Source organism: Martelella lutilitoris, assembly GCF_005924265.1.
In the GTDB taxonomy this organism is placed as follows: domain Bacteria; phylum Pseudomonadota; class Alphaproteobacteria; order Rhizobiales; family Rhizobiaceae; genus Martelella; species Martelella lutilitoris.
This window is the reverse complement of sequence record NZ_VCLB01000002.1, coordinates 227,832-343,174: the sequence shown is the minus strand read 5'-3', so window position 1 is coordinate 343,174 and position 115,343 is coordinate 227,832. Positions and strand designations below refer to the sequence as shown.

Genomic DNA, 115,343 nt, shown 5'->3' with positions numbered 1-115,343 from the left:
GGACGGGTTGAAACGGCCCGGCGTCATCCTCAAGATCACGCTGCCGCTGGCGCTTCCCGCGCTCGCCTCGGTCGCGCTCTACGTCTTCATGATCGCCTGGAACGAGTTCCTGTTCGCCTTCATGTTCCTCGATGACGTCAACATGTTCACGCTCTCGCGCGGGGTCGTGTCGCTGAACTCGTCCGAGGTTCCGCGACAGCATCTGATGGCCGGCGCCGTGATCGCGACCGTGCCGGTGCTGTTCATCTTCCTCTGGTTCGAACGCTTCCTGGTGGCGGGTCTGACCGCCGGCAGCGTGAAAGGCTGACAATGCATCAATCGCTGAAACAACAGGCTATCGACATTCTGCGCATGAACGATCGCGGCGGCTATACCGTGCCGACGGCCAGGCTTTACCCCTATCAGTGGGAATGGGATTCCGTCTTTGCCGCGCTCGGCTTTGCCACCTTTGACCGCGACCGCGCATGGGAAGAGATCGAGACACTGTTTTCCGGCCAATGGGATGACGGCATGGTGCCGCATATCATCTTCCACAAGACAGACCCGGACTATTTCCCCGGCCCGGAAATGTGGAAATCCAATACCGTACCGCCCTCCTCGGGCCATTCCCAGCCGCCGGTGGCCGCAAGCGCGATGCTAACGATGATGCAGACCGGCACGGATATGGACAGAGAGCGGGCAAAGGCGCTGTTCCACAAGCTTTATGCCTGGCACCGCTGGTTCCACACCTATCGCGACCCGGATAACACCGGCGTGGTCGGCATTATCCATCCATGGGAATCCGGTCGCGACAATTGCCCGGACTGGGATATCGGCATGGGCCGGATCGTTGTACCCGACGATCTCGGCGACCTGCCGCGCCGCGACATCACCCATGTCGATCCGTCCGAACGGCCGACGGCGGAACAGTACAACCGCTATCTCGCCATCGTGAAATTCGGCCATGAGTGCCAATGGGACCATCTGGAGATCGCCCGCAACGGCCCGTTCTTCATGGTCGACCCCTGCGTGCAATTCGCGCTGATGCGCGGCGACCGGGACCTTGCCGAACTGGCAACGGAATTCGGCGAACCCGGCATCCGTGACGAGGCGGAGGCCTGGCTGAAGCATTCCAAGGCTGGTTGCGACAGTTTCTGGAGCGACGATGTCGGCGGCCATGTGGCCAAGGATCTTCGCACCGGCGGGCTTTCAACCGCCTTCACCAACGCCTCCGCCATGGCGCTTTATGCCGATGCCGGCTCGCCCGATCAGCAAAAGCGGCTGACGGCGGAAATCGCGGCCATTCTCGACCATTGTTCCTTCGGCTTCCCGAGCTGGGATCCGCGCGACGCGCAATTTGAGAGCCGACGCTACTGGCGCGGTCCGATCTGGTCCGTTGTCAACTACATGATCGGCATCGGGCTTTCGGAAAAAGGCGAAACCGCGCTTGCCGAACGGTTGCGCAACGATACACGCCGCGCCGTCGAGACATCCGGCTTCTTTGAATATTTCGACCCGCTGACCGGCGAGGGTCTGGGCGGCAAGCTGTTTACCTGGACAGCCGCCATCCATCTCGCCTGGGCAATGGGCGACGACATGTTGCAGGCAGGCTGAGGGAGAAGGACATGGGCGCGATCAAGCTCGAGAACGTGGAAAAATGGTTCGGCGACCTGCAGGTCATCAAGGGGATCGACCTCGAGATCGCGGACGGTGAATTCGTCATCTTCGTCGGCCCGTCCGGCTGCGGAAAATCGACTCTCCTCAGGATGATCTCCGGGCTCGAGGAGACAAGCCGCGGTCGCATCCTGCTTGATGGCGACGACGTGACCGACCGGCTGCCATCCGAGCGCGGTCTTTCTATGGTGTTCCAGTCCTATGCGCTCTATCCCCATATGAATGTGCGCGACAATATGGGCTTTTCGCTGAAGACCGCCGGCAGTCCCAAGAAGGAAATCGAGGAGAAGGTCGGGCGCGCGGCTGAAATCCTGAAGCTTGAGGACTATCTCGACCGCCGCCCGAAGGCGCTTTCCGGCGGCCAGCGCCAGCGCGTCGCCATCGGCCGGGCGATCGTGCGCGAGCCGAAGGGCTTTCTCTTTGATGAGCCACTCTCCAATCTCGACGCGGCGCTGCGCGTTGAAATGCGCTTCGAAATCGCCCGCCTGCACGAGACCCTCGGCACGACGATGATCTACGTGACCCACGACCAGGTGGAGGCGATGACGCTGGCAGATCGGATCGTGGTGCTGAAGGATGGCCGGATCATGCAGATCGGTAGCCCACGCGAGCTCTACGAGAAGCCCGACAACCTCTTCGTCGCCCAGTTCATCGGCTCGCCGAAAATGAACATCCTGCCCTGCACGGGTGCCGACGGCAGATATGAGATTACCGGACACGGCAGCGGCCCCCTGCCGGAAGGCACCGAGGGAACGCCGGCGACGCTTGGCATACGGCCGGAACATATCGATATCGTCAAGCCCGGCGAGGGACAGATTTCCGGCACGGTGGAGATCGTCGAATATCTCGGCTCCGACACCTTCCTCTATGTCGATTGCGGCGATGCCGGACGGCTGATCGTGCGCGCGGACGAGGTTGAGGACAATATCCGCAGCCAGGAAATCGGCCTTTCCTTCCGCGACCGGCACATCCATGTCTTCAACGAGGCCGGCCTTTCGCTATGAACGTCCGCCAGCCTTGACGGCGCCCCCCATTCGCGGGAAAGCTCTGCCCGGAAACAGGGAGACCGGACATGGCGGACGCAAAAGGCAATTCGTGGGAAGAAAAGGACAGGGCCAATGTCCTTCATGGCTTTACCGATTTTCCCTCTCTGAAGGAAAACGGACCCGTTATCCTCACCCATGGCGAGGGCATCTACGTCTTCGATGTCCACGGCAAGCGTTATCTCGATGCCAATTCCGGGCTGTGGAACAACGTCGCCGGTTTCAATCACAAGGGCATCATTGAAGCGCTTACGGCCCAGGCCGAACGCTTTCCCGGCTATCATTCGTTCTTCGGCCGCATCGCCGATGTCACGGTCGCGCTTTCCGAGCGACTGATCGGGCTCTCGCCCTTTGACAGCGGCAAGGTCTACTACACGAATTCCGGTTCGGAAGCGAACGACACCATGGTCAAGATGCTGTGGATGATCAACCGCCGCAAGGGCCAGCCGGAACGGCGCAAGATCATCACCCGCATCAACGCCTATCACGGCGTGACGATTGCCACCTCTTCGATGACGGCGAAGCCCTATAACAGCGAATTCGGTCTGCCGCTGCCGGGCTTTCTCCATGCCGATTGCCCGCATTACTGGCGTTTCGCGCTGGAAGGCGAGACCGAAGAGGCGTTCACCGAGCGCATGGCGCGCAACCTGAAGGACCTGATCGAGCGCGAGGGGCCGGAGACGATCGCCGGCATGTTTGCCGAACCCGTCCAGGGCGCCGGCGGCGTCATTCCCCCGTCGAAGGGCTATTTCGCGGCGATCCGCCCGGTGCTCCGTGAGTATGACATTCCGCTGGTCGCCGACGAAGTCATCTGCGGTTTCGGGCGACTGGGAGAGATGTGGGGCAGCGACTATTACGACATTGAGCCGGACGCGATCATCGCCTCGAAATGCATCACCGCCGGCTATTATCCGATGGGCGCCGTCATTCTGGGAGAAGAACTGACGGCCGCGCTGGAAACGGCCTGCGAGGCGGCGGAAGAGTTCCCCCACGGCTTTACCGCGGCCGGCAGCCCGCTCGGCTCCGCTGTCGCGCTGAAGGCGCTGGACGTGATCGAGAATGACGGGCTGATCGACAATGTCCGCGCGCTGACGCCTTACTTCCTCGAGCGACTTTACCGGTTTGGCGAACACCCCCATGCCGGCGAAGTGCGCGGAGTCGGCTTCATGGGCGCGATCGAGATCGTCGCCGACAAGAAGAGGAAGACATCCTTTGACGGCAAGCTGCGCATTTCCGAGCGCATTGCCAACAAGGCGCTGGAAAAGGGCCTGATCTGCCGTCCGCTCGGCGCCTCCGTCGTGCTCGCCCCGCCCTTCATCATCACAAGGGAAGAACTCGACACCATGTTCGACCTTCTGGAAGAGACTTTCGCCGCCGTCTTCGCCGAGATCGGTTGACGCCGGCAATCTTCACGCCGTGGCGTTGAGATGGACCAGTTCGGCATCCACGATCGTGCGTGTCCCCTCGGCGGCGGGCCTGCCGCCGATCTGGGCGGCAATGGAGCGGAAGGCGGCGCGCGCCAGCCCCGCCTCGTCCTGACGGATGACGATGACGGTATTGGGCAAAAGCTCGAGGAAGCCGTCATAGTCGAATGTGGCGATGATCATTTCAGGCGGCACGACGGAACGGGCCTGTTTCAGGCATTGCAGCGCGCCCTCAAGCACAAGCAGCGACGAACAGACAAGCGCCGTGGGCAGTTCTCCGCCGTCCGCCAGAAGCACCTGCATCATGGTCTCTCCGGCTGCCGCGCTGTCGTCATCCGCCGTCAGCACCCGCGCATTCTCGCCATCACCGGCCGCCTCGCGGAAACCCGCGATACGCTCGACGATCGCAGGATTATCCGGGTGGCCGCAAAAGAACGCCATCCGTTCCGCGCCGGAGGCCATCACCGCCTCTGTGAGCAGCCTCGCATTTTCCCTGTGGTCGCTGGTGATCGCCTCGACGCTATCGCCCGGATAGTGCCGGTCGACCAGGACCATCGGCGTGCGCCGGCCACGTTTGCGGGTCGCCGCCGCGGGACGCGGCGCGCAGGGCGCGAGCACCAGCCCATCGACCCCGCGTTCCATGAGGCTCTGCAGGGCGCGGGCCTCGAGCGCCGGATCCTCTCCGCTTGAAGTCGTGATCAGCACCAGACCTTCCGCCCGGCAACAGGCTTCAAGGCTCGCCATGAACCGGGCAAAGAACGGGTTGGCAATCTGCGGCGCGACAAACCCCACGGTGTGGCTGCGCCGCGTCTTCAGATTGCGCGCCGTCTGGTTGATCGTATAGCCGTGCTCGGCCACATAATCCTGAATGATCTTCTGCGTGCGCGCGCTGATTCGGTATTCGGAGGCGCGGCCGCTCAGGACCATGGTGATCGTGGTCCTCGAATAGCCGGTTTCCTCCGCGATCTCGGATATGGTTTTCGCCATTACCTGTCTTTCGTGCTGTGTGCCCGCGCCGTCCGCGGCCAGCATAACGTTGCCGCTGCGCAAGCGCACGGGAAAACGCGGGCCTACGCCGGCAAGCCCTGATGCCAGACGACGGAGGCGCTATGCCCGCATCGCCGCGCGGATCTTGCGGTCGGCCTCCTGCAGCAGCGCGAAGGCCGCGAACTTGGCCTCGTGCAATGCCGCGACCGGGCCGCCGACCGGTTCGATGATCTCCCTGATGGCAGACATCTGCCGGGCGCCCTGTTCCAGATCTTCATGATGGCCGGACGCGACTGCCCCGATAATGGCGCCGCCGAGCAGAACCGGTTCGGCCGTATCCGGCAGCGCGACCTTCAGCCCCGTCGCATCCGCCAGGATGCGCCGCAACAACCCGCTCTGCGCCGCGCCGCCGCTGACCACGATGGTCTCGAGCGGCAGCCCCTTTTCTCTTTCCGCCTCGATGATCTGCCGCGTGCCGTAGCAAAGGCCGCAGAGCCCGGCGACATAGAGGGCAACAAGGCTCTCCTCGCTCGTCTCAAGCTTCAGGCCGCTGATGACGCCAGTTGCCTGCGGATCGGCATAGGGCGCGCGGTTGCCGAGGAATTCCGGCACCACCTGGAGATCGCGCCCGAGAAAAGCCGCCTGTTCAAGCGAGCCGGCTTTCTCGACGGCACGCTTTTCCAGATAGACGGGAAGCGACAGGCCCGCCGCCGCCGCCTTCTCGCGCATGGCGGAATAGGCGGGGTGCAGCGTGACCAGATGATCGAGCGCCGCGCCATAGGCGGACTGGCCGCCTTCCAGAAGCCAGAAGCCCGGCACCATGGCGCCGAAATAGGGCCCCCAGACGCCGTCGACGAAATTCGCATCCTTCGCCAGCGTCATGGCGCAGGCCGAAGTGCCCATGATCAGGGCCATCTGCGTTTCCGGCGGCAGGTTCTCGCCGTCCGGTCCTTCGCAGGCAAAGGTGCCGACGCCGCCGCAATGGGCATCGATCAGCGACGCGCCGACAGGCGTTCCGGCCACAAGGCCGAGTTCGGCGGCGGCCTGTTCAGTGAGGCCATCGCCAAGCGGCGTTGCGATATCAACCACGCTGGAGCCAATCCGCGCGAAGTCGTTCTCGGCGAGTTCTTCGAGGCCAACCGCCTTGAAATAGCCGGCATCCCAGCGCTTTTCATGGGCGAGATAGGTCCATTTGCAGGTTACCGTGCAGACGGAACGGTCCGTCGCCCCCGTCGCGCGCCAGGAGAGAAAGTCGGCGAGATCGAAGAAATGGCCGGCGGCGGCGAAGGTCGCGGGCCGGTTCTCCTTCAGCCAGAGCAGTTTCGGCGTCTCCATTTCCGGCGAGATACGGCCGCCGACATAGCGCAGCACGTCGTGCCCGCCGGCATTGATGCGGTCTGCCTGATCGATGGCCCGGTGGTCCATCCACACGATGATGTTGCGCTCGGGATCCTCCGACGGGCCGACGGCAAGCGGCTTGCCATTGCTATCCAGGACGACAAGCGAACAGGTCGCGTCGAAGCCGATCCCCTTGACGCTGTCGGGCGCGATGCCGGCCGCGGCAATCGCCGTCTTCGTCGAAAAGCAGATGGCGTTCCAGATATCGTTCGACGACTGTTCGACGATGTCGCCTTCTTCCCGCCAGAGGGTGAGATCCTTCTTGCCGGCGCCGAGAAGGCGCCCTTCCTCGTTGAAGACGCCCGCGCGGGCGCTGCCGGTTCCGACGTCAATGCCGATGAAATGATTGCTCATGCTTCTCTCCCTGCTCCGTCAGGCATGCGGAGCATCTCCGTTTTCTTCTCCGGCCATGGCGGCCGCCTGTCGCCGATGCACCGCCAGAAACAGCATTTCCTTCAAAAACAGAGAATGCTGTCACGAGTTAGCTGTCTCCTTGCTACATCGTTCCGGACGCAAGCTCAAGCCGCAACCGTGCTCTGCCGCGCAGATCGGGAGACCTCGGCAAAGAAGAAGGCGCCGGGCATGTCCCCGACGCCTCAAAAACACTGGAATGACCGGCAGTGGGTCACGCGGCCGAGGTCTCGACCTTCCTGTCTTCCTCAATGCTGAGCAACTTGAAAATATCGGTGCGACGGCGCACGAGATCATGAATGGTGTAGCCGGCGAGCACAGAGAAGAACGCGTTCAACGCCTCGCGAAGCGCCCCGTTGAAGCCGCAGCTGTCGACCAGCGGGCAATCCGTCTCATTGCCGTCGTCAAAACACTCGGCCATGGAGAAGTTTTCTTCCGTGACGCTGACAACGTCGAAAAGCGTGATCTCGGAGGCCGGGCGACCGAGGCGGACACCGCCATTGCGGCCCCGCACCGTTTCCATGATGCCGGCCTTGTGCAGCGGCTGGATGATCTTGAACAGGAAGAGCTCAGATACGCCATAAGCCTTGGCGATCTCGGGCACACGGCTCAGCTTGCCGTCGTTGGCGGCGCAATACATGAGCATCCGTACCGCGTAATTCGTCTGCTTGGTCAGGCGCATACCGATTTCCTTTTTAGAATCTTTCCATCTTTATAACGCGTTTCTCAGTTTGGAACAATTCCAAAAGAAGAAATTTTTACTCAAGTCTAGGAGCCCGGTCGGTTGACACCTCGCACAGGATACTTGATTACATAAATCAACTTAAAAGATCACAAGGAGGATTCAATGACAAGGCTCAAGGCGCTTGCCGGTTCTTTCGTGGCATTGGCGACGGTCGTTGCGGCCGCCCCGGCGACAGCCGAGGACGTCAACATTTATTCCTATCGCCAGCCGGAGCTGATCGCGCCGCTGCTCGAAGCCTTCGAGGCCGAAACCGGCATCAACGCCAATGTGCTGTTTCTCGATACGGGCCTTGTCGAGCGGGTGAAGGCGGAAGGCGCCAACTCGCCGGTCGACGTGATCCTCACCGTCGACATTGGCCGCCTGACCGAAGCCAAGGAGGCGGGCGTCACCCAGCCGGTCGAAAGCGAAACCATAAACGCGGATATCCCCGCGCAGTTCCGCGACCCGGACGGCGACTGGTTCGCGCTGACCAAGCGCGGCCGCGTCGTCTATGCCTCCAAGGACCGCGTCGGCCAGGTGCCGATCACCTATGAGGAACTGGCGGACCCTAAATGGAAGGGCGCGATCTGCATCCGCGACGGCCAGCATCCCTATAACATTGCACTGATCGCCTCGATGATCGCCCATCACGGCGCAGAGTACACCGAGGAATGGCTGAAGGGCCTCAAGGCAAATCTCGCCCGCCGCCCGAACGGCAACGACCGTAGCCAGGCCAAGGCAATCATGTCCGGCGAATGCGACATTGCGCTCGGCAACACCTATTATGTCGGCCTGATGATGACCAATGACAAGGAACCCGAGCAAAAGGACTGGGCAGCGGCAATCGACATCCTGTTTCCCAACGCCGACGGGCGCGGAACCCACGTCAACGTCTCCGGCATGGCCATGGCGAAACACGCGCCGCATCCGGAAAATGCGCTGACACTGATGGAATTCCTCGCTTCGCCGGAAGCCCAGGAGATCTATGCCGAACAGGTGTTCGAATATCCGGTCATGCCGGGCGCGGAAGCCTCCGAGATCGTTCGCTCCTTCGGCGACATCCATCCCGACGACCTGTCGCTGGCCGAGATCGCCGATCATCGCCGCGAAGCCTCCGAACTCGTGGACAAGGTCGGCTTCAACGACGGACCGTAAGCCGGACCCCGATCAAAAGCCACATGATATCGAGGCCCGGCGCGATGTGCCGGGCCTTTTCATGTCCGCTGCACCCATGATGGCGCAAGACGGCAGACAAAGGCCGGAATTCCGCTATGATGCGCAGCACAACCAGTTGGGAGAAAAGACAATGGTCAATCTGATCAAGGCGGCCGCCTTTGCCGCTGTGATAACGGTCGCCGGCTGCCAGACGGCCCCGCCCGAAACGCCGCTCGAGGAATTGCTGGACCAGGGCGCCCGCGCCGAGCTCGCCGCCCAGCGTTGCGAGAGCTTTACCAGCCTGCGCGGCGACAGGAAGCTGCAGGATGCCGCCGACTCGATCTATGCCAAGGCAAGGAGCATGGGCGCCGATCAGGCCGATATCGAAGCCGCCCGCCTGCGCGCGCGCCAGCAGGCCGGGATCAGGGACACGCTGATCGGCAACGAGGCGACCTGCGACGAACTTTCGATCCTGCCCCCGGGCTACTGACCGCTTCCGGGCAACCCGAACCGCCAGGCTTAAAAATAAACAGGCCGGCCGCTTGCGCGACCGGCCTTTTTTCGTCGTTCCTGCTCTCTCGGGACGTCCGTGGAAGACGCCGCTGGTGCATTCACCATCCGAGACCGGCAGAGGGGAACAGAACCGCGCTCAGGTCGAACGCGGCTCCTGTGCCTCAATCGAGGATGCCGTTGGCCGTGCCGAGGATCGAGATCGACGGCGTGATCTGCGAGATCAGGCGGTTCCAGTTGGTGATCGGCTGGCTGGCGACGAAGACGATATCGTTCGGCCGAAGCTGCAGCTCGGTTGCGAGAAGGAGGTTCGCGGTATTCTGCGCATCAAGCGCCCAAGCCGTGATCCCGAGAGGCTCGCCTGCCGCAATCCGGTTCTTGCGCAGAACATAGATGCGCCGCGGGTTGCCGGTGACGGGCTGGATGCCTCCCTGCTCGAACATCGCATCGGCAAGCGTGGCGTAACGGTCGAAGGGAAGCGGCCAGCGGCCCTGCTGCTTGACCTCGCCGAAGACATAGACGTAGTCCCTGTCGATCGCATCCATCTGAACGCGTGTTTCGAAGATGTCCCGCTGCTCTTCCAGCACGTCGCGCTGGAATTTGGCGAGGTCGAGTTCCTGACGCAGATAGCCTTCGGCCAGCTCGACCGAATATTCGGTGTCGACAAAAACGCGGTCCCCGTTCTGCAGGAGCACTTTCGGGATGTCGTTCTTGGCAAAAAGCTTGGTCGCCGGGATCTGATAGGTCTTGTCATCGCGATAAAGGCGCACCGTCGCATATTCCGGATCGGTGGCGACGACGCCGCCTGCGGCGGTCACCGCCTCGTCGAGATAAAGCGGCGTCAGCGTGATCGGCTCAAGCTGCGGCTGTGCCACGGCGCCGCCGACGGCAACCCGCTGGGAGTTGAAGTCGGTGATCTCCAGATTGAAGTTCGGATCAATCTGGCTTTCGACAAGTCTCTGGAACAGAACGGACTGAGCTTCCTCCATGGTCATGCCGCCGATTGTCACGCGCCCGACCGTCGGGATCGCGATCGCGCCGTCATCCTGAACGGTGTAACCCTGTCGCGAATTCTGCGCGGCAAGAAGGCCGTTGATCTGGTTCAGCGTGGAAGTTTCGGCTGTTGGGGTTGCCAGAAGCACCACGTCGCCGACGCCGATCCTGTAGGGCTTGGGCTGCTGGAAGGGCGGCAACTTGGTCTGGACGGAACCGGGCCGCGACTGCGGTCTGTAGGCGGAGATGCGCGGCACCGCGGCGCCCTGCAGCGTCGCCGTCTGGTCAAAGACGGGCGGCAGGGAGCGCGGCGTATAGGGCGTCATGGCATTGGCCATCATGACATTCTGGCTCGTCACCGGCACAACCTTGACCACGGATGTTTCACCGACAACCGGGCGAACCTCCGAGACATTGTACAATGCGCTGCACCCGGTCATGATGATCGCGGTGAGGATGACGGTAATGGCACGCAATTGAAACTCTCCGAATTGCTGTCACTTGCCCCTTGAATAAAAGCCCAAAACGTATCACCCCGCAGGAGACAAGCAAAGCGCCTGGCAAGAATACATGGATACTCAAAAACTATTAAACAAAAACCGGCCCTACTCCTTGACGGCTGGCAGGACGACCGGACCTAACCCTTTTTCTTTGCACTGTGACTGATCAGCGACACCGGACGCATACAAAAGCCAGATCAATTTTCATTTCCTTAATAAGCAAATCGCAACGTGAGTCCATAGCGCGGCTCGTCCTGTGCAAGCATTGTACCGAGTCCGTGCAGACCTGTTGCATTTGTGGCATAGACATCGGCGCTGAACGGCGTTCCGTGAAGATCATACCGGGCGCCCGCAGACCAGATCGTATCGCCGTCATCGGAGACAGCCGTGACCTCGCCCAGCAATTCGAGGTCGCGGAATGGACGAACGGAAACCCCGCCGCCAATCCCCCATATACGCTCGGTGTGATAGGCCGCGAACTTCGATTCCAGCGTCACGCTGGCCTTTTCCGACAGGGCGAGGCTGGCCGGCAACGCGCCGTAAAGAACGCCAACGGTCGGCTTGTTGAAATCGCGGCCGGCGAGAACCTGGCCGGAAAGCGAGAACAGATCGCCATACTTCTGGTCCATCAGCCGCAGCTTGCCGCCGAACATATAGGACCATTCATCATTCCACGGGCTTTGCGCGCTTCCCGCCGCCCCGCCTGCAGGGTACTGCGTGAAGTAGGCATCGAGCTGCAGATCCTGATCCGGGCTGAAGGCGAGATGGATGTCGGCGAAGTCCCTGTCGCCCATCCCGGCTTCAACCAGAATGCGGCCGGGCGTCAACGTATCGGCGCTGTTGAGCGTAATCCCACCGATCTGCTGCTGGAGTTCCAGCTCGGTGACGGGGCTGAGCATATCCGCCCGGTAGCTGTCGAAATAGACATCGCGCGTCGCCTCGCCGACAAAGGGCGTGTAACTCAGCCGAATGCCATAGGCGATGTCATCGGATTTCGGGGGAAAGGCGATGATGCTCGTTGCCGGCGTCATGCCCCAGCCATTGGTCGCAAAGATATCCACGGCGGCCTTCGGCGTCACGGCCAGTTTCATGCCGGCCATCCACACCGGCGTCGTTTCCAGACCGCCACTGCTCGACAGCGTGTTGCCGTCGGTCGCATAGGGCAGCATCACCGTCGCATAGGATTGGAGACCCGTGATCGGCTGCCATGTCAGTCCGGCGCCGATATAGGGCACGGTTCCGAAATAGGGCTGACCGTTGATGCTGTCGGGCAGGAAGGAGACGCCCGGAGTCACATGGAAACGCAGAGAATCGGTCACCGTCAGGCTCACCGGTAGCTGAAGGCTCCCGGCAAGGTCCCATTCCCCGTTCGCGTCATTTTGATAGAGATCGCCGGACAAGAAGACGCCTTCGAGCGAGCCGGACACGGCCATGTTCAGGCCGTAGCTGTCGATCAAACCGTATTTGACGCCGCCGCCGCCGGCAAGAAAGGTGAGGTTCTCATCGCAGAGCGCGGTTCCGCATTGCGGCGGGTCATCGAAGACATGACCGAAGGCGCTGACCTGGAAACGATCAGTGATCGCCCAATCGGCCCGTCCCTCATAGACCTGCGTACCGGTCGCCTCGCCGCCCAGCGTCTGGTCGGACCCGAATTGCAGATAGACCGCGCCCTTGGGCAGGAGATAGCCGGTCTCGAAGCTCGAATAGTTGGAGGCCATCATCTCGATCGGCGTCTGATCGAGAAACAGGGCGCCGGGGCCCTCAAGCACCTGCGCGACGGCAGGTCGCGTTGTCGCCAATCCGAACAAAACACCGCAAAAAACGGGCAAAAGAAAGAGACCGGCCAGGCTCGATACTCTGGACATAAACCGTCGCTTCCCGATCGCAAAACATCCTAAAAAATCGAGGCGACGATAGCTCATTAACAAATCCTAAACAAGCGGACGTCCGAAACCGCACGACATACAAGATCAACCAATAAACTAGGAGTAGAATAAAACGCAGCGAATCACGGGCATATCACCCGCTATAGATGATTCTCGGATCATGTATACCCTCTGGTTGCGTGGGTTTCTACAGCCTTTAGTCGAGATGTCGCCGCCAGAGAAGCGCCTTGGCAAGGGCTGCGCAGCGATCGACGTGATATTTTTGCAGCGCCTTAACCATAATTCGTCAATGACGCAGAAACGCAACTGTGCCGCGAGAGAAAACACCATCTCATCTATGAACCAGAGGTGATCTGTGAAGGGCTCCCGGGGCGGAAGCCAGGGCAGGCTCCGGTCCGCACCGACAAGGCGGAGCCCTTTTGCGCATCAGGCGGGGCCGGACCTTTCGCAAAACCGAGGCCTTCAATGGATCCTTCCTGCAAGGGGTAATCCACCTAATCGCTGGCCGTCTCGTCAACGACACGGCGCAACGGGGCCCGCGACAATTCGTTGTTTGCATCGGTCAACTTGCGCAAAAGCACGAGAAACGTTTCCCGCTCTTCCGGCGTGAGTTCTTTCAAGATGACATCCTGCGTCGCAAACACCGACGGCCGAACGGCTTCGAGATAGCGCGCGCCCTCATCGGTCAGCTTCAATATCCGCGCCCGCCGGTCAGACGGACTGACGCGCCGCGCGACGAGGCCGCGCGCTTCCAGACGCGAAATGACGCCGCCGATTGTCACGCGGTCATAGGCAATCAGCCCGGCAAGCGTAGCCTGGTCGATGCCCGGATGGTTCGAAAGCTGCGCCAGAACGGCAAATTGCACCGGCGTCAGTTCAAACCCGGCCGCCCCAGTCTCCGCCATGAAAGCCGATACGGCGATTTGCTGCAGCCGGCGGATCAGGTGCCCCGGCAAGTCGTCGAGATTCGTCATGTCTCCCCCAAACCTATCCATTGTCAAAACAGAATATCGTCGCCGTGGCAACTGATCCTTCCTCCGCCCGCGGTTCGCCGGCACGGTGTCGGCAGCGCATCGGCTTCGGATATAATAAGCATACACATTAATTCTTGACGCCAGTCAATTTAATAAGTACACGTCCTATTAAATTGAGCATGGAGGAGCGTTCGATGAACATGATGATGCCCGAAGACAGCGCCGAACTGCGCGCGCTTTACGAGGCCTTCAAGACAAACCACCTCAATCCGCTCTGGACCCAGATCGGCGACCTGATGCCGCAGCATCCCAAGCCCAGGGCCAAGGCGCATGTCTGGAAGTGGTCCGAGCTTTATCCGCTGGCGCAGCAATCCGGCGAACTGGTGCCCGTCGGTCGCGGCGGCGAGCGCCGCGCCATCGGGCTTGCCAATCCCGGTCTTGGCGGTGAGGCCTATATCTCGCCGACGCTGTGGTGCGCGATCCAGTATCTCGGCCCGAAGGAAACGGCGCCCGAACACCGTCATTCGCAGAACGCCTTCCGCTTTGTCGTCGAGGGCGAAGGCGTCTGGACGGTCGTCAACGGCGATCCGGTGCGCATGAGCCGCGGCGATTTTCTGCTGACGCCCGGCTGGAACTTTCACGGCCACCACAACGAGACCGACCAGCCCATGGCCTGGATCGACGGCCTCGACATTCCCTTCTCCTATCAAAACGACGTCGGCTTCTTCGAATTCGGTTCCGACCGCGTCACGGATTATGCGACGCCGGACTATTCGCGCGGCGAACGGCTGTGGTGCCATCCGGGCCTGCGCCCGCTTTCAGGTCTTGAAAACACGGTCTCTTCGCCGATCGGCGCCTATCGCTGGGAATATACCGACCGGGCGCTCACCGAACAGCTGTTGCTTGAGGAGGAAGGCCAGCCTGCCACCTTCGGCCAGGGTCATGCGGGCGTACGCTACATTAATCCAACCACGGGCGGCGACGTCATGCCGACAATCCGGGCGGAGTTCCACCGCCTGCGCGAAGGCGTGGAAACGGCGACGCGCCGCGAGGTCGGCTCGACCGTGTTCCAGGTGTTTGAGGGCCGCGGCGCTGTGGTGATGAACGGCGAACGCAAGACGCTGGAAAAGGGTGACATCTTCGTCATCCCGTCATGGGTTGCGTGGTCTCTGGAAGCCGAAACACAGTTTGACCTCTTCCGCTTCTCCGACGCGCCGATCATGGAACGGCTGAACTTCAACCGTACGTTGGTCGAAGACGCGGACGCATGATGAGCCTCGACGAAGCCCGACGCGCGCTTGTGGCGCGCCAGGGCCCCGGCGCCCGCTATGACGCAGCCGATGCCCCGGCCGAAATGCTGCATCTCGCGCGCACCGGCACGGCCTATTTCGCCCGTTTCCTGAACCGGCTTGCGGATCGGGAGCTTTATGCGGCGTTGCGCCCTTCCGGCGAGACGGCCGCTCACGTGATCTGCGCCGTTTCCTACCAGGCGCGCGGCATCGCGCGTCAGGGCGAGGCGATCGCCGCGGGGAACACGGTTCCGCCGCTCTATGACAACGAGGACGACACCAGGGTGAAGATCGAGCTCGGCGCCACATTGCCGGCTCGCGCGCTTCGCCACTTGTTCGACCACACCGCCGTCCACCTGAACGTGGTCTGGCGGGACCTCACCGGCGACGGCTGGCGGACAGAAGCGCCCGGCGAAGACGGCGTATGGCGCCCCTTTTCAGACAGTGCCCGGATGCGGGCCTGCTTCATCTGGGCGGCCGCGTTCGATCTCAACAACGGCGCGCGCAAACGCGACATTCCGGCCGCGCTCGCCGCCGCGAAATGCAGTGAATTTGCCGTTTCAAACGGCATACCGACATGATGAAAGGACTTTACCGATGACCAAAGAGGCTCTTTTCCCCTCCCCCGCATGGCCAACCATTCCGGTTGAAGGCGAATCCGCCGGATATCCGGTCCATCGGATTTTCTGCGTCGGTCGGAACTACGCGGCCCATGCAGCCGAGATGGGCGTCGAAGTGGACCGCGAGGCCCCGTTCTACTTCACCAAGTCGGCGTTGATGGCCCAGCCAAGCGACACGACGATCGCCTATCCGCCCGGCACGGAGAATTTTCACTATGAGATGGAACTCGTCATCGTCATCGGCAGCCCGGTCTTTCGCGCGGACAGGACGGCAGCACAGGCAGCGATCTACGGCTATGCCTGCGGCCTCGACATGACCCGGCGCGACCTCCAGCTCGCCGCCCGCGCCAAACAGCGCCCCTGGGATCTCGGCAAGGACGTCGAGCAGTCGGCCGTCATCGCCGGCATCACCAAGGCGAAGGCCTTCGGCGCGCTCGGCCCGCAGCGCATCCACCTTGAAGTCAACGGCGAGGTCAAACAGGACGCGCATCTGTCTGACCTGATCTGGAAGGTCGACGAAATCGTCAGCGACCTGTCGAAATTCTATCATCTCGCCCCCGGCGACGTGATCATGACCGGCACGCCGGCAGGCGTCGGCCCCGTCGTTTCAGGCGATGTCATCACCGGCGGCATTGAGGGGCTTCAGCCTGTGAAGCTTTCGATCGGAGCGGCGGAATGATCCGCTTTTACGGCTATTTCCGCTCGTCCTCGGCCTATCGCTGTCGCATCGCCTTCAATCTGAAGGACGTCGACTACGACTTCGTTTCGGTGCATCTGCGAAAAGATGGCGGGCAGCAGAAGCAGCCTGACTATCGCGCGAAGAACCCGCAGGCGCTGGTCCCGGCGCTCGAGGACGGCGATCTCACCCTGACCCAGTCACTCGCCATCATCGAATGGCTGGACGAGACCTTTCCCGAAAAGGCGCGTTTGCTGCCGGATGACAAGGACACAAGGGCGAAGGTCCGCGCCTTCGCCCAGGCGATCGCCTGCGATATTCACCCGCTGCAGAACCTGCGCGTTCTCGACTATCTGAAGACCGCATTCGGGGCCGACCAGGCAGCGCTCGACCGCTGGTGCGGCCGCTGGATTTCCGACGGTCTCGCCGCCTGCGAGGCGCTTCTGGAAAAGGAGCCGGCATCCGCATTTTGCTTTGGAGAAACGCCGGGGCTGGCAGATATCTGCCTCATCCCGCAGGTTTTCTCCGCACATCGGTTCGGCGTCGACCTTTCCGCCATGCCGCGGCTTGTCGCGATCGCCGAGACAGCCAACGCGCTTCCCGCCTTCGCCAACGCCCATCCGCGCAATCAACCCGACGCGGAGTAACCACCATCGATCGGGCCGCACCGAGGAGGGCGGTCAGACACTGCCTATTACACCAGGAGGAGAAAACATGTCGTTTCAGAAATTCGGCCTGAAGGCCCTGCTTGCATCCGCAACCATCCTCGCCCTGCCCTTCGCCGCCGAGGCGCGCGAACTGCGCATGGGTCTCATCACCCCGCCGAGCCATGTCTGGACCAAGGTTGCCGAGCGCATGGCCGAAAAGCTGCCCGAGGCAACCGAAGGCGAGCTGACGCTGGCAATCTTTCCCGCCGGCCAGCTCGGCACGGAACAGGAAATGTTCCAGCAGATGTCGGCCGGGCTGCTTGACGCCGGGCTGATGACGGCAGCGATTACCTCGTTGCGCGCACCTTCGCTCCAGGGTTGGTTCACGCCCTACCTTTTCCCTGATGTGTCCGCCGCGATCGACGCTGCCGACACGCCTGCTGCCGGACAGATGCTCGACGAGCTCAATCGCGCCGGCCTTCACGGCATGGGCTACACATTCGCCGGCATGCGCCATATCCTGATGCGCGACGAGCCGGCCACAGATATCGCAGCACTTCAGAACAAGAAAATCCGGATCGTCCCCTTCCCCGCCATGAAGGTCTGGTGGCAGGCCGTGGGCGCGGTTCCCACGCCGGTCAACCTCACCGAGGTCTACCAGGCGCTGCAGACCGGCCTTCTCGACGGCGTTGATATCGATCTCGATGCGCTGGTCGGATTGAAGTTCCAGGAGGTTGCCAACAACCTGACGCTCACCAGCCACATGCCCTTTCCGGCCGTGATGGTGGTCTCGGACATGACCTGGGCCACCCTGACGGACGAGGAGCAGGACGCCTTTCAGGCGGTCGTTGACGAGGCCCTCGCCTGGGGTTCGCAACAGCAGATCGAAGCTGAGGCCAGCAACCTGGCGACGCTTGAAGGCGAAATGGACGTCACACGGCTGATGGACGGAAAGGAAGCCTTCGCCACCGCCAATGAAGCCGTGGACGCGAGTTTCGCCGCCTATCCGCTGATCGGCGCGTTCCAGGCCCAGGTCGCGGAGCAGGCGCAGTGAACCCTTTGGGCAAGATATCTGCCGGGCTGGTCCAGCTTGAACGCTGGGCCAGCAGGTTTCTCGTGGTCGGATTTGTCGGGCTGATCGTTGCCAATGTCGGCATGCGATACCTTGTCGGCCGCCCGATCATCTTCGCCGAGGAACTGGCAGCGATCATGCTGGTCTGGCTCGCCTTCATCGCCACGTCGATCTCCATTCACACCCGTGCCCAGATCGGCGTGACGCTGCTGATCGACAATTTCTCCGTCACCTGGCGCAGGATCATCGACCTTATGGTCTGGCTGCTGATCACGGTCATGCTCTCCATCCTGCTGAAGGCCGGCATCACATGGGTTCGTTCGCCCGTGGTCGAATTCGAACAGGTGATCACCACGGGCTGGGCCAAGGCCCCGTTCTTCACCATCTTCCCGATCTTCTGTGCCTGCGCGCTCGTCCATTCGCTGGCCCATGTGGCGCGCGCCGCGGGCGAAATCAGGGGGAAAGCAGCATGACCGGACTTTCCTTTCTCGTTCTGCTTCTGACCGGAATGCCGGTCGCCTTCGTGCTGATCGGCGCCACCCTCGTCTTCGTGTTCCTGTCGGGCCGCGACCAGCTGATCGCCGCCATTCCGCAGATCTCCTTCGGATCCGTGGAAAATTTCGACCTTCTGGCCATTCCGCTGTTCATCCTGCTCGGCGAGATCATGAATGAAAGCGGCCTGACGCGGCGCATCATCACATCCGTCCGAGTGTGGATTGCGCGCCTGCCGCACAATCTCGTCATCGTCAACCTGATCTCCAACCTGGCGCTTGCGGCGATCATGGGCTCGGCAACGGCCCAGATGGCGGTGATGAGCCGTGTGGTCGTTCCGGAAATGGAGCGCGACGGCTATGACCGTGGCTATGCCGCCAGCCTGACGGCCTCGGCCGGCCTTCTCGGTCCGATTATTCCGCCCTCCATGCTGCTGATCATCTACGGCGTGATAGCCCAGGTTTCGATTGCCGAGATGTTCATGGGCGGCATCGTCCCCGGTATTGCGCTCTTCGTCCTGATCCTGGTGCTGGCCTTCTGGCAGGCGACGCGCAACCACAAGCAGCAGGGCGGCACCGAGCGCCTGAACTTCTCGCAGAAGATCGCCGCAACGATCCCCGGCCTCGCCGCGATGCTGATCCCGCTCGTCATCGTCGGTGGTATTTCCTTCGGCGTCTTCACGCCGACGGAATCGGCCGCCGCGGCGATCGTTGTCGCGCTCGCCTTCGCCGTTCTCGAATTCAAGGGGCAGACATTCCGGCGCATCGTCCCGATTATCGACCGGACCGTCGCCAACTCGGCGATCGTGCTGTTCCTGATCGTTGCCGCGAAAATCTTCGGCTGGGTCCTTACCTTCAATCAGGTGCCGCAGCATGTCGCGGCCTTCATCGTCTCGCTGACGGATGATCCGACGATCTTTCTCCTGCTGATCGTGGTCTTCCTGTTCATCGTCGGGATGTTCCTCGACGGCATTGCGGCACTGATCATCCTGACGCCGATCCTTCTGCCGGTGGCCATCAGCCAGTATGGCATCGACCCGATCCAGTTCGGGCTGCTCCTTGCCATGACGCTGGTTCTCGGCCTGCTCACGCCTCCGGTCGGCACCGGGCTCTATATCGCGGCGGCACTGTCGAAAGTCTCGGTCATGCGACTGTCGAAACTGGTTCTGCCCTATGTGGCGGCGACGCTCGCCGTCATCCTCGCAGTGGTCTTCATACCCTGGATGGTGCACCCGTTCTGACGGACGGGTTCACCGGCGCCCCGATGAGGGCGCGCCGAACGCGTGAAGAACGCCGGTTCGCGGAAACGACCCCGCAAGGGGCGCCGGTGCCGGCAGCCGATAACTGAAACCGAGTTCAATGCCCCAGGTCTGACTTGCGGGCAAACAGAGGAGATTTGTCATGTCAAATGTCGCAAATGAAGCCGGTCCCATCCTGATTGCAGGCGGCGGCATCGGCGGTCTTGCCGCCGCCATCGGTCTGGCGAACAAGGGGCTGAAGTCGCTCGTTCTGGAGCGCGCGCCGAAGCTCGGCGAGATCGGCGCCGGCATTCAGCTCGGGCCCAACGCCTTTCATGCCTTCGACTATCTGGGCGTCGGAGACGCTGCGCGGGCGATTGCCGTCTATATCGACAATCTGCGCCTGATGGACGCGATCGACGGCGAGGAAATCACCCGCATTCCGCTGGACGATGCCTTCCGCGCCCGCTTCAAGAACCCCTATGCCGTGATCCATCGCGGCGACCTTCACGGCGTGTTCCTGAAAGCTTGCGAGGAGCATCCGCTCGTCAGCCTGCGCACCAATGCCGAAGTGGTCGACTACGACCAGGACGGAAGCGGCGTGACCGCGATCCTGAAGGACGGCGAACGGCTGAAAGGGTCTCTTCTGATCGGCGCAGACGGGTTGTGGTCCAATGTCCGCAAGAAGGTTGTCGGCGACGGCGCGCCGCGCGTTTCCGGCCACACCACCTATCGCTCGGTCATCCCGACGGAAGACATGCCGGAAGACCTGCGCTGGAACGCCGCGACCCTCTGGGCCGGGCCGAAATGTCATATCGTCCACTATCCGCTCAGGGGTTGGAAGCTCTTCAATCTCGTCGTGACCTATCACAATCACGCGCCCTCGCCGGAAGCCGGCGTGCCGGTCTCCCACGAAGAGGTTCGCAAGGGCTTCGAACATGTGGCGCCGGTCGCCCGCCAGATCATCGAGCGCGGTCAGGATTGGAAGCGCTGGGTGCTGTGCGACCGCGACCCGGTTGAAAACTGGATCGACGGCCGCGTCGTCCTGCTGGGCGATGCCGCCCATCCGATGATGCAATATTTTGCCCAGGGCGCGTGCATGGCCATGGAAGATGCCGTGGCGATTTCCCATGTGCTCGGCGAGGAAAGCGGCCCGCTTGACGAGGCCCTTGCCCGCTACCAGCAACTGCGCGCTTTGCGCACCGCGCGCGTGCAGTTGCAGTCGCGCGAAATCGGCCAGCACGTCTACCATCCCGGCGGCGCGCATGCCGCGCTTCGCAACGCTGTCATGCGCTCCAAGTCACCAAATGACTGGTATGACATCGTTTCCTGGCTCTACGGCTCCACCGGTCTCGAAGGCGCGGTATCCGCCTGAAAGCAAGCCGGAACCGGTCAAGACAGCCGGTTCCGGCGCCGCATGATGCCGATGGCCGCCCCGCGATCGGGTTGGCATGCCCGCATGGGACAGAACAGAAGCAACGGGATGTAAAAACTTGCGTTCTTCGTGTAGATGACGCTTTCTGCCGTCACCTGCAACAGCCGAAAGGCCGGAACCATGAAAACCCGCAGCTTCGCCGTCATCGGCCTTGGAACATTTGGCAGCACGGTTGCCAGCGAACTGGCCCGGTTCGGCAATCCGGTGCTCGGCATCGATATCGACGGACAATATGTCACGCGGCTGTCGGAAACGCTGACGGAGGCCGTCATCGCGGACGGAAAGGACGAAGCCGCGCTCAAGGAGGCGGGCGTCGGCGACTACGACGTCGCCGTCGTCGCGATCGGGGAAGATCTGGAAGCCAATGTACTGTGCACCATGAACGTCAAGATGCTCGGCGTCGAGACGATCTGGGTCAAGGCCCTCAACCGGACGCACCACCGCATCCTGACAAAGCTCGGCGCCGATCGCGTGATTTTGCCCGAGCAGGAAATCGGCCAGCACATCGCCCAGATGCTGCACAACCCGCTCGTGCGCGACTATGTCAGCCTCGGCAACGGCTATCATGTGGTCGATTTTAAGGTGCCGGCCGAACTCGACGGCAAGATGGTCGGACGGGCCGCCATTTTCGAGAAGTACAATGTCAGGGCCCTGGGCGCGATGCGCGGCAATGAGTTCCTGTCTTGCGAGGACGGCGACCTGATGCTCAAGGAGGAAGACAAGCTGTTGCTCCTCGGCAAGCGCGCAGACCTGCGCCATTTCGGAGACGACCTGCGTGACGGGAACTGACACATGGCCCGCATTTACGCGAAACGCCAAAAGCCTCGTCTGGCCCCGCCGTTCCTCCTGATCCTCATCTATGCCGGCTTCATCGTCTTCGGCACGTTCGCGCTGAAGCTGCCGCTGGCCTCAACCAGCCCGATCACCTGGTCCGATGCCGCCTTCACGGCAACTTCGGCGGTGACCGTTACAGGGCTGGTCGTCGCCGATACCGGCAGTCAATACACCGTCTTCGGACAGGCGGTGATCATGCTGCTGATCCAGGTCGGCGGGCTCGGCCTCATGACCTTTGCCGTCCTGATCCTGTCCATGTTCGGCCTGCCGGTCGGCTTTACCCATCGTCTCTACCTGAGAGAAGACCTCAACCAGACCTCCGCGACCGATCTTCTGGCGCTGACGCGCATCATCCTCAAGGTCGTGCTTTTGTGCGAACTCATCGGCGCGGGGCTTCTCGCCCTGGTTTTCGTGCCTGAGGCGGGCTGGCGCGAGGGCCTCTGGCAAGCCGTCTTTCACGCGGTCTCCGCCTTCAACAATGCCGGCTTCGCCCTGTTCCCCGACAGCCTGAGCCGCTGGGTCGGGAACCCTGTCATAAACCTCACCGTTCCAGCGCTCTTCATCATGGGCGGGCTCGGCTTCACCGTCGCCTCCGACATCTGGCGCACGCGCAACTGGCGTCGTTTCTCGCTGCACACCAAGCTGATGCTGGCCGGCACGGCGGCGCTGCTTTTGTGGTCGACCGTCTCATTCGCCCTGATGGAATGGACCAACCCCGGAACGCTCGGGGCGCTTTCCTGGCCCGATCGCCTCTGGGCGAGCTGGTTCCAGGCCGCCACGACGCGCACGGCCGGCTTCAACACCGTGGAGATCGGCAATCTCTCCGACGGCACCGCGCTCATGTTCATGACCCTGATGTTCGTCGGCGCGGGCAGTACGTCGACCGGCGGCGGTATCAAGGTGACGACCTTCATCGTCCTTTTGCTGGCCACCGTCGCCTTCTTCCGCAGCCGCGCCAATATCCATGTCTTCAACCGCGAGCTCGGGCTGGAACAGGTGATGAAGGTCCTTGCCCTGACGACGATCAGCGTCCTGCTCGTTCTCTGCGCGACCTTCGTGCTGCTCCTGTTTCACGAGGGTGATTTTCTCGCGATCGCCTTCGAAACGGTTTCGGCATTCGGCACGGTCGGCATGTCGCGCGGCATTACAGGCGATTTCGACAATGCGGGAAGAGCCGTGATCATGGCGGTCATGTTCATCGGCCGCGTCGGCCCGATGACGCTGGGTTTCCTCCTCGCTACCCGCAAGCCGAGCCGGATCGGTTATCCGGCGGGCACGGTCTATCTCGGATAAGACCTTCGGATCGGGTGCAGACGGTGACGACGCCGGGTGCGAGCCCCCTGCCGCTGCCCGCTCAGGCCGGACGCGCCTACCGCGCGGTCCGCGCCCATTCGGGGATCCAGTCGTCATGGGCGATCAGCAGATCGTCGACGAGCGACCATATCTGATCGAGATCGAGCTCGGCTGCCGTGTGCGGATCCATCATCGCGGCGTGGTAGAGATGTTCGCGGTTCTCGTTGACAAGGGCCGCGACGGTCAGTTCCTGAACATTGACATTGGTGCGGATCAGCGCGGTCAGCTGCGGCGGAAGGTCGCCGATATAGGTCGGCTGAATGCCCGAGGCATCGACAAGGCAGGGCACTTCCGCCGCGCAATTCGCCGGAAGCGAAGTGATGCACCCGTTGTTGCGAACATTGCCGTAGATCACGGAAGGCTCGCCGGTCCATACGGAATTCATGATGGACGAGGCATATTCCTTGCTCTGCTCGACCTTGATCTCGTCGGCCTTCCTGTATTCCTCCGCCTGATCCTTCCACATGGCAATCTGCTCGACGCAGCGCACCGGATACTCGTCCAGCGGAATGCCGAACTTCTCGATCAGATCCTCGCGGCCCTCCTTGATGAAATAGGGCGTATATTCGGCAAAATGTTCCGAGCTCTCGGTGACGAAATAGCCGAGCCTTGTGAGCATCTCATAGCGCACCTTGTTGGGGCAGCGCGGGTTCCAGGCAGACGGTTTGGGGAAGCGGCCGTCGCGGTAGCCGCGCACCAGATCGGGATAGAGGTCGCGGTAGCTGCCGTCCTTCTGCCGGTGCTCGAACTTCAGGAAAAAGGCCATGTGGTTGATCCCGGCCGAACGGTAACGGATATCCTCGACGGGGATGTCGAGGTCGCGCGCCAGTTCTCCCGCCGTGCCCTGCACCGAATGGCAAAGCCCAACCTGCCTGATCTTCGGAAATTTCTCGGCAATCGCCCAGGTGTTGATCGCCATCGGGTTCACGTACTGAAGCATGATGGCCTCGGGGCAGACCTGCATCATGTCCTCGCAGATCGACCAGAGATGCGGCACGGTGCGAAGCCCCCGCATGATGCCGCCGATACCGAGCGTATCGGCAATGGTCTGGCGCAGGCCATATTTCTTCGGCACTTCGAAATCTGTAATGGTGCAGGGCTCGTAGCCGCCGATCTGAAAGGCAACGACGACGAAATCCGCACCATCGAGAGCCGCGCGCTGGTCAGTGTGGGTGGTGATCTCAGCCTTTGAGCCGAGCGTCCTTGCGAGCTTTCGGGCGACGATCTCGCTTTCGGCCAGGCGCTCCCGGTTGATGTCCATCAGGGCAATGGACGCGTTTTTCAGCGCGGGACGCTGCAGGGCATCGCCGATGATGTTTTTCATGAAAACCGTGGAACCGGCGCCGATGAAGGTAATCTTGGGCTGTCTTGCCATAGAGGGTAAAATCCAACGCAAAAAATTGTCATTGAGCTGTCCGGCAGGGCGCGCCGAAAGACGCTTCCTGACGGTCAGGCTCGGCCTGTAACACTTGTGTTTCAGACTCGCGGCCCGCATTATGCGACAGTCGGCGCGAGATCAAAGAGAGGGATTGTGCTTTCATGGGTAATTCTGTGCTGCAGGAACTGCGGAATAAAGCGCCCGTCGGGCGGCTGATTTCGCTTCCGCGCGGCCACCAGGACCTGCACGCCATGCCGGTCAGCGCCGGATACGAGATCCGCACCCGTTCCGACTATCGGTGGGACGGGCGGCGGCGCGGCCAGAGCCCGTTCTCGGTGATCCAGTACACCATTGCCGGCGCCGGAAATCTGCGCTTTGAGAACCAGACTTTCCGGATCAGGCCCGGAGAGACGATGCTCACCCTGATCCCGCACAATCACAGCTACTGGGTGGAAGACGACGGCTACTGGGAATTTTTCTGGATCTCGCTCAACGGCGAGGAGGCCATGCGCATCCAGCGCGCGATCCTGGCAACCTCCGGACCCGTGCTGAAGCTGAAGGACAAGACGGTCGATCGGCTGGCGGACTGTCTGGGCCGGCTGCTGTCACCGGAAACCGACACGCCGGCAAGAGCGTCCGCAGTTGCCTATGACGTCACCATGCTGCTTTATGACGATGTCTTCGGAGCCCACGCCATGCCGCCGGTGGAAAGCCGGGCGATGCAGCGGGTCGCGCAATTTATCGATGCCAATCTGGAAAAGCCGCTTCCGGTCGACAGGCTGGCGGAAGTCTCAGGCTTCAGTCGCTCGCATTTCTCCCGGCTGTTCGCGCAATCGGAAGGCATGCCGCCGGCCGAATATGTATTGCTCAGACGCTTGAAGCAATCGACGCGCCTGCTGGCAGGTGGCGATCACAGCGTCAAGGAGGTTGCCGGCATGACGGGTTTTGCCGATCCGAACTATTTCGCGAAGGTGTTCCGACGCTATTTCCGCGTCAGCCCGACAGAATTCAGGAGGATCGGCCTCGCCGCCAGCATCATGACCATGAATGCGGAAACCGTTCCGCCCGCGTTGAAGAAGGAGGCGGTCGAGTATCCTCAGGCGTGATCCTGCCATGGATGAGAAATAAGAATGGTACGGTTGGGTGGGGTCGAACCACCGACCTCAGGTGCCACAAACCTGCGCTCTAACCAACTGAGCTACAACCGCACAAGGACGATGCATCTTGCATCGCGGCTCACATAAAAGGCCTGACAGGAATTTGCAAGCCCCTTGATGCCTGATCGGCGAAAATCCTGTGGCCCGTCGCGGCGTTAACCGTGCGTCATGAAAAGACCGGACCTGATCTGGACCACAATCGCCATTATTATTATTAAGAAAGCGTTAAGCGAAGGATGCGCGAAACGCCGGTCAGGCACGCATCGCTTCGACAAGAACCCGAGCGGACCGATAAGCCATGAGCACGGCAGTTCCACATTACCTCGCTTTTGCCACCCATCCCGCCCTGCGCGGGCGTTTTCTCAAGGGCAGGGCAATGCTCGCCGTTGACCCCGAGACGAGGTCCGTAGCCTTTGCCAACGCGGCCGGGGCGGGACTGCTCGGCCATGCACAGATCAGCGAAGCGATCGGGACCAGCGCCGACGCCGCCATTCTCCTGCGCCAGTTCATGGCAGCGGCCGACCCTCTTTCTGCGCCCGGCGACAGCCGGGATTTTGCAATCCCTGTCACGCAGCGCTTCCGCAGAGTGTCGAAACCGGCGACGGCGAGCCTTTTCGTCCTTGATGGCCGCCGTTACCTGCTGATGGAATGCGAAGCCGCTTCCCACAGCGACAAGGCGACCGATCTCGTTTCCGGCTTTGGCGAAAGCGAGGCGCACCTGGCCGTTATCGATGAAGAAGGCGCATGCATTTCCGCCTCTTCCGGTTTCAGCCGCACAGGCCTTCAGCCGGAAGATCTTCGCCCGATCATCGAAAGCCTGACGGTGGGGCCGGAGAGCCATACCGAGCGGCTTGCCGCCACCGAGACCGGCATCTGGCCGCTGGCGCTCGGCCGCCTTTCCAAGAACCCACCGCGTTTCCTGCTTTTCGTTTCCGAAGAGCTTGCCGACGAGGTTAACGCGATTGTCGATGCGGTGGAGGAAGAAGCACCGATGGCCCCCGAAAGCGGCCGTTCGCCCCGCGAGGCGATTGCCGCCATCGACGAGAGCCTCGGCGCGCTCGTTGCCCGACAAGAACAGGCCGAACAGACCTCCCCCAGGCAAAGCCCGGTCGTGCGCAAGCAGCCGGCGCAACCCGAGGTCCACCCCGCGCAAGCGCTGGAAACCGAACGGGCCGAGGCGGACATCCGTCGTCCTCTGCGCTTCGTCTGGCGCACCGATGGCGCGGGCCGGATCACCGACGTCTCCGGTGAACTTGCCGAGGCCGTCGGCCCTCAGATGGCCGAGATCATCGGTCTCCGTTTTGCGGAAATCGAATCGCGGCTCGGCGTCAAGGGCGCGGATGCCATCTCCCGGCTGCTCCAGAGCGCCGACACATGGTCCGGTCGCACGGTCGAATGGCCGGTCTCCGACACGGATATGATCGTCCCCGTCGATCTGGCGGCGCTGCCGACCTATACGCGCGAGCGCCGGTTCGATGGTTTCCGCGGCTTTGGTCTGGTGCGGCTTGGCGAAGAAAGCGCCAATCCCGATGCAGCACCCGCCGCCCGCCCGACGGCAAGCCAAGCGAAGGCCGCGCCGAAACTGACGGAGGATGAGCGTCACGCGCTCGACGAGATCGCCAGCCAGCTTCGTTCCGCGGATGCAGGGACCGTGACGCCGGAAACGGCGATCGAGCCCGTCGTCGCCGAACACAAACCATCGCCGGTCATCAAGCGGAAGACCCAGCCGCCGCAGCCGGATAGCAGCACGGCGACGGATGGGGCAAGGATCGACGCCAGCCGGGATGCCATTGTCGTCCAGACCGGCGAGCGTGTGCTGCACGCCAACCCCGCCTTCCTGTCGCTCTCCGGCTACGGATCGCTCGATGCGGTGATCGATGCCGGAGGCCCCGATGCCTTTGTCGAACGCGGCGATGACGACCGGCTGTTCCTGCGCACCGCCGATGGCGGACGCCTGCCGGTCTCCTTCCACCTGCAGGCCATTTCCTGGCAGGGAGCGCGCGCCCTTGCGCTGACGCTTCGGCCCGAACATGCCGACGGCGACGGTCTCGACGCGCCGGTCACGCTTGAGCAAAACACCTGGCAGGACGCCCCGTCGAAGCTTCCCAGCGACGGCGATGTCGCGGAGCTGCACGCCATCCTCGACACGTCAACCGACGGCATACTGATCCTCGACGAGAAGCGCCATATCCGCTCGATTTCCGGTTCCGCCTCGGCGCTCTTCGGCGTCGAAAGCCAGGACGTGATTGGCGAGGATGCCGGCATTCTGTTCGCCGAGGAAAGCCATGGCGACCTGGAAACCCAGGTCAATCGCCTTCTTGAAGGACGCGGCGGCGATGTGATGCCCGAGGGGCTCGAGGTGATCGGGCGCGAAGCGGGCGGCGGGCTCATTCCGCTGTTCATCACGCTCGGGCGGCTGCCGCAGTCGGGCGGCGTCTGCGCCATCCTGCGCGACGTCACCTCGCTGAAGCGGCGGGAAGAGGATCTGAGGGCGGCCCGGCGCGAGGCGCGCGAGGCGGAAGAGGAACGCGACACCGTACGCTCGGCGCTGCGCTACGAACTGCGCCAGCCGCTCGACGCCATCATCTCCCTGTCGGAGACCATGGACCACCAGCCTTTCGGCACGCTCGGCGACAACCGTTACCATGCGCTTGCCCGCGAGATCGCCGCCAAGAGCCGCCAGGCGCGCACCATCGTCGGCCGGCTGCTCGGCGAGCCGGAACCGGAAGAGACCACGCCGCCTCCGGCCGAGCCGGAAACGCCGCCGGCACACGAGGCCCGCAAACCCGCGCCGCTGAAGGAATCGAGCGCGCACGAGACCGCCCAGATCAACGAGGCGGTGGCCGAGGCCGTGAGCCTGGTGCAGCCGCGCGCCAATGCAAGGCGGATCATCATTCGCGCGGCCCTTTCACCGACGCTTGCCAAGACGCCCTGCGACACAGACGCGTTGAAGGAGATGGCTTTCCAGCTCCTGCAAGGAGCCGTGCAGTTCACGCCGGCAGGCGGCCAGGTGGTCGTCTCCACGGCGGTGTCGGCGAGCGGTGAAACCGTGCTGCGCTTCCGCGACAACGGCATCGCACCAAACAGGCGACGCAGCGCAGGCGCGCGCGGCGACGGCAAGGAGGCGGAAAACCAGCACCTGCTGAAGGCCCGCCAGTTGGCGGAAGGTCTCGGCGCGCGCTTTCTGGTTCACGCCGTTCCAAGCGAAGGCATGCTGGTCGAGGTCTTCCTGCCGGTGAAGACGGAACGCCCGCTTCATTACTAGCGCATCGTGCTTTCCGAAAATCGATTCCGGTTTTCGGGCCGATGCGCTATGCCCTTTCCCTGAGAGGAGCATGCGATGGCTGACACGATCCTATGTTTTGATATTGGCGGCACGACGATCCGCACGGCAACCGCAACGGAAGGCGCGCAGCCGGGCAAGGTCGCGCGTTTCGACACTCCCGCCGGCGATCACGGCGCCTTCCTCGCCCTCATTTCCTCCATCATCGATGACTTGCCCGAGCGCCCGGCGGCGCTTGCCATTTCTCTTGCAGGCATCGTCAATCCGGAGACGGGCAGACTGGTCGTCGCCAATATTCCGGCAATCCACGGCACTGACCTCAAGGCTGACCTAGAGGAAAGGACGGGGCTTCCGGTGATCATAGCCAATGACGCCGACTGCTTTGCCGTTTCCGAGGCCGTGTTCGGCGCCGGGCGGGATCATGACATCGTCTTCGGGGTGATCTTCGGGACCGGCGTCGGCGGCGGTCTCGTTTCGGGCAAGCGCCTGATCAACCGGGCCGGCGGTTTTGCCGGCGAATGGGGCCACGGGCCCGTCGTACCGCTTGTCGTCGGCGAAAGGACGATCCCGCATTTTGCCTGCGGCTGTGGCCTGTCGGGCTGCGTCGACACCGTTGCCGGCGGCCCCGGCCTTCAACGCCTCCACGCATTCCTTCATGGCGAGACAAGGGGGGCGCCCGCCATTCTTTCGGGCTGGCATGCGGGCGAGGCGCGCGCCGCGCAGACGGTGGAGACCTGCCTTCAGCTTCTTGCCGGGCCGCTTGCCATGGCCATCAACCTGACCGGAGCCACCATCGTGCCGGCCGGCGGCGGCCTTGCCCGCGATCATGCGCTTGTGGCGGCGATCGATGACGTTGTGCGGCCGCTCACGCTGGCAAAGCCGCGGCACCGGCTGGTCGTGCCGGCGACAAGCGGCGAGGAACCGGGCCTTGCCGGCGCCGCCGCCATCGGCTTCCAGACGCTGGAGATCGCTGCGGATCGGGCTTGAAGCGCTATTCGTCGTAGCGGCCGAAGCGGGTCATCATCTGCTTCGTCGCGATGCCGAGCAGAACGGTGCCGATCACCAAAGCGAGCGAGAAGGACATGGTGTTGGTCGAGAACCAGTTTGTCAGCACCAGCCGGACATTGTTGATCGAAAACGGCGTATCGAAGATGAACACCGTTGCCCCGATGCCGATATTGTCGATCACGCCGGTATTGCGGTTATAGGTGGTGATCCGACCTTGTACAGCATCCCAGTGCTGACGCTTGGTCAGCGCCATCATGCCGTTTTCAAGGTTTTCGTGCGTCGGCGCGGCGATCATCGTCCATGCCCCGTCATCATTGGGGCTCGGCTCCTGGGCGACGATCATCGAGATCGAGTTCGGCGGCAGATAGTCGGTATCCGGCCGAGGAAGGAAGCGCAGCGTCTCGAAGGAGAGGTCGTAATTGCGCTTCAGGTATTTTTCCACCTCGAAGATCCAGTTGTACCAGCCGGCTGTCACCGCCTCGTCCCATTCCTCGATCGTCGTCTCCGGCGCTTCGTTGTAATTGGCCTCGCCGCCGACCTGCTGGGTCCAGACGCTTCGGCTTGTCTGGGAAACCTTGGTCTCGCGCAGCGCCTGTGCCGGCAACGTGCCGATCGCGCCGAGAAAAATCGCGTCGCCGTCGCCCACGTCATCGATGGAGTGCACCACGTCGACCGGGATCTGGTGACGGGCGGCATTGGTGAGCTTGGCGACGAAATCCGACGCAGCGCTCATCGTGTCGCTATTCAGGCTGTCCATGTAGAGAGGAATGCGGTCCTCGTGGCGCGAGTAGGGGAAACCGGTGCCGCTCGTGCCCCAGAGATTGGGCACCTGCGCCACCCGGCCGAAATTCGGCATTTCGAACTCGCTTGTATCGAACACGGCAAAGCGCGGCGTGTCGTCAGCCGTCTGGCCCGGCAGGCAGGCGGCGTCTTCCTTGGTGAGAAGCGCTGCCTCGAGAACGATCTTGTTCACGCCCGGTCGCATGTGGCGCATGGTGAACCGGACCGGCGTGCGCCGCAGGACGGCGCCGTTGACCGTGCTGATCGGCCATGTCGCGGCGAGCTGGTCATTGACGAAAACGTGCAGACGGCTGCCGGGCAGCACGATCGGGCCGTAGGCGGCGTCGAGCAGAAGCCGCGCCTCGCCATAGGCGTCGGCATAGAAATCGGCCGGCAGGCCGATGGCGAATTCGGCGCGGAAGACGCGGCCGGAAAACTCCTGAGTCGGAATGCCGAGCTGTTCGAAGGTCAGCGTACGATGCCCCGTCAAAAGCTGGGTGTCCTGCTTGCGCCAGGAATGGGTGGAATAGGCCTCGTCCTTCTGCGCGGCGGAGCGGGCGGCGGGCGCGGTGATCCCGTCGATCAGCGGGCCGATGCGCTGCCATGACGGCGCCACCAGCACGAGCACGCTCTGGCCGAGCGCGTTGGTGGAGACGAAGCGCGCCGACTGGGTGGTGCCGATATCGGGAAGCGCATCGCCGAGCAGCGGCCGCAATTCGGCCGGCGTTCCGACATAGACCGGCAGAACGCCGGAGGCGAACTTCACCGGCTCGGTCTTCGAATAGGTGAAGTAGGTGTTCGGCATGTCGGCGAGAAGCGCCAAACCCTGCGCCAGTTCCAGCAGCGGATCGGCAGCGATCGTGTCGGACAGCCCCGGCGCGACGATATGAAACTGCGTGCGGCCCAGCGCATCAACGCCGACGGCACGGATATCGTCCGTGGTCGACATCAACCCGGCGTCCGGGTTGTCGAACATCAGGAAGGTGCGCTCCGGATCGATATCGGTCCAGAGGTCGTAGGTGGATTCAAGGTCGCAGTCGGTGCGGTGGCGCTGCTTGACCTTGAACGATACGATGTTGTAGCCGGGCTTGAGCACGCCGTCAGGCACATCGAAACGCATATCGGACTTGCGCTCGGACGACGACAGCGGCGGCGTGGCCACCTCAACATTGTTGAAGGAAATCGTCAGCCTCGAATATTCCGGTGCGACGAAGATCGAGTTCTGATAGCCGATGTTGAACTTGGCCGCGGATCGCGCCTGTTCCTCGGTCAGATACATCGACCAGGACCGCTCGACATTTTCCCCCTCGATGCGCATCTCGTCGGCGGGGATGACATAGCGGAAGAAGGGCAGCCGCTCTGTGGTCTGCGGCGTTGCAGGCGTCGCGGTTGTCGGCTGCGGTGTTGCGGGATCAACCGCCTGCGGCGGCGGACCGGAGCCGTCGGAGCCCATGTCGAAGGGCACCGCCGCGCCGGGCGCCGTCTGGGCCGCGGCAACCACCGGGCCCAATAGCAGGAAAACAACGAAAAGCAGGATCCGTCTCATCAGCTCTTGCCCTTACCCCTGACCACGACACCGCCGGTATTGGGCTGGTATTTGCCGATGAAGTAGCTGAGGCCGCGCCCCATCTGCCGGATCGACATCTTGATAAACCAGAACGTGCCGCCAAGCGTGCCCGGGTCATTCTTGCGCGACTGCAAAAGCTGCTGCCAGCGCTCCGAATTGGCGAACATCAGGTCCGACACCACGGAATGGTGCAGGCTGCAGACCGGCGCGTAGCGACAGCCGACCATGGCAAGCTCGCCCAGCGAACGCGCATGGCGGATCATCACCGGCACCTCGCCCGGATCTCCACCCTTGTGCGGCTCGACACGCAGAAGAGCGTGTGTGCCGGGACGCAGCCTGTCAAGATCGCGCACCTGCACCTGCAGGCCCGCGCCGTCCGTCGAGACATCCTCGATGGTGCCGCGATAGACGCTGTCGCCGATCACCAGTTCGCAGCGCCGCGACATCTTCACCCGGCGCGCCTTCTGCCGCTCACCGACCTCCGAAACGACGCCAAGGGCCGCGGCCGTCAGGAACAGATTGAGGAAGTTCCAGCCGCCCACAACCCAGGTGACGCCGGCGAGATAGGGCTCCGCATAAAGCCTGTAGGCCATCATCACCATGGCGGCGACGAAGACGAAAAAGATGATGAAGAACGGCCGGCTGATTTCGGACAGCCGGCTCTGCTCGATCGACTCGTCCTTGGCGGTCACCTTGAAGGACGGCTTCTTCGGATTGATGATCGCCGAGACCACGGCGGGCATCAGGTGGATCGTCTGGATATATTCGTAGAGCTCTGAAATCCATGGCCAACGGAACTGGCCGAACAGGTAGTTCTGGATCAGCATGTTCACGATCAGATAGGAGAGCGTATAGGCGAGGAACTCGCCGCCGGACGCGTCGAAGATCTGCAGGCCGAAGAAGAGATAGCACAAGGGCGCGATCATGAAGGATGCGCGCGCGAAGGGAAACAGCCAGAAAAGGTTGGAGGACATGTAGCAGAGGCGCTGCGGCAGGGTGAGCCCGCGCAGAAGGATCGGGAACTTGAAGCGCAGGATCTGCATCATGCCCTGGGCCCAGCGGCTGCGCTGGCCAATGAAGCTCGAGAAGGTTGCGGGCTGCAGGCCGGCAATCAGCGGCCGGTCGACATAGACGCTGTTCCAGCCGTTGGAGTGCAGTTCCACGGCGGTTTCGCAGTCCTCGGTGATCGAGACGCCGGAAAAGCCGTTCACGGAATTGAGCGCCTCGCGCCTCAGCACGGCCGCGGAACCGCAGAAGAACGATGCGTTCCACTTGTCGAGGCCGCGCTGGATGATGCCGTAGAACATCTCGTTCTCGCTCGGCATGATCTCGTAGGTCCTCAGATTGCGTTCCAGCGGATCGGGGTTGATGAAGAAGTGCGGGGTCTGGACGAGGAAGAGCTTGGGATCTTCCATGAAATATCCGACCGTCTCGTGCAGGAAATCATTCGTCGGCGCGTGGTCGGCGTCGAAGACCACGATCAGGTCGCCCGTGGTATATTGCAGCGCGTGGTTCATGTTGCCGGCCTTGGCGTGCTCGTTGCGCGGCCGGGTGATGTAGCCGACGCCGAGTTCGGCGCAGATCTGCCGGAGCTCGCGGTGGCGCGTCTGGGCGAGGCTTGCCTCCACCAGGTTCTTCGAATTTCGCTTCTGTTCCGAACCGCCATCATCGAGCAGGTAGACCTTCAGCTTCTCCGGCGGATAATCCATCGCCTTGGCGGCTGCCAGCGTGTTGGAGAGCAGCGTCGCGTCCTCGTTGTAGGAAGGCACGTAGACATCGACATAGGGAAGGTCGCCCTCAAGCTTGCCCCAGCGCGGACGCACCGGCAGCGGAAAGGAGACCACGAACAGGCTGAGCGCCAGCATGCAGACCGAGAACATCTCCGCGCAGTAAAGCAGGACGCCCGGAATGAAATTTTGCAGCTCGGTGATCGGCGGCAGGGTGCTCGTCGTGCGCCAGAAAACATAGCGCAACACAATCGAGGTGCCGAAGGCGAGCGCGATCAGCCGCCAGTTGCCTTCCGCATGCATCTGCTTCAGCACCATCATGACGGCAACGGCGACAACGCTGACGACAATCTGGGTGCGCAGGTCGATCGGCAGGGTGACGAGACCCAAGACGAAGATCGACGTGATCATCCAGGCAATGACGATTGCGGCCCTACGCATCAGGCGACACCCTTCCTAAAGGCTGGCATGGACTTCTTTCCACCCTAAGGGAAAGAAACCTAAGAATTGTTTTCCTTCGCGCCATTTTCCCGGAAAATGACTGTATGTGGTCCAGCCAGAAGGCTCCGTACCTCAATGAAAGCTGTCTGCGCAAGTTATCCCCTGAAGGCACCCGTTTTTATTCTCAAGCGCCACTATGCACGGAACGCTGTCGCCCTCCAACCCGCACGGAAATTTGATCGCCCGTACGGCAGGCTTTGGCTCGCATCCTATTCACAACTCACCGTCGTCGAGCCCGGCAGGAGGCGGCACGGCGGCGATGGAACGGAGCGTGTCGTCGTCGTCGGAACCCGCGTCGTGGCGGCAGCCGGCGCGGAGGACGTGGCGGATGCGGCCGGGCGCGCCGGCACGGGAATGGATCGCGCAGAGGCGGGCGCCGCGGTGGAAGCGGCCCCGGCCGCTGGCGTTGTCGTGGCCGGCGTTGCGGAAGCTGCGGGCGTCTGGCGGCCGGGCGTCGGCAGGGATGAGCCCGTTGCCGGCAAGGCGCCTGGCCGCGCGGTGACGGACGAGGGCGAAAGTCCCGGCGCCGGCGGTACGTTGACATAGCCGCCGGACGGCAGGCTTCCGGGGGGAAGACGCACGACATCGACGCTGATCTCGTCCCCGGTCGCGACCGGAGTGGTCGCGCGGGTCGCAGTGGTTGTCGTCCGGGTTCTGGTCGTCGTTGAACGGGCGGTCGAGCCGGGTAGAACCTTTTCGGTGTCGGCAACGCGCTCGGAGCGGTCGTCATAGGCCCGACGCGGATAGATCGGAGCGCCGGTCTCGCCCAGCAGCGGCGGCGGGGAGGCCTGCTCGCCGTAGGGGTTCCATCCATAAGCTTCGACGGCCGCATTGACGGTATAACCATACATGATGCCGAGCAGATCGTCCTCGCTGGCGCCGCTTTCGCAGAAGCGAAGCCGGATCTGGATCGTTCCGGCCTGTCCGAAAGCGGCGCGTGTGTCGCGTCCGGGCCTGATCTGCTGCCAGCCGTAAATGCAGAGGTCGTCGCCGCGACCGTATCCGAAGGCATAGCCGAACGGTCCGTAATTGTTCTGCACGTAATAGGGCGATTGCACCATCTGCACGCCGGGCAGTTCCTCGCGCATCTCCTCATCGACGCGCAGATCGGTCACCGAGCGATAGTCGAGCGTCCGGCCGTTCATCGGAGAATAGTTGCGTGTACCGAAGAAGACCGCGTTGATGTAGTTCTGGCCGGGCGTGCGCGCGTCGGTGCGCAACAGGATGCGCTGGTCGATGGCGTTCGAATACTGCGTTTCCAGAACGGAAATGATTGCCGGCCCGCCGGGCGGCGGCATGACGACCGCTTCCTCGGGCATGAGATTGCGCACATTGGCGGTGTAGGGCATGAGATTGCCGGCGCAGCCCGCAAGCAAGCCTACTCCAATGAGGGCCAGCGCCGTACGGCATCCGGTCCTGATCTGATAGGCTATTGCGTTCATCATGATACGGCACACCTCGGCTTCGGCGTAAGACAGGCGGTCCTTGAGCCCGGTCACGCAGGATTTCCCAACAATGTTTTTCAGATTTAGGTAAACAAACGCCTAACAAACCGATTGAGCTTGAGTGAGCGCTGACGCATGAAAAACCACATTTTGCCGGCCGAATGCGGTGAAGCGGCTCGATTTTTAATATTTCTTAACGACAATATGGATTTGTAGTGTCCAAAGCTGTGCTCTCTGGCGGGAACGCTTTATGCCGGACGTTCATGCCGCAGGCGTTTTTCGAGCGCGACCGGCAAAAGCGGTCGTACCGGAAGGGGTCGAGAACAGCGGGTAATGATGAACGGGCGTGGTTGCGGGTCTTGGCGACCGTGTGCTTGGCCGGAGTAAGGATGTTATGAAACTGACTTATATTGCACTGACCGCCGGCGCGATCGCCCTGATCGGTGCAATCGGCATGAGCGGTCCCGGCCGGGAACTGCCTCTGACCAGGGCCAAGGCCCAGTCCACGGACGGGTTCCAGCAGGCCTATGACCAGATCCTCGAAAACGACACGCCCGCTGCAGCCCCTGCGCCCGAGCCCCGCTTTGCCCCGGTGACAGAAGCACAGGCCCAGGAACCCTCCGATAACCTCAGGAACCTTTCCAGCAGCGCGCAGGCCCCGCAGAGCGATACCGTCACCGAGATCACCCGCGGCCAGACCCAAACCGCGCCGCCCCAGGAACCGGCAACGCCGGCGGTTGACGAAAGCGCGCTTCGCTATTTTGCCCAGCAGGGCGACCTGCAGCGCCTGCAGGCCGAGATCTCCCGCCTGCGCTCGCTCTACCCGAACTGGACGCCGCCGGCCAACCCGCTGGCCGTCGAGGACGGTGAGGACGAGCAGCTGAACGCCATGTGGGCCGCCTACGCCAAAGGCGACTATTCCGAGGTTCGCCAGCTGATCCAGGACCGCAAGACCGAGGAACCGGACTGGACGCCGCCGGCAGACCTCCTCAATCGCCTGCACATTGCCGAGACCCGGACCAAGCTGCTCGCCGCAGCCGAGGACGGGAACTGGGAAGACGTCATCGATTACGCCTCGCAGGCGCCGAGCCTTCTGACCTGCGCGGAGATCAACGTCCTCTGGCAGGTCGGCGAGGCCTTTGCGCAAACCGACAAGCTTTCGCGCGCCATGGACGCCTATACCTACATCCTGAAAAACTGCGACAATCCGGACGAGCGGTTGGCCACGATGCAAAAGGCCATGGCCTTCATGCCCTATGACGACATGAAGACCCTTTTGGGCTACGAGCGCCAGGACGATGACGGCAAGGGCGAATTCCAGGAAATCCGCGACGCATTGCTGCGCGACCGCTTCGCCCAGGCCGGCGAGGACAAGACGATCGTGGTTTCGCCCGATGACCTCGCCCATATGGAAAAACTTGCCAATGACAGCCAGGATGCCAAGGATTCGGAGCTTCTGGCCTGGTATTTCCTTGTGCGCGGCAGCGAATCCGCCGCAGAGGAATGGTTCCGCAAGGCGCGCAGCGAAGGCGATTCCGCGGAAATCTCGCAAGGCCTCGCCCTGATCCTGATCGAACAGGACAATGCCGAGGAAGCGGAATCGGTGATGTATCCCTGGCGCAATGATTCCGCCGAGGCACTCGATACCTATCTGAACGCCGTCACCAACATGCTCGGCCGCATTCCTCGCAAGGACTACAGCCAGGAAGTGCTCTCGCGCATGGCGGACGTCGTGACCGAGGCCAAGAGCATGACCGCCGCCCAGCAGTTCGGCTGGTATTCGAACGACTACGGCGATCCGCTGGCGGCCCTGCAGTGGTTCGAGGCAGCCCTGTCATGGCAGCCCGATTACGAGCCGGCGGCCTATGGCGTGACCTTGATGCTCAACACGCTGAACTATCGGCCCGGCGTCTATCTGATGCAGCGGATCTGGGCGCCCTATTCCGAGCGTATCGCCTGGCTTAACGACCCGAACGCGCCGGTCACCACAATCGAAAACGTAATGGCGACCGTGTTCGAGTTGACCGCGCTTGAGCAGACCGACGGCACCACGCGCACCGTCGCCGTACCGATCGCCGAGATCGACCTCTCCACCGGCCAGCAGACCCCGCTTGACGGCGGCGCGCCTGCAACCGCTGCGCCCGGCCAGACCGGAACCGGCGTTTCGCTGACGGCGCCGCTCTACGCGCCGGGCACACAGCCGCTTACGGGTGATGCCGCAGGCACTGCGCCGGTCAACTATGTGCCGGAATATTACGAATACTATTACGGCAATGCCGCCGCGGGCACACCCCCGATCGCGGCCGATTCGACCGTGGCCTCGCGCATGCGTGCGATCGAGCGGCTGACCATTCCGCGCTCCATGATCCAGACCGATCCGATCACCGGCGTCCAGACCGTCACGGTCCTCAATTCCGCGCTCGAGCCGGAACAGACCCGCTACAACGTGTCCGCAGCCCAGGTCCAGGCCGCCTTCTACACCACAGGCCAGCCATCGGAAAACACAGTTATCTACCGCTTTGACGAGCAGGCCTATATCAACCGAGACTATCTGAGGCAGTTCGAGATCACCTACTACCTCAATCAGGCAAACGCCACCGGCGACAATGTCACGATCTCGACGCTGCCGGCGGGCACGCAATTGCCGGCAGGCACACCTGTTGCGACGACCACGCCCGCAACAACAACGACCCGCACGACATCGCCTGCGACCACGACCACGCGGCGCACGACCACATCATCATCCTCGTCCGGGGGAAGCTGCTGGAGCGGCCGGTCCGCCGTAGGGCTTTCGCCCGACGCCGCCCTCAGGCAGGGCTGGTGTCTGATGGACATGGAACGGCCGATGGAAGCCGCGCGCGCCTTCGAGACGGCGCTTGGCTCAAGCTCGGCGAAGAACCGCGAAGAAGCCGCCTACGGCCAGTCGCTCGCCTATCTGCGCATGGGCCTGACCAGCAAGGCTGCCGTCGCCGCCGCCGAGGAGCCGATCAGTCAGGAGCGCCAACTCAACCTGCAGCTCCAGATTTTGACGAAACGCGCGATCGCCGCTTATCAGGGCGGGCACTATCAGGACGCGCTGCTTATCCTCAACCAGCGCAGCCAGCTTGCCCCCGAGGAGACCGGCCTTATGGTCATCAGGGGCTACGCCTACTACAATCTCGGTCGTTATTTCGACGCGCAGAAAGTCTTCGAGGCGCTGACCGAAATGGGCAACCGCAAGGGCATGGAAGGCCTCGCCCTCGTCCGCGGCCAGCTCGGCCTGCCGGGCACGCAGTAGCGCGAAAAGGCCGCCCCGGGAGGCGGCCTCTTGTTTGTTGTCACATGCCTTGGTGATCAGGCGACGTCCTGCAGACGCCCGCTCAGCGAAAACAGCAGCCGGTCGGAACCGGCGTCGACCTTCACGTGAGCGCCGTCGGCGATCTCGCCTGCGAGGATCTTCTCGGCCAGCGGATCCTGGACCGCGGTCTGGATCACGCGCTTCAAGGGACGCGCGCCATAGGCCGGATCATATCCTTTCTCGGCAAGCCAGTTTCGGGCGTCCGGCGTCAGATCAAGGACGATCTTGCGATCCGACAACAGCTTTTCGAGCCGGCCGAGTTGGATATCGACGATCGCGCCCATATCCTCGCGGTGCAGCCTGTGGAACAGGATGATATCGTCGACGCGGTTGAGGAATTCCGGTCGGAACGATGCCCGGACAACCTCCATCACCTGCTCGCGCGCCGCCGAACTATCCTCGTTCTCGCCAAGCTGGGTGAGGAATTCCGAACCCAGATTGGAAGTCATGATGATGATCGTGTTGCGGAAGTCGACCGTGCGGCCCTGGCCGTCGGTCAGCCGTCCGTCATCGAGCACCTGCAGCAGCACGTTGAAGACATCCGGATGGGCCTTTTCGATCTCGTCGAACAGGACCACCTGATAGGGTCTGCGCCGCACGGCCTCCGTCAGAAGGCCGCCCTCGTCGTAACCGACATAGCCGGGAGGGGCGCCGATCAGCCGGGCCACGGAGTGTTTCTCCATATATTCCGACATGTCCATGCGCACCATCGCCGTCTCGTCATCGAAGAGGAAGCGGGCGAGCGATTTCGTCAGCTCCGTCTTGCCGACGCCGGTGGGGCCTAAGAACATGAACGAGCCGATCGGGCGGTTCGGGTCCTGCAGGCCTGCACGGGCACGGCGAACGGAGCGAGAGACCGCCTGCACGGCGTCGCCTTGGCCGACAACCCAGCGGGCCAGTTCGTCTTCCATCCGGAGCAGCTTCTCGCGCTCGCCTTCCAGCATCTTGTCGACCGGAATACCAGTCCAGCGGGAAACGACCTGCGCGATATTGTCCGGCGTGACGACTTCCTGCAGGATGGAATCGGTGACCGTATTGTCCTCGGATTCGGCCTCCGCCAGTTCCTTTTCCAGCTTCGGGATCGTGCCATAGGCAAGCTCGCCGGCCTTCTGGTACTCGCCGCCGCGCTGGGCGATCGCAAGCTCGTTGCGGGCCGCGTCCAACTGCTTCTTCAGATCGGCCGCCTTGTTGAGCTTGTTCTTTTCCGACTGCCAGCGCGCCGTCAGCGTATCGGCCTCTTCTTCCAGAGAGGCGAGTTCGCCTTCCAGCTTGGAGAGTCGATCCTTCGACGCCGTGTCCGTTTCCTTCTTCAGCGCCTCGCGCTCGATCTTCAGCTGGATGATCCGGCGATCGAGCTCGTCGAGCTCTTCCGGCTTGCTGTCGACCTGCATGCGCACGCGGCTCGCCGCCTCGTCCATCAGGTCGATGGCCTTGTCGGGCAGGAAGCGATCGGTGATGTAGCGGTTCGAAAGCGTCGCGGCGGCAACCAGCGCGCTGTCGGAGATGCGCACCTGGTGGTGCTGCTCGTATTTCTCCTTCAGGCCGCGCAGGATCGAGATCGTGTCCTCGACCGTCGGCTCGTCAACCATGACCGGCTGGAATCGTCGGGCAAGGGCCGCGTCCTTCTCCACATGCTGGCGATATTCATCGAGCGTGGTCGCGCCGACGCAATGAAGCTCGCCGCGCGCCAGCGCCGGCTTCAGCAGGTTCGACGCGTCCATCGCGCCATCGGCCTTGCCGGCGCCGACCAGCGTGTGCATCTCGTCGATGAACAGGATGATGTTGCCGGCTTCGGACTGAACCTCGTTCAACACCGCCTTCAGCCGCTCCTCGAACTCGCCGCGATATTTCGCACCGGCAATCAGCGCGCCCATGTCGAGCGCCATCAGCTTCTTGTCCTTCAGGCTTTCCGGCACGTCGCCGTCGACGATGCGCAAGGCAAGGCCTTCGGTGATCGCCGTCTTGCCGACGCCGGGCTCACCGATCAGAACCGGATTGTTCTTGGTCCGGCGCGACAGAACCTGAATGGTGCGGCGGATTTCGTCGTCGCGGCCAATCACAGGGTCGAGCTTGCCGTCACGGGCGTCCGCCGTCAGGTCGCGCGCATATTTCTTCAGCGCGTCATAGCCTTCCTCGGCGCTGGCGCTGTCGGCGGTGCGGCCCTTGCGGATTTCGTTAATGGCCTCGTTCAGGCCGTTCGGCGTCACGCCGGCGCCCTCAAGCGTCTTCGCCGTCGAAGCGGATTTTTCGATCGCCAGCGCCAGGAGCAATCGCTCGACGGTGACGAAACTGTCACCGGCCTTCTTCGCGGCCTCTTCCGCCGTATTGAAAACCTTTGCCAGCGGCTGCGACAGATAAATCTGGCCGTTGGCGCCGGAAACCTTGGGGATCTTGGCAAGTGCAGCGTCATTGGCGAGCCGGGCCTTCTTGGCATCGCCCCCTGCCCGCTCGATCAGCGAGGCCGCCATGCCCTGCTCGTCATCGAGCAGAACCTTCAGCATGTGCTCGGCGCCAAACTGCTGGTGCCCCTCGCCGAGAGCATAAGTCTGGGCGGACTGCAGGAAACCGCGCACGCGTTCCGAGTATTTTTCGATGTTCATGTCTTCGCCTCCATTCCTCGTCCTGACCTTTTTGAAGCGACAGAACGATGACCTAGATAAACCCCCTCTTAAAGGCGGGTCTTGATAGCGCGGCGTCAGCGCCGCTCAAGGTCAGATATGGGTGCAGACAGGAGGGCTTTAAAGAGGACCGCCGGAGAATTTGTTGCTGATATGCAACACCGGTTAACCCCTTCAGCTATGGGCAAAAATGTCGGTTTCCTCCCAGCCGAGAAGGTCGAGCTTGGCCCTGGTCGGCAGGAAATCGAAGCAGGCGCCGGCCAGCGCCATCCGGTCCTCGCGCATCAGCCGTTCCATCAGCTTGTCGCGCAGGCGGTGGAGGTAGAGGACATCCGAAGCCGCATAGGCAAGTTGCGCCTCGGAGAGCGTTTCCGCCGCCCAGTCGGAGGATTGCTGCGCCTTGGAAACGTCGACCTCGAGCATTTCCTTCAGATTGTCCTTCAGGCCGTGGCGATCCGTATAGGTCCGGGTCAGGCGCGAGGCGATCTTGGTGCAGAACACGTTCTCCGTGGTGACGCCGAATGTGTAGTAGAGAACGGCGATATCGAACCGGCCGAAGTGAAAGATCTTCTGGCGCGAGGCATCGGCGAGCATGGCGCAAAGGTTCGGCGCCTCCTTCTGCCCGGCCGCGATCTGGATGACATCCGCCGTCCCGTCGCCCGGCGAGATCTGCACCACGCAGAGACGGTCGCGACGCGGCACCAGACCGAGCGTTTCGGTGTCGATGGCGATCGCGCCGGTATAGCGTGCGGCATCCTCGGCCGGAATGTCGTTTCTGTGGACGCGGATCTCGTCTTTCATCCGTTCTTCTCCGTGGGCTTTCCTGCTTCGTTCTTCCCGGGTCATAGCGGATCATGGAAGAAGACGATAGAAGAAAAGCCCGCGCCCGGCGTGATTGGCCGGCGCCGGCAGGCGTTGTGCATGCGCCTCCGAATGGCTATCTGGAGACACGTTTTGAGGAAAGCGAAAGGCGAGGCGATGAGAGGCAAAAGGATGATAGCGCCGGTCTGTGCGCTCTGGAAACGTCACCGGGGCCTTTGCATTGCCTTTGTCGTAACCGCCTTCATCACGCTTGTCTTCGCCCTGCAGTTCATCCTGTCCGTCTTCTACTGGCGTAATCCGGAAAACCGGAACCTGGAACTGAAGGGCTGGATGACGCTCGGCCATGTCGCCATCGTCTACGACATCCCGGCCGAAGAACTGGCCGAGGAGCTCGATCTCCGGCCCGACAGCCGCAGCCGGCGGATGATGCTCCGCCAGATCGCCCGCATCAAGGGCATCTCGCTTGAGGAGCTGGAGGACGAGATCGCCGACGCGCTTGATGACTACGAGGACGAAAAGGCCGAGCGCGATGAGTGAGCAGCTACTGGCGCTCCTGCCGGTCTACGGCGTGCCCGTGATCGGCTTTGCCGTTTTTCTGGCCTGTTGCGGCATCCCGCTGCCGACGGCCGTGATCATGCTTTTCGGCGGCTCGCTGGTGGCAACGGGCGACCTTTCCTTCTGGGCGGTCTATCCGGCCTGCGTCGGGGCGGCCTGCGGCGGTGACCAGGTCGGGTACTGGGCCGGGCGGTTCGGCGGCACCGGCTATGTCGAGCGCTTCGCCGCGCGCGGACCGAAACGCCAGCGCCTCGTCGACCGCGCCCGCGACTATCTGGAACGCAGGGGCGTCATCGCGATTTTCATCACCCGCTGGCTTCTGGCAATGATCGGGCCCTATATGAACCCGGTCGCAGGCGCTGCCGGCATGCGCTGGAAACTGTTCATCGCCGCCGCCATTCCCGGGCAGATGCTCTATGTGCTGATCTATACGCTGCTCGGCCTGATCTTCTCCCACAACATCATCGCCGTGGCCCAGATCGTCGGCAATGCCAGCGGCTTCCTGGCGGCTGGCGTGGTGACGCTGGCGCTCTTCTGGTACATGACCCGCGTGCTGCATTTCTCCTTGAAAAAGCGTCGGCGGCGCTATCTCAAACCGCGCGGCCGACGCAACCGGCACTGAAGCGGAAAGTTCTGCCGAAGTACGTCACAGCGTCATCAAAACGCAGTCAAAACGTCATTGAGATGTAATGCCGCGGGACTATCGCGGATGCGCAGCTATCTTCACACACTCTTTTACCAAGAGGTTTTCATGCGCGCACGTCTCGCACTTCTCGCCGCCGCGACCTGCCTTGCCGGCACGGCCCAGGCCGCCACGATCTATCCCCTCGACCGCGCCACCATCCTGGTCGGCTCGCCCTTCGACTTCAAGGTCGAACTTGATTCGGTCTATGCCGCCGGTGACGTCGAAGTCACCGTCAACGGCGAAGCCTATTCGGATGCCTTCGGCAATGAAGCCGAATTCGTTTCCGACGAAAAGGGCAAGGATGACGCGAGCCTCGGCTCCGCTCTGATCCTGCGTGACCTGACCCTCGGCGAAGCCGGCGACTACACCGTTGCCGTCAAGGCCGGCGACGAGACGAAGGAAGTCACCTGGACTGTCTATGACACGCCGGAAACGCCCAAGGCCAAGAACATCATCTTCTTCGTCGCTGACGGCATGTCCATGGGCCATCGCTCGGCAGCCCGCATCATGTCCAAGGGCATGACCGAGGGCAAGGCTGACGGCCGCCTCAGCATGGACGATCTCGACCACATGGCAACGATCGGCACATCCTCGACCCATTCGGTCGCGACCGATTCTGCCAACACCATGTCGGCCTACATGACCGGCCACAAGACCCGCGTCAACGCGCTCGGCGTCTATGCCGACCGCACGCCCGACAGCCAGGACGACCCCAAGGTCGAGACCATGGCCGAGGCGCTGCGCCGCCAGACCGGCAAGTCGATCGGCGTCGTCTCCACCGCCGAAATCGAAGACGCGACGCCGGCCGCCGTTGTCGCCCACACCCGCCTTCGCGCAGACAAGGCCGATATCGTCGGCATGTTCTACGACGTGAAGCCGGAAGTCGTCCTCGGCGGCGGTTCCGCCTACTTCCTGAAGTCGGATGTCCCCGGCTCCAAGCGCAAGGACGACAACGACTATATCGCCATGTTCCAGGATGCCGGCTACACGGTCGTCACCTCCGCCGACGAACTGGCTTCCGCCGAAAAGACGGAAGACGGCAAGCTGCTCGGCCTGTTCCACACCGGCAACATGGATTCGACGCTTGACCGCAAGTTCCTGAAGACCGGCAGCGTCGAGAAGTTCCCGAACCAGCCCGGCCTCGTGGACATGACGACGGCGGCAATCGAGCAGCTTTCCAAGAACCCGGAAGGCTTCTTCCTGATGGTCGAAGCCGCCAATGTCGACAAGATGTCGCATCCGCTCGACTGGGACCGCGCCGTCGTTGACATGATCGAATTCGACCAGGCCATCGGCGCCGCCATGGAATGGATGAATTCCAACCCGGACACGTTGATCGTCGTCACCGGCGACCACACCCACGGCTTCTCGGTCATCGGCACGATAGACGACGAGGTCGAAGCCGACGAGATGCGCAACAAGGTCATGACCTATGACGACGCCGGCTTCCCCAACTACACGGATGAAAACGGCGACGGCTATCCGGACAAGGTCGACGTTTCGCGTCGCCTCGCCATGTTCGCCAACAACTTCCCCGACTATTACGAGACTTTCCGCCCGAAGCTGGACGGTCCGTTCGAGCCGGCTGTGAAGGACGAAAACGGCCGCTACGTCGCCAACGAAGCCTACAAGGATGTTCCCGGCGCGGTTCTGCGCACCGGCAACCTGCCCTACAACGCCTCGACCGGCGTTCACGCCGTCGATGACGTTCTCCTGCAGGCGACCGGCCCCGGCGCCGAGGGCTTCAAGGGCTATATGGAACAGTCCGACGTCTACGAAGTGCTGGCCGATACCTTCGCCCTCGGCAACAGCCAGAAGCAGTAAATCTGCACTGCCTCAATGCGGGACCGGGCGGGCTTCGCCCGGTCCTTTTCTCTCAGGAGAACGGATCCGATGATCACTCTACCCCTTTCCCGTCGCAGACTGCTTGTCGCCGCAAGCGCGCTCGGCCTCGGCCTTGCCTTCCGCCCCGCTCTTGCTGCCGCCCCCGATCTGAGTTTCGACGAACTCTACGGCTCCTTCAGCCCGCTCGGCCTCGAATTCTCCGACAAGGTGAAGGACCTCACCGGCGAAAAGGTCTCCATACGAGGCTTCATGGCGCCCCCGCTCAAGGCCGAGGCGCAATTCTTCGTCCTCTCCGAAATTCCGATGGCGCTCTGCCCCTTCTGCTCGTCGGATGCCGACTGGCCGGAAAACATCGTCGTCGTCTATCTCGACAGGAAGCAGACCTTCGTCCAGCCGAACCAGATGATCGAGGTGACAGGCACGCTTGATCGCGGCTCCTGGGTGGATCCCGAAACCGGTTTCGTCAGCCAGCTGCGTCTCAGGGACGCGCGCTACAAGACCGTCTGACCCGCCGCCGCAAAATCCGAAAGTCGCCGCCCATGCTGCCCCTTCGTCTTGAAGATGTCGCCGTCACATTTCCCGGTCTCTCCGCGCCGGTGCTCAGTATTCCCGTCCTCGAAATCGCCCCCGGCGAGCGCGTGGCGGTCACCGGCCCCTCGGGCTCGGGCAAGAGCACTTTCGTCAACATCATCACCGGGCTGGAAAAGCTGAAGACCGGCCATGCAAGCTGGGGCGAAACCGATCTCGCAGCTCTTCCGGAAGGCAGGCGCGACCGCTGGCGCGGCGAGAATATCGGCCTCGTGATGCAGGACTTTCATCTCTTTCCCGGCCTCTCCGCCTTTGACAACGTGCTTCTGCCCGCCCGCCTCGCCCACGCCGCCGACCGGTCGCGTCTTGAGCGGGCGAAGGCGCTGCTTGAGACCGTCGGCATCGCCCGTCACGATCAGAAGATCGAGACCATGTCGCGCGGCGAGATGCAGCGCGTCGCCGTTGCCCGCGCATTGCTGCGCGAACCCGCCATCCTCGTCGCCGACGAGCCGACCGCGAGCCTCGACAGCGAGGCTGGCGCGGTTGTCGGCGAACTGCTTCTGGAGCTTGCGACGAGCCTCGGCAGCACGCTGATCGTCGTCTCCCATGACGAGCGGCTTGTGGCGCCGATGGATCGCAGGATCTCGCTCCTCGCCGGCGCGATCGCCTCTGACGAACGCAAGGACTGAGCCATGTTCCGCTTCATCTTCTCCGATCTGAAACGCCTGTGGGCCGGATCTTTCGTCATCGTGCTCTTGATCGCCCTTGCCACCGCGCTCGGCGTCACCATCACGCTGCAGGAGCGCGCACTCCGGCTCGGCTCCGCCCGGGCTTCGGAGAAATTCGACCTTGTGATCGGCGCCCCCGGCAGCGAGACGCAGTTGGTGCTCTCCTCCGTCTTCCTGCAGCCTTCCGACCTTCCGCTGATGGACGGCGACCTTCTGCCCGAACTCAACGCCGATCCGCGCGTTGCCTGGGCGGCGCCGATCGGTTTCGGTGATTCCTATGCCGGATACCCGATCGTCGGCACCACCACGGCCCTCATCGAGGCAACCGTGCCGGGCTTTGCCGAGGGCGGGATATTTCTCCACGAGGGCGACGCGGTGATCGGCTCGGCCGTTGACCTGACCGTGGGTTCTGAAATCAAGCCGATGCACGGGACGGCGGAAACCGGCGGCCACACCCATACCGAGCTTGCCTATCACGTTACCGGCAAGGCCGAACCCACCGGGACGCCATGGGATCGGGCGATCCTCGTTCCGATCCAGGCGGTCTGGCATATCCACGGCCTTGGTCAGGACCATGATCATGAGGCGGAGGAGACCCACGGCGACGACCATCAGAACGAGGCGGCCGCTGACGCGCCGGCTGATCATCACGACGACGACGCGGATGCGCATGAAGACATCCATCACCATGACGGCGACGACCACGCAGCCGACGAACACGACGAGCATGATCACGAAAGCGCCGAAGCCGCCGCGCCGATCGACGAGCACTGGCACCGGGGCGAAACGCCCGGACTGCCCGCCATTCTGGTGAAGCCGAAATCGATTGCCGACGCCTACCGGCTGCGCCAGGAATACCGCGAGGCCGATGGCACCGTCGCGGTCTTCCCGGCCGAGGTGCTGACGCGCCTTTACGCCACGCTTGGCGATGCACGGCAGGTGCTGACGGCGATCGCCATCGGCGCGCAGGTGCTGGTCGCCGCCGCCCTGATGCTGGTGACCGTCATCCACGTCTCCCAGCGGCGCCGCGAGATCGGGGCGCTGAGGGCCTTCGGCGCGCCGCGCGGCGCGGTCTTTGCCATCGTCTGGGTCGAACTGTTCTCGCTCGTCGGTCTCGGCATTGCCATCGGCTATGGCGCCGGCTTCATCGCCGCGAGGATGATCTCGCAATCGATCATGGCAGAGCGTGGCGTCAACATGCCGGTCGGCTTTGTCGGCTCCGATATCGCGAGCGCCCTTGTACTGCTGGTTGTCGCCGCTCTTCTTGCCGCGCTCCCGGCCTTGCTCGCCTATCGCCAGCCTCCGGCTTCAGCGCTAAAGGGCTGAGGGGCGGCGGAGAACCGGCGGCGGCCTCAGGCTTGACACCCCCGGCATTGCGGAACATTTTCGCCAGAGCGGCGCTCCTGCTTCCTCCCGCACGGCCGCTTCCTCGCGAAAGCCTGCCATGTATGAAATCTTCAATAATGTCGTCCCGATCTTTTCCCTGATCCTGATCGGCTGGGCGGCGGTTCGTCTGCGCTATATGAGCGCCGACAATGCCGGCGTGCTGACCGGCTTCGTCTTCAAGATCGGCCTGCCGCTTCTGCTCCTGCGCACCATTGCCAGCGCCGATTTTCACAATACCGGACCGGTGAAGATCTGGATCGCCTATTTCGGCGGCGTCGCCGTCGCCTGGACGGCCGCCGCCCTGATCGCCCGCATCGTCTTTCATCGCGATCATGCATCCGCTGTGATCATCGGTCTTTCGGGCACCTTCTCCAACATCGCGCTTCTGGGGATACCGCTCGTCAGCCATGTCGCGGGCGACGCGGCGCTTGTGGCGCTGTCTCTGGTGCTCGCCATCCACATGCCGGTGATGATGGTGACCGCGACCGTGCTGGTGGAACGGGCGAAAGCCCATGAGGGCGGGGCGATCAGCAATCCGGCGAAGGTCTTCGCCACGATCGGCTACAACCTGATCACCAGCCCGATCGTCATCGGCCTTGCGGCAGGCGCGCTGATGCATCTCTTTGCCATCCCGGTCGCTGGCCCGGTCGGAACCGTGATCAACATGCTGGCCGGCATGGCCGCTCCCGTCGCGCTGGTTGCGATCGGCATGACGCTGACGCAATACAAGGTCGCCGGCAATGTCGGCCTGTTTTCGACGATCACCTTCATCAAGCTGGTGCTGATGCCGGGCACCGTGTTTCTCATTGCCACGGCGCTGGGCCTGGCGCATTCGACGATCGCCGGCATCGTCCTGACCGCCGCCGCCCCCTCCGGCGTCAATGCCTTCGTGCTCGCCAACCAGTTCGGAACCGGCAAGAACATCGCCGCCTCAACGATCACGCTGACGACGGCGCTCGGCGTTCTGACGGTCAGTTTCTGGGTTCTGCTGCTCGGCTATTGAGCGGAAATCAAGCAAAGAAAAGGCGGGACCGAAGCCCCGCCTGCTGTTGCCGTTCGCGTGTTCGCGCTATTCGCTCTTGGCCGGCTGTTCGCTCCCCGCCGATCCGGGCGGCGTCGCCTCGGCTCCCGCAGCGGGCTCGGCCGTCGTGTTCTCCGCATTCGCAGGGCCGGCATCGGCATTGCCGGAAGCGTCATCCGTTGCCGCGGGCGCTGCCTCGCCGCCTTCGGCAGGCGCAGCCGCTTCGCCTGAGCCCTCGCCTGTTGCCGAACCGGCATCCGCCGTTTCATCCGACGGCGGCTCCGGGAACGGTACGGGGTCGTTCGACATCGTGCTGAGATAGGCGATCAGGTCGGCGCGGTCCTGGTCGTCGGACAGGCCCGCAAAGCCCATCGCCGTCCCGGGCACATCCTTCTTCGGCGCCTTGATGAAGACATCAAGATTCTCGTAGGTCCAGAGCTTCTCGCCGCCGTTGGAGAAGTCCTTCATCGCGGCGGAATAGGAGAAGCCCTCATGGGTGGCGATCGGACGGTTCACGATATCCCAGAGATTGGGGCCAACCTTGTTGGGACCACCCTCGGTGTCGGTGTGACAGGCCTGACAGCGTTTGAAAACGCGCTCTCCCGCATCCGGGCTGGCGCTTGCCAGGAGCACGGAGATCGGCGTCTCCTCGACCTTGGCCGGAGCGCCGCTCGCATCGGTCTCGGGCACTGCAATAACATAGCCCTCTTTTTCCGGCGGTCGCGGATCGAAAATCGCCTCGGACACGAAAGATACCGTCATCAGGACGAAGATCGTCCCCAACAGGGCCGCCAGGACCATATTGAGATTGAATTTCATTGCGTTGCAGCTCCCCTTCACCCGGCCTCTCTACCGGATCACCTTGCAATCTTGAAGAACCTATGTCTTTTGGTGCCGCGATGCAACGCTGCATCGGCACATGAACCCGCTCCTCCAATCTGTGAGTGGCAAATAAACGAAGAGCTTGCAAGTGGCGATGAACAAAACCGACGAAACGATCGTCCTTATCCCGGCTCGCATGGCTTCAACCCGCCTGCCCGGCAAACCGCTGGCCGAGATCGACGGCAAGCCGATGATCATCCATGTTGCCGACCGCGCCCGCGAATCGGGCATGGGCCGCGTTGTCATCGCCGTCGATGACGATGCCGTGTACGCGGCCGTGGAAAAGGCCGGTTACGAGGTCGTCATGACCGGGCGCCAGCACCAGTCGGGTTCCGACCGGATTTTCGAAGCTTTGAAAAAGGTCGATCCGGAGAAGTCGGCAAAGACCGTGATCAACGTCCAGGGCGACCTGCCGACGCTGGACCCGGCAACCATTCAGGCCTCGCTCCGGCCGCTCGAAAACCCCGATGTCGATATCGCGACGCTCGCGGTGGAAATCACCGATGACTACGAGAAAACCGCCCCGCAGGTGGTCAAGGTCGTCGGCGCGCCGATCGGGGCCTACCGGCTGCGGGCGCTGTATTTCACCCGCGCCACCGCCCCCTGGGGCGAGGGACCGCTTTATCACCATATCGGGCTCTATACCTATCGCCGCTCCGCGCTCGAGCGTTTCGTTTCGCTACCGCGCTCGTTCCTGGAGGAGCGGGAGAAGCTCGAACAGCTCCGCGCGCTCGAACACGGCATGCGCATCGATGTCGAGATCGTGAAGACCGTGCCGCTCGGGGTCGACACGCCGGAAGACCTCGAGAAGGCGCGCAGGATCCTCGAAGGCAAGGGAGGCGCATCATGATCATGAAGACCAACCGCATCTCGTTCCAGGGCGAGTTCGGCGCCAATTCCGACATGGCCTGCCGGGACATGTATCCCGATATGGAGCCACTGCCCTGCAAGACCTTCGAGGATGCCTTCCTCGCGGTGGAAAACGGTGATGCCGATCTGGCGATGATCCCGATCGAGAACACGCTTGCCGGCCGGGTCGCCGACATCCATTACCAGTTGCCCGACTCACGGCTTTCGATCGTCGGCGAATATTTCATGCCTATCCGGTTTCAGCTCATGGCGCTTGCGGGCGTCTCGCTTGACGAGATCCAGACCGTCCACAGCCATATCCACGCGCTCGGCCAGTGCCGCAAGATCATCCGCCGCAACAAGTGGAACCCGGTGATTGCCGGCGACACGGCGGGTGCGGCAATGCTGGTGAAGGAAAAGGGCGACCGCACGATGGCGGCGCTTGCGCCGCGCCTTGCCGCCACGCTCTACGGCCTCGACATCCTGGCCGAGAATGTCGAGGATTCCGACAGCAACATCACCCGCTTCGTCATTCTCTCCGACAAGGAAAAGCGCGCCGAACGCGACGGAGCCGACAAGACCATCGTCACCACCTTCGTCTTCAATGTGCGCAACATTCCGGCAGCGCTCTACAAGGCCATGGGCGGCTTCGCCACCAACGGCGTCAATATGACCAAGCTCGAGAGCTACCAGATCGGCGGCAAGTTCGTCGCCACGCAGTTCTATGCCGACATCGAGGGGCATCCCGACGATCCGCCGGTGGCCCGGGCGCTGGAGGAGCTGGAATTCTTCTCCGAGAAGGTCCGCATTCTGGGCGTCTATGAAGGCCACCCCATGCGCCGGCATCTGCAGGCCATGCTGGAAGAAGAATAAAGGTGCGGACTTTCCGCCGGTCTTTTTCCGGAAAGTGAAGCCTTATCTTTCAAAACGCATTGATGGCATTTCTCCCGAGGCCTAAACGCCTCGGGAGGCGCTCCGGCATGTCGCTCCGCATGCCTGCCTCAACAGATTGAGAGACCATCATGAACAAGAACAAGCTAGTGGTTGTCGGCGTCGGCCATGTCGGCTCCTATGTGCTGGCGGACGCGATGAAGACGGGCCTCTTCGCCGAGATCGGCCTGATCGACATCCGCGAGAACGTCGCGTTCGGCGAAGCGCTTGACCAGGCGCAGGCGACCGCGCTGACCTACATGAACAATGTCGACGTGACGTCCGGCGGTTATGAGCAATGCGCGGACGCCGATGTGATCGTCATTGCCGCCGGGCCGAGCGTCATGCCCGACCCAGACGACCCGACGGGTGAACCGGACCGCACGCTGCTGACAAAGACAAATTGCGCGGTGATCCGCGAGGTCATGGCCGGAATTGTCCGCCACACGACCGAAGCCATCATCATTCTCATCACCAATCCCCTCGACACCATGGTCTACATCGCCGAAAACGAGTTCGGCTATCCGGAGGGCCGCGTGTTCGGCACCGGCACCATGCTCGATTCCGCCCGACTTCGGAAGCTGATCGCCGATACCTATGACGTCGATCCGAAATCGGTTTCCGGCTACATGATGGGCGAGCACGGCAGCACCGCCTTTCCGGCCCTGAGCCATCTGACCGTCGGCGGCATTCCCTTTTGCGACATCGACCGCTATCTCGCCGCGAAAGAGGACATCCGCAACCCCGACACCGTGAAGGCCCGGATCGTCTCTTCCGCCTATGAAGTGCTGAACGGCAAGGGCTGGACGAACGCAGGCGTGGCGCAGGCGGCGATCACCATGGCCAAGGCCGTGCTGCTTGACGAGCGCAGCATCTATCCGGCCTCGACGACGCTTCGCGGCGAATACGGATTTGAGGGGGATGTGGCGCTTTCCATGCCCTGCATCATCGGTCGCGAGGGCATTATTGCCAAGCTGCCGGTCGACCTGAACGCATGGGAAAAGCAGAAGCTCGCCGATTCCGCCGCCTTTATCAAGGCGGCTATGCGGGATGCCGGATCCGGTCCGGAAACGCCTCATAAGGCGGCATAGAAAAGCCGCCGCCAGTTCAGCGCTGTCGGCGGCTTCCGTATCTGGCGGACGAGCTTACGCGTCGGGCTCGCACACGCGGATGCGGTGGCCGTCGGGATCGGCGATCACAAAAGTGGGGCCGAAAGCGGCCGTTTCCAGTTCCTGCAGGATCGTATGACCCTCGGCTTTCGCGCGCTCGAAAAAGGCCGCCACGCCGCCCGGCTCCGATGTCATGATCCCGACTTCCATCGCCCCCGGGCCGCCCGCCGCCTCGGGCTTGGCCGTGGATTTGCGCCACAGCCCGAGCATCAGGCCATTCGGCATATGAAATGCGGTGAAACCCGGCGAAAGCGCATTCGCCTTCTGACCGAGAAGGCGTTCGTAGAAGGCGCCGCTCTTTGCAGTATCCTCGACATAAAGCACGACAAGATTGATGGCCGACATGTTGGTCTCCGTTTTGTGTTTCAACGAGGGAGACCCTAAGCGGCGGCGCTGACAGTTTCCGTCAGTATCATGCGCCCGGCAATTGCCTGCGCCATTCGTCGAGAAGCACGGCCCTTCGCCGCGGATAGCGCCGTCCGGTTTCGTTCAGAGCCGCGATCCGGTCGGTGCGGAAATGGCGGAAGTCACGCCGCATCTCGCACCAGGCAACAACGATGCGCACCCGTTCGAAATAGGCGAGGCCGATCGGCCACACGGCGCGCGTCGTCACTTGGTCGCGTTCGTCGCGATAGTCGATTTCAAGCACTTTCTCGGCGCGGATCGCGCTTCTGAGCGCGGCGATATCGGCGGTCTCCTCGGCCACGGCGCGCGGGCCGACAATCAGCGCCGTCTCGTCAATCGTCTCGGAAAGCGACTGCGGAAGAACGGCTGCGATCTTTGCGAGCGCCTGGCTGGCGGCAGAGGACAGTTTAGGATCGCTGACCTTTTCCACCCATCGACTGCCAAGCACCAGCGCTTCGATCTCCTCTTGCGAAAACATCATCGGCGGCAGCAGAAAGCCGGGCCGCAGCACATAGCCGACGCCCGCCTCGCCCTCGATTGCCGCCCCTTGCGCCCTGAGGCTGGCGATGTCGCGGTAAAGCGTCCTCAGGCTGACGCCGAGATCGCGCGCCAGTTCATCGCCTGAAACCGGGTAGCGTCTGGATCTGAGCGCCTGCAAAAGCGCCAGCAGCCGCTCGGAGCGCGAGCCTGCCACGGCTTAAGGCCAGTCGAGGAAGTCACGCATCAGCCGGAAGGCGATCGCGCCTTCGGGCGGTGCGTTGATGCCGCCCTCGTGTCGCCCCTCGACGATCGCTTCAAGTTCCCCGCGGGAGAACCAGCGGCAGTCCTCGAGCTCCTCGTCATCCCGGCTGACATCGAATGTTTCAGCCTTGGCGTAGCAGGCGAGCATCAGCGAATAGGGCATGGGCCAGGGCTGGGAGGCGTGATAGCGCACGGCGCCGATGCGGATCGCCGACTCCTCGAGCGTTTCCCGCCGGACGGCATCCTCCACCGTCTCGCCCGGCTCGAGAAAGCCTGCGAGGCACGAATAGCGGCCTTGCGGGAAATTCGGATTGCGCCCGAGAAGCACCCGGTCGCGCTCCTCGTCGACGATCAGCATGATCACCACCGGGTCGGTGCGCGGGAACATCATGTGGCCGCAGGCCGTGCACTGGCGGCGAAACCCGCCGGCAGCCCCTTCCGCCTTCGCGCCGCAGCGCCCGCAGAAACGGTGGTTGCGGGCCCAGACATTGAGGCTCGTGGCAAGCGCGAAAGCGCCTTGCGTCTCCTCGTCGAAAAGCCCCTCGGAATAGACCGCCCGGGCGCTCGTGGCTTTCAGATGCGCCGGCAGGGCTTCCGGATCCAGCCCGACTTCGATCGACAGCAGCGGCACGCCATGGGCGTCATGGCCGAGAAGCACGGCGCTTTCCCGGTCCGGCGAGAGGTCGAGGATCTCGTAGCGGGCGAAATAGGGATCGAGCACCTGGCGCTCGTGCTTGACGATCGGCCTGCCGCCGGCAAAGGCGATGAAGCGAGCGCCCGGCGTGCGGGCCGCGGTGATGAGGCTGTCATCGGCCCGATGCTCGGAATCGCGGATGATCCGGCAACCTGCAAAGGCCGTCAGCGCGCTCGGGTCGTCATGCGGACCCGCCTTTTCGAAAATCGACCTCATGACCGGGCCATCGCCTCCGTGATCTTATGTGCCAATGCCGCCATCTCATCCTCGTTGAAAGGTTCCGCCGTGCCATGGCCCCAGACCGGGCCGGGCCAGTTGGCATCGCCCTCGAAACGGGCGATAACATGGACATGGAGCTGGCGCACCATATTGCCGATGGCGGCGATGTTGATCTTCTCGGCGCCGGTCGCCTCCTTCAGGGCCCTGGCGACCTCGTTGATCTCGAAGGTCAGCATGGTCTGGTCGAGCGGCGCCAGATCGAAGACTTCGCTGACGCCAGGGCGCTGCGGCACCAGCAACAGCCAGGGCCAGCGCTTGTCGCGCATCAGCCGGAGTTCCGAGAGCCCCAGAGTGGCAATCAGCGCGCTGTCCCGCTGCAAACGTTCATCAAGTGTGAATCCCTGCATGTCGTCCCTGTTCATTCCCGCCCCGGAGCCGGTCCGGTTCTCGTTTTCGTCCTATCCAGACATGTCTATCAAACCGACGCAAGGCAACAACCGCAAAACAGCACGCGACAGGCAAGGCTTCGGCAAAGTTTTTTCCGCGCGCTGCTTGCATTCAAACGGCAAATTGACGATATGTGCGGCCGGGAGGCTGGTGGTGGACGTGCCACTCGCCAACCGGGTCAGGTCCGGAAGGAAGCAGCCCCAACGAGTTGTGTACGGGTCATCGTGCCGGTCTCCCACCCTCCCCTTTACCAAGCGGAGACGTTTCCATGAGTATCGACAGCGTTCGTGCGCACCTTGGTGCCGCCGCCCCCGATCTCGCCATCATCGAGACGGAGGAAAGCAGCGCCACGGTAGAAGAGGCCGCCGCCGCTCATGGCGTCGCGCCCGCGCAGATCGCCAAGACGCTCTCCTTTTCGATCAAGGACGAACGCTTCCTGCTGGTTGCCCGCGGCGATGCCCGCATCGACAACAAGAAGGCCAAGGCGGCTTTCGGCGGCAAGGTGCGCATGCTGTCGCTCGAAGACGTCGAGGCGATTACAGGCCATCCCGTCGGCGGCGTCTGCCCCTTCGGCCTGGCCGAACCGATCGCCGTTTATTGCGATATCAGCCTCAAGGCCTTCGATGTGGTCTATCCCGCCGCCGGCGCGCGAAACGCCGCCGTGCGCATTGCGCCCGAACGCATCGCCGAGATTACCGGCGCCGAGTGGGTCGATGTGTGTCAGGAGCCCGCCCCTTGAGGCGAACCTGCCACCGGCACCCAAAATTCCTGTGCATTTTCCTGCCGTCTCTGCCAAACTGCCGCGGCTTTCGTGACACCCGCGCCGGGTCTCGACTATGCTTGCCGCCTGCCGGCCGTTGAAGCCGGCCGGACAACAACCAATATGAGTGGCAATGGCCGACGACGCATCCGACATTGAACCGAACAAAACCGCTTCCGACGGCGGCGGCTACCGCGTTCTGGCGCGCAAATACCGCCCGAAGGACTTCTCCGACCTGATGGTCGGCCAGGAGCCGATGGTACGCACGCTGACCAACGCGTTCGAGACCGGCCGGATCGCGCAGGCCTACATGCTGACCGGCGTGCGCGGCGTGGGCAAGACCACGACGGCGCGCATTCTGGCGCGCGGCCTTAACTACAAGACCGATACGGTCGACAAGCCGACGATCGACCTGAAAGAACTCGGCGAGCACTGCCAGGCGATCATGGACGGCCGCCATGTCGACGTGATCGAGATGGACGCCGCCTCCCATACCGGCATCGACGATATCCGCGAAATCATCGACCAGGTGCGCTACCGTCCCTCGACGGCGCGCTACAAGGTCTACATCATCGACGAAGTGCACATGCTCTCCACCCAGGCCTTCAACGGTCTGTTGAAGACGCTGGAAGAGCCGCCGGAACATGTGAAATTCATCTTCGCCACCACCGAAATCCGGAAGGTTCCGATCACGGTATTGTCGCGCTGCCAGCGCTTCGACCTGCGCCGCATTCCCGCCGCTGACCTGGTGCGGCTTTTTTCCACGATTTCCGCCAAGGAAGGCGTGACGATCGAGGACGAGGCGCTGTCGATGATCGCGCGCGCGGCCGAGGGGTCGGCGCGCGACGGGCTTTCGCTGCTTGACCAGGCGATCTCGCACGGCAACGGCATTGTCGAGGCGTCGGCCGTGCGGGCCATGCTCGGTCTTGCCGACCGCGCGCGCATCGTCGACCTGTTCGGCCATGTCGTCAGCGGCGACGTGAAGGCGGCGCTTGAGGAATTTCTGTCGCAATATGAGGCTGGCGCCAATCCCGTGGTCGTGCTCAATGACCTGGCCGATTTCACCCATCTGGTGACGCGGCTCAAATATGTGCCCGAAGGCGCCGATGACGTTTCGCTGAGCGAGATCGAACGCACAAGAGGCCGTGAATTTGCCGAAAGCGTTGCCGTCTCCGCCCTGTCGCGCATCTGGCAGATGCTGCTGAAGGGCATTCCCGAGACGGAGAACGCTGCCCGCCCCTATGGCGCGGCTGAGATGGTGCTGATCCGCCTGACGCACGCCGCCCACCTGCCCTCGCCCGAGGATGCCGCGCGCAGGCTTCTGGCGCTTGAAAGCGGCGAGGCGCAAAGCCCGCCGTCGCGTCCGTCCGCGCCGTCGCCCCAGGGCGAAGGAAAGGGAGGAGGAACGAGCGCCCGCGCGGTCTCTGCCTCCGCGACGAGCGAACAGCCTTCACGGCCGTCCGCGACGGTCACCATGCTGCGACCGCAGACCTCCGAAACGCCTCAGCCGGAGCCCCAACAGGCCGCACCGGTCGAGGAAGAACCGCAGCCGGCGCCCGAACCGGCAGCGGCAAGCGCGCCGGAACCGCAAAAGACCTCGGTGATCAAGTCGCTCACGGACATTACCGACCTTTGCTCGAAACACCGCGCGCCGCTGATCCGCGCGCAGATCCGCAATTTCGTCCGCCTCGTGCGGCTCGAGCCCGGACGGCTCGAGGTCAGCCTGGAAGACGGCGCTTCGCAGACCTTCCTCAACGAGCTCGGCGCGAAGCTGCGCGAATGGACCGGGGAGAGCTGGTTCGTCAGCCTCAGCCGCGAGAAGGGCGAGGCAACGCTGGTCGAGGCGGAAACGGCGGCGAGGGACAAGCTTTTCCGCGATGCCCGCGAGGATCCGGAAGTGGCCTCGATCCTGAAATTCTTTCCCGGCGCCAGGATCACCGATGTGCGCGTGCGGGCGGAAGAAACGGAGACCGCGGAAGGCGGCGCTGACGGCCTGCCCGATGCCGCCGTCAACGAGGATGGCGACGTCCTTCCCGAGGACGATCTCGACGACTGACACCAAACCTTTTGAATTTGAACAGCAAATGAGGAGAATTCCATGCGCGACCTGATGGGCATGATGGGCAAGATGAAGGAAATGCAGGCCAAGATGGAGCAACTGCAGGAGGACATTGCCGCAGTTGAAGTTGACGGCGTTTCCGGCGGCGGCATGGTCAATGTGAAGATGACCGGCAAGGGCGAGATGATCTCCATCAAGATCGACCCGACGCTGCTCTCCGAAGACGACGCCGAAATGCTCGAGGACCTGATCGTCGCCGCCCATCGCGACGCAAAGGAGCGCGCCGAGCAGAAGGCCGAGGAAATGACCAAGGAACTGACCGCCGGCCTGCCGATCCCGCCCGGCATGAAGCTCCCCTTCTAGGGTCTCGGCCATGACCATCGGCGCGCTCGCCCTTTTCGCCATCACGCTTTTCGTTGCCGCAGGCTCCCCGGGGCCGAGCGTGGCAGCCCTTGTCGCCCGCGTGCTGTCGCGCGGACACCGCGACGTTCTGCCCTTCATGGCGGCGATGTGGCTGGGCGAGGCGCTGTGGCTGACGCTTGCCGTCTTCGGACTGGTCGCCGTGGCGTCTGCCTTCCACGAAGTGTTTATCGCGATCAAATGGGCGGGCGTTGCCTATCTCGTCTGGCTGGCATGGAAGATGTGGTTTTCCGATCCGGCCGGCGATGGCGGGGAGCTGCCAAACGCCGGTTCCGGCTGGAAGATGTTCCTCGCCGGCATGAGCGTCACGCTCGGCAATCCGAAGATCATGATGTTCTATGTCGCGCTGTTGCCGACCATCATCGATCTCGGCAGCGTTACGCTTTTGGGCTGGGTCGAACTGACGGCCACGCTGCTGATCGTGCTCGCCATTGTCGACCTCTCCTGGGTTTTCATGGCCGCCAAGGCGCGGCGTTTCCTCAAGAGCCCGCGCGCCATGAAGATCGCCAACCGCATCTCCGCCGGCATGATCGGCGGCGCGGCGGCGGCGATTGCGACGCGATGATGCGAAGATAGACGAGCGATGGAGGGCTGTTTTGCTGGACGAAACCGGCGATACTCTCTAGTTTAAGTCTATGGATGATTATGAACTTTGGCCCGGTAGAGAGCTTTTTCGGCGCATTTCTGACTTGTTTAAACGCGGATTTGTAACGATGCGTATTTGCCTGATTGCTTGCACACTTCAGGGCTGTATTCTAGTTTATATCATTGCTTTACCGACGTTGGAGAACTGGAATGTTATCGGTACCAACTCCATGGCACCGTCCTTCCAAACAGTCAGTATCCTGTTCATTGTATTGCTACCGCTCGGACCGATAAGTTTCTTGCATACGCAGTTATTGGTTATGGCCTTTTCACACAATCTGTACTGGAACATGCCATACCTCAAACAGCGGCTACTTGCGGGCGCCCCTGAGCTTTTGTTCGTCTGGCGAGACGTAAAAGCCGACATCACGGCCAAAATCCGATCCGGACGGATATAGCAGGTAATTTTCTCGCTGCGATCTCGTTCAGCATCTCCTAGCCTCTACAGCCTCAACTTCCATCTTCCAATTTCAGCTATCCCCCTCTAGGAAGAGTCATGGCAAAACGAGTCACCGGTCCCGAAATCGAAAAACTGATCCAGCTTCTGGCGAAAGTGCCGGGGCTTGGGCCGCGTTCTGCGCGGCGCGCGGCGTTGCATCTGATCAAGAAACGCGACCAGTTGATGGGCCCGCTTTCGGGCGCGATGCAGGATGCCTATGACAAGGTGAAGATCTGCTCGACCTGCGGCAATGTCGATACCGCCGATCCCTGCACGATCTGCACCGATCCGACCCGTGACCAGAGCCTGGTCATCGTCGTGGAAGACGTCGGCGATCTCTGGGCGCTGGAACGCGCGGCGGCGCTGAATGCCGCCTATCACGTGCTCGGCGGCACGCTGTCGCCGCTCGACGGCATCGGGCCGGACGACCTGACGATTGCAGCCCTTGTCGACCGGGTGAAGACCGGCGAGGTCAAGGAACTGATCATCGCCGTCAACGCCACCGTCGAAGGTCAGGCAACCGCCCACTACATCACCGACCAACTCGAAGGCATGGACATCAAGGTGACGCGGCTTGCCCACGGCGTGCCGGTCGGCGGCGAGCTCGACTATCTCGATGAGGGCACGCTGGTGGCGGCGCTCAGGTCGCGCACCAGTCTTTAGGTCTCAGCCTTCAAGCTTTTCCATCAGGGCCTTCAGGCTCTCCTCTCCCGTCCACGCAAAGGCGGCCCAGCCGACCTGTCGCGCGGCCTCGACATTCTTCATCTGGTCATCGACAAGCACGTGGTCTGCGGGTGCAAAGCCACTCAACCGCGCCGCCTTCTCGAAAAATGCCGAATCGGGCTTTTTCACCCCAAGGGCGGCCGAATAGACGATGCCGTCCACATGATCGCCGAGACCAAGCGTTTTCATCAGATATTGCGCGCGCAGATGCTCCTGGTTGGTGGCGAGATAGATCGTCATCCCGCGCGCCCGCAGGGTGTCGCAGGCAGCCAGCACATCGGCATCGATGTCGGAATCGCGCGTAAACCAGTAGTTGATGAAGTCCTGCGCCGTGACCGGCGAGCGAAGCACCGGCAGGCAGTCATTGAGGACCTCGACAAGCTGCTTGCGCCCGGCGACCACATCCGGCCAGTGCGGGCGAAAGAAATGATGCTCCAGCAGCAAAGGGTCGATCCCGAGATCGCGCTCGATTTCAACGGCCCATGACTGGCGATCACCGGGCCGTCCGTTCACGACCACGCCGTCCACATCCAGCATCAGGCAGCGTTTCATCCCGTCCTCCTTGGTATCCTCGCCCGTTTGGTAACCCGTCACGCTGATGATGGAAAGGGCGCTCGGGTTTCCGGCCACCATCGGAAAGATGGTTGACTTCGACAATATATCCATTATTCTGGATATATGGATAATACAGAAACAATCGCGGTTCTCGCCGCCCTCGCCCAGCCGACCCGGCTTCAGGCCTTCCGCCTGCTCGTTGAAGCAGAGCCGGAGGGCATTGCCGCGGGCGAGCTCGCGCGCCGGCTGGACATACCGCAAAACACCATGTCGGCCCACCTCAACACGCTGACCCAGGCGGGCATTGTCACCGGGCTGAGACAGGGACGGTCCATCATCTACCGCGCCAACCTCGAACGGCTGCGCGCGGCCATGCTTTTTCTGCTGCGCGATTGCTGCGGCGGCAACCCGGATCTCTGCACGCCGCTGATCGAGGATCTGGCGCCCTGCTGCGAAACACACCCCACGGAGGCATGAAGCCATGACCGAGAAGACCCTGAACGTGCTTTTTCTCTGCACCGGCAATTCCGCGCGATCCATTCTGGCCGAATCGATCCTCAACGGCGAAGGCAATGGCCGGTTCCGCGCCTTTTCCGCCGGAAGCCATCCGAAGGACGCGCCGAACCCGCTGGCTCTGGAAACCCTGAAGACAATGGGCTACCGCTCCGAGGGCTTCCGCTCGAAGAGCTGGGATGAGTTCACCCGGCCCGGCGCGCCGGAAATCGATTTCATCATCACCGTCTGCGACAGCGCGGCCGGCGAGGCATGCCCGATCATGCGCGGCCCCGGCCGGCGCGCCCATTGGGGCGTCGAGGATCCGAGCCATGTGGAGGGCACGCGCGAGGAGAAGCTGCGGGCTTTTGCCCAGACCGCGACCTATCTCAAGAGCCGGATCATGGCCTTCATCAACCTTCACAAGGATGGAGACGACACTGAGGTCTCCGACAGCAAGCTGAAGGAAATCGGCGCCATGGAAGGCGCCACCGAGAAAGCCCGGAAGGCCGACTGACATGTCCACATTCGAACGTTACCTGACCCTCTGGGTCGCGCTCTGCATCGTCGTCGGCATTGCGCTCGGCCATTTCTTCCCCTCCGTCTTCGTCGCCATCGGCGCGCTCGAGATCGCCCGCGTCAACCTGCCCGTCGCAGTGCTGATCTGGCTGATGATCATCCCGATGCTGCTGAAGATCGACTTCTCGGCGCTTGCGGAGGTCGGCCGCCACTGGCGCGGCATCTCGGTCACGCTCTTCGTCAACTGGGCGGTGAAGCCGTTTTCCATGGCCCTGCTCGGCTGGCTGTTCATCGGCTGGCTGTTCCGCCCGCTGCTGCCGGCAGACCAGATCGACAGCTATATCGCCGGGTTGATCATTCTGGCCGCAGCCCCCTGCACCGCCATGGTGTTCGTCTGGTCGAACCTGACGAAGGGCGAGCCGCATTTTACCCTGTCGCAGGTGGCGCTGAATGACGCAATCATGATTGTCGCCTTCGCACCGATCGTCGCGCTGCTGCTCGGGCTTTCCGCCATCACCGTGCCGTGGTCGACGCTGGTGCTGTCTGTGGCACTCTACATCGTCATTCCGGTGATCATCTCGCAGATCATCCGCAAAAATCTGATCCGGAACGGCTCGACGGCAAGGCTCGATACATTGCTGACAAAGATCCAGCCCGCCTCGCTGGCGGCGCTCCTGGCAACGCTCGTCCTGCTGTTCTCCTTCCAGGGCGAGCAGATCCTGGCGCAACCGATGATCATCGCGCTTCTGGCGGTTCCGATCCTGATCCAGGTCTATTTCAATTCCGGCCTTGCCTATCTCCTCAACCGGGCGTCCGGCGAGGAGCATTGCGTGGCGGGTCCCTCGGCCCTCATCGGCGCGTCGAACTTCTTCGAACTTGCCGTCGCCGCCGCCATATCGCTCTTCGGCTTCAACTCGGGGGCGGCGCTGGCAACGGTCGTCGGTGTCCTGATCGAAGTGCCGGTCATGCTCTCCGTCGTCGCCATCGTCAACCGGACGAAGAGCTGGTACGAGGCAGGACCGGCCGTTTCCCGCAATGCCGCTCAGCGACCGAGGAGCGAATCCAGCGCCTCGTAGCTTGTCGGATTATCCGGGCAGAGCCCGACGCCGCATTCGGCAAGCGTGGAAACGCCATTGCCGAGCGTCATTACGGCGAACAGGGCGACGGCCAGAAGCCCGAGCCCGCCGCGCCGCACCCGCTCGGAAGCCCGCGACGGCCCGAGTACCAGCATGACGCCCGTGCCGAGGACGACAACGCCAAACAGCACGAAGGCCCAGCTATAGAAATGCATGCCGAGGAAGGGCGCGCCATAGCCGCCCGTTCCCGGCACGACATGCAGCGCCACCTGCCGCAGCGCGGCCTCTCCGCCGGCAACCGCGCCCAGAAGCATCAGGCCATAGTGACGGGCATCAACACCGAGCAGCACGTTGAGCGCCAGCCCCGTGCCGACAATGACGAAGCCGGCGCGCTGCAGCAGGCAGAGCGGGCAAGGCAGGTCGCCGTTTGCGAACTGATCATAAAAGGCGAACAGAAGAACGAAGGAAATGGCGAGAAGCGCCAGCACATTCAGAAGATGGGCAATACGGACAGGCATGGATCACCTCAAAGGTCGATGTCGAGCACGTCTGTCGCGTGCAGTCTGAACAGAACGAAGAGCACCAGAACGGCGATCACCGTCAAAAGCGCGGCAATGCCGCGGTGCCCGCGCAAGGCGCTGAAGAGCGCGCCGGCGCAAATGAAAAAGGGCAGTGTCATCATGAGAAGTTTCCTCCGCCTCATTGAAAACAAACGCGGCGAGCTTACGCCGCCGCGTTCTGAAGTTCGGGCTTTACCCGTTATTACTTCGCGTCCGGCCAGGCCGTCTCGTCGGTGTCAAGGTCCGGGAACTTCTTCGGATCGAAGATTGGTCGCTTGATTCCGGCTGAAAGCTGCGAACGGAAATCGTTGATCAACCTAAGCGCGATCGGGAACAGCATCATCATCGCCAGGAGGTTGACCACCGCAAGTATGCCCATCATCGGGTCGGAGAAGTTGAAGACCGCCGTGGCGCCGGGCGCCACCGCGCCGACAAACACGATCGCGATGATCGCGATCCTGAGGATATGCAGCGCGCTGGGCTTTTCCGTCATGAAGGCGAGCGCGTTCTCGCCGAGATAGTAGTTGTAGATGATCGACGAGAAGGAGAACAGGAAGATGGCCGCAGTCAGGTAATACTGCGCCCAGCTGCCGACATGGTCGACCATGCTCTGCTGGGTCAGGATAACGCCGTCGACATCGGCCTGGCCCGGCTGGTAGACGTCGCCGAGCAGGATGACAAAGGCCGTGCACGAGCAGATGATCATCGTGTCAATGAACACCGAAAAGCTTTGTGTGATGCCCTGGCTGACCGGATGGCGCACATAGGCCGTGGCGGCAACGTTCGGCGCGGAGCCGAGACCGGCTTCGTTGGAAAACAGTCCGCGGCGAAGGCCGTTGGCAACCGCTGCCCCGACGCCGCCGGCAACCGCCTCGCGGAACCCGAGCGCATTGGCGACGATATCCCAGATGACGGCCGGAAGCGCGGTGATGTTCATCAGGATGATCACCACGGCCATGGCGATATAGCCGAAAGCCATGATCGGAACGATGACATCGGACGCCTTGGCGATGCGATGGATACCGCCGTAGACGATGAAGCCGGTGGCCGCCGCCAGCAGGATCCCCGTCGCATATCGCGGAACGCCAAGACTGTCCGCGGCGGCGCCGGCCACCGTATTGCCCTGGAAAGCGTTGAAACCGATGGCAAAAGAGGCGATCAGGCAGACGGCATAGATGACAGCAAGCCACCGATAGTTTTCGCCGAGCCCGTGGATGATGGCGCGCGCGGGACCGCCGCGATAGTCTCCTTCGGCGGTCGTGCGCTTGAAGGCCTGCGCGAGCGTGGCCTCGATCAGGCCGGAACACATGCCGACAAGCGCGATCGCCCACATCCAGAACACCGCGCCAGGTCCTCCGGCCGTGATCGCAACCGCCACGCCGGCGATATTGCCGCCGCCGACACGTCCGCCGACGGAAACGAAAAGCGCCTCGCGGGCGCTGATTTTCGATGGATCGCCATCCTCATCGCCCCACAGCACGCCAAACATGCGCTTGAAGAAGCGGAACTGCACGAAGCCGCTGGCGATGGTGAAAAACACGCCGAGCACGACGAGGAAGGGCACAAGCGCCCAACCCCAGGTCAAGTCATTGATGTAATTGAAGAGCGAATCAAAGAACTGCAAATCAAGTCCCCTTGTTTTCCGACATTCGCGAAGCGACGCCCATGCAGACCCCCGCACGGTCCGTTATTCCTCGAGTCCCCACCCGGAAACAGGCAAAAATTCATTTTTTCGCCTTATTTAGCTGAAGCGTAGTTTCGAACCGCCATTTCAGCAAGCATTGAAATGTCAGGATTCGCTATTTCTCCTAGCATGCATGACAAAGGCGCACCGCGCTTTCATGCGCGATGCGCCGGCATCATCTTCTGCTGGGCTTTGTCGGGTTGCTCAGCGCCAGCCAAGACCCGGAGCAACATATTTCAGGATCGCCTCGATGACATGGGCGTTATAGGCAACGCCCAACTGGTTCGGCACGGTCAGAAGCAGCGTGTCGGCCTCGGCAATCGCCTCGTCGCCCTTCAACTGCTCGATCAGCCGGTCAGGCTCGGCGGCATAGGAGCGGCCGAAGACGGCCCGGGTCTTCTCGTCGAGATAGCCGATCGTGTCCTGCTCGTTGCCGCCCCGGCCGAAATAGGCGCGGTCCATATCGCTGACGAGTGCGAAGATCGAACGGCTGACGGAAACCCGCGGCTCGAAGTCGTGGCCGGCTTCTTTCCAGGCAGCCCGGAAGGCGCGAATCTGGTCGGCCTGCTGCTTGTGCAGCGGTTCGCCCGTCTCGTCGAATTTCAGCGTCGAGCTCTGCAGGTTCATGCCGAGCCGTGCAGCCCATTCCGCCGTCGCGTTGGTGGCGGAGCCCCACCAGATGCGCTTGCTGAGGCCTTGCGAATGCGGCTCGATGCGCAGAAGGCCGGGAGGATTGGGAAACATCGGGCGCGGGTTGGGTTGAGCAAATCCCTTGCCCTTGAGCCGGTCGAGGAAAACCTCCGTATGGCGGCGCGCCATTGCCGCATCATCCTCGCCCTCTTGCGGAATATGTCCGAAATGCCGCCAGCCGTCGATCACCTGTTCGGGCGAGCCGCGCGAGATGCCGAGCTGCAGGCGTCCGCCTGCGATCAGGTCGGCGGCGCCTGCATCCTCAACCATATAGGCCGGGTTTTCATAGCGCATGTCGATCACGCCCGTGCCGATCTCGATCCGGCTGGTCTTGGCGCCGATCGCGGCGAGCAACGGAAAGGGCGAGGCGAGCTGGCGGGCGAAGTGATGGACGCGGAAATAGGCGCCGTCCGCACCCAGTTCCTCGGCTGCCACGGCAAGGTCGATCGATTGGAGAAGCGCATCTTCCGCCGAACGCGTGCCCGACTGCGGCGATGGGGTCCAGTGACCGAAGGACAGAAATCCGATTTTCTTCATGATACGCGAACCTTTCATGGGCGGGCGAACCCGACAATTGAGAGCGCACCCGTTACGGTGCCTGTTGATGCTCTATGTGCATCCGGCAACGTTCGCGTTCAATTCGTCAGGCGATGAACACTGTGTCTTCCAGGTGAAAGCGGGCCTTAAACGCAAAACGGCCCGCCGGAAAGCGGGCCATTTGAGAGGGACAGCAGCGACCGCATCAGGCGGTGCGTTTTGTCTTCTTCTTCTTCGGCGCGGGATCGGGCTCGGCCGCTTCGCGCTCAAGTCGCAGGCGCCTGAGGCGCTCGGTCTTGGACTGCAATTGCGTTGCCTCTTCCGCCAAGATCGCTCTCGCTGTCCGATCGGTAATCGAAGCCTTGTCGGAAGCCGACAACCGGCCGGGCTTGAAGAATTCATCTTTGGTTGCGGTCATGCACGGGTCTCCTTCACATGGAGAAATAGCGGGCCGGCAGCCTGGGCGGCTGCCCGTTTCAAGCCCTTACCGCTTTTTGCGCGACGGGATGAGGCCTTCGCGCTGAAGCTGCTTGCGCTTCAACTTGCGCAGGCGGCGTACGGCCTCGCCTGCTTCACGGTTACGCTTTTCCGAAGGCTTCTCGTAAGAACGACGCGCGCGCATCTCGCGAAAGATGCCTTCGCGCTGCATTTTCTTCTTCAGGACGCGAAGCGCCTGATCGACATTGTTATCTCTTACCAGTACCTGCAAGAAAACCTCCTTGTTCCTGTTTCATTTCATTCGCCCGTTCCCGCGCATGCCCGGAACCGGGCGCGCAGGAGCGAGGCGAAAACAAAAAGGCCGGGAAATGACCCGACCTCCTCTGTTGTCACTGCCAGTACATCCGTGGTCAGCGACAGCGATGACAAATTACGTCGGGCTTGAAATGACGAAGAATTTTCGTCTTGCACGATCCGGCTGCCAGTACATCCGTGGTCAACCGGGAAAGCAAATCATCAAGCCGCCTGAAGGTTGTCGGCCGCGCTCTTTCCAGAGCGATTGTCGCGGACAATGTCGTAACGAAGCTTCTGCCCGTCATTCAGCGACTGCAAACCAGCGCGCTCCACGGCAGAAATATGCACAAACACGTCCGTGCTGCCATCGTCAGGCTGGATAAAGCCAAAGCCCTTGGTGGCATTGAACCATTTAACGGTGCCATTATTCATAACGATTTCCTTTCAATCGTCGTGATTTCCGCAATACCTCGCGGAATTAGATCGATTTTGAGAGGAAATCAGACGGAGCCACAAGGCTCTCGGACAACGTCGCAAGCAATGGTCGATGACGGAGATATAAGCGCTTGCCGGGCAGATTGCAATGGCAGGGCCGGAATTAACCCCTTTCACCGTCCAAGACGGCAATGGCAGGACTTTTTTTATAGCCGCGCGTGCCGCCAGAACATCTTTTGATTGTCGCGAACTCCAGATGCACGTTATTCTTTCCGTGTTATTGACATTCATCCGGTTCGGGGTCGGCTCCTTCGCGCCGAAAAACCTTGGTGATTGTATCAACCCCGATTTTCCGCTATCGCCCCACAATGATCTCAGCAAGTAAAGACGCGCCCCAATGAAAAATCCCAGGAAATCCAAGCGTTCGAACAGGCGCATGGGGCGTCCGTTGCGTATCCTCCTGGCGGTCGTGCTCCTATCCGGCGTGGCGGTCTACCATCTGGTCCCCTTCATCATCACGCCGCAAGCCATGGCCGACAGTCTGGAAGAGGAACTCTCCGGCTGGCTCGGCGCGCCGGCAACCATCAGCGGCGATCTTGATATCAGCTACTGGCCGCGCCCGAGAATAACGGCATCGGTCGTTTCCGTTGTCCGGCCTGACCGCGCCGGTCCGCTGATCTACGGCAACAGCGCGCGGCTTGTCGCCAATTTCGGCTTCATCGGCGCTCTTTCGGGCAATCCGTCCTTCTCCGACCTGAAGCTCGACGGCGCGGTGATCATTCTTGAACAGCCGGACGAGACGACAGGGCCGGCGGCAAACGCACTGGGCCGGACGATCGCCGACTTGCGCGACGGGCAGGATGCGTCCGGCAGCAGCCAAGGCCCCGGCGCGCTCTCGGTGACCAACAGCACGCTCGGTTTTACTGACAAAGGCGAGACACGCGTTGTCAAGGGCGTCAACGCCGAGCTTGACTGGCCGACCCTTTCCGGCAGAGCCCGCCTTTCCGGATCGGCGATCCTCGCCGAGCGCGACACGACATTTTCGCTTGAGGCCGGCAAGGCGGCGGCGCTCATCGCCGGCGACGCCTCGTCGGTCAATCTCTCCATCACCAGCCAGACGGCGAATATCCGGTTTGACGGCACGGCCTCCAGCAGCCGCCCCTACCTGCTGGACGGCACATTCTCGCTCTCCACGAGTGCGCTGCAGGAATTGATGGCGAGGATGGGCGTCGAATCGAGCCTGTTGCGCAATGTCGACAACGCTTCCCTGAACGGCAAGGTCTCACGCAGCGGCGGTTCGCTGCGCTTTTCCCCGGTGGACCTGACGATCGGCGCCGCCAAGGGGAACGGCGTTCTCGACATCGTTCCCTCCTCGCCGGACGGACCGGTCGGGATTTCCGCGACCATGGCATTTCAGGAAATATCGCTGCGTGACGCGCAATCCTCGCTCGCGGGCTGGATCGATGCGGTCGCTCCCCCCAAGGACGGGGTAGATGACGATGGCCTGCCGCTGCCTGACCTCGACCTGCGCGTTTCGGCGGGAAACGTCAGGCTGTCGGACGTGACCCTTCGCGATGTCGCCGCCAGCATCATCCGCACAGACACACAGACCAGTTTCGACATCGCGGACAGCCAGCTTGATGACGGCTCACTGTTTGCCCACCTTGCCGTGCGCAATGACGGCGCTGCCACGGTCCGCATGAATGCGGAAAACGTGCGCTCGGCCCCGCTTTTCAAGCAGATGGGTTTCAGCGTACCGCTCGAAAGCGATCATTTCGACCTGGAAATGTCCTATGAGGCCCGGCTGCCGCTGGGCAAGGGCGTCACGGACGGGCTGACCGGCCGGTTCAGGTTTTCCGGGCGCGGCGGAAGCCTCACCTGGCTCGATCTCGGCGACATTCTGCAATCCGCCGCGACAAGCAACAATTTCGCATTCTCGCCGCTGAAGCGCGAACCCTTTGCCTTTGCCTCTGTCTCGGGCGCTGGCAGCATATCCGGGACCACGGTCCACCTCGACAGGATGGTCATGGAAACGGCAGACGGCCGGGTGCGGCTTGAGGGCGATGTCGATATCGGCACCGGACAGATCGAGGCGATGCTGACGCGCTGGAGCAGGAATGCCGACGAGGAGCCGGTCTCCGTCAGGATCAGCGGCAATGCGCTGGCCGCGCTGGCGCGGCGGGTCGAGACGCCCGCTGATCTGCTCGAATAGCAAGACCCGCCCGCCCTGACACAAAAAAGGCGAAGCCAAGCCGCGCCTTCATGTCTGATTGTCCGCCACGTCAGAAACGGAAGCGAAGGCCGACCTGGGCAACCGGGTAGAACTTGTAGTCCTTCGCCGCTTCACGGAAATCATTGATGCTGTCCTGCAGCGGCTGGTAGACCGTTCCCGACCAGCTTTCCTGGACGTTGGGTGTGCCCATGTAATAGGCGCCCAGCGAGAAATCCAGCGAGATCCGTTCATTGAGGTCGGCGTCATAGCCGATGCCGAAATAAGGCTGGAAATCATATTCAGGCGTTACCTTCACCTGGGCCGTTTCCTCGATGCCGAGATAGGGATTGTACATCGAGAACGTGCCCTTGGCGTTGTCGTCCGTATAGCGCGCCCCGACCGAAATACGGAAATCCGACTGGTTGACATAATAGTCGACCGTTGCACCGACCGTCAGCACCTTGAACGTGCCTTCGTATTGAGCGCCTTCATAGGTGCCCGAAGGTTCGTAGCTGAAACCCGCGACCGTGCCGCTGAAGCCGACGCTCTCATTCAGCTTGTAGATGCCCGTGAGGCCGACGCCGAGCGTACCCGCCGACGGCTCGATGGCCAGTTCCTGGGCATTGGCTGAGGCTGCGACGGCGGATAGCACCGCGGTCGAGACGATGATGGAGAGAAGATTTCTGCGCACGCCGTTTCTTGTATGAAGCATTCCAATTCCCTGCTTTGACCCATTCCTTGCCCGGTTTAGAGCGATTTTATTAAGTATTTCTAATTTGTAAGATTTACGGGGTTCAAGCTTTGACAACGCTGACATTCTCGGTAGGCCGCAAAATACCGGTTTTCACTGACCATGTGATATTTTTGTAACGCGGATGATCGACGTCATCCCGTGTTGCTCCAGCCGTCCGTCTCCGCCCTTTTGCCCGCATAAAGCGCCGCCCGCGCCTTCATGAACTTCGCCAGACGGTCGGCCACGCGCCGCACGGCGCGTCGATGCCGATCGTCGTCATGAAGCACGAGCCACTGCGGATGCTCCAGTTCATCGATAATCGGGCCCGCCCGCACGAGGCGCTGATTTGTATCGCCGATGAAGCAGGGCAGGACCGCGATGCCGGCGCCCGCCTCGACAAGGTCGAGCATCGTCCGCGGACGGCTTGCCGTGAGAGCAATGTCCGCCGGCCGGACCAGGTGCGGCCATCTGAGGTAGTGCGAAATCGCCTCCTCTCGGGTGACGGCGATCCAGCGCTCTCGCGCCAAGGGCGGCGCGTTCCTTGACCTGAACGGCGCATAGGCGACGGAGCCGAGCCTCTGGGCCGCTAGGTTACTCTCTTCGGGTTCGAAGGAGCGGATGCCGATGTCGTTTTCCCTGTGTGCGAGGCTCGCGCGGGCTTCGCCGACAAGCAGCTGCAGGCGGAACGGGTCGTCCTCGCGACAAATCTCGCCGATATGCGCGGAAATGAGAAAGGCGTTCCAGGTGCCGAACGCCAGGCGGACCAGTTCAGGCGCCGCCGCCTCGCCGCGCCAGTCATCAATCCTGCGGAAGCTGCCGAACGCACCCGTCAGCAAGGCGTTCAGGGTCTCGCCTTCCGGTGTCAGGCTGTAGCCGCGCTGGCTGCGCACGAAGAGCGAACGCCCGAGACGGTGTTCGAGATCGAGCATGTGCCGGCCGGCCGTGGCGGGACTAACGCCGTGCTCCGCCGCGGCGCCGCTCAATCCGCCATGGCGGGTCACGGCAATGAAAAGCTGATAGTAGGACCAGGGAATATTTTTCATCAGTGAAAAATACCCTGCATTCTACCGGATATCAAAGGGCAATTTTGATTGGTATGTCTCCAGCATTTCAAGAGGGCGATGCCGGGCCGCAAAACCTCTTTTCCGGCACCACCGCAAAGAGAGCGCGGTCACCGACAGGTCTTGAGCGGCCCTCATGTGACCGCCGGGAGTGACTTGCCATGACACGCAAATTTGTACCCATGAGGCTGCTCGGCCTTCACTGTTCGCTGGGAACCAGGCCGCTTTCGGAAGAGGAATACTACGCACAGTTTTCCGAATCGCTTCCCGCTTCCTGGAGAAGGTCGGGCCGACGGATCAAGCATTTCGCCGAATGTGTTGCCGGGCTGTTCAGATCGCATCACCGGCCGCAACGCCCGAGGCCCAGGCCCACTGGAAATTGTAGCCGCCCAGCCATCCGGTGACGTCGACGCATTCGCCGATGAAGTAGAGGCCCGGCACCGCCAGAGCTTCCATCGTCTTTGACGACAGCGCCTTGGTATCGATGCCGCCGAGCGTGACCTCCGCCGTGCGGTAGCCTTCGGTTCCGGCAGGCTTGAAGCACCAGTCCTGAATCGAAGACGCCAGACGTGCCAGCGCCTTGTCCGAAAGATCGGCAAGGTGGCCCGTCATGCCGGCGCGATCGGCGAAATACTGCGCCAGCCGTTTCGGCAGCTGGGTGGCAAGCGCGCTTGCGGCGCCCTGCCTTCCGTTTTCGCGCTTTGCCGCCGTCAGCACATCGTCGAGGGCGAGATCGGGCCTGATCTTCACCGTCACCGTATCGCCGGGCGACCAGTAGGAGGAAACCTGCAGCACGGCGGGACCGGAAAGGCCGCGATGGGTAAACAGCATCGCCTCGTTGAAACGCCCCTTGCCGCTGATGATCTCCACCGGAACGCCGATGCCCGCAAGCGGCTGCAACTCACTTTGAAGGCCCGGATCGAGCGTGAAGGGCACAAGCCCCGGTCGCGGTTCGATCACACGGATGCCGAAGCGCTCGGCGATCTCGTAGGCAAAGCCGGTCGCCCCCATTTTCGGAATGGACTTGCCGCCGGTGGCGATCACCAGCGCGCGCGCCGAGGCCGGTTTTCCGTCCAGCGAGAGCCGGAAGCGACTGCCCGAATATTCGAGACCGGCAACGGAGGTCTCCAGCCTGATCTCGACATTGCCGGCCCGACATTCGGCCAGCAGCATGGCGATGATCTCTCTCGCCGAGCCGTCGCAGAAAAGCTGCCCGAGCGTCTTCTCGTGCCAGGCGATCTTGTGGCGGTCCACCATCGCGATGAAATCGGCCGGCGTGAAGCGCGCGAGCGCCGATTTGGCGAAATGCGGATTCTCGCTCAGGAAGTTCTGCGGGCCGGCGCCGGTATTGGTGAAATTACAGCGTCCGCCGCCGGAGATGCGGATCTTTTCACCAGGCTTTTTCGCGTGATCGACGAGAAGCACCTTGCGGCCACGCCGTCCTGCGCGTGCGGCGCACATCAGGCCCGCAGCGCCTGCGCCGACAATGATCACATCGAATTCACCCATGACTTTCTGCCTGTTGCTGTGTGAATCTGTTCCCAAGGGCGAAGAGAAAGTCAACATGCCCCCTCGCCAAGACGCACGCCGTGGTTATGATACGCTCACGCGCAATGACAAACCGGTCAGAGAAATGCCAGCAAAAAAAACGACCATCAAAGCCGCAAGCAGAACACCGACCAGCAAGGCCAAGCGGGCCAAGAAGCCCGCGACGCCCGCCGCCGCCTCGCCGCCGCGCGGCGTGGAAGACTGGAAAGCCGCAGCCCGATGGCTGAAGCAGCGCGGCATCGAGGATATCGAATGCATCACACCGGATCTCGCCGGCGTGCCGCGCGGCAAGATGATGCCGTCCTCGAAATTCACCTCCAACACCTCGCTTGCCCTGCCCTCGGCGCTCTATCGCCACACGATCTCCGGCGAATATCCCGACGAGAGCGGCAGTTTCCGTTACGAACCCCGCGACAGCGACCTCAAGCTGGTGCCCGATCTCTCGACGCTGACGGCGGTGCCGTGGGAAACCGACCCCACCGCGCAGGTGATCTGCGATGTCGTCGGCGCCGACGGCGAGGAAGTGCCCTATACCCCGCGCAACGTGCTCAAGCGCGTGGTCGAGCTTTACGAGAAACGCGGCTGGCGGCCGGTGGTGGCGCCTGAAATCGAGTTCTATCTCGTCGCCAAGAATGACGACCCGGACCTGCCGTTGACCCCGCCCGTCGGCCGTTCGGGCCGTCCGATCGTCGCCGGCCAGGCCTATTCGATCGCCGGCATCAACGAATTCGACGAACTGATCGACGACATCTACCATTTCTGCGAGGCTCAGGGGCTGGAGATCGACACGCTGATCCACGAGGAGGGACCGGCCCAGCTCGAGATCAACCTCAGGCACGGCGATCCGCTGGAGCTTGCCGACCAGGTGTTCTACTTCAAGCGCACCATTCGCGAGGCCGCGACCAAGCACGGCACCTTCGCCACCTTCATGGCCAAGCCCATGCAGGGCCAGCCGGGCTCGGCGATGCACATCCATCAGTCGGTGGTCGATATCGAGACCGGCCGCAACGTGTTCTCGCTCGAGAACGGCGAGCCCTCGCCCGAATTCTTCCACTTCATCGGCGGCATGCAGAAATATGTGCCGGCCACACTGGTGATGATGGCGCCCTATGTGAACTCCTATCGGCGGCTGACGCCGGACATGGCCTGCCCGGTCAATACGGCCTGGGGCTATGACAACCGCACCACGGCCTTCCGTATTCCCGTTTCCGATGCTGCGGCAAGACGTGTGGAAAACCGGCTGCCGAGCTCGGATGCCAATCCCTATCTCGCCCTTGCCGCCTCGCTTGCCTGCGGCTATCTCGGCATCGAAAATCTGGTGGACCCGTCCGCCCCGACCGGCGATACCGCCAATGAGGGGGCGATCGACCTGCCGCGCGGCCTGCTTGAGGCGCTGGCGCTGATGGAGGGCGAACTGGCGCTCGGGCCGGTTCTCTCACGCGAGTTCATCGATCTTTACGGCGGCATCAAACGCGGGGAGTTCGAGACCTTCATGCAGGTGATCAGCCCCTGGGAGAGAGAATTCCTGCTGCTTCACGTGTGATAATGTGGCAGGCAAAGACGTTAACTAAGAGCATGGAGCGATTGAGATAATGGTTTGGCAAAGCCCGATTGCCCCGGGAATTTCATGGTATCAGGCGACGCTTCCCGAACGCCCGACCTACCCGGCGCTTGACGGTTCGACAACGGCGGACGTCGCCGTCATCGGCGGCGGCTTCACCGGGCTGCAGGCCGCCTGCCAGCTGGCGCAGGACGGCGTCGACGTGGTGCTGATCGATGCCGCCCGCTTCGGCGACGGCGCCTCGGGGCGCAACGGCGGACAGCTCGGCACCGGCCAGCACTGGTGGCCGGAGGAGCTTGAGACAAAGCTCGGTGCGGAACGCTCCCAGGCCTTCTTCCGCGTCGCCGAGGACGCCAAGTCCCACCTCCTCGATTTTGCCCGCAAGCACAAGATCGATATCGATTTCAAGCCGGGCCAGCTCAGCGTCGCCCACAAGCGCGGCATGGAATACACCTATCGCCGCCATGTCGACACGCTGGCCGAGCGTTACGACTATCCGCATCTCTCCTTCATGAGCGATGCTGAGACGGCAGAGCGGCTCGGATCGGACCGGTTCTACTGCGGCATTCGTGATATCGGAACCGGCCATATCCATCCGCTGAAACTATTGGTCGGCATTGCCAAGGCTGCGGCTGCTGCCGGCGCGCGTCTGCATGAAATGACCAAGGCGGAGAATATCGATCACGTCGACGGCAAGAACGTCATTGATACCGGCCGCGGCAAGATCACGGCGGAACGCGTGCTAATTGCCTGCAACGGCTATATCGAGGACCACCTGGAGCCGACCACGGCGGCGAAGATCATGCCGATCCGCTCTTTCATCGCGGCCACGACGCCCGTGAAAAAGGACCGCAAGATCCTGCCCGGCGGCGAATCCGTCGACGACAGCCGCTTTGTCGTGCGCTATTTCCGCAAGGCGCCGACGGGCGAAATGCTGTTCGGCGGCCGCGAGGTCTATTCCGCCGACAATCCGAAGAATATTTCCCGGCATCTCAGGCGGCAGATCGCGGAAATCTATCCGCAATTGAAGGATGTCGAGATCACCCATGCCTGGGGCGGTTCCGTCGGCATTACCATGCCACGCCGGCCGCTGGTCCACGACATCATGCCCGGCGTCACCTCGATCGGCGGGTTTTCCGGCCACGGGGTGATGCTGTCAAACTATTGCGGCAAGCTTTATGCAGACGAGATCGCGGGGCGCTCGCTTGATCTGGAACTTTACCGGGATTTGGATATACCATCCTTTCCGGGCGGCGGACCGCTCAGGAAGCCCCTGCTGTTTCTCGCCCTGACCTGGTTTGCGCTGCGCGACCGCTTTTAGCCGGAGGCGGAGCGGTCGCAGGGCCGGAAAGACAAAAAAATCCGATTTTTCGGAATGGGACTGGCATTTTTAAATCGATTTGATAAAACGACATCAACCCTGCTGACGATTGAGAGGACTGACCATGAGCAGTCAAATGATCCCCGTTGAACCCTTTGACTATGTCGTCTTCGGCGCCACCGGCGACCTGACGGAGCGCAAGCTTCTGCCTGCGCTCTACCACAGGCAGATTGCCGGCCAGTTCACCGAGCCGACGCGCATCATCGGCGCCTCCCGCTCGGAGCTGACCTCCGACGAGTTCCGCAAGCACGCGCAGCAGGCGCTGAAGGAGCACCTCAAGCGCGGCGAATATGATGACGAGCAGGTGAACAAATTCCTGGCCCGCATCGAATATGTGCCGGTCGATGCGACAACCAACAAGGGCTGGGACGCGCTGAAGAAGATGCTGGAAGACGGCAAGGACCGGGTCCGCGCCTTTTACATGGCGGTGGCGCCGAGCATTTTCGGGCCGATCTGCGATGGCATCCGCGACCACAAGCTGATCACCAAGCAGACCCGCATCGTCGTTGAAAAGCCGCTCGGGCGCGACCTCGATTCCGCTCTCAAGCTCAACGACATGATCGGCAAGGTGTTCAAGGAAGAGCAGGTCTTCCGTATCGACCACTATCTGGGCAAGGAAACGGTGCAGAACCTGATGGCGCTGCGCTTTGCCAATGCGCTCTACGAGCCGCTGTGGAACGCCAACCATATCGACCACGTCCAGATCACCGTCGCCGAGGAAGTCGGCCTTGAGGGTCGGGCGGGCTATTACGACAAGTCCGGCGCGCTGCGCGACATGGTGCAGAACCACATTCTCAACGTGCTCTGCATGGTGGCGATGGAAACGCCGCATTCCATGGAAGCCGAAGCCGTGCGCGACGAGAAGCTGAAGGTCCTGCGCTCGCTGAAACCGATCACCGACGAGAATGCCGGCTATCTGACCGTGCGCGGCCAGTACCGCGCCGGCGCATCGAAGGGCGGCCCGGTCAAGGGCTATCTGGAAGAGCTGGAAGGCGAATCGAATACCGAGACCTTCGTCGCCATCAAGGCCGAGATCGACAACTGGCGCTGGGCGGGCGTGCCTTTCTACCTGCGCACAGGCAAGCGCCTTGCCAGCCGACTTTCGGAAATCGTCATCACCTTCAAGCAGATCCCGCACTCGATCTTCGGACCGAATGCCGGCCGGATCAATTCCAACCAGCTGGTGCTGCGCCTGCAGCCCGATGAGGGCGTGAAGCAGTGGCTGATGATCAAGGATCCGGGCCCGGGCGGCATGCGCCTGCGCCAGGTGGCGCTCGACATGAGCTTCGCGCAAGCCTTCGACGTGCGCAACCCGGACGCCTATGAGCGGCTGCTGCTCGATGTCATCCGCGCCAACCAGACGCTGTTCATGCGCCGCGACGAGGTTGAGGTCGCCTGGCGCTGGGTCGACCCGATCCTGAAGGCCTGGGAAGAGACCAACCAGCCGGTTCAGGGCTATACCGCCGGCACCTGGGGGCCATCGAAGTCGATCGCGCTGATCGAGCGCGACGGCCGGACCTGGCACGAACCTCTCTGAGGCAAAATCAAACCGGAAGAGAGCATCATGACTCGGAATATGAAAAAGTTTGAGGATGGCGCCAAGCTGGCGGCAGCTCTCGCCGTCGATGTCGCCGACACGCTCGCCGCCGCCATCAACGATAAGGGAACGGCGTCGATCGCCGTTTCCGGCGGTTCGACGCCGAAGGCGTTTTTCCGCATGCTTTCAAAGGCGGACATCGACTGGGAAAAGGTGACGATCACGCTCGTTGACGAACGGTTCGTGCCGGAAGACAGCCCGCGTTCGAACCACAAGCTGGTCAAGGAGAACCTGCTTCTGGGCCCCGCAGCGCATGCGCGCTTCATTCCGCTTTACCAGAATGTCGAAACGGCGGAAGAAGCCGCCGAGATCGTCACCAACAAGGTGTCGGCGACGAGCCTGCCCTTTGACGTCGTCGTGCTCGGCATGGGAACCGATGGCCATACGGCCTCGTTCTTTCCCGGAGGCGACACGCTTGGCCGCGCGCTCGACATGAAGACGCCGGCCGGTGTGATGTCGATGCATGCCGAAGGCGCAGGCGAGGCCCGCCTCACCTTCACCTTCTCGAGTCTCGAAAATGCCGGCCTTCTGGTGTTGCACATCGAAGGCCGGGAAAAGATGGATGTTCTGGAAAAGGCCCTTGCCGGCAACGACGAAACGGAAATGCCCATCCGCGCCGTTCTTTCAAGAGCCACCTCCCCCGTGAATATCTACTGGGCGCCCTGACAATTCTGCCGGGCGCCTTCCGCGTTTCTTTAGAAAACAGGAAAAGCCCATGACCGCCGATCCCCGCATTGCAGAGATCACCGCCCGCATCGTCGAGCGGTCCAAACCCACGCGCGAAGTCTATCTCGATCGCGTCAGCCAGGCCATTTCCAAAGGCGTGCACCGCTCGGTTCTGTCCTGTGGCAACCTTGCCCATGGCTTTGCCGTCTGTTCCCCCGCCGAGAAGGAGGCGCTGTCGGGTGACAGCGTGCCCAATCTCGGCATCATCACCGCCTATAACGACATGCTCTCGGCGCATCAGCCGTTCGAGACCTTCCCGCAGACCATCCGCGAGGCTGCGCGCGAAGCCGGCGGCGTTGCCCAGGTTGCCGGCGGCGTGCCGGCCATGTGCGACGGCGTGACCCAGGGCCAGCCGGGCATGGAACTGTCGCTTTTCTCCCGCGACCTGATCGCCATGGCGGCTGCCGTCGGGCTTTCCCACAACATGTTCGATGCCGCCGTCTATCTCGGCGTCTGCGACAAGATCGTGCCCGGCCTCGCCATGGCGGCGCTGACCTTCGGCCACCTGCCGACGATCTTCATTCCCGCAGGTCCGATGACCACCGGCCAGGGCAATGACGAGAAGTCGCAGATCCGCCAACTCTATGCGGAAGGCAAGGTCGGCCGCAAGGAACTGCTGGAATCGGAATCGAAATCCTATCACGGGCCCGGCACCTGCACCTTCTACGGCACGGCCAATTCCAACCAGATGCTGATGGAGATGATGGGCCTGCACATGCCGGGCGCCTCCTTTATCAACCCGAACACGCCGCTGCGCGAGGCGCTGACGAAGGAAGCGGTCAAGCGCGCCTTCGCCATCACCGTCAACGGCAACGAGTTCACGCCCGTCGGCCAGATGATCGACGAGCGCTCGATCGTCAACGGCGTCGTCGGCCTGCATGCAACGGGCGGGTCGACCAACCACACCATGCACCTGATCGCCGTGGCCCGGGCCGGCGGCATCCAGCTCACCTGGCAGGATATTTCCGACCTTTCCGACATCGTGCCGCTTCTGGCCCGCGTCTATCCCAACGGCCTTGCCGATGTGAACCACTTCCACGCCGCGGGCGGCATGGGCTATCTCATCCGCCAGTTGCTGAATGCCGGCTTCCTGCACGATGACGTCCGCACCGTCTTCGGCGAAGGCATGGAAGCCTATGCGATCGACGTGAAGCTCGGCGACAACGGCAGCGTCAGCCGCGAGCCGATCGGCAACGGCCCGAGCGCCGATCCGAAGGTCCTGACCACCCATGACAAGCCGTTCCAGCCCAATGGCGGGCTGAAGATGCTGAAGGGCAATATCGGCAAGGGCGTGATCAAGATCTCCGCCGTCAAGCCGGAACGCCGCGTCATCGAGGCGCCTGCTATCGTCTTCCACGACCAGCAGGAACTGCAGACGGCCTTCAAGGCCGGCGAGCTCAATCGCGACTTCATCGCTGTGGTGCGCTTCCAGGGCCCGAAGTCAAACGGCATGCCCGAACTGCACCGGCTGACGCCGCCGCTCGGCGTGCTGCAGGACCGCGGCTACAAGGTGGCGCTCGTCACCGATGGCCGCATGTCCGGCGCCTCCGGCAAGGTTCCGGCTGCCATCCACGTCACCCCCGAGGCCAAGGATGGCGGGCCGATCGCCAAAATTCGAAACGGCGACATGCTGCGACTCGATGCCGAGACCGGCACGCTGGAAGCACTCGTTCCCGCCGAGGAATTCGACGCCCGCGACGTCGCGACCGCCGATCTTTCCGGCAATGAATTCGGCATGGGCCGCGAACTCTTCGCTCCTTTCCGTCACCATGTCGGCACGGCCGACGAAGGCGCAAGCGTCGTCTTCGGCTGATCGGGCCGCTCTCGCAATAGGGATGTTTGACGCATGCGGCGCGAACCTGGTTCGCGCCGTTTTGTCGTGCAGACTGTCATCGTCGCATCATTGACCGGACGTATAGACAGTGCAGATTTCGATTGCCGGAGATTTTTCAGAATGACCTTTCTTTCCATCCATCGCCGTACGGCGCTCAAGCTGCTGGCCTCCGCCGCCTTTGTTCCCCTCGCAGGCCTTGCCGCGCCCGTCGGCGCGGAGGATGCCGCCGGCGTGAATTTCATCATCATGGCCGATCTGCACTCGGCATATGACCGCACGGGGCAATTGCTGGCCGCCGTCGAGGAGCAGGTCGCGGCAAGCGCGCAGCCCTCCGTCATCATCATCAATGGTGACCTGTTCGAAAGCGGCAACGTCGTCGCCATGCGCTCGGAAGGCGAGATCGACTGGGCTTTTCTCAAGGCGCTTTCGGAGACCGCGCCTGTCGTCTTCAACATCGGCAATCACGAGCCGGATATCGACAACGACCTCGCCCATTTTGTCGAAAAGGCTCAGGGTCTCGGCGTGACCGTGCTCTCCAACATCACCGACACGCGCACGGGCGCGCTCTATGCGCCGGCCGCCGCCACGCTTGATGTCGGTTCGCAAAAGGTCACCTTCGCGGCGATCGGCGTCGATAACCTTTTCACCTATCCCAAGGCGACCCGCGAACAGCTTTCGATCCCCGAACCCGTCAAGTGGGCCGAGGCCAATCTCGGCAGCCAGTTGAAGAAAGGCCAGATCAACGTGGTCTTGAGCCATGCCGGCGTGGTGGCGGACAAGGCGATCCTGCCGATGCTGCCGGATGGGACGCTGATGGTCGGCGGCCACGACCACCTCGACATCGAATACGCCGAGGGCAACACCCGCTATCTCCACACCGGCTGCTGGTCAACGGCCTGCACCGTCGCGCGCGTGGCCGGTCCCGGCCAGGCTGCTGCGTTCAACCGCATCGACATTGACCCGGAAGCCCCCGCTTCGGCGAAGCTTGCCGATCTCATTCCCGCCGTGATGGCCGCCCACCTGACGGACGAGGATACCGCGGTCGTGGCGGAGACGGCGAAGGCGCGCACCAACGACGAGGCCGGCCTTTTCGTGGCCGCCGCCATGGCCGCGGCGACGGGTGCGGATATCGGCTTCATCGGCCACACGACCTTTGGCGCGGGCGTGCCGAAGGGACCGGTCAGCCGCTACGCCTTCAATTCTTCGATCCGCTTTGACGGGACGCTGAAACAGGCAGAGGTGGATGCGGCAACGCTTGCGGCCATTCTTGAACGCTGCAACCAGTTCGGCGACTTCCCGTTTGCCCGGCGCACCGGCGATTATCTTTATGCCGCACCGGAAGCCGGCAAGAAAGAAAGCTTCGTTCTGGTCTGCAACGACTGGTCCGCGACCAATGCCAAAAGCTATTTCGGCCGCGAAGATCTGGTCTTCTCCGATATCCCCGATCTGCAGGTGAAGACCGTGGCGCTTGCCGCGATGAAATGAACACAACCTCCTGACCAATAAACAGCGGATTGTTCATGCGCTGGGCCCGGAAGCATTTCCGGGCCTCTTCCGTCAAAAGGAGAGCGGAGAGGACAGTCGAATGTTCCGGCCATCACTCCTTGCAGCCACCCCATCGGGGTCACCGAAGGAACGGAGCTGAATGGATCGATTGATCCTCAATCGCCCTGTCGACGCCGCCGATCAGGAGGCAAGCGTCGCCTTTGGCAGACAGCCAGATCGTCGCCCTGAATGAGGAAGAGCGCAAAACAGGCGTCACGCCGGAACGCGCCGAAGAAATTCAGGCTTCAATCCTGCGGGAGCTTGAGGACAAGAAATTGGCGCTCGAAGGCGTGACCGCCTATGTCACCGACAAGATGACCTGGATGCGCGAGGGCAGGAAGGGGCCACCGCCGGATTTTCTCGACTACGCATCCGTTAAGCCCACGATCAGCGGCGAGGGACTGCACAGCAGCGGCCTTCCGCGCAATGGCGATCGCGACGAACCGAAACGCTGACGGCTCCTCATGGCGGCGATCTGCCGGCTGAAAAGCCGCTCCATGACCGCCCTTTGACGCCGACGCTCCCGAGATCGTTAACAGGCTGATTCAATCCGTGATCGGCTGCCTTATTCCCTGCGCTTTGCTGCCACTAAATCACCATACGCAATCTCTAATCGGGGGCCACGGGAAACAAATTCCCGGCCCTTTTCGTTTGGGGAACATGGAACCGATCGGACAAGCCCGACAGTGTTACATTCCGGCAACAGAAGCAGCCAATGTATCGCCTAGGCGGGAAATTTAATTGAACGATTGATCACCTGAACCATTTCTCCCTCATCGAAAGACAAGATGGAGACTGTTATGAAGAAATTTCTTCTCGCTTCCGCCGCGATTGTCGCAATGGCCGCCTCCGCAGAAGCTGCCGATGTCGTCGCCACGCCGGCGCCGGCCGAGCCCTATATCGCCCCGCAGGTCATCCCGCAGACCTTCGACTGGTCGGGTTTCTACCTCGGCGGCACTGCCGGTTACGACTGGGCGACCGCCAACCTGCACTACAACGGCCCGCAGGTCGGCAATGACGATTTCGACGGCGGCAAGCTCGGCGGCTTTGCCGGCTACAACTTCCAGCTCGATAACAACATCGTCCTGGGTGTCGAAGGCGAGCTTGACTACAACTGGAATGAGCAGTCCTACAATGTCGGCCTGCCCTACAGCGTGAAGGCCGGCTCCGACTGGGAAGGCTCGGTCCGCGGCCGCGTCGGCTATGCCTTTGACAACGCCCTGCTCTACGCCACGGGCGGCTGGGCGATCGCCAACGGCTATATCGAAGGCAATGGCGAAACCCAGAACCAGGCCTTCAACGGCTGGACGGTCGGCGCCGGTCTCGACTACGCCTTCACCGACAACCTCTTCGGTGGCCTCGAGTATCGTTACACCGACTTCGGCAAGAAGGACTTCGACGGCGCGCTCGCCGGCTTTGAAGCCAAGGACTACACGTCGAACCGCGTAATGGCTCGCGTCGGTTACAAGTTCTGATAGGAAGGCAGGGCTCTCTCCCGCCCTGCTCCGCTTTTCCGGCGTCTCCCCCTCCCGCGCCGAAAAGAAGAAGCCCCGCCGGTTTTGCCGGCGGGGCTTTTTGTTGTCGAGGTCTTGGCGTGCCGATCAGCGATAGAGGTAGCTGTGGCCCTTCTCGTCGAAGAGGTGGCGCTTTTCCGGATCGGCGGCAAACCGCATCGTATCGCCGGGCCTGCCCTCGTGAATGCCGGGAAGCTTGACGATGATCGGATCCTCGTCGATGAGTTCGCCCTCGATATAGATGAGCGTAACCTCGCCGAGCGCCTCGATGATCGAGACCTTGCCCTCAAACAGGAAGTCCTCGCCCTCTTCCGCCTCGCGCACGTCCTCCGGACGCACGCCGAAGCTGACGCTCTTGCCCTGATCCCCTTCCGGCGTCTTGACAGGAACTTCGAGGCGCTTGCCGTCCTTGAGCTCGATTTCGGTGGTCTCGCCCGTACGGGTAATCTTGGCCGGCATGATATTCATCGCCGGCGAGCCGATGAACTGGGCGACGAACAGGTTCGCCGGACGCTCGTAGAGTTCGAGCGGCGGCCCGACCTGCTCGATATAGCCGCCCGAAAGCACCACGATCCGGTCGGCAAGCGTCATTGCCTCCACCTGGTCGTGGGTCACGTAGATCATCGTGGTATCGGACATCTTGCTGTTGAGCTTGGCGATCTCGATGCGGGTCGCAACGCGCAGAGCCGCGTCGAGGTTCGACAGCGGCTCGTCGAACAGGAACACCTTCGGATCGCGGCAAATCGCCCGGCCGATCGCCACGCGCTGGCGCTGGCCGCCGGAAAGCGCCTTGGGCAGACGATCCAGATAGGGCGTGATCTGCAGCATTTCGGCTGCCGCTCTGACGCGCCGGTCGATCTCTTCCTTGCTTTCCTTGGCGATCCGCATGCCGAAGGCCATGTTGTCATAGACGGACATGTGCGGGTAAAGCGCGTAGGTCTGGAACACCATGGCAATGCCGCGCTTGGACGGCGGGATCTGGTTGACCACCTGCCCGTCGATCGAGATTTCGCCGCCGGAGATTTCCTCCAGACCCGCGATCATGCGCAACAGTGTGGACTTGCCGCAGCCGGACGGACCGACAAAGACGACGAACTCGCCGGGATTGATGTCGAGGTCGACGCCGTGAAGCACCTCGACATTGCCGTAGGATTTCTTGACCTTATTGAGGGTAACACCAGTCATCTTTCGCCCCTTTGTCCCTATGCTCCTTGGCGGGCGAAATAACCGCCCCAGGCAGGAAGTTGTACCATGGTCCCGTCCTCCTCAGCGGAGAAACCGTGGTCGCCGGTTGAAAACGCGGTCCATGCGCCTTCGGGCAGGCGGACCGTTGCCGGCTCGGCCGACATGTTGAACACGCAAAGGACCGTCTCCTCCGTCCCTTCGCGGGTGAAGACCAGTACGGCATCATCACCGGAAGGGAGGAAACGGATCGCGCCCTTGGCAAGGGCCGGATGGGCCTTGCGGAATGCGAGGAAGCGGCGGTATTGCTCGAGAACGGATGCCGGATTGCCGGCCTGCACATCGACCGCCTTCATCACGTGATCGGCAGAAACCGGAAGCCAGGTTTTCTCCGCCGTCGAGAAGCCGGCATTGGCCGCGCCCGCCTGCCACGCCATCGGCGTGCGGCAACCGTCGCGCCCCTTGAACTCCGGCCAGAACTCGATGCCGTAAGGGTCCTGCAGGTCCTCAAAGGCGATATCGGCTTCGGTGAGACCAAGCTCCTCGCCCTCATAGAGGCAGATCGAGCCCTTCAGCGTCATCAACAGGCCGCCGAGCATCTTGGCATAGGCCGTCTGGTCGGCGACATCCGCGCCCCAGCGCGTCAGATGGCGCACCACGTCATGGTTGGAAAACGCCCAGCAAGCCCAACCTTCGGGCGCCGCGGCATCGAAGGCATTGATCGAATCGATCACGCGCTTCGGCGTCACCTTCTGCGGTGCCAGGAACTCGAAGGCGTAGCACATCTGCATCTTGTCGTCGCCGGAGGTGTACTCGCCGACGATCTCGAGCCCGCGCTGGCTGTCGCCCACCTCGCCGACGGCGGCAATCGCCGGATACTCTTCCATCAGCGCGCGAAGGCGCTTCAGGAATGCGAGGTTCTCCGGCCGGCTCTTGTCGTAGAGATGTTCCTGGTAGTTGTAGGGATTGACGGCCGGCGCTGTGCTGTCGTTCCTGAATTCGGGCGCCAGCGCCGGATTGTCGCGCAATTCCTTGTCGCAGAAATAGAAATTGATCGTATCGAGCCGGAAGCCATCGACGCCGCGCTCCAGCCAGAAACGCGCCGCGTCGAGCAACGCGTCCTGAACGTCCGGATTGTGGAAGTTCAGGTCCGGCTGCGAGACCAGGAAATTGTGCATGTAATATTGCAGGCGGCGGCTGTCCCACTGCCAGGCCGAGCCGCCGAAGATCGACAGCCAGTTGTTGGGAGGCGAACCATCGGGCTTTGCCTCGGCCCAGACATACCAGTCGGCCTTCGGATTGTCGCGGCTGGCGCGGCTTTCCATAAACCAGGGATGCTGGTCTGACGTGTGCGAAAGCACGAGGTCGATCATGATCTTGAGGCCAAGATCATGGGCCTTCTCGATCATTGCGTCGAAATCTGCCAGCGTGCCGAACATCGGATCGATGTCCTTGTAGTTCGACACGTCATAGCCGAAATCCTTCATCGGGGAGGTGAAGAAAGGCGAAATCCAAACGGCGTCGGCGCCGAGCCCGGCGATATAATCGAGCCGGTCGGCAATGCCGCGGATATCGCCGACGCCATCGCCGTCGGAATCCTGGAAGGAGCGCGGGTAGACCTGATAGATGACGGCGCCGCGCCACCAGTCCTTGTCCGCTTGGTTGATATTGGGTTCGGTCATTGTTTTTCTTTTCTGTATCCTGATATCACGGTTTTCGGTGAGGGGCAGCGATCAGCCGCCCTTGACCGAACCGGCCAGAAGGCCGCGCACGAGATAGCGCTGCAGGGCAAAGAACACGATCAGGGGCACGATGATCGACACGAAGGCCGATGCCGTGAGGATCTCCCAATTACCGCCGCGCGAGCCAAGCAGTTCCCGCAACCGCGCCGTCAGCACGATCGTCTGCTCGGAGTTGCCGAGAAAGACGGTCGCCACCAGAAGGTCGTTCCAGGTCCAAAGGAACTGGAAGATCGCGAAGGAGGCAAGCGCTGGATAGGAGAGCGGCAGGATGATCTTGTTGAAGATGGTGAAGTCGTTCGCGCCGTCAACGCGCGCCGATTCCATCAGTTCGCGCGGCAGGCCCGCGATGTAGTTGCGCAACAGATAGATCGCCAGCGGCAAACCGAAGCCCATATGCGCGAGCCATATGCCCACATAGGTCTTGGCCGGCACGCCGAAGGTCTGACCGATCGCATTGTACATCTTCAAGAGCGGGATCAGCGACATCTGCAGCGGCACGACGAGCAGGCCGACGACGATCGCCAGAAGCAGGTTGCGGAAGGGAAACTTCATCCACGAGAGCGCATAGGCCGCATAGGCCGCCACCAGAACCGGAATGATGGTCGAGGGAATGGCAACCGTCAGCGAGTTCAGGAAGGACTGGCCGATGCCTTCCGCCGTCAGCACGTTGCGATAGTTTTCGAGCGTGAAGCGCGGCGGAATCTCGGCGGTCACGAAGATCCGCTCGCCGCGCCTGCCGAAGGGTTCCGGCGACGTCAGGCGATAGTCGCCGTTTTCCTCGACGGTAAGCTGCATCCCGTCATCGAGATCGACGGTCTGGCCGACCTCGAATTCCTCGGGCCTGAGCGAGGATGTGCCGAAGCGCGAAACCTTGCCGGCGCCGTCTTCCAGCGCATTGCCGACATTGATGTAGAGGCCGCCCTCTTCCGTCTGCCCGGCTTCGCCCGGCGTGCGGTAGATCAGGTTCTGCGTCGAGGTCGCAAGCGAGGTCCACCAGCCGGAGGCGACGATCTGGTCCTTGTCGCGCAGCGACGTGACCAGCAGCCCGAAGGTCGGGATGGTCCACAGCACCACGAGAACAAGGACGGTGATATGCGAGAACCAGACAAGCGGCGATTTCTTGTGCGAATACATTTACCGGCCCTCCATCTCTTTGCGCGCGTTGCGGATGTTCCAGATCATGATCGGGATAACCAGAACCATGATGACGATGGCAATCGTGGCGCCACGGCCGAAATCGCCGCCGCCGCGGAACATCCAGTCGAACATGAGATTGGCGAGCACTTGCGTATCCCATTGCCCGTTGGTCATCGCGAGAACGATATCGAAGATCTTCAGGACAATGATGGTGATCGTGGTCCAGACGACCGCGATGGTGTTGTAGATCTGCGGGATCATGATCTTGAAAAAGATCTGCACGCCGTTGGCGCCGTCGATGACGGCCGCTTCGATGGTCTCTTCCGGAATGCCGCGCAGAGCCGCCGACAGGAGCACCATGGCAAAACCGGTCTGGATCCACAAAAGGATGACCATCAGGAAGAAATTGTTCCAGAAGGGCATGGCGATCCACACATGCGGCTCGCCGCCCATGGCGACGACAATCGCGTTCAGGATACCGATCTGCTCGCTGCCTTCGCCGCGATAGTCATAGACGAACTTCCAGATCACCGAGGCGCCGACAAAGGAGATCGCCATCGGCATGAAGATCATCATCTTGGCAAAGGAGCCCCACCAGATGCGGTCCGTCAGCCAGGCGATGATCAGGCCGAAAAAGGTCGACAGCGCCGGCACGAAGATCAGCCAGAGCATGTTGTTGAACATCGACTGGCGGAATTCGGAATCCCCGAACATCCAGCGGTAATTGGCAAGCCCGACATAGGTGTCGCCGGAGGCACCGTGAAGCGAATACCACACGGATGCAACGACCGGATAGACAAGGTACACGCCAAGCGACAGAAGCGCCGGACCGAGGAACAGCCAGGGGCGTATCATCCCGGAGACGCGCAGATTGCGCGCACCGTCGGCCGGGTCCTTCGTTTGCGACGGAAAAATCAGGTCGAGTATCTTGTTGGTCCCGTAGAAATAGAGCACCGCTGCAGCGACGCCGATGACCACAGCCAACAAGGCTTTTAAAATCTGTTCCACGCCGTTTAACTCCCTAGAACGGATATGAAACTGAGTTCGCCGGACCGTTCTGTTCTTGTCTTCTCAGCTTTTCGTCGCCCGCCGGAGGCGAGCCGAACCCAGCCGCAAAACGCGCAAGTTTTTTTCCCATGCGTGTCTTCGGAACAGTGCGCTACCGCGCCATCTCATTTTCGAGGAGTAGCGCACCGGGCCGATCAGGGCCCGGTGCATTATGACAAAACACAACTGGTTTGACGACCGTTACTTGAGCGTATCCCAGGAGTTCTGGATTTCGGTCGCCGCCTCTTCCGCCGACTGGCCGCCGACATAGTCGATCATGCCGGTCCAGAAGGCGCCTGCGCCGATCTTACCGGGCATCAGGTCGGAACCGTCGAAGCGGAACGTCGTGGCCTCGGTCAGGATCTCGCCTTCGCCGCGCAGCGTGTCGTTGGCGTAGGCCTCCGGGTTGACGTCCTTGAAGGGCGTCAGGAAGCCGGACTGGGCCATCCAGACTTCATGCGCGATCGGCGTTTCGAGAAACTCGATGAACGCCTGAGCGGCAGGGCTGTCTTCGGTGATGCCGAAGAGCGTGCCGGCGCCGAGAACGGGCCTGCCGAGGTCTTCCCCTTCATAAGCCGGGAAGTAGAAGAAGTCGGCATCAAGGCCGAGCTCGGTGCCTTCCGGGAAGAAGGACGGGATGAACGAGGCCATCTTGTGCATATAGCACTTCGGCGGGCTGTCGAAGAGACCCTTCGGGCTGTCGCGGAAGTCGGTCGAGGCAACGGCCGCGGCACCGCCGTCAACGAACTTGTCGTTCTTGGCAAACCAGCCGAACTCGTCAATGGCGTTGACGACGCGCGGATCGTTGAACGGAATTTCGTTGGTGACCCACTGGTCATAGACTTCCGGCGGCTGCGTGCGCAGCATCATGTCCTCGACCCAGTCGGTGGCCGGCCAGCCGGTTGCGCCGCCGGAGCCCAAACCGATGCACCACGGCGTGCCGCCATCGGCGACGATCTGCTCGGTCAGCGCCTTCAGCTCTTCCATGGTTTCCGGCACGTCGTAGCCGGCATCGTCGAAATTGTCCGGAACATACCAGACGAGCGACTTCAGGTCGGCCTTGTAGGGGAAGACGTAGAGGCCGGGCTTGCCGTCGGGGCCGTCATAGGTCGAAAGATCGACCCAGGACTGACCGGCAGCGTATTTTTCCGACAAAAACTCGCCGGCAGACGCCGGAAGCTCACTCAGGAAGCCCTTGGCAGCGAGGTCGGCCGCAAGGCCGGGCTGCGGGAAGACGGCGATGTTTGCCGGGCTGCCGGCCTGTGTGTCGATGACGATCTGCTGCTCGAAGGAGTCGGAGCCGGAATATTCGACATTGGCGCCGGTGGCTTCTTCGAAATAGGCCAGAACGCTCTCGATCAGATCCTTGTCGGGACCGAGCCAGGGGCCGAAGATCGTCAGCGTCTGGCCGCTCAGGTCATGGGAATCGGAAAACTGGGTAAAGCTGTCCCAGTTGAAGCGGGAATCCTCGCCGGGGGCGAATTTGAGATCGGCCGCCTGGGCCGCACCGGCAAAGAGGGCGAGCGAGGCTACGCCCGTCAACAGAACTTTATGCATGTGATTTACCTCCCATCACATTCAACCCTCTCGAGGGTTTTGGTTGTCAGACAGCACCTTATCCAAAGCGCTTTGACATCTCCAGAGAATTCTCGTGTGACGGGTCTGAGTCAACCCCTTTCCGCAAATCATGTCCGATTTTTGCCGTTTTTTCGCGTTTAGCGAGGTTTTCTTGACAATCTATCCGGAAAAGGTCTTCCCTTCCCCCGGCAAGGCTTGATAAAAAAGCCAAACCGCTTTGGAAAACGCCAAAGAAGTCCACACACGCTCTTTTGCGCGAGCGCGCAAGCGAGGCGAACGGATTTCCGCGGAACCATCCTTGCCGGTTAACGATTTGGAGCGCACTAGGTTTCACACCTTATTTTTGTGTTACGTGCCTCCGGGGAGGAAACGGGAGTGAACCTGAAACAATTGTCGGCGTGGCTCGGCCTTTCGCCGACGACTGTCAGCCGGGCCCTGAACGGATATCCCGAGGTCAATGCCGCGACGCGCGAGCGCGTGCTGAAGGCGGCGCGCGAAACCGGCTACCGGCCGAACCGCACGGCCCAGCGTTTGGCCACCGGCAAGGCCGGTTCGATCGGCCTTTTGATGCCGATCGGCGATCAAGTGATTTCGGACCTGCATTTCGGCGAGTTCCTGAGCGGGTTGGGCGAAAAGGCCCAGGCGGAGGACTTTCATCTCGTGGTCATGCCGTCCGACCCCGCCGACGAGGTTTCCGCGCTTCGCAGCCTTGCGACAAGCGGCTATGTCGACGGTCTTTGCCTTGCCTATATTCGCGAGCAGGACAGCAAGATCGACCTGATGGAATCCTTCGGCCTGCCCTTCATCGTTCACGGCCGGTTTTTCGATCCGCCGCACCCCTACCCCTCGCTGGATGTCGACAATGAGGCGGCCTTTTACGACGCCACGCATCTCCTCCTCCAGCTTGGCCATCGCCGCATCGCCCTCATCAACGGAGACGAGAAATTCGGCTTTGCCATCCGCAGGCGCGACGGCGTCATCAAGGCGCTGGCGGAAGCCGGCCTCAGCCTCGATGAACGCTTCCACGTCTCCGTCCAGATGACCGAAGCTGACGGACAGCGCGCGGCCGAACGCTTCCTCTCCGGCGACGACACCCCGACGGCGATGCTCTGCTCCAGCATGGTGCAGGCGTTGGGCATTGTGCGCGCCGTCTCGCAGTCGGGGCGTCAGCTCGGCAAGGACGTTTCGCTGATTTCCTATGACGACGTGCTGCCGCTGCTGCGTCCCGAACTCTTCTCCGTGCCGCTGACCACCACGCGCTCGTCGCTGCGCACGGCGGGAAAACGCGTCGCCGAGCGGCTGATCCACCGCGTCAACGGGCTGGAAAAGGACGATGTCCAGGAATTGTGGCGACCGGAACTGGTCGTTCGCGCTTCCACCGGTCGGGCACCGGGGTAAACACGCCGCCACAGCGCGAACGGCTGGCAGCCGGCTATGCGGGCGATATCTATGCCCCCTTTGCCGGACCCGGGCCAAGCGCTGCCAGTATGCGCACAGCCGCCCTTTCCGCTGTCAGTTCGCCCGTATCGAGATGGAGTGCCGCCTCGGGCCAGGGCGCATAATCGCGCTGAAGCACGGCCTGCCAGTCCGGTTCGACATGCCCTTCGCCGATGTCCCTCACCCGGCCTTCAAGCCGGGCGCGATGCAGGGCTTTGTCGCGGCAGACGATCTCGACGCCGAGGAAACCGGCGCCGCCGGCCGAAGCCGCTCTTGCGAACATGGCACGTGTCAACGGCCAGGGATTGACGCAGTCGATGATGACGTCTTGCCCGATCCTCAGGTTCGAGGTTGCGAGCGCGGCGGCGATTTCATAGCCCAGCGGGCCAATCTCGCGCCCCGGATCGCCGGCTCTCAGCACGGCCTCGATCTCGTCGACGCGCAGGAAAACAGCCGGACATTTCCGTGCAAGAAGCCGGGCGATGGTGGTCTTGCCGACGCCCGGCAGCCCGGCAAAGGAGATCAGCGTTGGCACGCGAGGCTCCGTTCGGCGGCTATCGCGCCTTGTCGGTCGGCAACGCCCCGGCCTTTTTCTCCGCCTCGAAGGCGGCGGGCGCGTCAATATAGGCCTCCTGGCGGGCAACGCTCCAGTAGCGCAATTCGTCCAGCGGAATCCGCTTTCCGGTGACCGCGCAGGTCACATGCGTTCCGGGAACGATCACTTCGAAATCGGCGTCCAGATACCGGATCTTCGCCTCGCCGCGGCCATTGCCTTCAAGGATATTCAACACGTCATCTCCTGAAATTCACTCGTCGGTCTCAACGCCCGAAAAGGCGCTCGATATCGGAAAGCTTCAGTTCAATATAGGTCGGGCGTCCGTGGTTGCACTGGCCGGAACCCGGCGTTTCTTCCATCTGCCGGAGAAGAGCATTCATTTCCTCCACGCGCAAGCGCCGACCGGAGCGCACCGAGCCGTGGCAGGCCATGGTGGCGGCAACACTTTCCAGCTTTGCCCGAAGGCCATCGGCCGTTTCCCATTCGCCCGCCTCGTCGGCGAGCTGGCGGATCAGCGCCGGGGCGTTGACCTCGCCCAGCATCGCAGGGGTCTCGCGCACCGCAATGGCGCCAGGGCCGAAGCGCTCATAAACGAGGCCGAGACGGCTCATCTCCTCGGCAAAGGGCATCAGCCGGTCGCAATCCTCCTCCGGCATGTCGACGATTTCCGGGATCAGCAGGCCCTGCGAGGGCAGCCGGCGATCGACAAGCGCCTTGCGCATCGCCTCATAGACGAGACGTTCATGGGCGGCGTGCTGATCGACGATCACCAATCCGGTCTCAGACTGGGCGACGATATAGTTTTCATGCAGCTGCGCGCGGGCGGCACCCAGCGGATGGCTGAGCGTCGTCTCCTCGCCGCGCGGCGGCTCGAAAGCCTCCGAACGGGCCGACGGCGCGTCGAAGCCGGCGAGCATGCGACCGGCCTCTTGCGGCTTTGCGGCTTCCACAGGTCCGGCAAAAACAGGCGCAGCCCCTTCGGCAAAGCCTTCCGGCCGATAAGGCGAGCGCTCGGGCGACCAGTTCACGTTCGACGGGCGAATATCGCGACGGCCGAAGCCACCGCCGAAACCGCCTTTCTGTTCGCCTTGCGGCGCGACGCCCGGCCTGAAAGCCCTCAACATCGCATCCGCCCCGGTGGACGACGCCCGGTCGCCGTTCTTCGTCAACGATTCGCGGATCGCCCCGACGATCAGCCCGCGGACGAGGCCCGGGTCGCGAAAGCGGACATCGGCCTTGGCCGGATGGACATTGACGTCGACCAGCGCCGGATCGAGCGAGAACCAGAGAACCGCCATCGGATAGCGCCCCTTCGGCACTGTCTCGGCGTAGGCCGCGCGGATCGCGCCCATCAGAAGCTTGTCCTGCACCGGGCGTCCGTTGACGAAGGCGTAGAGATGACCGGAATTGCCGCGATTGAAGGTCGGCACGCCGACAAAACCGGAAAGGCCGACGTCTTCGCGCACGGCATCGATCTCTATCGCGTTCGGCCGGAAATCCTTGCCCAGTACCTGGGCGATGCGGGCCAGTCGATCATCGCCGGTTGCCGGCAGTTCCAGCGTCGAGCGGTCTGAGCCGGAAAGCACGAACCGCACGGCGGGAAAGGCGAGCGCCATGCGCTTGACCACCTCGGTGATCGCGCCGGATTCCGCCCGCTCGCTTTTGAGAAACTTCAGCCGGGCGGGCGTGGCAAAGAACAGGTCGCGCACTTCGACAATTGTGCCCGGATTGACCGGCGCGGGTTGCGGTTCGGCAAGTTTTCCGCCGTGAAGCTCGATCCGGTAGCCCTCCGCAGCGCCCTTCGTCCGGCTTGCAACGGAAAGCCGCGCCACCGAACCGATCGACGGCAGCGCCTCGCCGCGAAAGCCGAGCGTGCGGATATCGGTGAGGTCGGCCGAAATCTTCGAGGTGCAGTGACGCTTGACGGCCAGCGACAGGTCGTCCGGGCTCATGCCGGAGCCGTTATCCGTGACGCGCAGCAATGCCTTGCCGCCGCCGGCCGTCGCAATCTCGATGCGGGTCGCCCCGGCATCAAGCGCGTTTTCCACCAGTTCCTTGGCAGCGCTTGCCGGCCGCTCGATGACCTCGCCGGCGGCAATCTGGTTGATGACGGTTTCCGAAAGCTGTCTGATGCTCATGACGCATCCTTAAAGGGATTCGCGCCGTTTTGGAACGCCGCGCCTCGGTTTCATCAACCCTGCACGCGTTCCCTTCGTTTGCCGCCAGCAAGGGTAGCAACCATGAATGCCAGTCAGCCCGGCCGGCGGAGCGCGATTCATCTCGACATCCCATGAGCATCGCGGTTCTTTTTCGAGCAAAAGGCTCGTTGCAATTCTACAACAAGTAGACCAAAAACGAGCCTTAACCACCGGAAGCCGATACAGGGCTCAACACGACATGAGGGCTACAATGTAAGCGGAAGTCTACGATATCGATCGACACCTATAAGTGGCAGCCTGATTGGTTGACTATACAATTCCAGAATTACCCAACAAATTCAAAAATAATTAAATAATTAAATAATTAAATAATTAAATAATTACATTGTTTATTAATTACTGCTATTTTAGATTTTTATTATAAGTAAAAATATACAAAATTTTTCGTTTTAAAATAAATTTACTTGCTTTACTCCGAGTCCAGCCAACCAGGAAATCGGAGGATCGCCATGTCAATCGTATCAGTTCCGCAAGGCAGGGAATCGAGAAAATGCAGGCTTCTTGCGTCTGCTTCAGTGCCGGCATTGCTGGGCATTCTTGCGCTTGGCGCTCCGGGGGACGCGCGTGCGGATGACGAATGCGGAACACCTTCGGCAGGCGCGACTCTAACCTGTGCGGCCGGAACCTATTCGAATGGCATAACCTATACCGGCGCTGACGGCCTGACGCTTTTGTTCGACAATTCGGGGATCAATGTCGACGAAAGAATTCTTCTGTCGTCCGGGACATCGACATCGAGCCAGCCTCTCAAGATTGACATCAAGTCGATCGGTGCGGTGACTTCCAACACTAACATGACCCCCGCTCTGGAGGTCCTGAGAAACGCCGGCAGCAACGGCGATATCGTCATCGGCATCGGCGGATCGTCAACCTCGTTTCAGACCGGTCTGAGCACCTCGCCCGGCATCCGCGCCACCATCGCCGATGCGGGCAGTTCCGGCGATATCATCATTTCGATGAACGACGGGGCCATTGCCACAACGCGCGGCCTGTCGGAAGCAATCCTGGCCGAAAATTTCGGGCAGGGTGACACCGGGCTTTCGTTTTCGGGCGGGACGATCGACACCGACTTCACATTCAGCCATGGCCTTGCCGGTCTGGCCAGCAATGGCGAGACAACCATCAATATCACGGGCGGGCAAATCACGACGTCTGGATATTCCGCCTACGGAGCCTACGCGGTCAATACAGGTTCCGGTGACGCGGTCATCACGATGGGCGCATCGGGCGGCAACGCTCCGGTCATCGAAACCACGGGGCTTCTGTCCCACGGGCTTTTTGCCGAGAACACGGGCTCAGGCGATGCGATCATAAATATCTCCGGCGGTTCGGTATCGACCAACGAACGCGATACGTTTGCCCTTTACACAGCGGCAACCCAGGGGCTGTCCCACATCACGGTCTCGGGGTCCGCAGACATAAGCGCCTCGGGCACCAACAATACCGTCGGCGCACGAGCCGATGCATTTGGCTCTGCGTCGTCGCTCGTCGAAATGTTCGGCGGCACCATCAACACCGATTACTGGGGGCTGGCCTCACTGGTTCGCGATACATCGAGCACGCAAGTCGCGACGGCCCGCATGGAAGGCGGAAAGATCATCAGCACCACGACCCCGGAACGCGGCGGTGGTGTGATCGCAGAGACTTTCGGCTTCGGCGACTCGGTCGCCGAAATGCATGGCGGCATCATCGAAACGGACTATGGCTTTGGTCTCAATGCCGCAACGCACAACAGCGAGACGACGTCGACAGCCACCGCGATCATGACAGGCGGCACCATAACAACGACGGCAGAGGGCGGACGTGGCGTTCAGGCAGGTAGTCTTGGCAAGGGAGCAACGACGATATTATTTTCGGGTGGCACAGTCACCGCGAGCGGCGATGCTTCCAGGGCACTCAATGCCCTCACCACCAACAGCCCCGAGGCCGCCGGCGATGCCGTCGCAAATGTCAGCGGAGGCACGATCATCTCCTCGGGCAGCGTGAATTCATCTGGCGATGCAGCCTTCGCTGTCCTCGCCGCTCAGTCTGGCGTCGGCAACGCGATCATCAACGTGAGTGAGAGCGATGGCGCGGCAACTATCAGCAGCACCGGCAGCGGGGCTTTCGGGCTTTTCGCCGTCAACGGACTCGCTGGCGGCGGCCAGGTCAACATGAACGGCGGGACTGTCACGGTCTCAGGTGCTGACAGCATCGGCGTTTCCTCCTATGCGGCAAGCGGCGCACAGGCGGAAATCAACCTGATGGGCGGTCGCGTGACGGCTTCCGGTGATGCACTGGGGGCTATCGGCTTCGCTGACAGCACCACAATCGAATTCGTTGAAAATGGGGCGGCAACAAATGCTGCGGTGACAATCGGTCAGAACATGATTGTCGACGCCTCCGGATCGACCGGAAACCACGCAGTCTACAACGACGACGACCGGGCCGGAACCAACATCGAAGTCGTGACATCCGGCACGGTAACCGGCAACGCAATGATGGGCGGCGGCAATTCGACCTTCACGCTTGCCGGCGGGTCCTGGACCGACAATATCTATGGCGATTTCGACCCGGCCGACGCGCCGACGGTCAACCAGGGCTCCGACAATTTCATCTGGACGGGCGGCACGCTCAACAGCGGTTTTTATGGCCAGGGCGGCAATGATACGGCCACGATCCACGTGCCGAACTCGGCCTCCTTCGCCGCCGCCATTTTCGATGGCGGCGAGGATGGCGGCGCGCCGGAAAGCCCGATCACGTCCGATATCGACGAGATCACCTTTGCCGCCGACAATGATGCCGTTATCGGCGCCAATATCAGCAATTGGGAAAAATTCACCGTCGACGAGAATGTCAGCATCGCCTTTGCCGACAACAGCCTGACGCTCGACGGTTACGACAGCGGCAATGTCAATGATATGGGACTTGCCAGCATTCTGGGCGGCGCGACCCTGACAGCGGCCGCGGCGCCCGGCCAGACATTCACCCTTTACGGCAACCTTGCCAATAGCGGCCTGCTCTCCATGCAGGACGGTGCATATGGGGGGAATATCATCATCGCCGGCGACTATGCGAGCAATGGCGGCCGGCTTGGCGTCGATGTCGATTTCTTCGATCTGCAGTCCGATGTTCTGACCTTCGGCGGCGCTATTGACGGGACTACCGATATCGCCATCAATGATGTCACCGGAGAAAACCGCGCCCGCTTCGGCGCCATCCTCGTGGCCGACACCACCAATGCAACGGCAATCGACCAGAACGAGTTCACGGTTGAGACGGGCAACACGACGGCATCAGGGCTCTTTGCCTATTCGATCTATTACAACCTGACCGGCGACCCGAATATCGGTTCAACGCCGGGGCTCTATCTTTATGCGAATCCGGATGAGATTCAGCCCTATATCCCGTTATTTGAAGGCTATCAGTCGGTGCTTCTGCAAATGAACAAGCTGCCAACGCTGCGTCAGCGCGTCGGCAAGCGCTACTGGGTCTATGACGATGTAGCGGTTGCCCCGATCCTGACGCCGAAGGACGAGGGCTATTTTGACCAATCGCCGACCACCGGCGGAACTCAACAGTCAACGCCGGCGCTGCAGAGTGTCTGGGGTCGGATCGATGGCGGCTTTTCTCATGTCGACCCGTCGTCGTCCACGCTCGACTACCGCTACGACCTGTCGCAATTCGAGGCGCAGGCCGGCGTCGACGGGCTGTTCCTCGACAACGAGAATGGCCGTCTGATCGGCGGCCTGACCGGGCATTACCGCACCGGCGAGGCCAGGTTCAAATCCTCACTCGGCAACAGCAAAATCAACCCAGATGGCTGGGGTCTTGGCGGGACGCTGACTTGGTACGGCGATAACGGCTTCTACACCGATGCCCAGGCCCAGGCGACCTGGTATTCGAGCGAACTGAAGGCCGAAGACCTGCAGCGCGGCGTCGACAACTCCGATGCCTTCGGCTATGCGCTGTCGCTTGAAGCGGGCCAGCAGATCGGCCTCGACAACGACATGGTGCTGACGCCGCAGGCACAGCTGATGTGGTCATCGGTCGATGTCGACAGCTTCACCGGCGCTTACAGCGAGGAGGTCGACTTCGACTATGGCGACAGCCTGACGGCGCGGCTTGGCCTCGCTCTGGAGCGGGAGGCCCATTGGCAAGACGAAAACGGCCTCGCCCGCCGCGGCAATGTCTACGGCATCGCCAACATCTACCACGACTTCAACAACAAGACGAAAGCAACGGTGGAACAGGCCTACCCGGTACAATCATCCTTTGATGACTGGACCGGCGAGATCGGCTTCGGCGGTACCTATGACTGGGAAAGCACGAACAGGCTGAGTTATGGGGTCTACGGCGAAATTACCGCCTCCATGGGCTTCGAGAGCAGTTCCTACAACTACGGCGGCAATGTCGGCTTCCGCATCACCTGGTGACGGAAAAAACGACAAACCCCGGCAGCGATAGGCATCGTTGCCGGGCATTTCCCCTTCGCCATGCCGCCGGCACGTTTCCCGCCGCTCAAAACGCCCGGTAGGCCGGATCGAAGCGCGGTTTGGCGCCGGTCACCAGGGCGAAGGTGAAACCGGCATTCGGCTCCTCGATGACATCGGCATCGCGAGAAGCAGACGTCACCATCATCCAGCCGCCGTCGCGGCCGATAAAGGCCGGGCAGGTCGGCTGTCGAGCGGGAAGCTGGAAACGGGCGACGAGCTTTCCGGAGGCGTCATAGCGGTCGAGAACCCCGGCGCCGAAACGAGCGTTCCAGATGTGTCCGTCGCCGTCGCAGATCGCCCCGTCCATGGCGCCGGGCTTTTTCGAGGTATCGATGAACATCTCTTCCGGCCCGTCAGGCAGACCGGTCTCGGCATCGACGGGCACGCGCATCAGCTTGTTGATGCGGCTATCGACATAATAACCCGTTGCGCCGTCGGGCGAAAAGCAGATGGCATTGGGGATCGTCACCTTGTCGAAGATCTTCGTCACCTTGCCGGCGAGCACGTGATAGATCGCCCCCGCCCCGTCTTCGGCCTCCTTGCCCATGGTGCCGACCCAGAAGGCGCCGGACTGATGCACCCGTGCGTCATTGGAGCGGGTGACGGCGTTGTCCGGCTCGATGGCCGCATGCAGGCTGAGCGCACCGGTGGAGACATCGTGAAAGTAAAGTCCGGTCTCCATGGCGATGACGTGGCGTCGCTCGTCGACCACGGCCATGGCGCTCGCCATTTCCGGCAGCGACACGATCCGGCGGTCCCGGGTCGAGGCATTGAGCAGGTGAAGCTTGCTGTTGAGAATGTCGAACCACCAGATCTGGTCTGAGTTCGGGTCATAGCCCGGCCCCTCGCCGAGCGTCGTCCGGTCATTCACCAGAATACGGCCTTCGAATACGGTCTCTGCAGTCATCGCTACCGGTGCTCCTCTTGTCATGTGGTGGCCGTCTTTTGCGTTCGCGAGAGCCTCCCGCTCGAGAATCGCAGACTTTCCCGGTCGTGCAAATGAGGAAAGCCAACGATTGCCGATAAATCAAGCGATCTTGCCGCGCTGGCGACGACTGGCAAGAAAAAGGCTCGAAAAAGCACCCTCCCGGCAGGCTCACAAAGAAAAAATATGGCGATTTCAAATCCGCGCCGTCACGACCGGCCCGGGCCCAAAAAATAAGCGGAGTCAATAATTTGTGCATTGCAGCACGACAACCAACCCCGCCATTGACGGTCGATCAAGTCTAAATCACTGTTCTTCCCGTAAAAAAGCCGCTTGCATTGGTTCATGTAATCGTTCATCTTCTCGGCAGTTCCAGAGGGGATGAAAACAAACACGCGCCCAAGAGCGCGGCTTGAAAACGATAGAAACGCCGGCGCGACGGACTTCAAAAGTCCTGATCTTCGCCCCGGCGTTTCTATTTTTTTCTACTGCCCTCTCCGCCCGCATGAAAGACATGCTTAGCGATCGATCGCCTTTCGAACACGGGCCTCGCGCGGCCATTGGCGTCTCGGGCAATCCTCACTATCTAGGCAGACAGTCAGAACAGGAAGGGCGCAATGACCGATATCAGCAGGGAACAGGTTCTCAGAAGCCTCGAAACCGTAACGCTTGCCGACGGCAAGCCGCTCGCCTTCAGCGGCATCGTCTCCGACATCTTCATCGCTGACGGCAAGGTCTATTTCTCGCTCAGCGTCCCCGCCGACAAGGTTGAAGCCTTCGAGCCGCTGCGCCTTGCCGCGCAAAGGGCGGTCGAGGCCCTGCCCGGGGCGCGTCAGGCGCTGGTGACGCTGACGGCCGACAAGCCTGCCGGGCAATCACGCGAACGCCCCGAGGCCAAACCCGAGGCGCCGAAAGGCAATGCCGGCGGAAAGGGACCGGCCAAGCCGGACATACCCGGCATCGGCTCCATCATCGCGGTTGCCTCCGGCAAGGGCGGCGTCGGCAAGTCCACCACCTCGGTCAACCTTGCGCTTGGCCTGGCCGCCGAGGGCATGAAGGTCGGGCTTCTGGACGCCGACATCTACGGCCCCTCCATTCCCCGGCTGCTGGGCCTTTCCGGACGGCCGATGCAGGGGCCCGGCCGCACCATCCTGCCGATGGAAAAATACGGCCTCAAGGTAATGTCGATCGGCTTTCTGGTTGACGAGGGCACGGCCGTGATCTGGCGCGGACCGATGGTGCAGTCGGCGCTGATGCAGATGCTGCGCGAGGTCGCCTGGGGCGAACTCGACGTGCTGGTGGTCGACATGCCGCCCGGCACCGGCGATGCGCAGCTGACCATGGCCCAGCAGGTGCCGCTTGCCGGGAGCGTGGTCGTCTCCACGCCGCAGGACCTGGCGCTGATCGATGCCCGCAAGGCGATCGCCATGTTCAACAAGGTCTCCGTGCCGGTGCTCGGCATTGTCGAGAACATGAGCGCCTTCGTCTGCCCCAGTTGCGGCGAGACGCATCATATCTTCGGCCATGGCGGCGCGAAGGCGGAGGCCGAGAAGATCGGCGTCCCCTTCCTCGGCGAGGTGCCGCTGGCCATGGACATCCGCACGACGTCGGATGCCGGAACGCCGGTCGTGGCCGGCGAGCCCGATGGCCCGCACGCAAAAGCCTATCGCGCCATTGCCGCTGCGACCAGGTCGGGCCTTGCCGCCAGAACCAGCAAGGGCCCGGCGATCGTGTTCGACTGAACCGGCCTTACTCGGCGGCGTAGACGCAGGCGCCGCCGACAAAGGTGGCCTTCAGCGAAAGGTCTTCGCCAAGCAGGACGAAATCGGCATCGGCCCCTTGGGCAAGCCGGCCCTTGTGGCGCGCGCCCACGGCGTCGGCCGGGTAGAGCGAGGCCATGCGCAAGGCTTCCTCCAGCGGCACGCCGAGCAGCCGGTGGCAGTTCCGCACACAGGTCAGCATGTCGGTATCCGCGCCGGCCAGCGTGCCGTCCTCAAGCGTCAGCCGCCCGCCTCGCCGGTAGATCGTGCGGCCGTTGAGGGTGAAGCTCTCCAGATCCGTTCCGGTGACCGACATGGCGTCGGTCACGAGAAAGATGCGCCCCGGCCCTTTCTTCGCCCTGACCGCAACACCCATGGCGACGGGGTCGACGTGGAAGCCGTCGGCGATCAGCCCGCAGGAGAATGCGCCATCGGAAAGAACGGCGCCGACCAAGCCCGGCTCCCGATGGCCGAGCGGGCTCATCGCGTTGAACAGATGGGTCGCCATGGAAGCGCCCGCCATCCGGTACTCGCGCGCCGTGGCACAGTCTGTCGCCGTGTGACCGAGACTGACGGTGAAGCCGGCTTCGACAAGCCGGGCAACCTGCTGGCGCCTGACGCTTTCGGGCGCGACCGTCGTCAGGGACACGCCGAAGGCGCCTGCATGTGCGACGAGGAAATCGCAATCGTCGTCCTCCATGGATCGGATCAACGCCGGATCATGCGTGCCCTTCCTGGCGAGCGAGAGATGCGGGCCTTCCAGATGCAGGCCGAGATAGCCCGGCACGCTTGCCTCATACGCGGCCTGCCCGGCAGCAACGGCCTTTTCCACGGTTTCGCGCGTGTCGGTGATCAGCGTCGGCAGAAGCGATGTCGTACCAAACTGCTGGTGAGCCCTGCAGATGGTCTCGATGCCGGAAAGGCTGGGATCGTTGTTGAACAGCACCCCGCCGCCGCCATTGACCTGCAGATCGACGAAGCCCGGCGCAACAATCAGCCCGTCGGCGCGGATGATTTCCGCATCCGGCGGCACTCGACGCTCTGCCGCAAGTCCTTCGACGCCATCCTCCGAAAACACCAGCGCGAGGCCATCGTGAAAACGCTCGCCGTCGAAAATCCTCGCCCCGCAAACCGCCTTTTTCATCTCACTCGGTCTCCGTCACCTTGTTGAGCGCCACCGGCTGGTCGGGATTGAAGCCGCGGGCGCGCGAAAGCTGCTCTATGAAACTGTAATAGGGCACGATAAGCGCGAGCGCATCGGTCAGCGGATGGCCGGTCGCCACAAAGGGAAGCCGGACGGCGCCGCCCTCGCCCATGTCGGAGGAGAGGAACACATCCGCCCCTTTCTGCGCCATGACGGATGCGGTCCTGGCGATTGCCGCCTCCGCCTTGTCGCGCGCGGCAAAGGCAATCACAGGAAAACGCGCCTCCACCAGCGAGACGGGGCCGTGCAGGACTTCGGCGGAAGAATAGGCCTCGGCGTGAAGCTCCGAGGTTTCCTTGCATTTGAGCGCCGCCTCGCTGGCGATGGCAAAGCTCGGGCCGCGACCCAGGACATAGAGCGACTGCGCGTCCTTCAGCGAACCCGTCAGCGGCGACCAGTCGCAGGCCAGCGCCTTTTCGAGATCCCCGGGCAAGCGGGCAAGCGCCTTCTTCAACTCCGCGTCATCGGCCCATTCCGCCAGAACGCCGAGCCCGGCGATGATCGAATTGACATAGGATTTGGTGGCGGCAACGGCCTTTTCCGGCCCGGCAGCGATATCGATCGGCTGATCGGCCGCGTCTGCCAGCGGCGAGGCGATGGTGTTGACCAGCGCAAGCGTCAGCGCGCCGCCGGCCCGCGCGGCTTTTGCGAGCGAGACGATATCCGGGCTCTTGCCCGATTGCGAAATGGAGATTGCCGCCGCCGAGCCCATCTTCAGCGGCGCGTCGTAAATCGAGGCGAGCGACGGGCCGAGCGAGGCAACGGGCACACCGACCGTCAGTTCGATCGCGTATTTGAGGAACAACGCCGCGTGATCGGAGGAGCCGCGCGCGACCGTGACGACAACGCCGGGATCTTTCGCCGCAAGCGCCCTGCCGGCCTCGGCAAAGGCCTTGCCGCCATCATCAAGCAGCCGTGCGGCGGCAGCCGGAATTTCGTTGATCTCACGGCGCATATGGGTTTCGTCGGTCATCACAAGCTCTCTTTGTTGCATCGCCTCAGCCCTCTTCGGAATAGGTCAGCTCGGCGACAAGGTCGTAGATATCGCTTCGGTAGAAGGATCGGGTAAATTCTATGGCGCGGCCTGCGGCATCAAATCCCGTGCGAACGATCGCCAGGGCCGGCGCGCAGGTGGGAACCTCCAGAAGTTCCGCCTGCTCATCCGTCAGGATGGTCGCGGTGATGCGCTCGGTGGCCCGTTGAAGACGGACGCCGCGTTCGGCGAGCGCGGCATAGAGCGAGGGACCGATGGACGCCGGCGCATCCATGATGTCGCCCGGAAGCGCGGTGTGTTCGAGCGCCATCGGCCGGTTGTTGGCAAAGCGGATGCGGCTCAGGCGGGCGACATGACCGCCCGGCGCAATGGCGAGCACCGCCGCCTCCTCCGCCGATGCCTGCTGCAGCCCGCGTTCCAGCCAGCGCGAATGCGGCGCCAGGCCGCGCGCCTTCATGTCCTCGGTAAAGGATGTCAGACGCTTCAGCTTCTGTTCGATGCGGTCGGCGGGAGCGGCGACGAAGGTTCCCGCACCGTGGCGGCGCGTGAGAATGCCTTCACTCGTCAGTTCGGCGATCGCGCGGCGGACCGTGACCCGGCTGACGCCGATGCGCTCGGCAAGATCGCGCTCCGGCGGCAGCGCCGTGCCGCCCGCAAGCGCGCCCCGGGCGATCGCCGCTTGGATACCGGACTTCAGCCGCCGATAGAGCGGGCCGTCGCCCGCAAGGTCGATATTGTCGAACAGCGCCTGCATTTCCCGCCCCTGCACCAGCATCGGCTAAAATAATACCAATCTAATACCAAAATGCAAGCCATACCACGACGGAATGCGCGCGATCAGCCGAAACCGGGACTTGCGGCCCGGCGGCCCTGTGGCTCATATGGGAAAACCGAACCGGGAAGGACGCATGCAGCTACAGGCGATCATCTATTTCAACGAACTGGTGCGCTCGCGCTCCATCCGCCAGGCCGCCGAGGCGCTTGGCGTCTCGCCCATGGCCGTCAGCCGCCAGCTGGAAAATCTCGAGGCCTATTTCGATGCGCCGCTGGTGGAGCGCGGCGCGCGCGGGATCGTGCTGACGGCTGCCGGCGCGCTTTTGGCCGAACGCACGCTCGGCGTGATCCGCGACCTTGAAAGCGCCCGGCAGGTGATCGACGACCTGCGCGACCTGAAGGCCGGCCATGTCTCGCTTCATGTGAACGGCGCGGTGATCAGCGCGATCCTTGCTCCGGCGCTCGCCGAATTCTATGCGCTCTATCCGGCAATCTCGATTGCGGTGACCGTCTCGTCCGCCGAAGCCGCGATCCGCGCCGTTGCCACAGGCGAGACCGATCTGGCGGTGACGATGTTTTCGCCGAAGGACAGCGAGACGCAAACGCTGTTTGAGTTGCCGGTGCTACACCAGCCCGTAATGGCGCCCGACCATCCGCTCGCCGCTCACGAGACGGTGACGCTTGAGGCCATCCGCGACCATGCCGTGGCTATGCCGGATCGCGCCTTCAGCATCCGCCGCGATTTCGATGCCCGCCAGCGCGCCGCCGGGCTGGAGCCGATGACCGCAACCTTCGAGACATCGTCACTTGAACTGCAGAAGGAACTGGCGCGCAGTGGCGCCGCCATCCTCATCCTGCCGGCGATGACCGTGACACGCGAGCTCCGGGAAAAGGCGCTCACCGTCCGCCCCTTCGAAAAGCGCGCCGAAATCGCCACCGACATCAGGCTGATCCGGACCGAGGGGCCGACGCCGACCTTTGCGGCGAAACGCCTGGCGGACTTTCTGATGACATTCCTGTCCGCTCATGACGAACTGGCTCAGCCGGGGGACTGAACACTTCAGTGAAACGATTACCGTTACACTATTTAAAATTTATACGTTAACTGTTTACACATCGGCCGCGGTCGCGATATAGACCCTCCCAGTTCGATCTACGGGAGAGGATTTCCAACCATGAACAGACGTTTCGGCGCCCGCGCCCTTCTTGCAACTTCCGTCTTCACCGGCCTCATTGCCGCCGCGCCGGCCTTCGCCGAGACGAAGACGGACCTCGGTCTCGCCATGAGCACCGAACCGACGGGCCTCGATCCGACGGCTGCAGCGCCCGTCGCCATCGGTCAGGTCGTCTGGCAGAACGTCTTCGAGGGACTGGTCGCCATCAACGAGGACGGCGCGATCGTGCCGCAGCTCGCAAGCGCCTGGACGGTCTCCGACGACGGCCTGACCTATACGTTCGATCTTGAGGACGGTGTCACCTTCCACAATGGCAAGGCCTTCGACGCCGAGACGGCCAAGTTCACGATCGAACGCATCATCGCCGAAAATTCCGTCAATCCGCAAAAGGCGCTCTACAGCGCGATTGAAAGCGTGGAAGCGCCCGACGCCGATACGCTTGTGGTTCATCTCTCCCGGCCCGCCTTCGACCTCCTCTATTGGTTGGGCTTTCCCGCCGCCGTTATGGTGGAACCGACGAGCGCGGAGACCAACGCCACCGATCCGGTCGGCACCGGCCCCTTCGCCTTTGCCGAATGGCGCAAGGGCAATGAGGTGAGCCTTGAAGCTTACCCCGATTATTGGGGCGACAAGCCGGCGCTCGAGAACGTCACCTTCCGCTTCATCGCCGATCCGCAGGCCCAGGCGGCAGCGCTGAATTCCGGCGGCGTCGACGCCATTCCGGAATTCACGGCGCCGGAACTCGTCAGCCAGTTCGAGACCAAGGACGATTTCGATGTCGTGCTCGGCGCCACCGGCATGGAGGTCGTCGCCGGCATGAACAATGCCGAGCCCCCCTTCGACGATGCCCGTGTGCGCCGGGCGCTGATGATGATGCTCGATCGGCAGGCAATCGTCGATGCCACGAATTCCGGCTTCGGCACGCCGATCGGCAGCCATTTCTCCCCGTCCGATGCCGGCTATGAGGACCTGACCGGCGTCCTGCCCTACGACCCGGACACGGCAAAGGCGCTTCTGACCGAGGCCGGCTATGGCGACGGGCTCTCCTTCACCATGAAGGTGCCGAACCGCACCTATGCAGAGCGCGCGGCAGAGATCATGCAGGCCTATTTCGCGCAGGGCGGCGTGACGATGACGATCGAATCCTCGGAATTCCCGGCGACCTGGATCAAGGACGTGTTCAAGGACACGAATTACGACATGACCATTATCGGCCATGCCGAACCGCTCGATATCGGCATCTATGCCCGCCACCCCTATTACTTCAATTATGACAATCCCGAGTTCGACGCGACCATGGCCGAGATCGCCAACGCGACGGATGAGGATGCGCGGCTTGAAGGCTATCGCAAGGCCCAGGAAATCCTGGCCGAGGACGTGCCCGCGCTCTTCCTTTATGCCTGGCCCAAGATCGGCATCTGGAAAGCCGGACTTGAAGGCATGTGGGAAAACGAGCCGGTGCCCTCCAATGATGTGACAGACGCCCACTGGAGCGAATAGACTTGGCGCAAGCCGCGGGAAGTCCAAAACGCAGCAAGGGCGCGCCGGCACGGCTGGCGCGCCGATTCGTCTTTCTGCTCGCAAGCCTTCTCGCCGTCTCCTTCGTCATCTTCGCGGTGATGGCGGCCGTTCCGGGCGATCCGGCGGAGATCATGCTTGGCACATCCGCGGCACCCGACACGCTTGCAGCGCTTCGCCACCAGCTCGGCCTCGACCAGCCGTTTTTCCTTCGCTATCTCGACTGGCTTTTCGGCGTGCTGACGGGCGACCTCGGCAACTCCTACACCTATTCCACGCCGGTCGACGCACTGATTGCCGAACGTCTTGCCGTCACGCTGCCGCTCGCGGCGCTTGCCATTCTGCTGTCGCTCGCCATTTCCGTGCCGCTCGGCGTGCTGGCCGCCGCCCGGCCCAGTGGACCCGTCGATCTGCTTGCCGCGCTCTTCGCTCAGATCGGCATTGCTGTGCCGAATTTCTGGATCGGCCTCCTGCTCATCCTCGGTGTGGCGCTCACCTTCGGTTGGTTTCCGGCGGGCGGTTTCCCGGGTTGGGAGGCAGGCGTTCTGCCGGCTCTCAACGCGCTTGTACTGCCGGCGATCGCGCTCGCCGTCCCGCAGGCTGCGGTGCTGACACGGGTGACCAGAACCGCCGTGATCGAACTGACCGGCGAGGATTTCGTCCGCACCGCCCGCGCCAAGGGCGCAACGCCCGCTTACGCGCTCTGGCGTCACGTGTTGCCCAATGCGTTGATCCCCGTCGTCACCATGCTCGGCCTGCAGATCTCCGTGCTGATTGCCGGCACGGTGCTGGTGGAAAATGTCTTCGCCCTGCCGGGCATGGGCACGCTTGCCTATCAGGCGCTGGCCCAGCGCGACCTGATCGTGGTGCAGAATGTCGCTCTCTTCTTCGCGGCGATCGTCATGGGGCTGAACTTCGCCGTCGACGCGCTCTATGCCGTCATCGATCCGAGGCTGAGACGATGAAACGTCTTCCCCTTTCCTTTCTCGTCGGAGGCGCGATCACCGCGCTCTTCGTGGCGGCGGCAATCCTCAGCCGCTTCTGGACGCCCGTGGACCCGACCGCGATCAACATACCGGCCCGGCTGAAACCGCCAGGTCCGGGCGGTCTTCTCGGCGCCGATCACTTCGGCCGCGACGAGGCCTCGATGATCATGGCAGGGGCCTGGACTTCGCTCAGCATCGCCTTTTCCGGCGTGTTCATCGGCGGCGTTTTCGGCACCGCGCTCGGCACCGCGGCAGCGGCCCTGCGCGGCCGTTTCGAGGCCGTGGTCATGCGCGTCAATGACGTGATCTTCGCCTTTCCGCCGGTGCTCTCCGCACTTCTGCTTGCGGCCGTCCTCGGCGGCGGGCCGACAACGACGATCACCGCCATCGCCCTTTTCATGGTGCCGGTCTTCGCCCGGGTCACGCGCGGTGCCGCCCTGCAGATTGCCGCGCGCGACTATATCCTCGCCGCCCGCATGGCCGGAAAATCCGGCCTGCACATCACGCTCGAACATGTGCTTCCAAACATTGCGGCGCAGATCATCGTGCAGTTCGCCATCCAGACGGGGCTTGCGATCCTGACGGAAGCCGGACTTTCCTTTCTCGGTCTCGGCGTCTCGCCGCCAACGCCCTCCTGGGGGCGGATGCTGGCGGAAGCGCAGACCTATCTCGCCGCCGCGCCGCATATGGCGCTTGCCCCGGGGCTTGCCATCTCGCTTGCCGTTCTCGGCCTCAATCTTCTGGGCGACGGACTCGGCGCGATGACCGATCCACGCCGGAGGAGCAGCCGATGATGCTGGAGATCGAACGGCTGACGGTCGGCTTTCGGACACGCGTGGGAAGAAAGGACGTGCTTCACGGCCTCGACCTTTCCCTTTCTCGGGGCGAGACGCTGGGCATTATCGGGGAGAGCGGCTCGGGCAAATCCATGCTGGCGCTGTCGACGATCGGGCTACTGCCGCGCGGCGCATCTGCTGCCGGGACGATCCGTCTTTTCGGCGATGACCTGCTTTCGCTCTCCGAACGGCAGATGAGCGCGATCCGGGGCGCAAGGATCGGCATGATCTTCCAGGAACCGATGACCGCGCTCAACCCGGCCATGACCGTTGGCAGCCAGATCGCCGAAGCCTTGCGTCTTCATCGCGAAATGTCCCGCCGCGATGCCCGACGCGAAGCGCTCCGGCTGATGGAAATGGTGCGGATCGCCAGGGCACCGGACAGAATAAACTCCTATCCGCACGAGCTTTCCGGCGGCGAGCGACAGCGCGTCGGCATCGCCATCGCGCTCGCGCTGAAACCCGCGCTGCTGATCGCCGACGAGCCGACCACCGCGCTCGACGTCACCGTCCAGGCGGAAATCCTCGACATTCTCGACCAACTGGTGCGCGAGCTCGGCATCGGCCTGTTGCTGATCTCCCATGATTTCGGTGTGATCGCCCGCATGGCGGACCGGGTGATGGTGATGCGGGCCGGGCGCGTGATGGAGACCGGGACGGCGGAAGGCGTTATTCGCCGGCCACAGCACGCTTACACGAAGACGCTCCTGTCATCGCTGCCGAGACGCGTGCGCGCCGGACTGGGAGACCTCTCATGACCCCGCTTCTGCGCACCGAAAACCTTTGCCGCCGCTATGGCGCCGACGGCCCTGCGGCCCTTGATAAGGTCTCAATCAGCCTCCAAGCCGGCGAAATCCTCGGCATCGTCGGAGAAAGCGGATCCGGCAAGTCCACCCTTGCCCGGCTCGTCATGGCGCTCGACCGGCCGACATCGGGCGCGGTATTCCTCGAGAACCGGCAGATCACGGCGCTTTCCGATCGGAAACTGCGGCCCCTGCGCCGAAATTTCCAGATGGTGTTTCAGGACCCCTATGGTTCGCTCGATCCGCGCCACACGATCGGGCGGATCATCGGCGAGCCGCTCGGCCTCGAGGAAAACGCCCCGCGCGGGGCGAAGCGGCGGGAGCGGATCGGCGCTCTTCTGGAAGAGGTCGGACTGAGTGCCAGCGACATCGACCGCTACCCCCACCAGTTTTCCGGCGGGCAGCGTCAGCGCATCGCCATCGCCCGGGCGCTGATTACCCGGCCGAAGCTGCTGGTGGCCGACGAGCCGACCTCCGCGCTCGACGTCACGGTCCAGGCACAAATCCTGGCGCTCCTTCTCAGGATGCGCGCCGACCACGGCGTCTCGATCCTGCTGATCACCCACGATATCGGCGTCGTCGACGAGATCTGCGACCGGGTAGCGGTGATGCGTGCGGGGCGGGTCGTCGAGACCGGCCCCTTGCGCGACGTGCTGGACAATCCGCACGAGGCCTATACCCGCCGCCTGCTTGCCGCCGAGCCGACGCTTGCGCGGCTTGGCCGGTCGACATGAAGAGGCCCGGCCTGTTGGTCCAGGCCGGGCCCTGTTCACAGCCCGAAAGCCGCGGGAGAGAGCTCTTGATTGTTCAAACGGCCGTCATGCCGCCATCGACCGGCAAGCGCACGCCTGTGACGAATTTCGCCCGGTCGCTGGAAAGATAGATGACCGCATCGGCGATCTCGTCGGGTTCGGCATAGCGCTGCAGCGGAATGCTCGCGGCGAACCCCTTTTTCGCCTCGCCGCCGTGACCGGGGGCAAAGCCTTCTTCCAGCGAACGCATCATCCGCGTTTCGACCGGCGAGGGATGGATCGAATTGACCCTGATGCCGTCGCGCGCGCCCTCAAGGGCTGCCGTGCGCATCAGGCCGACCAGCGCGTGTTTGGAGGTGATGTATGCCGAGACATCCGGCGTTCCGCCAAGGCCCGCCACAGACGACATGATCACCACATTGCCCTTCGTCTTCTTCAGCTCGGGCATCGCATATTTCAGGCCGAGGAAGATGCCGCGGACATTGACCGCCAGCACCTTGTCGAACATCTCGACCGGATAGTCTGTAATCGGCTTGACCACCCCCTCGATGCCGGCATTGGCGACGAGAATATCGATCTTGCCGAACTTTTCGACCGCGGCCGCGACATAGGCCTGCGTCTGATCGGGATCGGTGACATCGGCCACCGCATAGGCGGCCTTGTCGTGCCCGAGTTCAGCGACTGCATCCTTCAGCGCATCCTCATCAAGGTCGACCAGCAACACCTTCGCGCCTTCTTCGGTCATGCGCTTGGCCGTGGCGATCCCGATCCCGCCGGAACCGCCCGTGATGATGGCCACCTTGTCCTTCAGTTGAGCCATTTCAGCCTCCCATCATAGTCTTCTATAGATGTGGGAAGCGAATGGTTCGCAGACAAGAACAATGACGGATTTGCAATGCTGAAACATCGCCACTCAGACCGTCGATGAGCCCGAACCGTCAGGCTTTCGGGGCGAACGCAGCTTCCAGACTTTCGACAAAGCGCAACACGCGCGCCGCCGGTTTTCGGCTGGCCAGATAGAGCGCATGGACGGGGCGTTTCGGCGTCTCGTAGTCTTCAAACAGCCGAACCAGCCGGCCCGCCTTCAGTTCCTCTCTGAGAATCGCTTCGGCCCCGAAGGCGATGGCCCTTCCTTCAAGCGCGGCATGCATCAGCACGCGCCAGTCATTGCTGAAAAGGCGACCGTCGACGCGCACCTCATGGCTACGGCCGTCCCGCGCGAATGTCCAGCGGCAGAGTGTATTGCCAGCCCGTTGCCCGAAGATCAGACACTGATGTTCGCTGAGTTTTTCCGGCGTTTCCGGGTAGCCGTGACGGGCCAGATAAGCCGGAGCTGCACAAACGACCAGATGGTAGAAGCCGAGCGGCACGCTACTGAGTCCTGCATTGGCGGGCGCACCGATCCGGATCGTCACATCGTAGCCTTCCTCGACCGGGTCAACAAAACGATCATCCAGCGTCAGTTCCACCTGAACGTCGGGATAGCGGTCCAGAAACGCGCTGACCACAGGCGGCAACGCCAACCCGCCAAACGTCCTCGGCGCATTGACCCGCAACAAGCCACTGGGATGGCGATGCATGTCGACGGCCAGATTTTCCGCTGCCTCCGTCTCCGCCAGAATGACCTTGCACCGTTCATAGAAGGCTCGCCCGGTATCCGTCAGGTCCTGTCTTCGTGTCGTGCGATGAATGAGGGTGGCGCCCACACGATCTTCCAGAAAACGGATATGCTTGGAGACCATTTGCGGCGAGATGCCCATAGCATCGGCAGCGGCTGCAAACGAGCCAAGATTCGCCGCCCTGACATAGACGGCCATGCTGGTGATCCGATCCAACATTATCTCCTATTAGTTGTTTCTCAACAATAATAAACGCGATTTAAAAACAAATGGTAGCGTATTACACGGAGGTATCACCAACTCAATTGGAGAAAACCATGAAGATTGGAATTATCGGCGCGGGCTATGTGGGGCGCACGATCGCCGCCAAGGCCGTGGAAACCGGACATACCGTCATGATCAGCAATTCGAGAGGACCGCAGACCCTGTTCAGCATGCAGGGCGCAATCGGATGTGAGACCGGCACGGTCGATGACGCCGCCGCATTCGGGGACGCCGTCGTCATCGCCATTCCGCTTTCGGCGATCGATACGCTACCCGCCGAAAGGCTCGCCGGAAAGATCGTCATCGACGCCGTGAACTACTATTTCGAGCGTGACGGCCATATTGACGCACTCGACAAAGGCGAGACAACGACCAGTGAACTTCTGGCAGCCAGGCTTCCCGGCGCGCGCGTCGTCAAGGCCTTCAACGCCATACGCATGATCGATGTTGAACCCGCCTCACGCCCCGAAGGCGCGCCGGATCGCCTCGCCTTGCCGCTTGCAGGTGATGACGAAGCGGCAAAAGCCGAAGTGGCAGCGCTCTACAACGCATTCGGATTTGACCCGCTCGACGCCGGAACGCTTTCGGAAAGCTGGCGCTTCGAGCGCGACCGCCCGGCCTATTGCAATCTGAAGCCAAGGGAAGAACTGGCGCGCACCTTGGCGGAAACCGTTCGCTGAACGTTTAAGCGAAACCGCGCCCGAACGCCATCAGAAGTAAGGTACGATGGCGTTCGGGCCAATCTCAGCCTCAATCCTTGTGGCGGCGGGCCGGAAAGAGGATGACGTCGCGGATCGAGGGACCGTCGGTCAAAAGCATGATCAGACGGTCGATGCCGATGCCAAGTCCGCCCGCCGGCGGCATGCCGTGGTCCATGGCGTTGAGGAAATCGTCGTCCAGCCTTTTTTCCATCTCGCCACGGGCATGTGCCTGCTCAAGCTGTTCGACCATGCGGCGGCGCTGCTCGACCGGATCGTTGAGCTCGGAGAACGCATTGCCGAGTTCCCAGCCGTTCACATAGGTCTCGAAGCGTTCGACCAGACGCGGCTCGCCGGGCACTTCCTTGGCAAAGGGCGAGATGTCCTTCGGGAAATGGGTGACGTGCGAGGGCTGGATCAGCGATGCCTCGACCTTTTCCTCAAAGATGAAGGCCAGGCACTCGCCCCAGGTCCAGTCGCTCTCGATTTCGAACCCGGCGGCCTCGGTCGCCTCGCGGGCTTCCTCATCCGTTTCGATGGCAAGGAAGTCGATGCCGGTCGCCTCCTTCACGGCATCCGGCATCGGCACCCGCTTGAACGGGCCCTTGAAGTTCAGCTCGGTCTCGCCGAACTTGACCGTCGTGCTGTCATGGAGCGTCATGGCAAGCGTTTCGAACATGCGTTCGACAATGCCCATCATGTCCTCGTAATCGGCATAGGCCCAGTAGCACTCCATCATCGTGAATTCGGGATTGTGCCGGGTGGAAACGCCCTCATTGCGGAAATTGCGGTTGACCTCGAACACCTTGTCGGTGAGCCCAGATACCAGAATACGCTTCAGGTAAAGCTCCGGCGCTATGCGGAGATACATGTCCATGTCGAGCGCGTTGTGGTGCGTCTTGAACGGATCGGCCGACGCGCCGCCATAGATCGACTGCAGCATCGGCGTCTCGACTTCCACGAAGCCTTCGCCTTCGAGGAAGCGGCGGACGCCCGAGAGGATCTTCGAGCGCTGGATGAAGCGCAACTTCGAGTCGTCATTGCTCATGATGTCGAGATAGCGCTGGCGGTAACGCGTCTCGATATCGGCGAGACCATGATATTTCTCCGGCATCGGCTTCAATGCCTTGGTCAGCATGGTGAGCTCTTGCGCGTTGATCGTCAGTTCGCCGCGCTTGGTGCGGCGGACGACGCCGGTGACGCCGACGATATCGGCGAGATCGACCAACGACCACATCTCGCGCACGTCTTCCGGCGTCGTGTCCTTGTGGGAAAAGATCTGGATCTTGCCCGAGGCATCGCGCAGGTCGACGAACATGCCGGAATTGCGCATGGAATAGACGCGGCCGGCAACGGTGACGACATCCTCGGTCATCGTGTCGTCTGGCAGATCGGCGTATTTTTCCGCCAGTTCCGCATTGGTGATCGTGCGATGGAAATGGGCCGGATAGACGTCGCCGATCTTCTCGCGCAGGATTTCGAGCTTCTGCGCGCGCACTTCCGTGGCGTCAGAGGACAGTGCCTGTTCTTCGGTCTTCTTGTTCATCTTACTTGCCTGTCTCTTCTTCTACCATCTTTGCCACCACGGCCTCGGCATTCTTCAG

General features: G+C 62.4%; 101 protein-coding genes, 1 tRNA gene and 1 other RNA gene (2 of these 103 cut by a window edge). 58 read left to right on the top strand and 45 right to left on the bottom strand.

All coding sequences use genetic code 11. The features are described 5' to 3' along the window. The 4 genes from FF124_RS04380 to FF124_RS04365 all read left to right on the top strand — a co-directional run. Positions 1–307: the end of a carbohydrate ABC transporter permease gene (locus FF124_RS04380; RefSeq protein ID WP_210237433.1), read on the top strand. The gene continues 944 nt to the left of window position 1, outside the view; the window shows 307 of its 1,251 coding nt (coding positions 945–1,251); its start codon lies off the left edge, out of view; it ends in the stop codon at positions 305–307. Positions 308–309: 2 nt separating this feature from the next. Next, entirely contained in the window at positions 310–1,593 is a 1,284-nt protein-coding gene (locus FF124_RS04375) for an MGH1-like glycoside hydrolase domain-containing protein (RefSeq protein WP_246072170.1), read from the top strand. An 11-nt stretch (positions 1,594–1,604) separates the two neighbouring features. Beyond that, the gene (locus FF124_RS04370; protein WP_138747261.1) at positions 1,605–2,657 is read left to right on the top strand and encodes an ABC transporter ATP-binding protein; all 1,053 of its coding nucleotides are present in this window, start codon (positions 1,605–1,607) and stop codon (positions 2,655–2,657) included. A 68-nt stretch (positions 2,658–2,725) separates the two neighbouring features. Further along, positions 2,726–4,093, top strand: coding sequence for an aminotransferase (locus tag FF124_RS04365; protein WP_138747260.1), 1,368 nt, complete (start codon positions 2,726–2,728; stop codon positions 4,091–4,093). Between the two features lie 12 nt (positions 4,094–4,105). Here the strand turns inward: FF124_RS04365 and FF124_RS04360 are convergent, their stop codons facing one another. The 3 genes from FF124_RS04360 to rirA all read right to left on the bottom strand — a co-directional run bounded on the left by FF124_RS04360 (position 4,106) and on the right by rirA (position 7,598). After that, a complete protein-coding gene (locus FF124_RS04360) occupies positions 4,106–5,107 on the bottom strand; it encodes a substrate-binding domain-containing protein (protein ID WP_187326804.1) in 1,002 nt (333 codons plus the stop codon). Positions 5,108–5,227: 120 nt separating this feature from the next. Beyond that, positions 5,228–6,859 (bottom strand): FGGY-family carbohydrate kinase, encoded by a 1,632-nt coding sequence (locus FF124_RS04355; RefSeq protein ID WP_138747258.1) that lies wholly within the window; start codon positions 6,857–6,859, stop codon positions 5,228–5,230. Positions 6,860–7,130: 271 nt separating this feature from the next. Beyond that, on the bottom strand, positions 7,131–7,598 hold the full coding sequence (rirA, locus tag FF124_RS04350; RefSeq protein WP_138747257.1) for an iron-responsive transcriptional regulator RirA: 468 nt from the start codon (positions 7,596–7,598) through the stop codon (positions 7,131–7,133). A 165-nt stretch (positions 7,599–7,763) separates the two neighbouring features. Here rirA and FF124_RS04345 point away from each other — a divergent pair, with 165 nt between their 5' ends. Continuing rightward, positions 7,764–8,795, top strand: a complete 1,032-nt coding sequence (locus FF124_RS04345; RefSeq protein WP_138747256.1) for a Fe(3+) ABC transporter substrate-binding protein — start codon at positions 7,764–7,766, stop codon at positions 8,793–8,795. Between the two features lie 61 nt (positions 8,796–8,856). After that, positions 8,857–9,285 (top strand): hypothetical protein, encoded by a 429-nt coding sequence (locus tag FF124_RS04340; protein ID WP_138747255.1) that lies wholly within the window; start codon positions 8,857–8,859, stop codon positions 9,283–9,285. Between the two features lie 184 nt (positions 9,286–9,469). Here the strand turns inward: FF124_RS04340 and FF124_RS04335 are convergent, their stop codons facing one another. The 3 genes from FF124_RS04335 to FF124_RS04325 form a co-directional block, all read right to left on the bottom strand. Further along, positions 9,470–10,774, bottom strand: coding sequence for a polysaccharide biosynthesis/export family protein (locus FF124_RS04335; protein ID WP_246072169.1), 1,305 nt, complete (start codon positions 10,772–10,774; stop codon positions 9,470–9,472). 236 nt (positions 10,775–11,010) lie between these two features. After that, on the bottom strand, positions 11,011–12,597 hold the full coding sequence (locus FF124_RS04330; RefSeq protein ID WP_138747254.1) for a hypothetical protein: 1,587 nt from the start codon (positions 12,595–12,597) through the stop codon (positions 11,011–11,013). 581 nt (positions 12,598–13,178) lie between these two features. Continuing rightward, complete coding sequence (locus tag FF124_RS04325) at positions 13,179–13,658, bottom strand: MarR family winged helix-turn-helix transcriptional regulator (protein WP_138747253.1); 480 nt, start codon at positions 13,656–13,658, stop codon at positions 13,179–13,181. Between the two features lie 194 nt (positions 13,659–13,852). Here FF124_RS04325 and FF124_RS04320 point away from each other — a divergent pair, with 194 nt between their 5' ends. The 10 genes from FF124_RS04320 (at position 13,853) to FF124_RS04275 (ending at position 23,253) form a co-directional block, all read left to right on the top strand. After that, entirely contained in the window at positions 13,853–14,929 is a 1,077-nt protein-coding gene (locus FF124_RS04320; RefSeq protein WP_246072168.1) for a cupin domain-containing protein, read from the top strand. Next, the gene (locus tag FF124_RS04315) at positions 14,929–15,528 is read left to right on the top strand and encodes a maleylpyruvate isomerase N-terminal domain-containing protein (protein WP_210237432.1); all 600 of its coding nucleotides are present in this window, start codon (positions 14,929–14,931) and stop codon (positions 15,526–15,528) included. The genes FF124_RS04320 and FF124_RS04315 overlap by 1 nt, the downstream gene beginning before the upstream one ends. 16 nt (positions 15,529–15,544) lie before the next feature. Next, positions 15,545–16,246, top strand: a complete 702-nt coding sequence (locus FF124_RS04310; RefSeq protein ID WP_138747250.1) for a fumarylacetoacetate hydrolase family protein — start codon at positions 15,545–15,547, stop codon at positions 16,244–16,246. Then, positions 16,246–16,890, top strand: a complete 645-nt coding sequence (maiA, locus tag FF124_RS04305) for a maleylacetoacetate isomerase (RefSeq protein ID WP_138747407.1) — start codon at positions 16,246–16,248, stop codon at positions 16,888–16,890. Before FF124_RS04310 ends, maiA begins: the two co-directional genes overlap by 1 nt. Before the next feature lie 67 nt (positions 16,891–16,957). Beyond that, on the top strand, positions 16,958–17,944 hold the full coding sequence (locus FF124_RS04300) for a TRAP transporter substrate-binding protein (RefSeq protein ID WP_138747249.1): 987 nt from the start codon (positions 16,958–16,960) through the stop codon (positions 17,942–17,944). Then, positions 17,941–18,435, top strand: coding sequence for a TRAP transporter small permease (locus FF124_RS04295; protein ID WP_138747248.1), 495 nt, complete (start codon positions 17,941–17,943; stop codon positions 18,433–18,435). The genes FF124_RS04300 and FF124_RS04295 overlap by 4 nt, the downstream gene beginning before the upstream one ends. Continuing rightward, entirely contained in the window at positions 18,432–19,694 is a 1,263-nt protein-coding gene (locus FF124_RS04290; RefSeq protein ID WP_138747247.1) for a TRAP transporter large permease, read from the top strand. Before FF124_RS04295 ends, FF124_RS04290 begins: the two co-directional genes overlap by 4 nt. 160 nt (positions 19,695–19,854) lie before the next feature. Then, on the top strand, positions 19,855–21,066 hold the full coding sequence (locus FF124_RS04285; protein WP_138747246.1) for a 3-hydroxybenzoate 6-monooxygenase: 1,212 nt from the start codon (positions 19,855–19,857) through the stop codon (positions 21,064–21,066). A gap of 180 nt (positions 21,067–21,246) precedes the next feature. Further along, positions 21,247–21,915, top strand: coding sequence for a potassium channel family protein (locus FF124_RS04280; protein WP_138747245.1), 669 nt, complete (start codon positions 21,247–21,249; stop codon positions 21,913–21,915). A gap of 3 nt (positions 21,916–21,918) precedes the next feature. After that, positions 21,919–23,253, top strand: a complete 1,335-nt coding sequence (locus FF124_RS04275) for a TrkH family potassium uptake protein (protein WP_138747244.1) — start codon at positions 21,919–21,921, stop codon at positions 23,251–23,253. A gap of 76 nt (positions 23,254–23,329) precedes the next feature. On the opposite strand, the gene melA is transcribed toward FF124_RS04275, so the two are convergent. Beyond that, entirely contained in the window at positions 23,330–24,688 is a 1,359-nt protein-coding gene (melA, locus tag FF124_RS04270) for an alpha-glucosidase/alpha-galactosidase (protein WP_138747243.1), read from the bottom strand. Positions 24,689–24,852: 164 nt separating this feature from the next. On the opposite strand from melA, the gene FF124_RS04265 reads away from it, so the two are divergent. After that, positions 24,853–25,797 carry an AraC family transcriptional regulator gene (locus tag FF124_RS04265; protein WP_138747242.1) on the top strand — a complete coding sequence of 315 codons (945 nt, stop codon included), beginning with the start codon at positions 24,853–24,855 and terminating at the stop codon, positions 25,795–25,797. 25 nt (positions 25,798–25,822) lie between these two features. On the opposite strand, the gene FF124_RS04260 is transcribed toward FF124_RS04265, so the two are convergent. Further along, positions 25,823–25,899 (bottom strand) — tRNA-His (locus FF124_RS04260). Between the two features lie 247 nt (positions 25,900–26,146). Here FF124_RS04260 and FF124_RS04255 point away from each other — a divergent pair. After that, the gene (locus FF124_RS04255) at positions 26,147–29,113 is read left to right on the top strand and encodes a PAS domain S-box protein (protein ID WP_138747241.1); all 2,967 of its coding nucleotides are present in this window, start codon (positions 26,147–26,149) and stop codon (positions 29,111–29,113) included. Positions 29,114–29,188: 75 nt separating this feature from the next. Then, complete coding sequence (locus FF124_RS04250; RefSeq protein WP_138747240.1) at positions 29,189–30,118, top strand: ROK family protein; 930 nt, start codon at positions 29,189–29,191, stop codon at positions 30,116–30,118. A 4-nt stretch (positions 30,119–30,122) separates the two neighbouring features. Here FF124_RS04250 and FF124_RS04245 read toward each other — a convergent pair whose 3' ends face one another. From FF124_RS04245 to bcsN, 3 genes are all read right to left on the bottom strand, one after another. Further along, positions 30,123–32,465: a cellulose biosynthesis cyclic di-GMP-binding regulatory protein BcsB gene (locus FF124_RS04245; RefSeq protein ID WP_138747239.1), complete on the bottom strand. Its 2,343-nt coding sequence runs from the start codon at positions 32,463–32,465 to the stop codon at positions 30,123–30,125. Then, complete coding sequence (gene bcsA / locus FF124_RS04240) at positions 32,465–34,654, bottom strand: UDP-forming cellulose synthase catalytic subunit (protein ID WP_138747238.1); 2,190 nt, start codon at positions 34,652–34,654, stop codon at positions 32,465–32,467. Before bcsA ends, FF124_RS04245 begins: the two co-directional genes overlap by 1 nt. A 269-nt stretch (positions 34,655–34,923) precedes the next feature. After that, positions 34,924–36,213 (bottom strand): cellulose biosynthesis protein BcsN, encoded by a 1,290-nt coding sequence (bcsN, locus tag FF124_RS04235; RefSeq protein ID WP_138747237.1) that lies wholly within the window; start codon positions 36,211–36,213, stop codon positions 34,924–34,926. A gap of 340 nt (positions 36,214–36,553) precedes the next feature. Here bcsN and FF124_RS04230 point away from each other — a divergent pair, with 340 nt between their 5' ends. Then, complete coding sequence (locus FF124_RS04230) at positions 36,554–39,436, top strand: hypothetical protein (RefSeq protein ID WP_138747236.1); 2,883 nt, start codon at positions 36,554–36,556, stop codon at positions 39,434–39,436. 56 nt (positions 39,437–39,492) lie between these two features. Here the strand turns inward: FF124_RS04230 and clpB are convergent, their stop codons facing one another. Next, positions 39,493–42,096, bottom strand: a complete 2,604-nt coding sequence (gene clpB / locus FF124_RS04225) for an ATP-dependent chaperone ClpB (protein WP_138747235.1) — start codon at positions 42,094–42,096, stop codon at positions 39,493–39,495. A 192-nt stretch (positions 42,097–42,288) separates the two neighbouring features. Continuing rightward, positions 42,289–42,915 (bottom strand): ribonuclease D, encoded by a 627-nt coding sequence (locus FF124_RS04220; RefSeq protein ID WP_138747234.1) that lies wholly within the window; start codon positions 42,913–42,915, stop codon positions 42,289–42,291. A 192-nt stretch (positions 42,916–43,107) separates the two neighbouring features. Here FF124_RS04220 and FF124_RS04215 point away from each other — a divergent pair, with 192 nt between their 5' ends. The 7 genes from FF124_RS04215 (at position 43,108) to FF124_RS04185 (ending at position 49,666) form a co-directional block, all read left to right on the top strand. Then, a complete protein-coding gene (locus FF124_RS04215) occupies positions 43,108–43,473 on the top strand; it encodes a hypothetical protein (protein ID WP_138747233.1) in 366 nt (121 codons plus the stop codon). Continuing rightward, a complete protein-coding gene (locus FF124_RS04210) occupies positions 43,466–44,113 on the top strand; it encodes a DedA family protein (RefSeq protein WP_187326803.1) in 648 nt (215 codons plus the stop codon). Before FF124_RS04215 ends, FF124_RS04210 begins: the two co-directional genes overlap by 8 nt. Positions 44,114–44,242: 129 nt before the next feature. Beyond that, a complete protein-coding gene (locus FF124_RS04205) occupies positions 44,243–46,000 on the top strand; it encodes an alkaline phosphatase (protein WP_138747231.1) in 1,758 nt (585 codons plus the stop codon). Between the two features lie 69 nt (positions 46,001–46,069). Then, positions 46,070–46,528 (top strand): hypothetical protein, encoded by a 459-nt coding sequence (locus FF124_RS04200; protein ID WP_138747230.1) that lies wholly within the window; start codon positions 46,070–46,072, stop codon positions 46,526–46,528. A gap of 32 nt (positions 46,529–46,560) precedes the next feature. Further along, positions 46,561–47,238, top strand: a complete 678-nt coding sequence (locus FF124_RS04195) for an ABC transporter ATP-binding protein (protein WP_138747229.1) — start codon at positions 46,561–46,563, stop codon at positions 47,236–47,238. A gap of 3 nt (positions 47,239–47,241) precedes the next feature. Continuing rightward, positions 47,242–48,603, top strand: a complete 1,362-nt coding sequence (locus FF124_RS04190) for an ABC transporter permease (protein ID WP_138747228.1) — start codon at positions 47,242–47,244, stop codon at positions 48,601–48,603. Between the two features lie 118 nt (positions 48,604–48,721). Then, entirely contained in the window at positions 48,722–49,666 is a 945-nt protein-coding gene (locus tag FF124_RS04185; RefSeq protein WP_138747227.1) for an AEC family transporter, read from the top strand. A 66-nt stretch (positions 49,667–49,732) separates the two neighbouring features. On the opposite strand, the gene FF124_RS04180 is transcribed toward FF124_RS04185, so the two are convergent. After that, positions 49,733–50,503 carry a c-type cytochrome gene (locus FF124_RS04180; RefSeq protein ID WP_138747226.1) on the bottom strand — a complete coding sequence of 257 codons (771 nt, stop codon included), beginning with the start codon at positions 50,501–50,503 and terminating at the stop codon, positions 49,733–49,735. Between the two features lie 157 nt (positions 50,504–50,660). Between FF124_RS04180 and FF124_RS04175 the strand changes: the two genes are divergently transcribed. From FF124_RS04175 to FF124_RS04165, 3 genes are all read left to right on the top strand, one after another. After that, the gene (locus FF124_RS04175; RefSeq protein ID WP_138747406.1) at positions 50,661–51,416 is read left to right on the top strand and encodes a 3-deoxy-manno-octulosonate cytidylyltransferase; all 756 of its coding nucleotides are present in this window, start codon (positions 50,661–50,663) and stop codon (positions 51,414–51,416) included. Continuing rightward, complete coding sequence (locus tag FF124_RS04170; RefSeq protein WP_138747225.1) at positions 51,413–52,288, top strand: prephenate dehydratase; 876 nt, start codon at positions 51,413–51,415, stop codon at positions 52,286–52,288. Before FF124_RS04175 ends, FF124_RS04170 begins: the two co-directional genes overlap by 4 nt. 149 nt (positions 52,289–52,437) lie before the next feature. Beyond that, complete coding sequence (locus FF124_RS04165; RefSeq protein WP_138747224.1) at positions 52,438–53,436, top strand: lactate/malate family dehydrogenase; 999 nt, start codon at positions 52,438–52,440, stop codon at positions 53,434–53,436. 54 nt (positions 53,437–53,490) lie between these two features. Here FF124_RS04165 and FF124_RS04160 read toward each other — a convergent pair whose 3' ends face one another. From FF124_RS04160 to FF124_RS04145, 4 genes are all read right to left on the bottom strand, one after another. Further along, positions 53,491–53,859, bottom strand: coding sequence for a VOC family protein (locus tag FF124_RS04160; protein ID WP_138747223.1), 369 nt, complete (start codon positions 53,857–53,859; stop codon positions 53,491–53,493). Positions 53,860–53,926: 67 nt separating this feature from the next. Further along, positions 53,927–54,613, bottom strand: coding sequence for a helix-turn-helix transcriptional regulator (locus tag FF124_RS04155; protein ID WP_138747222.1), 687 nt, complete (start codon positions 54,611–54,613; stop codon positions 53,927–53,929). Between the two features lie 3 nt (positions 54,614–54,616). After that, a complete protein-coding gene (gene nudC, locus FF124_RS04150; RefSeq protein ID WP_138747221.1) occupies positions 54,617–55,570 on the bottom strand; it encodes an NAD(+) diphosphatase in 954 nt (317 codons plus the stop codon). Continuing rightward, positions 55,567–55,980, bottom strand: a complete 414-nt coding sequence (locus FF124_RS04145; protein WP_138747220.1) for an HIT family protein — start codon at positions 55,978–55,980, stop codon at positions 55,567–55,569. The genes nudC and FF124_RS04145 overlap by 4 nt, the downstream gene beginning before the upstream one ends. Positions 55,981–56,162: 182 nt before the next feature. Here FF124_RS04145 and ffs point away from each other — a divergent pair. The 6 genes from ffs to recR all read left to right on the top strand — a co-directional run bounded on the left by ffs (position 56,163) and on the right by recR (position 61,006). Next, positions 56,163–56,259, top strand: an RNA gene (ffs, locus tag FF124_RS04140) — signal recognition particle sRNA small type. 29 nt (positions 56,260–56,288) lie between these two features. After that, positions 56,289–56,759 (top strand): YbaK/EbsC family protein, encoded by a 471-nt coding sequence (locus FF124_RS04135; protein ID WP_138747219.1) that lies wholly within the window; start codon positions 56,289–56,291, stop codon positions 56,757–56,759. Between the two features lie 154 nt (positions 56,760–56,913). Then, on the top strand, positions 56,914–58,836 hold the full coding sequence (locus FF124_RS04130; RefSeq protein ID WP_138747218.1) for a DNA polymerase III subunit gamma/tau: 1,923 nt from the start codon (positions 56,914–56,916) through the stop codon (positions 58,834–58,836). 42 nt (positions 58,837–58,878) lie between these two features. Then, complete coding sequence (locus FF124_RS04125; protein ID WP_138747217.1) at positions 58,879–59,202, top strand: YbaB/EbfC family nucleoid-associated protein; 324 nt, start codon at positions 58,879–58,881, stop codon at positions 59,200–59,202. Positions 59,203–59,212: 10 nt separating this feature from the next. After that, complete coding sequence (locus FF124_RS04120) at positions 59,213–59,824, top strand: LysE family translocator (RefSeq protein WP_138747216.1); 612 nt, start codon at positions 59,213–59,215, stop codon at positions 59,822–59,824. A 576-nt stretch (positions 59,825–60,400) separates the two neighbouring features. Continuing rightward, the gene (gene recR, locus FF124_RS04115) at positions 60,401–61,006 is read left to right on the top strand and encodes a recombination mediator RecR (RefSeq protein WP_024707575.1); all 606 of its coding nucleotides are present in this window, start codon (positions 60,401–60,403) and stop codon (positions 61,004–61,006) included. A 3-nt stretch (positions 61,007–61,009) separates the two neighbouring features. Here the strand turns inward: recR and FF124_RS04110 are convergent, their stop codons facing one another. Further along, complete coding sequence (locus tag FF124_RS04110) at positions 61,010–61,723, bottom strand: HAD family hydrolase (protein ID WP_246072167.1); 714 nt, start codon at positions 61,721–61,723, stop codon at positions 61,010–61,012. A gap of 21 nt (positions 61,724–61,744) precedes the next feature. Between FF124_RS04110 and FF124_RS04105 the strand changes: the two genes are divergently transcribed. The 3 genes from FF124_RS04105 to arsB are packed head-to-tail and all read left to right on the top strand — an operon-like array spanning position 61,745 to position 63,708. Continuing rightward, positions 61,745–62,098 (top strand): ArsR/SmtB family transcription factor, encoded by a 354-nt coding sequence (locus tag FF124_RS04105; RefSeq protein ID WP_138747215.1) that lies wholly within the window; start codon positions 61,745–61,747, stop codon positions 62,096–62,098. A gap of 4 nt (positions 62,099–62,102) precedes the next feature. Next, positions 62,103–62,630, top strand: coding sequence for an arsenate reductase ArsC (locus FF124_RS04100; protein ID WP_138747214.1), 528 nt, complete (start codon positions 62,103–62,105; stop codon positions 62,628–62,630). Position 62,631: 1 nt separating this feature from the next. Then, the gene (gene arsB, locus FF124_RS04095) at positions 62,632–63,708 is read left to right on the top strand and encodes an ACR3 family arsenite efflux transporter (RefSeq protein ID WP_138747213.1); all 1,077 of its coding nucleotides are present in this window, start codon (positions 62,632–62,634) and stop codon (positions 63,706–63,708) included. Here the strand turns inward: arsB and FF124_RS04090 are convergent. The 7 genes from FF124_RS04090 to FF124_RS04065 form a co-directional block, all read right to left on the bottom strand. Further along, positions 63,675–64,226: a disulfide bond formation protein B gene (locus FF124_RS04090; RefSeq protein WP_138747212.1), complete on the bottom strand. Its 552-nt coding sequence runs from the start codon at positions 64,224–64,226 to the stop codon at positions 63,675–63,677. The two genes, arsB and FF124_RS04090, sit on opposite strands and share 34 nt — an antisense overlap. Before the next feature lie 8 nt (positions 64,227–64,234). Further along, a complete protein-coding gene (locus tag FF124_RS20505) occupies positions 64,235–64,390 on the bottom strand; it encodes a DUF5993 family protein (protein ID WP_187326802.1) in 156 nt (51 codons plus the stop codon). An 80-nt stretch (positions 64,391–64,470) separates the two neighbouring features. After that, entirely contained in the window at positions 64,471–65,892 is a 1,422-nt protein-coding gene (locus tag FF124_RS04085; RefSeq protein ID WP_138747211.1) for an alanine/glycine:cation symporter family protein, read from the bottom strand. Positions 65,893–66,156: 264 nt separating this feature from the next. After that, entirely contained in the window at positions 66,157–67,179 is a 1,023-nt protein-coding gene (locus tag FF124_RS04080; RefSeq protein ID WP_138747210.1) for an LLM class flavin-dependent oxidoreductase, read from the bottom strand. A gap of 205 nt (positions 67,180–67,384) precedes the next feature. After that, on the bottom strand, positions 67,385–67,597 hold the full coding sequence (locus tag FF124_RS04075; protein WP_138747209.1) for a hypothetical protein: 213 nt from the start codon (positions 67,595–67,597) through the stop codon (positions 67,385–67,387). Positions 67,598–67,663: 66 nt separating this feature from the next. After that, a complete protein-coding gene (rpsU, locus tag FF124_RS04070; protein ID WP_024707585.1) occupies positions 67,664–67,888 on the bottom strand; it encodes a 30S ribosomal protein S21 in 225 nt (74 codons plus the stop codon). A 245-nt stretch (positions 67,889–68,133) separates the two neighbouring features. Next, positions 68,134–68,343: a cold-shock protein gene (locus FF124_RS04065; protein WP_138747208.1), complete on the bottom strand. Its 210-nt coding sequence runs from the start codon at positions 68,341–68,343 to the stop codon at positions 68,134–68,136. 400 nt (positions 68,344–68,743) lie between these two features. Between FF124_RS04065 and FF124_RS04060 the strand changes: the two genes are divergently transcribed. Continuing rightward, positions 68,744–70,558, top strand: coding sequence for an AsmA family protein (locus tag FF124_RS04060; protein ID WP_138747207.1), 1,815 nt, complete (start codon positions 68,744–68,746; stop codon positions 70,556–70,558). A 70-nt stretch (positions 70,559–70,628) separates the two neighbouring features. Here FF124_RS04060 and FF124_RS04055 read toward each other — a convergent pair whose 3' ends face one another. The 3 genes from FF124_RS04055 to FF124_RS04045 form a co-directional block, all read right to left on the bottom strand. Continuing rightward, complete coding sequence (locus tag FF124_RS04055; RefSeq protein ID WP_138747206.1) at positions 70,629–71,270, bottom strand: hypothetical protein; 642 nt, start codon at positions 71,268–71,270, stop codon at positions 70,629–70,631. A 173-nt stretch (positions 71,271–71,443) separates the two neighbouring features. Further along, the gene (locus FF124_RS04050) at positions 71,444–72,334 is read right to left on the bottom strand and encodes a LysR family transcriptional regulator (protein WP_138747205.1); all 891 of its coding nucleotides are present in this window, start codon (positions 72,332–72,334) and stop codon (positions 71,444–71,446) included. Positions 72,335–72,682: 348 nt separating this feature from the next. Beyond that, positions 72,683–73,861: a BaiN/RdsA family NAD(P)/FAD-dependent oxidoreductase gene (locus FF124_RS04045; protein ID WP_138747204.1), complete on the bottom strand. Its 1,179-nt coding sequence runs from the start codon at positions 73,859–73,861 to the stop codon at positions 72,683–72,685. A gap of 124 nt (positions 73,862–73,985) precedes the next feature. On the opposite strand from FF124_RS04045, the gene FF124_RS04040 reads away from it, so the two are divergent. The 8 genes from FF124_RS04040 to FF124_RS04005 all read left to right on the top strand — a co-directional run bounded on the left by FF124_RS04040 (position 73,986) and on the right by FF124_RS04005 (position 84,019). Beyond that, entirely contained in the window at positions 73,986–75,443 is a 1,458-nt protein-coding gene (locus tag FF124_RS04040; protein WP_138747203.1) for a glutamine synthetase family protein, read from the top strand. A 49-nt stretch (positions 75,444–75,492) separates the two neighbouring features. Next, positions 75,493–76,782 carry an NAD(P)/FAD-dependent oxidoreductase gene (locus tag FF124_RS04035; protein WP_138747202.1) on the top strand — a complete coding sequence of 430 codons (1,290 nt, stop codon included), beginning with the start codon at positions 75,493–75,495 and terminating at the stop codon, positions 76,780–76,782. Positions 76,783–76,906: 124 nt separating this feature from the next. Then, positions 76,907–78,379 carry a glucose-6-phosphate dehydrogenase gene (zwf, locus tag FF124_RS04030; protein WP_138747201.1) on the top strand — a complete coding sequence of 491 codons (1,473 nt, stop codon included), beginning with the start codon at positions 76,907–76,909 and terminating at the stop codon, positions 78,377–78,379. Between the two features lie 27 nt (positions 78,380–78,406). Continuing rightward, positions 78,407–79,105 (top strand): 6-phosphogluconolactonase, encoded by a 699-nt coding sequence (gene pgl, locus FF124_RS04025; protein WP_138747200.1) that lies wholly within the window; start codon positions 78,407–78,409, stop codon positions 79,103–79,105. 49 nt (positions 79,106–79,154) lie between these two features. Then, entirely contained in the window at positions 79,155–80,978 is a 1,824-nt protein-coding gene (edd, locus tag FF124_RS04020) for a phosphogluconate dehydratase (protein ID WP_138747199.1), read from the top strand. A 141-nt stretch (positions 80,979–81,119) separates the two neighbouring features. Then, complete coding sequence (locus FF124_RS04015; RefSeq protein WP_138747198.1) at positions 81,120–82,484, top strand: metallophosphoesterase; 1,365 nt, start codon at positions 81,120–81,122, stop codon at positions 82,482–82,484. Positions 82,485–82,705: 221 nt separating this feature from the next. Continuing rightward, complete coding sequence (locus tag FF124_RS04010) at positions 82,706–82,999, top strand: hypothetical protein (RefSeq protein WP_138747197.1); 294 nt, start codon at positions 82,706–82,708, stop codon at positions 82,997–82,999. Positions 83,000–83,332: 333 nt separating this feature from the next. Then, complete coding sequence (locus tag FF124_RS04005; protein WP_138747196.1) at positions 83,333–84,019, top strand: outer membrane protein; 687 nt, start codon at positions 83,333–83,335, stop codon at positions 84,017–84,019. Between the two features lie 126 nt (positions 84,020–84,145). Here FF124_RS04005 and FF124_RS04000 read toward each other — a convergent pair whose 3' ends face one another. From FF124_RS04000 to FF124_RS03980, 5 genes are all read right to left on the bottom strand, one after another. Next, positions 84,146–85,243 carry an ABC transporter ATP-binding protein gene (locus tag FF124_RS04000; protein ID WP_138747195.1) on the bottom strand — a complete coding sequence of 366 codons (1,098 nt, stop codon included), beginning with the start codon at positions 85,241–85,243 and terminating at the stop codon, positions 84,146–84,148. A gap of 17 nt (positions 85,244–85,260) precedes the next feature. Further along, the gene (bglA, locus tag FF124_RS03995) at positions 85,261–86,922 is read right to left on the bottom strand and encodes a beta-galactosidase BglA (RefSeq protein WP_138747194.1); all 1,662 of its coding nucleotides are present in this window, start codon (positions 86,920–86,922) and stop codon (positions 85,261–85,263) included. Positions 86,923–86,973: 51 nt separating this feature from the next. Beyond that, a complete protein-coding gene (locus FF124_RS03990; protein ID WP_138747193.1) occupies positions 86,974–88,116 on the bottom strand; it encodes a carbohydrate ABC transporter permease in 1,143 nt (380 codons plus the stop codon). Further along, positions 88,117–89,127, bottom strand: coding sequence for a carbohydrate ABC transporter permease (locus FF124_RS03985; protein ID WP_138747192.1), 1,011 nt, complete (start codon positions 89,125–89,127; stop codon positions 88,117–88,119). 240 nt (positions 89,128–89,367) lie between these two features. Then, positions 89,368–90,723, bottom strand: coding sequence for an ABC transporter substrate-binding protein (locus FF124_RS03980; protein ID WP_138747191.1), 1,356 nt, complete (start codon positions 90,721–90,723; stop codon positions 89,368–89,370). Positions 90,724–91,119: 396 nt separating this feature from the next. Here FF124_RS03980 and FF124_RS03975 point away from each other — a divergent pair, with 396 nt between their 5' ends. Next, entirely contained in the window at positions 91,120–92,142 is a 1,023-nt protein-coding gene (locus FF124_RS03975) for a LacI family DNA-binding transcriptional regulator (protein ID WP_138747190.1), read from the top strand. A 49-nt stretch (positions 92,143–92,191) separates the two neighbouring features. On the opposite strand, the gene FF124_RS03970 is transcribed toward FF124_RS03975, so the two are convergent. From FF124_RS03970 to mutL, 3 genes are read right to left on the bottom strand one after another with little or no spacing between them, the layout of a single operon-like run. Then, positions 92,192–92,716: a P-loop nucleotide/nucleoside kinase family protein gene (locus FF124_RS03970; protein WP_210237431.1), complete on the bottom strand. Its 525-nt coding sequence runs from the start codon at positions 92,714–92,716 to the stop codon at positions 92,192–92,194. A gap of 19 nt (positions 92,717–92,735) precedes the next feature. Continuing rightward, positions 92,736–92,969 carry a DUF2093 domain-containing protein gene (locus tag FF124_RS03965; RefSeq protein WP_138747403.1) on the bottom strand — a complete coding sequence of 78 codons (234 nt, stop codon included), beginning with the start codon at positions 92,967–92,969 and terminating at the stop codon, positions 92,736–92,738. Between the two features lie 31 nt (positions 92,970–93,000). Further along, positions 93,001–94,875, bottom strand: a complete 1,875-nt coding sequence (gene mutL / locus FF124_RS03960; protein ID WP_138747189.1) for a DNA mismatch repair endonuclease MutL — start codon at positions 94,873–94,875, stop codon at positions 93,001–93,003. A gap of 530 nt (positions 94,876–95,405) precedes the next feature. On the opposite strand from mutL, the gene FF124_RS03955 reads away from it, so the two are divergent. Further along, positions 95,406–99,371: an autotransporter outer membrane beta-barrel domain-containing protein gene (locus tag FF124_RS03955; protein WP_138747188.1), complete on the top strand. Its 3,966-nt coding sequence runs from the start codon at positions 95,406–95,408 to the stop codon at positions 99,369–99,371. A gap of 85 nt (positions 99,372–99,456) precedes the next feature. Here the strand turns inward: FF124_RS03955 and FF124_RS03950 are convergent, their stop codons facing one another. Continuing rightward, positions 99,457–100,338, bottom strand: coding sequence for an SMP-30/gluconolactonase/LRE family protein (locus FF124_RS03950; protein ID WP_138747187.1), 882 nt, complete (start codon positions 100,336–100,338; stop codon positions 99,457–99,459). A 635-nt stretch (positions 100,339–100,973) separates the two neighbouring features. Between FF124_RS03950 and FF124_RS03945 the strand changes: the two genes are divergently transcribed. Beyond that, the gene (locus tag FF124_RS03945; protein WP_138747186.1) at positions 100,974–102,098 is read left to right on the top strand and encodes an Mrp/NBP35 family ATP-binding protein; all 1,125 of its coding nucleotides are present in this window, start codon (positions 100,974–100,976) and stop codon (positions 102,096–102,098) included. Positions 102,099–102,105: 7 nt separating this feature from the next. Here the strand turns inward: FF124_RS03945 and nagA are convergent, their stop codons facing one another. The 3 genes from nagA to FF124_RS03930 are packed head-to-tail and all read right to left on the bottom strand — an operon-like array spanning position 102,106 to position 105,068. Continuing rightward, complete coding sequence (gene nagA / locus FF124_RS03940) at positions 102,106–103,260, bottom strand: N-acetylglucosamine-6-phosphate deacetylase (protein ID WP_138747185.1); 1,155 nt, start codon at positions 103,258–103,260, stop codon at positions 102,106–102,108. Position 103,261: 1 nt separating this feature from the next. Beyond that, on the bottom strand, positions 103,262–104,293 hold the full coding sequence (locus tag FF124_RS03935) for an SIS domain-containing protein (RefSeq protein ID WP_138747184.1): 1,032 nt from the start codon (positions 104,291–104,293) through the stop codon (positions 103,262–103,264). A gap of 25 nt (positions 104,294–104,318) precedes the next feature. Beyond that, a complete protein-coding gene (locus tag FF124_RS03930; RefSeq protein WP_138747183.1) occupies positions 104,319–105,068 on the bottom strand; it encodes a GntR family transcriptional regulator in 750 nt (249 codons plus the stop codon). A 154-nt stretch (positions 105,069–105,222) separates the two neighbouring features. Between FF124_RS03930 and FF124_RS03925 the strand changes: the two genes are divergently transcribed. The 6 genes from FF124_RS03925 (at position 105,223) to FF124_RS03900 (ending at position 111,140) form a co-directional block, all read left to right on the top strand. Then, positions 105,223–106,143, top strand: coding sequence for a LysR family transcriptional regulator (locus FF124_RS03925; protein ID WP_138747182.1), 921 nt, complete (start codon positions 105,223–105,225; stop codon positions 106,141–106,143). 120 nt (positions 106,144–106,263) lie between these two features. After that, a complete protein-coding gene (locus FF124_RS03920; protein WP_138747181.1) occupies positions 106,264–107,763 on the top strand; it encodes an ABC transporter substrate-binding protein in 1,500 nt (499 codons plus the stop codon). 2 nt (positions 107,764–107,765) lie between these two features. Then, entirely contained in the window at positions 107,766–108,746 is a 981-nt protein-coding gene (locus tag FF124_RS03915; RefSeq protein ID WP_425462503.1) for an ABC transporter permease, read from the top strand. Beyond that, the gene (locus FF124_RS03910) at positions 108,743–109,561 is read left to right on the top strand and encodes an ABC transporter permease (RefSeq protein ID WP_138747180.1); all 819 of its coding nucleotides are present in this window, start codon (positions 108,743–108,745) and stop codon (positions 109,559–109,561) included. The genes FF124_RS03915 and FF124_RS03910 overlap by 4 nt, the downstream gene beginning before the upstream one ends. Next, on the top strand, positions 109,558–110,361 hold the full coding sequence (locus tag FF124_RS03905; RefSeq protein ID WP_138747179.1) for an ABC transporter ATP-binding protein: 804 nt from the start codon (positions 109,558–109,560) through the stop codon (positions 110,359–110,361). The genes FF124_RS03910 and FF124_RS03905 overlap by 4 nt, the downstream gene beginning before the upstream one ends. Then, positions 110,358–111,140, top strand: coding sequence for an ABC transporter ATP-binding protein (locus FF124_RS03900; RefSeq protein WP_138747178.1), 783 nt, complete (start codon positions 110,358–110,360; stop codon positions 111,138–111,140). The genes FF124_RS03905 and FF124_RS03900 overlap by 4 nt, the downstream gene beginning before the upstream one ends. Before the next feature lie 73 nt (positions 111,141–111,213). On the opposite strand, the gene FF124_RS03895 is transcribed toward FF124_RS03900, so the two are convergent. Both FF124_RS03895 and FF124_RS03890 read right to left on the bottom strand, forming a co-directional pair. Then, positions 111,214–111,978, bottom strand: coding sequence for an SDR family NAD(P)-dependent oxidoreductase (locus FF124_RS03895; protein WP_138747177.1), 765 nt, complete (start codon positions 111,976–111,978; stop codon positions 111,214–111,216). Between the two features lie 118 nt (positions 111,979–112,096). Continuing rightward, positions 112,097–112,993, bottom strand: coding sequence for a LysR family transcriptional regulator (locus FF124_RS03890; protein WP_138747176.1), 897 nt, complete (start codon positions 112,991–112,993; stop codon positions 112,097–112,099). A gap of 101 nt (positions 112,994–113,094) precedes the next feature. On the opposite strand from FF124_RS03890, the gene FF124_RS03885 reads away from it, so the two are divergent. Further along, positions 113,095–113,721 (top strand): NADPH-dependent F420 reductase, encoded by a 627-nt coding sequence (locus FF124_RS03885; protein WP_138747175.1) that lies wholly within the window; start codon positions 113,095–113,097, stop codon positions 113,719–113,721. A 70-nt stretch (positions 113,722–113,791) separates the two neighbouring features. Here the strand turns inward: FF124_RS03885 and lysS are convergent, their stop codons facing one another. Next, positions 113,792–115,285, bottom strand: a complete 1,494-nt coding sequence (lysS, locus tag FF124_RS03880; RefSeq protein ID WP_138747174.1) for a lysine--tRNA ligase — start codon at positions 115,283–115,285, stop codon at positions 113,792–113,794. Position 115,286: 1 nt separating this feature from the next. Next, positions 115,287–115,343 carry the 3' end of a glutamate--tRNA ligase gene (gltX, locus tag FF124_RS03875; protein WP_138747173.1) on the bottom strand. The gene runs 1,410 nt beyond the window's last position, so only the last 57 of its 1,467 coding nucleotides appear in the window; its start codon lies beyond the right edge, outside the window; the stop codon is at positions 115,287–115,289.

Bases quoted from the DNA above. Each gene is read 5' to 3' on its own strand.
- FF124_RS03885 (WP_138747175.1), top strand. From the start codon at position 113,095: ATGAAGATTGGAATTATCGGCGCGGGCTATGTGGGGCGCACGATCGCC.
- FF124_RS04005 (WP_138747196.1), top strand. From the start codon at position 83,333: ATGGAGACTGTTATGAAGAAATTTCTTCTCGCTTCCGCCGCGATTGTC.
- FF124_RS04195 (WP_138747229.1), top strand. From the start codon at position 46,561: ATGCTGCCCCTTCGTCTTGAAGATGTCGCCGTCACATTTCCCGGTCTC.
- FF124_RS04275 (WP_138747244.1), top strand. From the start codon at position 21,919: ATGGCCCGCATTTACGCGAAACGCCAAAAGCCTCGTCTGGCCCCGCCG.
- FF124_RS04340 (WP_138747255.1), top strand. From the start codon at position 8,857: ATGTCCGCTGCACCCATGATGGCGCAAGACGGCAGACAAAGGCCGGAA.
- FF124_RS04105 (WP_138747215.1), top strand. From the start codon at position 61,745: ATGGATAATACAGAAACAATCGCGGTTCTCGCCGCCCTCGCCCAGCCG.
- FF124_RS04375 (WP_246072170.1), top strand. From the start codon at position 310: ATGCATCAATCGCTGAAACAACAGGCTATCGACATTCTGCGCATGAAC.
- FF124_RS03925 (WP_138747182.1), top strand. From the start codon at position 105,223: ATGCAGCTACAGGCGATCATCTATTTCAACGAACTGGTGCGCTCGCGC.
- FF124_RS04310 (WP_138747250.1), top strand. From the start codon at position 15,545: ATGACCAAAGAGGCTCTTTTCCCCTCCCCCGCATGGCCAACCATTCCG.
- FF124_RS04215 (WP_138747233.1), top strand. From the start codon at position 43,108: ATGATAGCGCCGGTCTGTGCGCTCTGGAAACGTCACCGGGGCCTTTGC.
- FF124_RS04360 (WP_187326804.1), bottom strand. From the start codon at position 5,107: ATGGCGAAAACCATATCCGAGATCGCGGAGGAAACCGGCTATTCGAGG.
- FF124_RS04285 (WP_138747246.1), top strand. From the start codon at position 19,855: ATGTCAAATGTCGCAAATGAAGCCGGTCCCATCCTGATTGCAGGCGGC.
- FF124_RS03935 (WP_138747184.1), bottom strand. From the start codon at position 104,293: ATGACCGACGAAACCCATATGCGCCGTGAGATCAACGAAATTCCGGCT.
- clpB (WP_138747235.1), bottom strand. From the start codon at position 42,096: ATGAACATCGAAAAATACTCGGAACGCGTGCGCGGTTTCCTGCAGTCC.
- pgl (WP_138747200.1), top strand. From the start codon at position 78,407: ATGACTCGGAATATGAAAAAGTTTGAGGATGGCGCCAAGCTGGCGGCA.
- lysS (WP_138747174.1), bottom strand. From the start codon at position 115,285: ATGAACAAGAAGACCGAAGAACAGGCACTGTCCTCTGACGCCACGGAA.
- FF124_RS04190 (WP_138747228.1), top strand. From the start codon at position 47,242: ATGTTCCGCTTCATCTTCTCCGATCTGAAACGCCTGTGGGCCGGATCT.
- FF124_RS04165 (WP_138747224.1), top strand. From the start codon at position 52,438: ATGAACAAGAACAAGCTAGTGGTTGTCGGCGTCGGCCATGTCGGCTCC.
- melA (WP_138747243.1), bottom strand. From the start codon at position 24,688: ATGGCAAGACAGCCCAAGATTACCTTCATCGGCGCCGGTTCCACGGTT.
- FF124_RS04000 (WP_138747195.1), bottom strand. From the start codon at position 85,243: ATGACTGGTGTTACCCTCAATAAGGTCAAGAAATCCTACGGCAATGTC.
- FF124_RS04205 (WP_138747231.1), top strand. From the start codon at position 44,243: ATGCGCGCACGTCTCGCACTTCTCGCCGCCGCGACCTGCCTTGCCGGC.
- FF124_RS04080 (WP_138747210.1), bottom strand. From the start codon at position 67,179: ATGAAGAAAATCGGATTTCTGTCCTTCGGTCACTGGACCCCATCGCCG.
- FF124_RS04220 (WP_138747234.1), bottom strand. From the start codon at position 42,915: ATGAAAGACGAGATCCGCGTCCACAGAAACGACATTCCGGCCGAGGAT.
- edd (WP_138747199.1), top strand. From the start codon at position 79,155: ATGACCGCCGATCCCCGCATTGCAGAGATCACCGCCCGCATCGTCGAG.
- FF124_RS04045 (WP_138747204.1), bottom strand. From the start codon at position 73,861: ATGGGTGAATTCGATGTGATCATTGTCGGCGCAGGCGCTGCGGGCCTG.
- bglA (WP_138747194.1), bottom strand. From the start codon at position 86,922: ATGACCGAACCCAATATCAACCAAGCGGACAAGGACTGGTGGCGCGGC.
- FF124_RS04075 (WP_138747209.1), bottom strand. From the start codon at position 67,597: ATGACCGCAACCAAAGATGAATTCTTCAAGCCCGGCCGGTTGTCGGCT.
- FF124_RS04130 (WP_138747218.1), top strand. From the start codon at position 56,914: ATGGCCGACGACGCATCCGACATTGAACCGAACAAAACCGCTTCCGAC.
- FF124_RS03945 (WP_138747186.1), top strand. From the start codon at position 100,974: ATGACCGATATCAGCAGGGAACAGGTTCTCAGAAGCCTCGAAACCGTA.
- zwf (WP_138747201.1), top strand. From the start codon at position 76,907: ATGAGCAGTCAAATGATCCCCGTTGAACCCTTTGACTATGTCGTCTTC.
- FF124_RS04120 (WP_138747216.1), top strand. From the start codon at position 59,213: ATGACCATCGGCGCGCTCGCCCTTTTCGCCATCACGCTTTTCGTTGCC.
- FF124_RS04370 (WP_138747261.1), top strand. From the start codon at position 1,605: ATGGGCGCGATCAAGCTCGAGAACGTGGAAAAATGGTTCGGCGACCTG.
- FF124_RS03920 (WP_138747181.1), top strand. From the start codon at position 106,264: ATGAACAGACGTTTCGGCGCCCGCGCCCTTCTTGCAACTTCCGTCTTC.
- FF124_RS03930 (WP_138747183.1), bottom strand. From the start codon at position 105,068: ATGCAGGCGCTGTTCGACAATATCGACCTTGCGGGCGACGGCCCGCTC.
- rirA (WP_138747257.1), bottom strand. From the start codon at position 7,598: ATGCGCCTGACCAAGCAGACGAATTACGCGGTACGGATGCTCATGTAT.
- nudC (WP_138747221.1), bottom strand. From the start codon at position 55,570: ATGAGGTCGATTTTCGAAAAGGCGGGTCCGCATGACGACCCGAGCGCG.
- FF124_RS04255 (WP_138747241.1), top strand. From the start codon at position 26,147: ATGAGCACGGCAGTTCCACATTACCTCGCTTTTGCCACCCATCCCGCC.
- FF124_RS04320 (WP_246072168.1), top strand. From the start codon at position 13,853: ATGAACATGATGATGCCCGAAGACAGCGCCGAACTGCGCGCGCTTTAC.
- mutL (WP_138747189.1), bottom strand. From the start codon at position 94,875: ATGAGCATCAGACAGCTTTCGGAAACCGTCATCAACCAGATTGCCGCC.
- FF124_RS03910 (WP_138747180.1), top strand. From the start codon at position 108,743: ATGAAACGTCTTCCCCTTTCCTTTCTCGTCGGAGGCGCGATCACCGCG.
- FF124_RS04250 (WP_138747240.1), top strand. From the start codon at position 29,189: ATGGCTGACACGATCCTATGTTTTGATATTGGCGGCACGACGATCCGC.
- FF124_RS04200 (WP_138747230.1), top strand. From the start codon at position 46,070: ATGATCACTCTACCCCTTTCCCGTCGCAGACTGCTTGTCGCCGCAAGC.
- FF124_RS04300 (WP_138747249.1), top strand. From the start codon at position 16,958: ATGTCGTTTCAGAAATTCGGCCTGAAGGCCCTGCTTGCATCCGCAACC.
- recR (WP_024707575.1), top strand. From the start codon at position 60,401: ATGGCAAAACGAGTCACCGGTCCCGAAATCGAAAAACTGATCCAGCTT.
- FF124_RS03950 (WP_138747187.1), bottom strand. From the start codon at position 100,338: ATGACTGCAGAGACCGTATTCGAAGGCCGTATTCTGGTGAATGACCGG.
- FF124_RS04040 (WP_138747203.1), top strand. From the start codon at position 73,986: ATGCCAGCAAAAAAAACGACCATCAAAGCCGCAAGCAGAACACCGACC.
- FF124_RS04290 (WP_138747247.1), top strand. From the start codon at position 18,432: ATGACCGGACTTTCCTTTCTCGTTCTGCTTCTGACCGGAATGCCGGTC.
- FF124_RS04210 (WP_187326803.1), top strand. From the start codon at position 43,466: ATGAGTGAGCAGCTACTGGCGCTCCTGCCGGTCTACGGCGTGCCCGTG.
- FF124_RS04315 (WP_210237432.1), top strand. From the start codon at position 14,929: ATGAGCCTCGACGAAGCCCGACGCGCGCTTGTGGCGCGCCAGGGCCCC.
- FF124_RS04265 (WP_138747242.1), top strand. From the start codon at position 24,853: ATGGGTAATTCTGTGCTGCAGGAACTGCGGAATAAAGCGCCCGTCGGG.
- FF124_RS03980 (WP_138747191.1), bottom strand. From the start codon at position 90,723: ATGCATAAAGTTCTGTTGACGGGCGTAGCCTCGCTCGCCCTCTTTGCC.
- FF124_RS04185 (WP_138747227.1), top strand. From the start codon at position 48,722: ATGTATGAAATCTTCAATAATGTCGTCCCGATCTTTTCCCTGATCCTG.
- FF124_RS04015 (WP_138747198.1), top strand. From the start codon at position 81,120: ATGACCTTTCTTTCCATCCATCGCCGTACGGCGCTCAAGCTGCTGGCC.
- FF124_RS04325 (WP_138747253.1), bottom strand. From the start codon at position 13,658: ATGACGAATCTCGACGACTTGCCGGGGCACCTGATCCGCCGGCTGCAG.
- FF124_RS04065 (WP_138747208.1), bottom strand. From the start codon at position 68,343: ATGAATAATGGCACCGTTAAATGGTTCAATGCCACCAAGGGCTTTGGC.
- FF124_RS20505 (WP_187326802.1), bottom strand. From the start codon at position 64,390: ATGATGACACTGCCCTTTTTCATTTGCGCCGGCGCGCTCTTCAGCGCC.
- FF124_RS04345 (WP_138747256.1), top strand. From the start codon at position 7,764: ATGACAAGGCTCAAGGCGCTTGCCGGTTCTTTCGTGGCATTGGCGACG.
- bcsA (WP_138747238.1), bottom strand. From the start codon at position 34,654: ATGCGTAGGGCCGCAATCGTCATTGCCTGGATGATCACGTCGATCTTC.
- FF124_RS03905 (WP_138747179.1), top strand. From the start codon at position 109,558: ATGATGCTGGAGATCGAACGGCTGACGGTCGGCTTTCGGACACGCGTG.
- FF124_RS04050 (WP_138747205.1), bottom strand. From the start codon at position 72,334: ATGAAAAATATTCCCTGGTCCTACTATCAGCTTTTCATTGCCGTGACC.
- FF124_RS04245 (WP_138747239.1), bottom strand. From the start codon at position 32,465: ATGAGACGGATCCTGCTTTTCGTTGTTTTCCTGCTATTGGGCCCGGTG.
- FF124_RS04355 (WP_138747258.1), bottom strand. From the start codon at position 6,859: ATGAGCAATCATTTCATCGGCATTGACGTCGGAACCGGCAGCGCCCGC.
- FF124_RS03895 (WP_138747177.1), bottom strand. From the start codon at position 111,978: ATGGCTCAACTGAAGGACAAGGTGGCCATCATCACGGGCGGTTCCGGC.
- FF124_RS04035 (WP_138747202.1), top strand. From the start codon at position 75,493: ATGGTTTGGCAAAGCCCGATTGCCCCGGGAATTTCATGGTATCAGGCG.
- FF124_RS04365 (WP_138747260.1), top strand. From the start codon at position 2,726: ATGGCGGACGCAAAAGGCAATTCGTGGGAAGAAAAGGACAGGGCCAAT.
- FF124_RS04230 (WP_138747236.1), top strand. From the start codon at position 36,554: ATGAAACTGACTTATATTGCACTGACCGCCGGCGCGATCGCCCTGATC.
- FF124_RS03990 (WP_138747193.1), bottom strand. From the start codon at position 88,116: ATGTATTCGCACAAGAAATCGCCGCTTGTCTGGTTCTCGCATATCACC.
- FF124_RS04060 (WP_138747207.1), top strand. From the start codon at position 68,744: ATGAAAAATCCCAGGAAATCCAAGCGTTCGAACAGGCGCATGGGGCGT.
- FF124_RS04160 (WP_138747223.1), bottom strand. From the start codon at position 53,859: ATGTCGGCCATCAATCTTGTCGTGCTTTATGTCGAGGATACTGCAAAG.
- arsB (WP_138747213.1), top strand. From the start codon at position 62,632: ATGTCCACATTCGAACGTTACCTGACCCTCTGGGTCGCGCTCTGCATC.
- FF124_RS04100 (WP_138747214.1), top strand. From the start codon at position 62,103: ATGACCGAGAAGACCCTGAACGTGCTTTTTCTCTGCACCGGCAATTCC.
- FF124_RS04055 (WP_138747206.1), bottom strand. From the start codon at position 71,270: ATGCTTCATACAAGAAACGGCGTGCGCAGAAATCTTCTCTCCATCATC.
- FF124_RS04175 (WP_138747406.1), top strand. From the start codon at position 50,661: ATGAACAAAACCGACGAAACGATCGTCCTTATCCCGGCTCGCATGGCT.
- FF124_RS03900 (WP_138747178.1), top strand. From the start codon at position 110,358: ATGACCCCGCTTCTGCGCACCGAAAACCTTTGCCGCCGCTATGGCGCC.
- FF124_RS04135 (WP_138747219.1), top strand. From the start codon at position 56,289: ATGAGTATCGACAGCGTTCGTGCGCACCTTGGTGCCGCCGCCCCCGAT.
- FF124_RS03955 (WP_138747188.1), top strand. From the start codon at position 95,406: ATGTCAATCGTATCAGTTCCGCAAGGCAGGGAATCGAGAAAATGCAGG.
- nagA (WP_138747185.1), bottom strand. From the start codon at position 103,260: ATGAAAAAGGCGGTTTGCGGGGCGAGGATTTTCGACGGCGAGCGTTTT.
- FF124_RS04090 (WP_138747212.1), bottom strand. From the start codon at position 64,226: ATGCCTGTCCGTATTGCCCATCTTCTGAATGTGCTGGCGCTTCTCGCC.
- FF124_RS04145 (WP_138747220.1), bottom strand. From the start codon at position 55,980: ATGCAGGGATTCACACTTGATGAACGTTTGCAGCGGGACAGCGCGCTG.
- FF124_RS04125 (WP_138747217.1), top strand. From the start codon at position 58,879: ATGCGCGACCTGATGGGCATGATGGGCAAGATGAAGGAAATGCAGGCC.
- FF124_RS04180 (WP_138747226.1), bottom strand. From the start codon at position 50,503: ATGAAATTCAATCTCAATATGGTCCTGGCGGCCCTGTTGGGGACGATC.
- FF124_RS04170 (WP_138747225.1), top strand. From the start codon at position 51,413: ATGATCATGAAGACCAACCGCATCTCGTTCCAGGGCGAGTTCGGCGCC.
- FF124_RS04280 (WP_138747245.1), top strand. From the start codon at position 21,247: ATGAAAACCCGCAGCTTCGCCGTCATCGGCCTTGGAACATTTGGCAGC.